Genomic DNA, 113,685 nt, shown 5'->3' with positions numbered 1-113,685 from the left:
AGGTGGCTTTTCCCTCGTGAACAGTCACGTAGAGGAAACCACCATTAACCGGATCACTCCACGAAAGCTGACGAACGCCACCTTTATCCGAGCCCAATTGATACTCGGGATACGTCTCTGACAAGAGTTCACGGCCGATCTTTTCGACCTCAGGAACGGGAACATAAGGACCGGCAACATCTTGCCCAACAAGCTCCCACGCTGGCTGCTCATCGCCTGAGGATTGGTCAGTCTCTTCATCGATCTCGGACCCAAAGGCGCGCGCTTCCCACGCGCCTCCACCACCGGCCTCTGCAAGGCGACGACGGAACTCAAGAATCTTCGGCTCCTCATCACGCTGAAATGCCTGAATGGACTGACGCTGCTCCAGGGGGAGGCTTCCATCCCAATAGACCATGCTTGTTGCCTTTCCGCTCTTAGATGGTGATGCCGATTGTGTAGCCGCACTCTGGGGATCCCTCAGGACGGGCGAGCAAGCGGCCAGGGCCAGCAGACAAGCCGCCCCCAACACAGACCGCCACACGGCGCGCATCAGCGCTTCACCCCCGCAACAACACGACCGATATCCTGAAGCGTTTCGGTGCCGTCTTCCAAATAGATACTGTGGTTATCAAAGTTGAAATTAGACAGCTTACTTGCGGGGGCATCCTTATTGTATTTCGGCGAGCCTGTCGCATCGTCCGAGAGGTGACTAAACCCTGAATCAGAGTCCATGGGGTTCTTACCCAAGCTACCGACGATTCCACCTCTGAATGCCCCCGCACCTTGGACACTATCACCCTTCGGGACCCCCGAGACCCACAGATGGTTTTGATCAACGTGGTAGTTTTTCACATCGTAAGTCCCCATACCAGGAGAACCAAACAACACTAGGTCATCGATCACGCCATACTTGACCTTTGTTGCCGCCATGCCTGAGGTACTCGAACCATAGGAATGCCCGACGAGGGTCATATGCGCATCACCTGCGCCGTATTCACGCGAGGCCTGCATACCGTTCATGAAACCAACCAAACGATCTGACCCCGCCTGAGCGAGGAAGGGGGAAATAATCCCCGGAACATCCTCAGGGTGCTTCTTCAAATCAAACTCACCCGGAGCATCATAGCCCAGCCAGGCAACAGTCGCCACATCGCTTAAAGCCAGGTTCCCCTGAGCCATCGCAGCCCTACGGAGATTTTTGGTTTGTCGCATATACTCAACCATGCTGCCTTCGACTGTCGTGCCGATACCGGGAACAAAAGTCGCCACGTTCTTCGCATGATCAACGTCGCCTTTCCCCATCGCGGCCTTGACTCGCCCGCCATCATTTTGAAGAGTCAGGAGCGACACGGGATCCCCCTCCTTCCCATGCTGGTAGTCTTCAAGGCTTATGCCCTTTTTGACCTGTTTTTGCACGATATCATAGGCTTTCACTGCCTTCTCTGCCTTATCCAGCTCACTCAGATAGTACGCACGAGTACTGTCATCAATCCACGGGTTCTTCAGGAGCTCCGTGTACGTGGAGACATTCTCCTCTGCTTCCTGCTTCAGTTTCGGGAGACGATTTCTGTTCGCGCGATCCCTTGCCCAGCCCTCAACGCCATCAGCGTTACCGATCAGATCCGGGTACGTATCGCACAGATGCTGTTTCTGCGCCTCGGATTGCTGCGACCAATACCTCGCGCGCTCCTCCGGCGTCATGTTTTTGAACTTCTTCTGTTCTGCGTCCGAAAGATCATGAGTTTGCGTCGAGGTCGATTTCGCGGTACTCCCCGGCGTCCCGACGGTTTTTAAGCGAGCATTCAACGTCGTGTCGGCAGTATTGGCCAAGTCGACTGCCTGCCCCACTAATCGATTAACTGAAAATTCAATGCTTTGCCGAGTGTATTCACTCATCGAGTTCCCAGCCGAACTGCATGTCGCTATTCCCGCTGCGGAAATGGTGCAGTGCGTCGAGGACGCTTGTTGAAGCGCCAGCTTGACTGCACTTTCAACCTGGGAAACGTCGCCCGATGCAACTTTGACGGCTTCTTGGATTTCTAGAAGATCATCGGCGAGCGTCGTCAATTCCTTGTGAGCAACGCCCATCTTCGCACGCAATGCATCCGCAGTTGCTCCCTCGCCCTTGAAGGAACTCATGCGCGCCTGAAGAGCTTCAGCCTGCTTAACGACAGTATCCCGTCTGGCGCCAACCGTCCCCGCATAGGTGGACAAACCGGCTGAACTCCATGTCTGAATCTGGCCCCATGTTAACGACATTGTCTTTCCTTCGACTTCCTTGAACAGACACTAGAAGTTGAATTTCACAAATTACTTTTCAGGGATGTCGATATCGACACGACTGGAGATGAAATCACGAGGGTTAGCAGTCGTCCCATCCGATGGACGCAATCCCGTCTGGTAGCGCATTAAAGTGGCTTTTCCCTCATGAACAGTCACATAGAGAAACCCGCCATTATGCGGATCACTCCACGACAACTGACGAACCCCACCCTTATCAGAACCCAACTCATAATCGGGATAAGTCTCAGACAGAAGCTCGCGACCAATCTTCTCGATCTCAGGGATGGCAACAAAGGGACCAGCAGTCACCTGACCTTGCAGCTCCCATGAGTCTTGAGAAAATCCAGCAGAATCGTCATCCCATTTCGCAATGCTCGACCCGAAGCTACGTGCTTCCCACGCTCCCCCACCGGCCTCGGCAAGCCGACGACGAAACTCAAGAATCTTCGGTTCCTCATCACGCTGAAAAGCCTGTACAGACTGACGCGCTTCCAGAGGAAGATCCCCATCCCAATAGTTCATTTTCTTTGTCTTTCCACTTGATGAAGATGATGATGCTGTCGAAGTACCGCTGGTTGGATCAAGCACACCAGGCGAACACGCGGCAAGCATGAGCGCACTTGCTCCAAGGAGGCATAAGGCATGCAGAAACTTCAGAGACTTCATTTCTTTGTCCCTGCAACGACACGGCCAATATCTTGAAGCGTCTCGGTTCCCTGTTCGAGGTAAAAATTATGGTTATCGAAGCTCGGAAGCGAAGGGTGATTAAGCGTATAAAGACGCACGATGGTGTCGAGAGCGTAAAGACCCGGGTTGCTGGGCGGTGCATCGTGGTTATAACGTTCATAACCTGTTGCATCATCAGACAGATGGGTGAAAGTGGAATTTGCATCCATGGGATTTTTACCTAATCCGGCGATTCCGATCTTCTTTCTGAGAATCCCCCCTAGGCCCTGAACGTTATCCCCCACAGGAAGACCAGAGACCCAGCGATGGCTCTCATTTACATTTAGCTCGGATGGATCAAAAGTACCCATACCAGGCGAACCGAACAGCACCAAATCATCAATGACACCTGGTTTTACCTTCGTCGCTGCCATGCCAGAAGTCGTCGAACCATAGGAATGCCCGACCAACGTCATATGCGCATCCCCAGCGCCGTACTCGCGAGAAGCCTGCATCCCGGTCAGGAAGCCCGCCAAACGATCCGAACCAGCCTGTGCGAGCTTCGGAGAGGCAATGTCACCGGCATTGGATAGATTTGCCTCACCGGGAGCGTCGTAGCCCAGCCACGCAATGGTTGCAACATCTTTGGTCGAAATATTTCCCTGAGCAGCCGCAGCCTCACGAAGATTTTTTGTCTGACGGACATAGCCCTCGAGTGATCCCTCGACAGTAGTCGCAATTCCGGGGACAAAGGTCGCGATATTACTCGCATGGTCGACATCGCCCTGAGCAACAGCAGCCTTTACCCTGCGGCCATCATTTTGCAAGGTTAGAAGAGAAATCGGATCCCTTTTCGTCCCATGTTGATAGTCCTCAAGGGAAATACCGTTCGCCAGAGTCGATTCAACTTTGTTTAGGGCTTCTAGGTCCCTTCTGGCTCGGTCAAGTCTGTCGTCGAGATCCTTATTTCTCTGATAGATATCGTTTCCATAGGCGCCACCTGGATAGGTGTATTGAGCAGAATTACGTACTGAGATTTCAAGGTTTCGAATTAGTTTCTCAGTCTTAGCTTTTTCTTCCCTCAAGTTAATTCGGTTTGCACGGTCTCGCGCCCACGCCTCAACACCATCCGCATTTCCGATCAACTGCGGATAGCGATCACATACATATTGCTTTTGTTCATAGGTCTGCTCAGACCAGAATTTCGCACGCTCCTCCGGCGACATATTGCGAAACTTTTCTTGTTCCTCTTTCGACCACGGGCGGGCTCCCTTCTCCGGCATTGAGGAGGTGCTTTTCTCGGTGCCCGCCGAAGCTAGCTGCGCTTGGAAGGTTGAATCCGCGTAATCCGCCAGCGATAATGCTTCAAGAACAAGTACCTCAATTTTTTTGATTGCAGCTTGAATTGCACCTGTTCCATCGGTTCCGTAGGGAATATGGCAGGAGACACTACCATCATCAGAAATGTCGCATCCATTCAGCGAGGCGGCCGAGAGAGCATTCTTAACAGCACTTTCAACTTCGGAAACATTTCGTTCCGCGGCAACAACCGCATCTTGAACCTCTGCCAAGTCATCGGCAAGTATTTCGAGTTCTTTCTGGGCAGCGGTCATCTTTTTGCGTAATGCATCTGCAGTTTGCCCCTCCCCTTCGAAGGAGCTCATCCGAGCTTGAAGGGCATTGACCTGCTTAAGAACAGTGTCCCGCCTACTGCCAACCGTCCCTACATAACCTGACAAACTGTCTGAACTCCAGGTTTTAACCTGACTCCACGTTAACGCCATTTTTACGCCTTTAGGCCTTTAGCTTCACTGTGCCACAGGAGCTGGAGCGGGCGATGGGTGAGGAACAGGACCTTGCACAGCGGGACTCGGCGCGTAGGGAGGCATCCCCTGCCCAGGTCGATACACAGGCATTTCAGGTTGAGCACCACCCGCAGTCGTCGGCAAGGTCGGCTTTGGATACCCACCACGCAGCGGGCCTCTGGAAGAACCATTAAGCGCCGATGCTTGTTCAGCATATATTGCCAGACTTGGGGTCGCCCCCGCTGTCCCTGCAAGAGCGGCTTGGCCCTCAGCGTTGGCCTGCTGGGTGTTGTCTGCTTCGGTCTGAGCAAGGTTGACACCGGCTGCATGCGCAGCTCGAGCGAGTTCCTCAAGAGCTATCGAATGTGAGACAAGAAGGGATGTGTAGCGGCCCTCTACCTCGGTTGCCTTCGCGATCGAATCGGCACCCTTCATTGAAGACTCTACTGCCTCGGATAAGTCATCAATTTTTGCGCCCTGCAATTCTCCGGAAACTTGTTGCAAGGTATTCGCGGTCGCGCCGTACTCTCCGTCAACGACATTGATCATTACCACGGCTGATTTCCCCTCTAAGGAAGCCCAAATTCAACGATCTACCCACTTCGGCCGATCAAGTTGCTGTAAGTACGGCAGTGGGTGAGCAGATCTCTCTACTCACCCACACGCCGTTTACGCGCAACACTCACGAGCGCTACGCATGAGTTGCATCAGCGGCCAGTACCCAGGCCATTGAAGGTACGCGCACCCGTGTTATCGGTGACGACGTAGTTGCCGGCAAGCTGATCAACCAGACCTGCGAAGGCATCAAGAGCCTGCTGCATCTGGTGCATACCAGCGGTCCACTCACCATGCTTCTGGGTGTAGGATTCCTTCGCAGCACCTTCCCATGTGGCGCTACGTGCTTCAACGTCCTTATTGAACTGCTCAAGCTGGCTGAGCAGATCGGTCGCCTGCGTGCGCAGATCAGCCGAGACCTGCTGGAGCAGCTGCGGGCTTACGCGAAAATCTCCACCGTTCATTTCTTTTCCGATCTACTCACATGTTCAGCATGACTGCGCCGGTCTTGGCAACAGACTGCTGAGCATCTTGTTCGTTCTGAATTGTCTGAGCGCCGACCGAGGCCAGTGCGCTTTCGAAATCGGTCAGTGCCTGAGTGGTCTTGGACGAGCCAGCATCCCACTGCTCCATGACGGAGTTGAACGCCTGCGAGGCGCCACCCTGCCAACCACCGATAGCGGTAGCGACCTCACCCTTAACCTTTGCGTTCAGGCCCTGCAGGTAAGCCTGCAGGTTAGTGACAGCTGTGCGAATGGCATCATAGCTAGCTTGTTCTGCAGAAATATTTGCACCGCTCATGGTCCACCCTCCTAGTTTTTCGTTCGGGTCCCCCCGAAGTCTTGCATTGATCGACCCTCTGTAACGGAGGGCACAATCGCGATGTCGGGTATTACATTATCGAAGCGATCTGGGAATGCAAATACAGGTTTCATGAAACCAGCTAGGCTTAAGGCAGCACTATTGAGCAAAGGAACCTCATGGCAAGCACTACCGCATCCAGGCCTCCAGCCCTTATGCCCGTTAGCATTCGCATGGGTGAGAGCACCGTCGACATGTCGGTCCCAACGAACGTTGCACTGGCCGAATTTGCCCCAAATATTGTGTCGCAAATCACACAATTATCGGCCAGTTCTGCCTCTCAGGGATACCGAATTACGAATTCTCAGGGCCGAGTTCTCGATCAGAGCCAGACCCTGATCAATCAGGGAATCCAAGCCGGATCCGTTCTGATTCTGTCCAAAATCGGCGACAGCACACAAGATTTGCGCTATGACGACTTAGTCGAGGCCGTGGGAACCGCAGTCGAAAATGATCAGGCTCCATGGAATTCTGACAATTCGGTCGATCTTAGCACACATGCTTCTGCACTGTTGGTCCTTACAGCAGCCGTTCTAATCTTCACCGGAGGCCGAGGAAGCTACCTCGGTTTAATTACCGGATTGGCCGGAACTTTACTGGCTTCTCTAGCCTGCGCACTGATTTCACGCTCAACCCAGCGTCTTGCTCCCCTCTCTCTTGCGCACTCAATTCCAATCCTTGCCGGTAGCGCGGTCATGAGCGCAATCCCTGGCTCTTGGTCAGCCCTTCCATTAGCTGGCTTTGGAATTGCAGCAATCGTCAGCGCAGCAATTCTGCTGATCATTCTTCCCAAAACCTTGCACGGCTCCATTGCTGCGCCCCTCACCTATGGCTTATCAGCAGCAATAATCGGCTTACTTACGGGATTTGGACACCTTTCAACCCAGCGCTCGGCAAGTGCAATCTATACCTTATTAATAGTGCTTATTTTGATCGCCCCCTGGTTTGCGATGGCTCGAATTCCTATTCGCGTGACAGGAAACCCCGAAACTATCGACGCCTACCAGGTTGTTCGCAAGGTAAACGACGGTCATATCCTGACCATTTCTCTTAAAACTGGCGCTTCGCTGGGAATCTTGATTTGCGTTCCGCTTCTTCTTGATACCCGCTACTCTCTACTCCTTCTTATCTGCGGAGGCGTTGCTCTTCTGCTTTCAACGCGGTCCTTGCGTTCACGGGTCGAGGTCCTGATCGGTGCGATTCTGGGCATCATCCTGATCCTTGTCAGCGCAATCGGTAGCGCAATCCTTATGCCTCAGGCACTTATTCCGATTGTCCTATTGCTCTTCATTGCAACCGGCCTTGTCTTGGCACTGACCGTTATCGATCCGAAGATGCGCCCATGGGTCACTCGGATCGCTGACACTCTCTCGCTTATCACTTTGCTGGCACTGGTGCCCATCACGACTTTGGTATGGGGGGTCCTGTAATGCCATCAAACAAGGACATCCTTGAAGCGCAACGTTTCAATCGTCGCCGCCTGGTCACGGCATTCACCTCTGGTACTCCCGGAGGAAAAGAGCTCGAATCAAAATCAACCACTCGCCCTCTAATTCTCGGGGCCTCGCTTGCCGCACTTGCAGTTCTCATTGCAGTTGCTGTCGGTAGGTTCGTGCCGACGCTTCCCAGCGGCTGGCAAGACTCGCACCTGATCATCACGAAGGCTGAAGGTGCACGCTACTACTCGATCGAAGGAACACTTCGCCCCGTTTCTAACGTCACCTCCGCCAAGCTTCTCAGCGAAAGCGGAAAGCTTGTGACCTCCTCGGTTTCAACTTCCTCGCTCGAGGGGATTCCCCGCGGAAGCGCGATCGGCCTGAGCGATGTTCCCGACGACATCCCAACTGCAGACCAACTGCACTCCTACGACTGGACCTCATGCGCGGTCTCGTCTGGAATCAAAACTTGGGTCGCTGGTAGACCCGAGGGCCTCAGCAACGCAACCAGTGCCCTCGTTTCCAACGAAGGAAGGCTCTACCTGGTCACAGGTGGGGTCCGCTACCCCATCGAAATTGCGCACGCACAAGCCATTGTCAACGTGCTCGACCTGTCCGGACGCACCATCACCCCGGTGAGTGCAGCTTGGCTGAACTTGTTCACCGAAGGGTCAACTTTGGCACCCGTCGATATCCCGAACCTCGGTCGCCCGGTTTCTGGAATGTCGCCGCGAATCACCGCAGCACAGGTCGGAACAATTATCGAGGTCGACGAATCCGGAACACCGCGTCGCTACGTCATCACTGACGACGGAACTATTACTCCGCTGACGGACTTCTCGTACAAGCTCTACCAGGCCTCGTGGGCTGACCGCGGAAGTCCGCAAAACCTCATGATTGACCTTTCAGAGCTGGCATCACTGACGGTGAATAACCAGGGCGTCATCCCCTCGGATTGGCCCAGCCAGGTCGGTGAAGTTCTGGGGGCCGATGCAGCGCCATGCGCTCAACTCGTCGTGAACCACTCCAAGGCAGAGACCGTTCTTAAGTCCATTCCCACCTCCGAGCTCGCTCAACTTCACCCGCGCGAGGTCAATGTTCGAGGCGGTTCAGGTGCACTGGTCCGTTCCTCCTCCGGTGGGTCAAGCGGCCCTATCGTGTTTGTCTCTGACATTGGTAAAGCCCACGGTTTAGGAAATAACCCCAGCGATACACTGCAACGCTTGGGACTGCCCGAAACTGCGGTCTCCCCCCTTCCGGCAGCATGGCTAGCGCTCATTCCTGAGGGTCAAGAACTCACTTCCGCTGCGGCTTGGGAAACGGTTGGTGCTCAGTGAATCGACTGACAAATTGCACGCTGAGCTCTCTTGCTGCTCTGGCGCTGTGTGGCGCAGTTGCGCTTCCTTCCGCATATGCGGATACGCCCACACCGGGTGAGACTCAGGGAAGCGACCAGACGAACTCGCAGCAAAAGCGGGGATCCGCCACAAAACAGCCCGAGGAAGGCTGCCAAATCGGTATCGATAAGTGGATCACTCAGCCGCCTTCGGCCTACTCATTCCTCGGAATGAAAGAGGCCCTGAAACTATCGCAGGGCCAAGTGCGCGTTGCGATCGTTGACTCGGGTGTTGCTGCAGGAAACGCCCACTTCAAGGACACAGTTGAGCCGGGTACCGACCTGGTTGAGTCTGGTGACGGGCGAAAAGACGCCTTTGGACATGGCACCGCAATCGCCGGACAGATCGCCGCGCGCGAGGTCTCAGGTTCAGGCGTTGTCGGCTTCGCTCCGCGAGCAACTATTGTCCCCGTGCGCGTCTACGTTGACTCCAGTGACGATGCCAAGCGCGCGGGCAAGGGGCCGACAGCTGCGCGCACAGCCGATGGTATTCGTTGGGCTGCCGATCAGGGAATTCGCGTGATCGTTGTTCCGCAATCCTTGACCTCTGACGATGTTGCCCTGCGCACAGCCACCCAGTACGCGCACTCAAAGGGTGCGCTGGTCGTCGCTTCGGCTGGAAACGTCGAACAGAATGCAAACTCGGGATCGCAAGACACTGCGGTACGCTTCCCCGCGGGATACCCCGAGGCCTTGGCGGTCACCGCGGTCGATGCGCAAGGTAACCCCAGCCAGTCCGTCGTCCATGGAACCCACGTAGAAATCGCTGCACCCGGTTCGCAAATCGCGTCGACCTTCTTTGCAAACGGTGATTGCATGTTCGCAACGCAGGGAGCCTCGACCTCATATGCGACGGGATACGTGGGCGCAATTGTTGCGTTGATTGCTGCAAGGTATCCGAACGAGACCCCCGATCAGTGGAAGTACCGCCTTCTGGCCACCGCACTTCGCCCAACGCCTTCCCAGCGCACTGCCGAAGAGGGATGGGGAATCGTCGCCCCCTTTAACGCATTGAATTTCGTCAATGACGGGAAAATGCCTGGACCCACAAACCCCTTGTATCCACCGATCCAAAAGACAGCAAATCCGGTTATGGTGAAACCTGATCTTCCGGTTGATACGACGACTCCACGTCGAATGTGGGCACTGGGAATCTCGAGTGCGGGCCTCACGATTGTTGTCGCAGTGCTCTTGATTCGCAGGTTGCGCAGTAAAGAGGCTTGAACCGACCTATGTCGAATCTCAGAGCGCTTAGTGCTGCTCTTTATTCGTATTCGCGTCGCCCTGCGAGTTCTGCCCATTCCCTTGCTGGCCGTTACCCTGCTGCTTCTTGTCGCCCTCTTGATTCTGGCCGTTCCCATTTTCGGGAATTGTCACGCAGTTCTTCGTGGGCTGCGAGGAGCGCCCATTCTCTGCCACTGACACGACCTCGATGCATACCTCACCGGGAACTGCCTTCACCGACACCGCATTTTGGCGCGTCTCAGCAACCGCATCATCCGTACCCGGTTTTGAAACGGTGTAGACATAACGCCTATGCCCAGCCGATGTCGTCCCAACCGCGGGGTCAGTCCAACTCCACTGAATATCCTCACCATTCACGCGTGCAACCAATTGGTCAACCGCGGGCGGAGGAACAGCAATCGGGTCTTCACCCTGCGATCCCTGCGTGGAAGAGCTACTTGCCGAGGCCGTAGGGGAAGCAGTCTGATTCCCCACCCCGATGATGCTGCCTCCACCCGTCAGCATTGCAACAATGACGGCGCCTAAAACCACCATCGCCATGACGACAAGCGCGATGATCGCGATGATCTTCTTCGGGCCCGAACGTCGACCATCTGGAAGATAGCCCAAGGGGTGGCCGGTATCGAAGGTATTTTGAGTGGTATGCCCCGGAGCATGCCACGAGTCTGGGGCAGGTGCATATCCGGCACCAAATTGCTCACTAGCTGCGCCAACCGCAGATGCATCCTGCTGGTGGAGACCAGGGAAATCCTGCTGGTTCTCCGGGGTCTGGGTTGGTGTCGGAGCGTGCATACCCGGGCCTTGCACACCCGAAAGCGAGGCATCGACGGGCTGAGACTGCATTCCACTGGACGCACTCCCTTCCGCGGCATTCCCGCTGACCGGATTGGTTACGGATGCGGGTGAAGGAGATGCGGCCTCGGCAGCGGAAGAAGAGGCAGCCTGCCCCAGGTCAAGGGAAGGCGCACGCAAACGCGTTCGCTCGGCATCGATCGAAGGCATCGCACGCAGACGGGTCGCCTCATCTTGAGCCGCATTCGGGGAATTTTCGCCCTGGACAGCCCCCCACGAAGCCGCAGTGTCATCAGCGGCGCCGGCCGAAGAGCCATGAGCCCCAAAACTGCCTACGGTATTACCGTCACGCAGCTCCATCTTGGTGACCGGGCGTCCCATGAGGGTCTGAATATCTTGAAGCTGACGACCCAGTTCAGCCGCTGAGGCAGTCCTCTTCCGAGGATCCAGCTGCATCGCGTGGCGCAAAACGCGCTCAAGTTCCTTGGGAGCATCCGGGCGAGAAAGCCCACGAATGCGCCCCTCATAGACTCGAGCAGCCACCGAGGCAGCACTATTGTCACCAACCGGATCCTCGAATGGGCTACGCCCGCTGAGGAATGTCCACAAGGTTGTCGCCAATGCCCACACATCCTGAGTCGGATGTGCGTGGGTAGAACGATTGTGTTGTTCAGGTGGAGCCCAGAGCACTGAGAAGCCATCCAGGCTTCCTTTTTCCAAAGCCCCAATACGAGAGGCAACGCCGAAGTCTCCCAAGACCGGGTAGTTGTAGGAGTCGAACATGACGTTCGCTGGCTTGATATCGCGATGGACATAGCCATTTCGGTGGAGCATCTCAACGCCTCCGCACAGGCGAATCACGACATCAAGTGCTCGATCGACCGCCATCGGCATTCGGCGTACCTGTTCGGCAACGTTTGCGACCGGACAGAACTCCATTTCCAAATAGGGACGGCCATCGGGTGAAGTCCCAATCGAATACAACTCCACCACGGCGGGGTGGCCGGCAATGGAGGTCATGACGTCGGCCTCGTGACGGATTTGCGCGTACTCAACCTGGTCGCCCACTGAGCGCGCGACCTTCACCGCAACTTCACGCGCAGGAAGCTCCTGGCGGTAGAGGTGAACGTCAGCGAAACCTCCAGACCCCAGAGCTCGCAGCCAGGTGTGCCCGGGAAGCTCGGGAGGAGGAAGACGCCTAGAGGGAACCGAAGGTGTCATGATTGCTTACCTCTGAAGGGATGACGAAGACGGCGACGAAGAACGCCCATCGGTGAAGCACCGTGCATTTGGCGGTAGCGCGCACTGAGCGAGGACAGGGACAGCGCACGGCGAATCCGGGTCCAGCGAGTTGCATTTTCGCGCAGCTCCTGAGTCAACTCATCAACAATCTGCCAGGAATCAGTCGCTTGCTCGGGCTGGACCTCGTCACCGGAGAAATCAGCTGTATCTGCCCAACGGGCAACCCGGACAGGCCTGGGAAGCTCCTCGCCAAATTCATACCACTGAGGGGTTGAAGCACTGCTCTTGGCAGCACTTGCTGGCCACAGCGGTGAGGTCGTCAGCATCCACGCGGCCTCTTGACGAGTAAGGTCGGTCGGCACGACAACGCCGGCATCGCGCGCGAGATCGACGACCTCGTCCCAGGAACCGGTGAGCGCCTGCGGGGGCGCGGACCAGCGACGTTTCTTGGTACGGCGACTCTTCGCCAAAAGAATTGCCAGAAGCGGGATTGCGATGATCGCAAGAATTCCACTACCGGTTGCAATGATTCGCCAGGGAATCTTCAGACGCGAGTCATCATTCGAATCTGAACCACGATCGGTAGTTGTCGGTGGAAGTTCTGCGGGCTGTTCGGGCGGCTCTGGCGGCTGAAGAACCTGCGGACGCGGCACAGAACGCGGCTTGGGAACATCGGTTTGAGGCACTTGGTCGCGCGGCGGAGTCGGGTCGAAAACCGCCCAACCGACGCCTTGGAACTCAACCTCAACCCACGCGTGAACATCCGAACCGCGAAGATCGACATCTCCGCCCTTCGACTCATTTGGATACGCGCCCATGACGACCCTGGCGTTCATGCCGAGGTTGTGCAGCATCAGTGCCATGAGCACGGAGTACTGCTCATCGTCACCGATCATCTGCTCGCTTTCAAGCATGCGACTCAGTCGGTCTGCTCTGTTACCCGGGCGCGACTGAGCGTTGTCTTCATTCGAGTAGAAGCCTTTTTCCTTCAGGTAGCGCTCGATCGCGCGGGCCTTTGCAAGATCACCCTGCTCGGCTGCTGAGGTCTGAGTTGCCAGATCACGAACCGAATCGGGAACGCCCTTATCTCCACCGCGATAGGGAACAGCACGGGTTCCTGAGAGCTGGCCATCCGACCAGATTGGAACAACCGTTGAATCCATGGAATACACCATGGTTCCGCCCTGAACGTTCTTCGATGTCGCAAGCGCAGCGTTCGCCCACATGTCGTAGTAGAGACCATCAGAGAGGGTGCTCACCACAGCGGCATTCGGATTACCCTCTTGCTGGTTCGCCTGGGTACCAGAAGCTGATGCAGATTGATCAAAATTCATGGTCGAAGGCGTACCGACGATTGGAACCCACGGGCCAAGGAGCTGCGAGGTCGTGAAGGTCATGTGGGCTGACGAGCTACCTTCGGGAGCCTGCTGCTGCGGCAAGGTCGATCCCACGTGAATAAAGCCATCGGAGGGACCGGTTCCCGGAGCGCTCATTGTCATGGTCGTTCCGTCGTAACTATCCATGACACCGATACGCACGCGCGCGCCTTCTGGAAGACCATCCACGTGGATCAAATTCTGCTCTTGCAAGTCAACGTTGTAGTGACGGAAAGCAGACAGCGGCGAAGGATACTGGCGGGCATCCAGCGGAGGCTGGACAACATCGCGAAGCACAACGCGGGTGTACCACGGCCCATAGGCATTAGTCAGCGGGATAGCGGCGGCGGCAACAACCGCAATGACCAGTGCGCCACCTGCGATTTGGCGGCCCAGGTGGATACTGCCCTGAGAGCCGCCCTGAGTGGTCTCACCCAGCGTCGCCGAGGTATCCGATGCGGCTGCCCCACCAACTCGAACATCCAAGCCAGCCTCGAGTCGACGATACTGGTCTGCCCATGCACACCAACCCAAGGCAAGTGCCCACCATGCGGCGATCAGCCAAACATTCGGGAAGGTACCGCCCTTACCCCAAGCAATGCCGATAACTCCCATAACGGCCACGGGAATAACCGCAGCAATTGCACGCCCAGCGCGAAGGACCAATAGCGCCGAGATGAAGGAGCACAGCAGAGCGCTCAGCCACGGGACCATTGATGGACCGACGTAGGCCGAGGCCGGCGGGGTGATTGTCAGCAGATCCTTCCACGCATAGACCACCTGCAAAACCAAGAGTTGCAGGGTGCGTGGGGTAGGAAGCCCGTAGAAAGTCGTCGAGGGGTACGCCGCAACACCGCCAATAAGGAAGTGAGCAGCGATTAGCCCGGCAATAGTCGATAGCCAATCCCAGCGCCAGAAGCTCGAGGCCCAGGCGACGAAAAGACCCGCAGCGACGCCAGCCGCAGCGGCACGCAAGCCGACCCACGACCCAAAAACGGCCTCGTGAACCCAAATGGTGGGAAGGAAAAGCAGAAGTAAACCAATGAGGAACCAGGACGGCAGGCCTCGACGAGAGACCTGGAAGCCAGCGCGAGCGCCCAGGTGAAAACCGGTGGTGGTTTGAGACATCAGGCCAGACCTCCCGCAGCAACCAATCGAGGAAGATCCTCAAGAGTCGGGCAATCTGCCAAAGTTCCGTGGCTCAAGCGACGCAGCTTCGGATGGCCGGGGCGAACTCGAACCACCGCACTGCGCACATCAACCGGAATGGCGTTCAACAGGTGCGAGGCTTGATCGTCATCAACCGTTGGCGCAGCAATGATCGTGACAACCGAAAGACCGGGACGCTTTGCAATCGCCTCACGCAGACGTGCCATCAGATCGGCTTCACCCGAGTCATGAATTGCGCACATCGCATCGAGCATGCGCGTCGCAGCACTGGTCGTCACCCAATCAGTGGCGGTCGTCAAGGACACGGTCCGAGAAGCAGCCATGTCGGCAACGACCAAAGAAGCCGCAATCGAAACAGCATTTTCGAAAGAATCGCGGTCATTCCACTGTCCCAGTCGCGTATCCAAAACAACCAAATGGTGCGAACGGCGCGTTTCCTCAAACTGACGAACAACAAGGCGCCCGATATGAGCGGTCATTGGCCAGTGGACATTTCGGCGATCATCACCGGGAACATAGTCACGAAGCGCGTGGAATGAAACATCAGAGGATGACAATTTCGCCGTCGTGACACCCTCAACATCGGCGTGGATACCCGTCGCATCGAAAGGAACGCGAATGGTCTTCGGGTGGACGTATAGGGTCACCGGTTGAGACCACGTGCCAATTCGACGAATCAGACCCAGAGGATCAGCGCGAAGTGCGCGTGCGGGGCCAACGGTCACCAGGCCTCGGCGATGGGTAACGACAGAGAATACTTCACTCCAGACTCCCTTTCCCGGAAGAGGAGGAACCAAGAACTGAAGTGCAGATGAGGCAATTGGAAGTTCGATGAGACCGGAGCGCGCGCGGCGATCCGACATATTTTCAGCGGTGATTTCACCAACGGCGGTTTGACCAGCAACAATACGCTGACGCGGAAGTCGCACTGACACCTTGTGAGGGGAAGGAACAATCACCCACACAACGGCGATGAGGAAGGCAAGGAGGCATGCGCAGGCGACGAAGAAGGCTTCAACCCAACCAAAAGCGCGCGACACGATGGCTGCAATGGGGGCCGAGAAAAGCACAACCCAGCCAACCGAGGTCACCGAGCGAGCTGCATGACGCAGGTACTTCACACCCGGAGCAGACCCCAAAGATTGCGCGAAACGAGAGATTCCCTGGCGCAGTCCGCCAACGCTTGTCTTCACCGTCGCGCGTGCCGAGGCGAAGACTGAGCTCTTTGCCGAGCGTGCGCTTGCATCCTTCGAGCTTGCGCCTTGTTTGGCAGAAGAGCGTTTTCCTTGACGACGTTTTCCGCTGTCAAGGTGCTCTCCCCCGGGGCGTTTTGCGCCGCGGCGCGAACCTGAGGTACGCGAAGCGGCAGGAGCTTTCGAAGCCGAATGCTTAGCCACGATCACCCACCTTCACGCCTTGGACTTCCTTGATGCGCATGTTCAGGCGCTCACCGCCGGGGCGGGAACGGAGGAAAGAGCACGCGCAATAACGCCTTGAGCGGTTGCACCGGAGAAGGCCGCGTCGGGATCGACAACAATTCGGTGTGCCCACACGGGAGCTGCCAATGCCTTGATGTCATCGGGAAGGACGAAGTGACGGCCCTGAGCTGCGGCCCATACTCGTGCACAGCGAACCATACCGATAGCACCACGGGTCGAGACACCCAAAGTAGCGGAATCATCGTCGCGCGTGGCCTCGGCAAGGGCTGCAACGTAATCCAACACTGCGCGCTCGGTGTGCGTCTGCGCGGCAAGTTCGGAAAGGCGAACCACCTGTCCGCTCTCAAGAAGCGGCTTGAGGCGCTTAGAACGGTCGGGGGCTGCGGAGCCATCAAGGATTTCAGCCATTGCCGCACGCGAGGGGTAGCCGACCGAGGCCTTCATCAAGAAGCGGTCGAGCTGCGCTTCGGGCAGCGGGTAGGTTCCAGCTTGTTCCACCGGGTTCTGCGTTGCAATAACCATGAAGGGACGAGGCGCGGCATGGGTGACGCCATCAACCGTCACCTGCGCTTCTTCCATGACCTCAAGAAGAGCCGACTGAGTCTTCGGCGAGGCACGGTTGATCTCATCGGCAAGGACGATAGAAGCGAAGATCGGACCGGAACGGAAGTGCCACTCATTGTTCTTCTGGTCGTAGACATTCACGCCCGTAATATCCGCGGGGAGCATATCGGGGGTGAACTGAATACGAGAGTGCGTGCCAGCAATTGTTGCTGCGATCGCGCGAGCAAGAGCGGTCTTTCCCGTACCGGGAGCATCTTCAAGAAGAAGGTGTCCCCCGGCGAACATAGTCGTCAGAGCCAGACGAATAACCGGTTCTTTGTCCAGCAGCGCCTGGGAGATACCGCCGACCAGACCGGCGAAGGTTTCGGCGAAACGCTGGGCATCTTGCGAGCTAAGCGCCATGGGAGGGACTCCATTCATCTGTCGGTAGTGAGTGTTCAGTTCTGAGGTGAATATTTGGGATGAGCTGAGGTCTTTGGGCGGTGAGCCCGCAGTTCTCATCGTATGTCGGGGAGCCGGTTGCGTGACGTGGGTGAATCATCATTTACCGCCCCACCGAACAGTTAATACGATGCAGCAAAATGGGGAGGTTACCCGAGTTGGCATTACTCAGTCGCACGCCGGTTTCTACAGAGGCCCCTGCCGAACCACGAGGTGTGAAGGTCCAATTGGACTGCGAGAAATCATCCCACATCGTGCACTTCATGGGGAGGGCATCGCTGGCCCAGGTCGAGGGAAGCGTCAGATAAACCATCTGGCACTCGTTGACATCCGCGCCACGTGCGTTTGCACTTGTGCACTGGCTTGTCGTGCCGCCGAAACCACCGATCACGTTGATCTTTGCGGTGTCGGTTCCAGTTCCAGCCAAGTTACCCCACGTCGTTCCAAGCGAGTTACGGGCACCCACACCGACCTCAATTGCCGAACCAGCGGATGCGGTAATTGTTGCGCTGCCATTGAGAACTGCTCCCTGAGGAACTTCTGTCTCAGCGCCACCGACCCTTTGCCAGACCACAACTTGATCGGGCGCAAGATATCCAGCCGGCGGATTCGCATTCCAGCTCACTGTCACGCTTCCCTCGTTGACCGCAACTGTATAGGTCGGCTTCGTGGGGGCAGAAAGCGCCTTCGCGGTCACGGGAACCGCGCCACCAGCAACCTCTTGGCCATTGACGTTGCCAACTTGGCGAATGAAGATCTGGACATCTCCATCGGAACCAATATTGATGGTTTCACCGCTGGTCACAGAGTTCCAGGGACCTCCGGCACTGTGCGACCACTCGAGGTGAAGGTTGCGACTATTGAAGCCCTGTCCCGGATTGACGGAGAGGCCACTGACCTTCGTCATTCCGTGGTTACCAGTCGGTGCCGAGGAGAAGGAACCCACATTCGGGTTGAGAGGCGAGGTGAACACCTGGAAGGCAACTTCATCGGATTCTGAGCTGTCGTTCTTCCAGTTGTACGCGCGAATCTTCACACGGTAGTTCTCACCCACGGGAAGATCGGTAGCGTAGTCATTGCGGTCCCCACCAACTTCACCAACAGTTCGACCGTTGACTTCAATGGTGTAGCGAGTAATTGCCGCGCCATTTGTACGCGGTGTTGTCCACGTGAAACGAACGCGTCCGGTATTGCCCTGTCCGCCAGTGTTTTCAACACGGACTCCATCGGTACGATCCGGAGGACCGAAGGGCGTCACCTTCGCAGAGTTCTGCGAGGTCGGTGAAGGTTCTTCTGCACCGTTCTTCGCAGAGATTGCGACAGAGTAGGTCTGGCCATTACGCAATCCATCAACGCGCCATTCAGTGACGTTGCCTGGGACCTCAATCTGACGTGCACCACCGTTTTCGTACACGTAAAGCGTGTAGTTCTTGATCGCGGAACCCTGGTTGGTCGGAGGCGCCCATTTCACGACAATTGCACCGTTTTCGGGCTCAACTGTAGGCGCCAGGGGCGCTTCGGGACGCATATCGATGAGGACCTCAGGAGAGGCTGCCGAAGGATCTGAAGCACCGACAGCGTTATGCGCAACAACGGTGAAGGAGTGGCGCAGACCGTTCTCAAGACCACTCAGTTCACACGAGCCTGACTCGCAGGGGTAGCTACGGCCCGTTGCGCGGTCCGTAGCAGTGAAACCGGTAATGGTTGCACCGTTATCGGCACCCGCCTGGAAGGTCACCAGCGCGCTGCCCGGGCCGGTCGCAGTCAGTGAGACATTTGTCGGAGCATCGGGGCGGTCACGGACCACCAAACGCACCGTGCCTTCAACGATACGGTCAGGGTCGCCCGTTGCATCCATCAGGCGATAGCGAACGGTCATCTGTCCACGGAAACCAGCCGCAGGAGTGATCTTAAGGTTCGTTCCCTGGGGATCAACGGTTCCTTCACCGATCTGAATAGAAGCCCCAACAATGCGGATTGGCGTCTCGGGGAAGGGATTGATCGTGTAGCGCGTCAAATCAACGACCTCGAGACCACCCGAACGTGCCGCTTCCAAAAGCGCATCCGAGACCTGAATCAGTGGTCGAGTAGATGCGACAACAGTGATCGGAACCTGAGCGCTCACTGCACCCGCACCGTCATCAACGCTGACGGTTACCGAACCGACAGAACCCTTCGGACGGTCAACATCAGCTCGGACGCGCAGGATATGCCCGTCGAGGCTAATTGCAACGCCTTCGGGGAGGTTCGAAATGTCGTACTTAAAGCCCGCTGGGTCTGCACCTTCTGGGTCACGTACCATCTGCGCGAGGTCAACGGCAGTTGCTTCCTCTCCGGCAGCCACCCTAATCGCGGTAGGAATAAAGGAAACCGGCTGATTTTGCGTGGCTTCTACCTTCAGGGGCAAAGTCAAGGTCGCAGTAAGGGCTGAGTCATCGCCCGCAGCTCCATCAGAGACTTCGAAGGAGAAGGACGACTTCCCCGACCACTCTGAATTCACGTGGAAGCTCACATGCCGCTCATCGCTCAAGGTCATTCCCTGGTCGATACCGGCAGAAGGACGAAGCGTTGCGGCATTGGTGATACGCGGACTGCGTCCTTCACGAACAATGACGTAGTCGGAAATATCGAGGGTGACGTCTTCACCGGCGCGCACCTTGACGGGAACCTTCGTGGTATCGATGGTCGGCTGGTTGTGCTTAAGTCCAGGGACGGAAACAACTGCCGAGGAACTCAAACCGTCGGCATCAGTAACCGTGTAGACGATCATCATGCGCTCTTCTTGAGGAGTGATGATCAAGTCGGAGCCGTTCACTTCGACGCCTGTGGCCTTCGTGGACACACGCAGGTTGTTGACATCGCCATCCGGGTCTTCGTCATTTGCCAAAACCGGGACCTTTACAGTGCCGCCCTTTGCTGGCAACTGCGAGGCCGCAACAACGTCATCGCGCGCGATGGGAGCTTGGAGCAGCGCGTCATTTGCGACGTTGATTGTCAATGTTCCACGTGAAGTACCACCGCGGTTATCGGTGACTTCATAGGACACCAGATAGGAACCATCCTGCGCGGGGGTCGTCAAAACAATGGAATTCCCACGAATTTCAGGCTTCAGTTCAGCGGTCGCAGTCTGAAGAGAACCGGGGACAATCGAGATTGGATCGCCATCGGGATCGATATCGTTTTGGAGCACTGCGACACCCAGTTGCCTGTTCGGACGGGTCAGAACGGTATCTGGCACCGCCGTCGGAGGTTGATTGACTGTTGCAGGCTGGGCAATACCCACGCGTACACGCGCAGATGCTTGCTTCCCCTGACGATCTTCAACGATGTAGGTAAAGACATCGGTACCCGTCGTATTGGGCGCCGGGGTGTATTCCAGCCAGTCCACACCAAGCTCGACAGTGCCCTTGGTTGGGGATTGTTCGATACCAACCAAAGTGACTGAGTCACCGTCGGGGTCAATGCCATTCAAAGGCACAGGAATACGGGTCGTTTCACCGCTCACAGCCCAGGCAGTCAGTGCCTTTGGCTGCGGCTGTGCATTGGTTCCGCTCTTGGGAAGAACCTCAAAGGTCACGGTCGACGTCGCCATATTTCCAGCGCTGTCGCGCACCGTGTAGGCAACGTGCATAACTCCCGGGGTGTTCCCCGCTTCAAGGCGGACCAAGTTGCCCGTCACAAAGGGGGTGCCCACGGCCTCGTTCGGAGTGAATTGGAGTTTCGGGTCGACCTTCAAGGTCAAACCAGAAGGAGAACGATCATTGGCAAGCACTGGAACCGAGGCGATATCGCCAACACGTACGCGCGTGCGGTCTGGCTGCAACTCGGGAGGCTGCTTCGTGTCCTGTGCGCTAGTTGGAACGACGGTTATTCGTGCCTTAGCGGTATTCGTACCATTGGAGACGACGTAGTCGAAGGACACTGAGCTCTCGAGGCCGCCGGGGGCAGTAATGCGCAACAGATGGCGGTCGACCAGAGTCACTTCCAAGCCGAGATTTGCAGGGACTTCGATTCTTTGGACGACCAGCACGCCACCAGCGGGATCTGAGTCGTTATTCAGGGGCGCAACCAGTGCAGAGCCGCCTGCGGGCAGGACGGCAAGGTCATCCTCAGCGACGGGAATTGCCTGCTGATCGGCCTCGACAACATCAACGCGAATAACGCCCAAAGCGGTCGAAGGACCATCGGAAACGGTATAGGTGAATTGGTAGGAACCCGGAGCTTGAGCAACGAAATTTACCGTTCCCAGTTCAAGATCGGGAGTAATTTGGCTACCCGCGGGTGCAACCGAAAGGGCAACTAGAGACAGGTTGTCACCGTTGGGGTCAGTGTCATTCGCTAGCGGGGAAATTGTCGCCACTTCACCGGCACGTGCGACATAGAAGTCTGCGTTCGCTACGGGAGGCAAGTTCCCGGGGTTCTGAACATTAACGGTGAGGGTACCCGTAGTGCTCTGACGACCATCTGAGACCTCAAGGGTGATCGTGTGTGCACCCACGCTGGCACCGAGATCTCGAATTTGAAGTGTTCCTTCTTCGCGGAACTGAAGCTCAATGCCCTCTGGCGCATGAGCATTCGCCAAGAAGATTGGGTCGCCATCCGGGTCTTGCCAGTCAGTCAAGACGTTGTACTCAATTTGAGCACGGTTGCCCAGGGTGACACCGGGATCACGAAGCTGTTTTGGCCCCGAATTCATCTCCCACGGGTGAACGGTCACATTCACGCGGGCGGTGGCAACCGCCTTGCCGTCGGAAGCCTCGTAAGTAAAGGACGTGCTACCGGTCTGATTATCGGGAACATCTGTAATTTGAAGAGCTCGCCCACCGCGGGTACGCGTGACCTTCCCAAACTGCGGGTCGGTGACTGGACGAGCGGTCAGGACATCTCCATCCGCATCAGAGTCATTGTTGAGGACCGGAAGCGTAGTGGTCCGACCGGGGCGAATACCGAAGTCATCATCAACCGCATCGGGAGGAGTGTTCTGCTCTTTTCGCTCTGGGTCTGCGATCTGGTCCGTGACCTGAGGAGAGTCCTCTTGCTTTTCCTTCTTCTCAAGCTGAGATTCGATCTGGTCCCAATCGTTCATCAAGACCATGTCGTGTTCGGGCAGCCACACCGATCCCGAAGTGGTGTCATTGAGAACAATACGAGTGCGGTTTGTTCTAAAAACAATTGATTGAGCTGACTTCAATGAGTCAACTGTCATCTGTTTGTTGAGGCTGGGATCCGTACAGTCTCGCAGGTATGCACCGGATTTTGACCATGCGGCGTAGGCACACCCCTTATGGAAGACGGGGCGCGAAGGTGTACCCGATGCACCGTCATTTGACGCCGGAATCTTCGTGGCTGCTCCACCCTTGAGAGGGATGGAGATCAACTCGCGATCTGTTGCGAGAAGCACGGAAGACGATTCGGGACCGGATTCTTGCAGAGTGATGTTTCCGCTGATGCCATCATCGGCAAGGTTGCGAAGCTTTCCATCGGGAAGAACAAGAACACGATTTCGCTTATCTAAAGCAACGGGCTGCTCACCCACTGCAGTCATTACCAGTTCAGCGTTACCTGAAAGCCCCTGAACATCCTGTGATTTCAGGCGGTCCAATTGGCCTTCGCGGGTGACGGTAATACGACGGCCGCCCTGGGCTGAAATCGCAAAAAGAGTGCCCTTCTGAGAAACAGCAACAGCTCCCTGTTCCATATCGCTTGCCAGCGCGCCCTCGTCGGTATAGGCAGTACCGGAAGGACTGGACACTTGAGCAAGCCAAACCTGACCTTGGGACGCATCCATGACAGCAAGTCGTGATCCGCCCTGGACTACCTTCGCATTTTCGGGTAGCGAAGTCGCTGCGCCTACAGAAACCTGAGCAACGTCAATGGGGGCAACCGAGTGACTTGTTTTATCCGTGAAGCTGACATCATTACCCGATTGACCGATATCAAATTCGGTTGTTTTTGTGCGCAGGGCACCGTCAAGGATCCGGGAATCATAGTTCAGGTGGCCAACAAGCCGTTTCGAAGAGTTTGTCACCCAAATACCGCCATCATCGACGTCGACTTCAGCGGTCGTGACACCCTGGTGAAGGATGGCAAGAGTCGAGACGGTAACGGTAAAAGCAGCAACCAACGCAGCCGGTAGACGGCGTCGATGAACGCGCGATGCGGATGCACCATGCTGCTGCTTCATATATTCTTCACCACTCTTGCTGATGGGTAGGGGAATTTATTCTTCTATTTAGCCTCTTTTAGTGTCCCACGAGGTGCCCTCATTTGAAGAACTCAAGTCAAACATCACATTGACCGTTTTCAGATTTTCCGCAATATTTCGCGGAAAAAATCCTACAAATTACATTCATGTATGTACTGAGTACCTCAGTTTGAATCGAACACAAACCGGGCGGGGGCCTGCGCAACAATTCTCGCAGACCCCCGCCCGGCCTCGTACAACAAGTCACGGCGAACTCAAGGAGATTACCCAAGGAGCCCCACCGCTATCGGTCTTACTGACCGTTGAAGGTGAACTCGCGTTCTGCGCCTTCTCCCTTCACACCGACAGTGACAACCTGTCCCGGAAGGATATCGCCGAAGAGAATACGCTCGGAAAGCGCATCTTCGATATCGCGCTGAATCGCGCGACGCAGCGGACGAGCACCCAGCACCGGATCGAAACCGCGATCTGCAAGCAGCTCGCGCGCCTCGTCGGTGATCTGAAGCTTCATATCCTGAGCCTCCATGCGCTTGGCAAGGTTGGCGATCATCAGATCCACGATCTGCTTGATCTGCTCCTTATCGAGCGGCGGGAAGACAACGACCTCGTCCACACGGTTGAGGAACTCGGGGCGGAAATGCTGCTTGAGCTCTTCGTTCACCTTGGCCTTCATGCGCGAGTAATCGTGAGTGATGTTCTCGCTGGACTGGAAGCCCGTGAGCACGCCCTTATTGATATCGCGCGTTCCAAGGTTGGTGGTCATGATGATGACCGTGTTCTTGAAGTCAACCTTGCGGCCCTGCGAATCGGTCAGGCGACCCTCTTCCAGAATCTGCAACAGGGAGTTGAAGATATCCGGGTGAGCCTTCTCGACCTCATCGAAGAGGACGACAGAGAAGGGGCGACGACGGACCTTTTCGGTGAGCTCGCCACCTTCGTCGTAACCGACATAGCCGGGAGGGGCACCGAAGAGACGCGAGGAGGTGTGCTTCTCAGAGAACTCGGACATATCGAGCTGGATGAGCGCATCCTCATCGCCGAAGAGGAATTCGGCCAGAGCCTTCGCAAGCTCCGTCTTACCGACACCGGTCGGGCCGGCGAAGATGAAGGAGCCACCGGGACGCTTCGGGTCCTTCAAGCCGCTTCGAGTACGACGGATCGACTGAGCCAGAGCCTTGACCGCGGCATCTTGACCGATGACGCGCTTGTGCAGCTCATCTTCCATCTTGAGTAGCTTCGCAGACTCGGTCTGGGTCAGCTTGAAGACCGGAATACCCGTCGACATCGCCAAAACCTCGGCGATATCATCCTCGCCGACCTCGGCAATCGCCTCGCGCGAACCATCGCGCCAGCTGGATTCCTTCTGCTTGCGCTCTTCGGTCAGCTTTTGTTCCTCATCACGAAGAGCAGCGGCCTTCTCGAAGTCCTGATCGTCGATCGCGGACTCCTTATTGCGCTTCACTTCGGCGATCTTCTCGTCCAGCTCGCGCAACTCCGGCGGCGCGGTCATGCGGGAAATACGCAGGCGAGCACCGGCCTCGTCCATCAGGTCAATAGCCTTATCCGGAAGGAAGCGGTCAGAGACATAGCGGTCGGCCAGCTCAGCGGCAGCCTGGATCGCGGCGTCGGTAATGATGACGCGGTGGTGGGCCTCGTAGCGATCGCGCAGGCCCTTGAGGATGCCCACGGTCTCTTCGACGCTGGGCTCATCAACCTTCACCGGCTGGAAACGACGTTCAAGAGCCGCATCCTTTTCGATGTACTTGCGGTACTCGTCGCTGGTGGTTGCACCAATCGTCTGCAGCTCACCGCGAGCAAGCATAGGCTTGAGCATTTGCGAGGCGTCGATGGAGCCTTCCGCGGCACCTGCACCGACCAGGGTGTGGATCTCATCGATGAAGAGGATGATGTCGCCGCGAGTACGAATTTCCTTGAGGATCTTCTTGAGGCGCTCTTCGAAGTCACCGCGGTAGCGCGAGCCAGCGACCAGCGCGCCCATATCGAGGCTGTAGATCTGCTTGTCCTTGATCGTTTCGGGCACGTCACCGGCAACGATTGCCTGGGCAAGGCCCTCAACAACGGCGGTTTTACCGACGCCCGGTTCACCAACCAGAACCGGGTTGTTCTTCGTGCGGCGCGAGAGGATCTGCATGACGCGCTGCATTTCCGTGCGGCGACCAATCACCGGGTCGAGCTTGTTTTCACGGGCAGCCTGGGTGAGGTTACGACCAAACTGTTCCAGAATTGCCGAGTTTGTCTGACCTGAACCGGTGGAAGAAGCACCAACACCAACGCTTTCGCGGCCGTCATCGCTATTGCGCTGGTAGCCGGAGAGAAGCTCAATGACGGTCTGGCGAACCTTGCCCAGATCGGCACCCAGCTTGATAAGAACCTGCGAAGCAACGCCTTCGCCTTCCTTGAGCAGACCGAGGAGAAGGTGTTCGGTGCCGATGTAGTTGTGGCCGAGCTGCAACGCCTCACGCAGGCTGAGCTCAAAAACGCGCTTGGCACGAGGGGTGAAGGGAATGTGCCCTTCGACCGGCTTCTCGCCTTCACCGATGATGTCGATGACTGCTGCGCGGACCGCATCCTTATTGATGTCAAGGCTTTCCAAGGCCTTCGCGGCCACGCCTTCACCCTCGGTAATCAGACCAAGCAGGAGATGCTCGGTACCGATGTAGTTGTGATTGAGGCTGCGCGCTTCATCTTGCGCGAGGACGACGACCCGTCGGGCTCGGTCCGTAAAGCGTTCAAACATCGTTTCTCCCTTTGGTTCAGGTCACAGTCTCACGTACGCGACCTGCTTTTCACTGAGTCCCACACTACGGGGTAGCGAGGCCGTGCGCGCGTTTGTTCACCAAGGGCAGATGCCATTGGTTGACGCGAGTTCCACGAGCGTCCCCTTCACGGCATAGTGCGTCTTTCCAGACGCGCATCTGGCCTATTCTCTAAACCTCAATAACCAGGGTGTAGGGGCCGTCATTTACTAGTTCTACGGACATCATTGCGCCAAAACGCCCGGTTTCGACGTGGATTCCGCGGGTACGCAGCTCCTCAACAACGGCATCGACCAGAGGCTCAGCGACGGGTCCCGGCGCCGCCTTCGACCACGAGGGACGCCGCCCTTTACGCACATCTCCGTAGAGCGTAAATTGCGAAACCACGAGGACGCTGGCTTCCTCTGCGCGATCCTGAATAGACGTCTCGTCCTCAAAGATCCGCAATTCTGCAATCTTTCGTGCAAGAGTTTTTGCCTGCTCGAGGGTGTCCTCGTGAGTGACACCGACAAGGACAAGAGCTCCCGGCCCCGGGCATTCGCCGATGACCTCACCATCAACCGATACCGAGGCGCGAGTGACGCGCTGCAAAATTCCACGCATGGGCGTGCTCCTTGGCTCCTAAGTGTTGTCCGCTGGTTCGTCCGCAGAGTATTCCACTGATAAGTCTGTTACCGTCCGCCGATTGATTTTCCGCCAAGTGCGGGAACATCTGGCCGGCGCAGATCTGGATTGTGCAGTTCTGCCCCCGGACGTTCCTTCGGTGACACCGAGGACTTCCCATCGATCGGGACAATAAGTTCTTGCGCTGCTGCAATTCCATCCAAGTCCAGGACGACATCAGGTGAGAGCGCGCGTGAAACCACAGCAAGAGCAATCGGCCCCATATCAGCGTGACGAGCAACCGATGTCACCACACCCACGCGACGTCCACCCACTTCGATGAATTGTCCCGGATTTGGAAGATCTCCCCTGGAACCATCCAATTGCAGGAAGACCAAGCGCCTTGCGGGACGCCCGAGGTTCAAGATCCGGGCAACAGCTTCTTGTCCTCGGTAGCACCCCTTATTCGTGTGAACCGCAGTACGCAACCAGTCCAGTTCTGCCGGCATCGAGCGCGCGTCAGTCTCATGTCCCAGACGTGGGCGCCACGCAGCGATCCGCGTTGCTTCCCATGCTGCTATTCCCGCTGCTCGACGCTTTGGCGCACCTTCGCTCCACGCGTGCCAAAATTCGGGGGCTTGCTCCCTTGGGACAAGGTGTATATGGAAGGCAAGTGATTCGCCCGGGTGCTTCCCTTGGTAATACGCCGCTCCCCCATCGACAACTCCCGGCCAAGGATCATTCCATGTCAGCGCAACCTGATCGCACTGGGAAACTCCACTGTCCCCCACGCTTCCAACCAACCACCAGCGCTGTGAAATCGTCATTTCGACACGAAGCGCAAAACGCATGGAATTGAGCCAATCAGCCAACGCTTGGGCGTCAGAAGCCTCGGTTATGAGGTAGAGAATTTCACCATCATCGATGGCTCCGCATGCGTGCTCGATATGCCCCTGGGGGTTCATAATCAGCAGTTCGCGTGATTCTCCGGGAGCGATACCAGTCAAAACCTGGCTTGAAATTGAGGTTAGCCACGTCAGTCGATCAGGACCAGACACTTCGACAACGGCAAGGTCAGGGCGGTCTGTAATTGCTCGACCTGCCTCTAGGGCCCACTGTTCCCCAGAAGGATCACCGTAGTGAGCAGTTACACCACAAGCGACATCGCCTTCCACGTCTTCAAGGGCGACCGCGCCCGGAAGTGTCGCCAGAGGAGACTTCCACTGCGTTTCGCTCTGTGTCACTTACTCGCCATCCTTTTGCTCAGTTTCATCGAGGACGTCAACGCGCATGAGTCGTCCAGAAAGCTCAACATGACTTTCATGGTCATTTCCCTGGCGTTCATTCGCCCAGAGCATTTCGCCCGCAACTAGGCCATACATTCGCGAAAAACGCTCAAACTCTGCGGCCTTAGGGTCACGAATCAGCAGATCAGTCTCCATCTGAATCCGCGGTCCCATTGAACGGCCAACCCAACGTGCGCTGTAACCATCACTTTGAGCGCCCTGCGCGACCATTTCACGGGTTTCATAGTGACCGGGTTCTGGCAGCATGCCGGAACCGGGAAGCAATGAGACGTACAAAGTTTCTTCACGCATCAGTTCTCCGACTTCCAGCGCCGCAATACCGCGAGCCGCATCCCAAATCGGATCAATACTTTCGCGGGCAGTTGCAGAGTAGATTCGCGTGACGAGCTTCATCTGCTTTCCGCAGATCGCCCCTTCTGCCTCTTCATAAATCGGCTGGTCATCACCTTCGTCGATGCTGAGCATTCCCCAGCCCTTCCACGGGCCAAGCATCCAAGCCAAAGGAGCAATTTCTAGGGGCAGGTTTTCTGGAATGGAGAACATGACTCCAGCCTAAGCGGCCACACCCCCATCTGCGAACTGAGTTTGGATTAAATTCCACCGATTCGGAACATGATGTACACCGGTAGCGAGGCCATGAGGAACTTCGCGCTCCCCCGCGCAATCGCGCCAATTGTCGGCCGCGCCCACTCGGTATCGCCCATCAAACCATCCAGAACAATCACGACCAAGGCGACAGCAACCCCCGTGAAAATACCGAGAATTGCAACAGCGGTTGTCAGTCCCGAATAGGCCGCAAGCCCGGGCAGAACGATCGGGCTGAGATCCGCGCTTTGACCCAGTTTCCACACCGCAACCGAGGCGATCACTCCAGAAAGCAGCGCCGCACCCAGAGCGCCTAGAGATTGCGAACGGAAACCCGCTCCAATCTGGTCGCCCCACACGGTACACGAAACAATAACGCAGGCGATGGGAACCGCAATCCTCCAGCCCTGCGAAGATGCAAGTGTCACCCACGAGGATCCCGAAACCACGACAAGCAGCGCAGTAAGCGAGCTCATTAACGAGGCCGTTGTTGAGCGTGTCGCCCAAGAACCGTGACCGCTGGAAGAGTAATCACGCGGCGTCGAGGCAGTGAAGACTTCCACCGCGACAACCGCAACCGTCCCCAAGCCCATGACCGCAGTGGCCGCCATCAAATCAGCACTGATTGTCACAACCAATGCTGCAATGCAGCCGGCGAGGCCGACGGTAACTTGGGCCGGAACCGTAACCTTCGTATTTGTGAGAGAGGGCCAGCCTGCGGCAAGCAAGCACGAGGCCATCGCGACGACTAATGAACAGGCCCATGATTCCCATGGAGTGAACCACAGGATGAAAGTTGCCAGCGAAAGAGCTGCAACAGTGAATGCGGAGGTATGAAGCCCTCGGCGTAGAGCGGGGTTAATTGATTCGCTCTCACTCATCGCATAGGGCACGCGCGTGGTGTCTGGAGCGTGTCGAACTCTATGCCGGATGCGAATAATCCCCGTGTGAGTGCTCACGTGCTCACGCGTGGGGGCATATTCCTTAGCTTCGCGTGTTGTCATCCGATGAGACGCATCTTGCTTATGTGAGTGGCGACCTGAAGATAGCTGCTTTTCACCCGAACTTTGAGCGCTTTCCTGCGCGTGTGCTGCAGCGCGTTGCCGTTGGCGCTCGCGGCGCGAGGGCAGTTTCGCAGGGGAAGACTCAAGATGCTCCATTCCTCTATGGTCCCACATGGCTGCTATTGAGGCCTCAGCGGCACGGAATGCGTCGACCAGTGCTGTGCTCTATGCTCGGTGATGCGTACCGAGTTGTTAAGCCCCGGGCTCCAACCTCTGCCGCTACGAGCGGCCTTCGCGCCGACAGGCGCTTTCGGCTCGGTGCGCGCTTTTTATTGCCCAAAATGCACCGACGCCGCACCCCACACTGTGGGAGCGCGACGTCGGCCTCGAAAAATCAACCGCTCAGCAGAGGGTTACTCCCCCAGCAGCGGGAAACGGATAATGGTCGCCTCGCGGCCAGGGCCAACCCCAATCGAGGAAATTCGGCAGCCCACGAGCTCCTCAAGACGCAGGATGTACGCCTGCGCGGCCTCGGGAAGCTCATCGAAACTCCGGCATCCGGTGATGTCTTCACTCCAGCCTGGAACCATTTCGTAAACGGGGACTGCGCGGGCGAAATCAACCTGATCCGGCGGCATTTCATCGACGGAAATGCCGTCAAGTTCATATCCCACACACACGGGAATTTCCTTGTACCCGGTGAGAACATCCAGTTTGGTCAGGCACAGGTCGGTCAAACCATTCACGCGTGCTGCATAGCGCACGACAACGGCATCAAACCAGCCGGTACGGCGCGGACGGCCGGTGGTCACACCAAACTCGCCACCGCGGGTACGCAAATCCTCGCCGACTTCATCATCAAGCTCGGTCGGGAAGGGCCCCTCACCCACGCGTGTCGTGTAGGCCTTCGCCACGCCAACAACGCAATCGATGCGAGTCGGGCCAACACCTGCACCCGCGAGCGCACCGCCAGCGGTCGGGTTGGAGGAGGTAACGAAAGGGTAGGTTCCGTGGTCGATATCGAGCATGGTCGCCTGACCACCTTCAAAAAGAACGGTTTCACCGCGGTCGAGTGCCTCATTCACAACCAAGGACACATCGCACATCATCGGCTCGATACGGTCTGCGAAAGACAGAAGGTGATCGGTCACTTCGGCAGGGTCCAGGGTAGGCAGGCCCACGGCCTCGAAAATCGTGTTCTTCGGACCCAGAGCGGCTTCAACCTTGGCACGAAGGGTATCGGGGTGGAAGAGATCCTGAATACGGATACCAATGCGGTTCATCTTATCGGCATAGGTCGGGCCAATACCGCGACCTGTCGTGCCGATCTGATTGTTGCCGCGAGCACGCTCATTCGCCTGATCCATCAGGCGGTTATACGCGGGAATGATGTGTGCATTCGCTGAAATAAGCAGTCGTGAACAGTCCACTCCGCGGCCTGAGATCTCGGCAAGTTCCTCGAAAAGAACATCGAGGTCGACGACAACGCCATTGCCAATGATCGGTGTGACGCCCTCGGAGAGAATCCCCGCGGGAAGTAAGTGAAGCGCATACTTTTCACCGTCGATAACAACCGTGTGACCTGCATTGTTACCACCGTTGAACTTAACGACGTAATCGGTGTGTTGTCCCAGCTGGTCGGTAGCTTTTCCCTTGCCTTCGTCGCCCCATTGGGCGCCGAGAACGATGACGGCGGGCATGTTTTCTCCGTATTTCAATGCATTGCGGGTATGAAGTTGTTGCGTGCGCAAGGCGCAACGGGTTCAAGTTTAGCCGAGGATCGCGCGAGGCGAGAGGGACCTTGCGGGCAAGGCCGCTGAGTAGCAATCTCGGGGCGTCCTCACTATTCCCAGTCGCTACTTAGGCCGCAGCGGGATTCTGGAGTAGCAGGCCAACAACCCACAATGTCGCGGCGCTCAGAGCGGCAATCAATTCAATCGCAATGGTCCAACCAAAAGCCTTGAGTGCAACAACCGTGGCCTTCCACGCCTTTTGAGTGTCCTGGTTGCGCAAATATTCCACAATGAAGATGGCGGCAATCATGCCCAAAATTAGCCCGAGAGGCAGACCAATAAACCAACCGACAAAACCGCCGATTCCTCCCCACACTAGGGTGGATTAGGGAATTCCTGCCTTAGTCATTCCTCGGGCGGGAATGATGTATTTCAGGATTGTTCCGACAATCAAGATGGCAGCAGAAATAGCAAAAATAATCCATGCGCTGCGTGTCCCGGTCATCCATGCCCACACGAAAATCGCGCCGCCAACGAAGGGTGAAGACGGCCACACTTGGACAACCGCACCGATCACGCCAAAGAGAATGACGGCTGCGATGATCAAGACTGCTGTAAGACTCATGAATGAATCATAGCGTTTTTGAATTGAGAACCTTTCACGGCATGATTGACCCAGCGCCCCCAGCGAAGGAGTGAACAATGGGTTTCATTAAACGCCGAGATCCCAATAAACATCCCGGTATTCTGACAACGTCGGTTGCTCGCTATTCAGCGATGTACCCGGTCAATGAATCACCCGAGCACGCGGCGGGACGCTGCCTTGACTTTTGGAATCGCTTCGGCGCTCGCGGAGAAACTCCCGGCTATAGGGAGGAGCTTGCCCTTCACGGATGGACGGGCACCGAGATCATTATCGGCTCAGACTTCAAAGAGCTCATGTGGACTGGAGTTTCTGATTGGGTGGAGGTTGTGCCGCATTTGTTCCCCCAAAAACTCAAGCGTTCGATGCTGGGGATGAATCGATTGGTGATTGCCGCGCGCCGCGTGTCCGCAGAGGGCGAGTTCTTTACAGAGCTTTACTGCACCCCAAGCGACATCATCGCGAATAATGACTCGATTCTGAACGATGTTTTATACGTGACACTGCACCAGTTCGAAGAGGAATACCGAAACACTGGTTTCTTACGCGTGGGCGCAACGTATTTCTACGCCGACGACCTGCCGAAAGACCACTTCTTAGAGACGCAAAACATCTACTGCATCCGCAGGGATGTCAAGCGCCGCCGCAAAGGCAAGATTTAAGGAAACACCCCCAGCCAAGTCTTAGGTAGGGGGGAGTTGTTCCCATTGAGCGCTATTTTCGCTGCTCTCAATACTTTTCTGCGCGGGCGCGACGAAGCGAATCGACCTCGTACAGGGCAATCCCCGTTGCAACTGCTGCGTTCAGCGATTCAACCGAGGAAGCAATCGGAATTGAGACGATTTGATCGCAAGTCTGGCGAACGAGGCGAGAAAGGCCATTGCCTTCAGCACCCGTGACGACAACCAGCGGGCCATCGGCCAGCTTCAGATCGCGCAGTTCAGTGTCGCCACCACCATCGAGGCCGACGACGAAGAACCCGGCCTTCTTGCAGTCCTCGAGTGCTCGCACAAGGTTTGTAGCACGCGCAACGGGCACGCGAGCAGCGGCACCGGCCGAGACCTTCCACGCAGTGGTATTGACACCCGCACTGCGACGCTCTGGGATGATCACACCATCAGCGCCGAATGCACCCGAACTACGCAAGACGGCGCCCAGGTTATGCGGATCGGTGACCTGATCCAGTGCTACCAAAAGTGGAACACCTAGCTGCTGCAAAGAATCTGCAATGAGATCCTCAACATCGCGGTATTCGTAACCACGCACTTCGATGGCAACGCCCTGGTGGACCGCACCGTCAGTTGCGACGTCTAGGTCGCGGCGCGTCACTTCGTAGACGGGTGCGCCCAGTCCCGAGGCCAGGCGGACAACTTCCTCAACGCGGTCATCCTTCACGTTGTCAAGGACAAAGACACGTTCGATCGGCACTCCCGCACGCGCGGCCTCGGCAACTGGATTGCGGCCGGCGATCAGTTCATGTCCCTCGGCAATCTTGATGGAGGATTTCGCGCGAGCGCGTGCGATTGCGGCTTCCTGGGCCTCGCGAGCTTCACGTGCTTTCTTACGCTTGAACGCGGGATGGTAGGTGCGGTCTTCAGCCTTGGGCGTCGGTCCTTTACCTTCGAGGCGACGGCGCGAGTGACCACCGGTGCCAACCTTCGGGCCCTTCTTCGAGCCAGGCTTCCTTACGGCGCCGCGACGTCCATCATTTCCAGCCATCGTGTCTCCTTGTTTTGTCGTGAACTGACACAAGCATACGGTGTCAGCTCAGCATCGGGGCGGCTAGGGCGCGCTTTAATCGATTTCGCACCCGCATGCTTGTCACCTCCGCGAGCCGGCCGAATTATCCAAGGCTCCAGGTTGCTCCGTCTTTTCCATCCGCAACCTGAACACCAGCCTGGGCCAGTCGATCACGGATTTGATCGGCAGTAGACCAATCCTTATCAGCACGCGCCTGAGCACGCTGTTCAAGCAATGCCCCGACAAGCACGTCAAGCGCATGCTTTTGCGGGTCCTCAGCCGTTTCTCCCGAGGCCGATGCCCCCGCCCCAGCATGTGCCCACTGGGGTGACGCCGGATCCAACCCGAGCACATCGAGCATGGAGCGGACCAAGATTTGCTGGCGTTTAATCGCCTGCTTATCCCCTTCAGCCAAGGCAATATTGCCCAGTTTGAGCTGCTCATGAACCGCTGCCAATGCACCGGCAACATTGAGATCATCATCCATAGCAATGGTGAAGGCATCGGGGAGCTCTCCGGGGCTCAAGAACAATTCCTCCGGGCTTGCTGCGCCAACGGCCTCGATTGATCGGGTAACGAAAGCTGAGAACTTCTCCCAGGCAGCGTTTGCATCGGGAAGAGTGTCGGGTCCCCACTCGATGGCACTGCGGTAATGCACCGTTGAAAGTGCCCAACGCACTGCAGCCGCGGGGAAATCCTGTGTCAGAGTCTCAATTGAAAGGACATTTCCCAAAGACTTCGACATCTTTTCGCCCTTGGTTGTCACCCAGGCGTTATGGACCCACACCTGCGCAAAATCCCATCCCGCAGCGTGCGATTGTGCCTGTTCATTTTCGTGGTGAGGGAAGCGCAAATCGATGCCACCACCGTGAATATCAAAGGTTTCACCCAAGTAGCGGTAGGACATCGCAGAGCATTCGAGGTGCCAACCCGGGCGGCCCCTCCCCCAAGGAGAATCCCACGAGGCCGTGGCTGGTTCTTCGGGCTTTGCGGCCTTCCAAAGCGCGAAATCACGCGGGTCCTTCTTCCCGGCCTCGGTCGCGGAATCAATCTGCGATTCGTCTTCGGTCGTGCGCATATCTTCAAGACGCTGGTGGGTGAGCGAGCCATAGTCTTTTTGCGAGGCGACCGAGAAGTAGACGTTTCCCGCGCCGTCGCTGTACGCATGACCGCGATCCACCAAACGTTGGATCAGAGCAATTTGCTCTGGGATATGTCCGGTCGCACGCGGCTCATAGGTGGGGTCAAGCACACCGAGCTTGTGATAAGCCTCAGTAAATTCACGCTCATAGCGCTGCGCCCATGCCCACCAGGGCACGCCAGCTTCTGCAGACTTGCGAAGGATTTTGTCATCAATATCCGTGACATTACGGATATAGGTCACCTCAAGACCGCTGCGCTTAAGCCAACGAATCAAGGAATCGAAAGCGACCGCAGAACGCAGATGCCCAACGTGAGGAGAACCCTGAACGGTTGCACCACACAGGTAAATTCCAACATGTCCGGGCACCACTGGATTCAGTGGCTGCAAGCGTGCGGTTTTCGAATCGTACAGGTGAAGGCTCATACCTTCATGGTAAAGGGTGCCACCTTCATTTGGAGACCGGTTCGGCTTCCGGGACCGTGTAACGAAGAAATTAGCGCTCTGGCTTGACCTTGCTCTGAATAAGCTCTTTCAAGGCATCAACGTCGCGAGGCAATTCAACAACCCTCTGCTCGTGCCCTTCAATATCTGCAAAACGGGGCGGTACCGGTGGGACGAAACCAACGGCCTCGGCAATGGTTTCTTCGAACTTCACGGGAAGCGCAGTCTCCATCACTGCGACGGGACCCTCAAGTTTTTCGCGCAATTGGCGAGCAACCTGCACCCCATCGGCGGTGTGTGGATCCAAGAGGTAGTGCGATTCCTCCCAGGTGCGCCGAATTTGGGCCAGCCGATCTGCGTGAGTGGATGAGGCCGCGAGGAAGCCGAAGTTCTGCTGAAGTTGTGCGAATTCTTCGGTTCGAGAAAGGTCGAAATATCCCTGAGTGGCGACGCGGTTGAAAAGATCGCGTGTACGGGCCGCGTCCCGTCCAAGGAGATCGAAAATAAAACGTTCGAAGTTCGAGGCCTTCGAGATATCCATCGAAGGTGAGGAGGTCGCAAGAGTATCTTCACTGCTTCGAACCCGGTATACGCCCGTTCGGAAGAACTCCTCAAGAACATTATTTTCGTTTGTAGCAACGACCAGAGACTCAAGGGGAAGCCCCATCTGGCGGGCAATATGCGCTGCGCAGATGTTGCCGAAATTCCCACTGGGGACGACGACATTGAGGCGCAGGTCAGGCATTCCTGTCTGAAGACGAATGCGCAGCCAAGACGCAATGTAATACACAACCTGCGCCAGCAAACGGGCCCAATTGATGGAGTTAACCGCACCGATATGCCACTGCTGTTTGAAGTCGGAATCGATGTTGACGGCTTTAACAAGGTCTTGACAGTCATCAAAGACGCCATCAACTGCGACATTGACGATGTTGTCGTCAAGGAGGGAGAACATCTGTGCGCGCTGGAAGGGAGTCATGCGTCCGGCGGGAGTGAGCATGACGACGCTGAGGCCTAAGCGGCCTCGCAGCGCGTATTCTGCTGCGCTTCCGGTATCACCCGAGGTTGCACCAACGATGGTCAACCAATCCCCACGTCGTCCCAACTCGTATTCGAATAGCTCACCAAGAAGCTGCATTGCCATGTCTTTAAATGCAGCCGTAGGGCCATTAGACAGGTGGGCGAGCCAGAGGTTTTCTTCTGCGTTCACACACGTGACCGGCACAATTTCTGGGTCCGAAAATACGGGGGTGCGGTATGCGCGAGCGCAAATACCATCGAGATCCTCACGCGGAATGTCATCGATGAAGAGCGCCAGTACCTCAGCAGCAAGCGCGGCGTAGCCGTGCTGAGTGAGCACATCCTGCCAACGATTCAGCTGCTCAGCGCTGAGCTGAGGGTATGTTTCGGGCAGGTAGAGCCCACCGTCCGGCGCTAGCCCTGCGAGCAAAATATCGCAGAAGGAGGCGGAAGCGGCCTGAGGATCTCTGGTCGAAATGTAACGCACGCTCTCACCCTACCGTGAGCGGGTGGCTCGAGAAGGATGAATTGTTTCATCTGAGACGCTTTGTGGAGAGAACCAGAAAGTAGACGCAAATGCCCGCCAGGCGATTTAGGCTACTGGCATGAGTGAAATGTCTTCGCTTCCTTTCCCCTACCGGGTTGGGCAAGCAATTGATGTCCATGCATATGCTGATCCGCAGTCAGATTTCGGGAACAAAACGCTGTGGCTTGCATGCCTTGAATGGCCAGGAGAAATCCCTCTTGAAGGGCATTCGGATGGCGATGCTGCCGCGCATGCCACCTGCGACGCGCTCTTGGCCGCCGCAGGACTGGGAGATCTTGGAACAAATTTTGGAACCGATCGCCCCGAATGGGCAGGAGCGTCAGGGAAGGCATTTCTTGAAGAGGTCCGCCGAATGCTGGCAGATGCCGGTTGGTTCATTGGAAACGTCACGGTTCAAGTCATTGCAAAGCGTCCGCGCATGATGAAACGCCTCGAAGAAGCCTCGCAGGCGATGAGCCAGATTCTTGGGGCCCCCGTCTCTGTTTCGGCAACAACAACTGACGGCCTCGGGTTCACTGGCAGGGGTGAAGGTATCGCTGCAAGTGCGACGGCTCTGATCTATCGCAAGTAACAGCGCACTTCACGTGAGTTTCACGCAAAAACAAGGCGGAGCCTAAACTCTCCTCACGCGTGCTCCAGAGCTACTTCAGCGAATCCAGCCTTGCCTTTGCCGGGTGAACAAAGAGTGTCATGACCAATCCCAACGCAAGGATCAAGATGATGCCAAGGATCCCCCAGTAGGTGTAGTCCGCACCGGCAGGTGTCCAATTGCGACCAAACGCCAGAAAGATGCCGTACATCGCTGGTGCAAGGAAGGACACTGCACGACCGGTCGTCGCATACAGCCCAAAGACCTCGCCTTCACGCCCCTCGGGGATCATGCGTCCAAGGAAAGATCGTGATGCAGACTGAGTCGGACCCACGAAAACGCAAAGGGCCAGACCGAAGGTCCAGAAAATAATCTTTCCGCCATTGTGCAAGAAGAAGACGCTCATACCCGCAATCACCATGCAGCTTAGCGAGATCACAATAAGGCGCTTCGGTCCGATGATGTCGTCCAAGGCACCCATGGCGATAGTGGCGATTCCTGCGACGACGTTTGCCGCAATCGCAAAGATAATCACCTCGCCAGATGAGAAACCGAAGGCCGTTCCCGCAAGGATCGCGCCGAAGGTGAATACACCCGCAAGACCATCCCTGAACACGGCAGAGGCCGCAAGGAAGAACAGCGTGTGCGGCGATTCCTTCGCCAGAGACTTCACCGTGCTCCACAGCTTTCGGTAAGAATCCCATAGAGTTTCGTGCTCACCGTGGTGCTCATCAATATGCCGGGGCTTGACGGGGTGAAGCATCAAAGGCAGTGCAGACAGCAGCATCCACGCTGCAGCAATCACCATTGAGACGCGAATGTGCAATCCATTCGCATGGGTAATGCCAAACCATCCGACCTCGGGACTGATCAGTCCAACGTACAGAATCAACAGCAAAACAATGCCACCGACATAGCCCGATCCCCATCCCAGACCGGAAATACGGCCCATGTTTTCTTTGGTCGAGAGGTGGTTGAGCATCGCGTTGTAATTGACCGATGCAAATTCGAAGAAAATATTGCCAATACCCAAAAGCGCAATGCCAAGGAAGAGGCCTCCGCGCGGCCCCAAAGGCCCTTCCGGAGCGACAAAGAACATCAGTGCCAGACAAATAACGACCAAGATCGTAAACACTGTTAAGGCAAGACCGCCTTTTCCGCGGCGATCAGCGCGTTGACCGGTAATCGGTGCGAGAAGCGCAATGATGATGCCTGCAGCAAAAAGACCCCACGAAAGGTAATCACTAGCGGTTCCCTTATCGGTGAAAGTCCCATCACTGGTCAGATAGACCGAGAAGACGAAAGTCGTTGCAACAGCATTAAATGCTGCCGAACCCCAGTCCCACAAAGCCCATTCAATGACCGGCTTCGTCAGAATCGATGCTTTCTTCTTCGCCGAAGGTGCCATCGATTGAGGGGGCGTCGATTCACTCATGTTCACTCCTTATACGCCTACCACCGTAGGCCTACCAGTGAAACTATCACGGAGAAGCAACGAAAAAGAAAAAATACAAGTAAGGGTCGTCACGCACGAGCATCTTCGGCAAGGATTGCGCGCGCAAAAACCAGATCAATTGGCGTCGTAATCTTCAATGCGCGGCCTTCACCGGCAACAATGCGAACGGGAATTCCCGCCTGCTGAGCAAGCCCGGCATCATCAGTAAGCGCTGTGGCTTCGCTATTCGCCGAGGCCGCGGCACGCCGATGCAGCTCACGGATCACTTTCCAGGGGAAACCCTGCGGAGTCTGAACGGCAACCAAACCAGCGCGGTCAACCGTCGCCTCAACATAGCGCGCGCCCTGCACTTGCTCTGCCGAGGCCTCGGGAACTTCATGGAAGCTCTTCAGCGTATCCGCCACCGCAAGGCCTGGGATCACCGCCTGCTCTCCCGCGCGAAGAGCATCAATCACGCGAGAAACCAGCTGAGGGGAAACCAAAGGGCGAGCTGCATCATGAATCAAGACGGGGCTGTCATCACTCAAATCAGCAGCTGTTTGGGCAAGTGCCTCGAGTCCAGCAGCGACGGAAGCCTGCCTAGACAGGGGGGAACCCGGAACAACGCGGACAATATCACGAAACTCGGCAGTCTCCAGAAGTGCACGGAACTCTTCGAAGCGTTCTGGAGGTGCTGTCACAACAGCGCAATCAACGCCACCAGAATGGAGGTTCCTGAGCGCGTGCTCAACCAAAGACATTCCGTCGAGTTCAACCAAAGCTTTCGGGCGATCTGAGCCCAAGCGCGTACCCGATCCGGCCGCAGTGATGACCGCGTAAACCTGAGCCGGGGATGTTGAGGTCACTCTTGTTCCGCGTCTTCTTCCGGGAGGTCATCCGCGATTGCGAGGGACTCGTCGTAGCCCTCAGCCAAGACCTCGTCGAGGCGCGCAGCCGCAGCGGTCTTATCGATATCACGGGCAAGTGCAAGTTCAGAGCTGAGGATCTGACGAGCCTTCGTCAGCATGCGCTTCTCACCGGTCGACAGCTTCTTCTGATCATCACGGCGAGTAAGATCTCGAACAACCTCGGCAACCTTGACGATATCGCCAGTCGCAATCTTCTCTTGGTTGGCTTTGAAACGACGCGACCAGTTTGTGGGCTCTTCAATATAGGGAGCGCGCAGGACCGAAAGCACCGTCTCCAAACCGTCTTCGTCAACAACGTCACGCACACCGACAAGATCAACGTTTTCGGCGGGTACCTGAATGGTGAGATCACCCTGACTGACGCGCAGAGTCAAGTACGTCTTCTCTTCGCCGCGAATAACACGGGTGGAAATTTCCTCAATCTTCGCGGCGCCGTGGTGAGGATAAACAACGGTCTGACCGATCTCAAATGACATAGAAGAAACTCCTGCGCTTCAGCTGAACTGCGGTCTATATTCTATCAGTTCACATACTTTCTGCGCCTTTGAATGGTGAGCAGCTGTGCACAGACGCGCCTGGGACTAGAAAGCCCTGCCCATCACACTCACGGTGAATTTTCCAGAAGGACAGCTTTCAAGAGGGCCAGCGCGATCGCAACAAAACGCAAACGCGGCGGTCCCGGAATTCGGAACCGCCGCGCCTATTGCAGAAATTACTTACCTTGGTTGGCGACCGCAGCGATCTTCGCCTCGGCCTCGGGATCCAGGTAGGTGCCACCCTTCTTGATGGGCTTGAGGGTTTCCTCGTCAAGCTCGTACACCAGCGGGATGCCGGTGGGGATGTTAACGCCGGCGATGTCCTCGTCGGAGATCTCATCCAGGTGCTTGACGATCGCGCGCAGAGAGTTGCCGTGCGCGGCGATCATAACGGTCTTGCCGGTCTTGATCGCGGGAACGATGGTCTCATCCCAGTAGGGCAGCAGACGTGCGATGACGTCCTTGAGGCACTCGCTCATGGGAACGGGTTCACCGGCGTAGCGGGGATCCTGATCCTGCGAGAACTCAGAACCTGCTTCGATTGCGGGCGGAGCCACGTCGAAGGAACGGCGCCACAGCATGAACTGCTCCTCGCCGTACTCGTCGCGGATTTCCTTCTTATTCTTGCCCTGGAGCGCACCGTAGTGACGCTCGTTGAGGCGCCAGTTGCGCTCAACGGGGATCCAGTGACGGTCAGCAGCGTCAAGTGCCAGGTTCGCGGTCATGATCGCGCGACGCAGCATCGACGTGAACAGGAGATCCGGAAGAACACCGGACTCCTTGAGGAGTTCACCACCGTGGGTTGCTTCCGCGCGGCCCTTGTCCGACAGCGGAACATCCACCCAACCGGTGAAGAGGTTCTTTGCATTCCATTCGCTCTCGCCGTGGCGGAGCAGCACCAGTTTGTAGGTCATGCACATATTCTTTCATTCTTTTCGCATATGTGTCACGGGACCTGCGTCACGCGTCCCGCCTTTTCCCCTGTTTCTCGGAGATGAGAAGAAAAACGGCGACATCCTGCACGCGTCCTGTCCACAACACCCCAGCGCATGAGCTCTCAAAATCATCAAATAACCGCAACCTAATCAACTTCGATCAGTGTCTCAGTAGGGGCTATCCAGCAACTGCTCAGTATGTTCCTTTTAAACTTTGGGCATGAGTGACACAACATCAAAGCGCCACTTTTTCCGTACGGCGACCGCATTGTCCACCTTGGCAGCACTCGTTTCACTGAGTGCATGCTCTCAGAGCGCGCCTTCCGCATCGACCTCCGCAACGAGCGAGGCAACCCCCGAGGCAACCGCTTCAGCCACCTCCGCGGTCCCCGCTGTCGCAGGCTACAAACCCGGTGAGATTCCGCCAGTTCCTCTTTTCAAAGTTCCCCCAATCGGCGTATTCGCCTCAAATGCTGACAAGGCTGTCATTGACGCGACCGCTAAGATTTCCTCCGTTCCCGGCGTAACCGTTGCCCCCGCCGTGTGTGAGGGTTCCGGATTGGTGACCAACGGCGGAAATACCGTACTTGGTGGCGACGGATCAGGTGTCTCCAATAACGGCGATAAGCAGGTCGTCAACAGTGGTGACGGCTCCGGCGTTATTAACGAGGGTCCAGTAAGCATCGTTGTCGATGGCACGGGCGGTGGCGTCTACAACGATTCATCCAACGGACTGAACATCACGATCAGTTCCGATGGCTCCGGTACCTACACCTCAAACACTCTGAACATCACGGTTAGCCCTGACGGTTCCGGCGTCTACAACAACTCCGAAACCGGCGAAAAGATCGTGATTAGCTCCGATGGTTCCGGCAACTACAGCAACAGCAAGACTTCGGTGACCTACAGCCTTGATGGCAAGGGCGGCGGCGTCTACAACGGCCCGAACTTGAGCATCATCAACAACGGCGATGGCACCGCGACGGTAAATGGCCAGCAGGTGAAGGCTGACAAGGCACCGACCGTTGGCAAGGTTGGTAAGTTCCCCAAGGTCGATAGCCTCAAGCCCGTCGAGAGCTGCGGCACAACCATCACCCTGGAAGATGGCGTCCTCTTCGACTTCGGCAAGTCCGATATTCGTCCCGAGGCAGCAGCAACCCTGAAGAAGCTTTCTGAGGTACTCACGAGCGCGAAGGTTCCGGCTGCACACGTTTACGGCCACACCGATTCAATTGGTGACGATGCTTCCAACCAGGCCCTGTCTGAGGAACGCGCTACTGCAGTCGTCAACGAACTGAAGAAGGATGGCGTCACTGCAACCTTGGATTCTCAGGGATTTGGCGAAAGCAAGCCGGTCGCACCCAACACGAACTCCGATGGTTCGGACAACCCCGCCGGTCGCCAAGCGAACCGCCGCGTGGAGATCTTCATTCCCGCATTCTGACAGTAAGTGGCTGAGGCACATCACTACCCCAGCTTTTTGCGCTTAGTTCCAACTATTCAATTTCAACTGCCCCCCGAACCAGTCGATCACTCTCAAATGAACTTCTCCCCCACATCCAGTGTCCAACCAGATGGAAGGTACGCATGTCTACTCACCAGCCCACTACCGAGGCCTCGATGAACCCCGAAATAACAAGCGGAACTCACCCCGCAGATCAGGGTGATGCAGGCTACGATAAGGCCCTCAAAAACCGCCACCTGCAGATGATTGCAATCGGTGGATCGATTGGAACTGGCCTCTTCCTTGGTGCAGGCGGACGCCTTGCGCAGGGAGGTCCGCTTCTTGCTCTCGCCTACGCGGTTTGTGGAGTTTTCGCCTTCCTCATGGTCCGCGCACTCGGTGAGCTCGCAATCCGTCGCCCCTCCTCTGGAGCCTTCGTCTCTTACGCACGTGAATTCCTTGGTAGACGTGGTGCTTTCATCACCGGCTGGTTCTTTTTCCTCGACTGGGCAGTGACGGTGATGGCAGATATTACGGCGGTCGGCGTCTATATGCACTACTGGAATCTCTTCGAGTGGATCCCGCGTTGGGTGATCGCTCTGATCGCTCTTGTCCTGGTTTTCTGCCTCAACATGCTGTCGGTGAAAGCCTTCGGTGAGGCCGAATTCTGGTTTGCTCTCATCAAAGTTGCAACGATTTTAATCTTTATGGCGCTTGCCATTTGGGCGATCATCACCCAGGCCCAGATGGGCGACCACACCGCCGGCGTCCACAACATCGCCGAAAATGGCGGCCTACTCCCACAGGGCATCGCACCGATCTTCGCACTGACTCTGGGCGTTGTCTTCGCTTTTGGCGGCACTGAAATGGTGGGCGTCGCTGCCGGCGAAGCGAAAGATGCACAGAAGATACTTCCCAAGGCAATCAACTCGATGGCCCTGCGAATTTTCTTCTTCTACGTCGGTACCGTGACTCTCATGGCTTTAGCCCTGCCCTACACCGTTTATTCCTCCGACGAGTCCCCCTTCACCACCTTCTTCGCTTCGCTCGGAATTCCTCACGCCGGTGATATCGTCCAGGTTGTCGTTCTAACCGCAGCGCTTTCCTCGCTTAATGCGGGGCTCTACGCGACGGGCCGAACCCTGCGCTCAATGGCCGTTTCTGGCGAAGCCCCCAGCTTCGCCTCGAGACTTAACAAGCACCACGTCCCCTACGGCGGAATTATCATCACCGCCTCACTCGGACTGCTGGGGGTACTGCTCAACGCATTCCTGCCCGACGATGCTTTTGAAATCGTCATGAGCTTGGCCGGAATCGGCATTGCGGGTACCTGGGCGATGATCCTCATTACCCACCTGGCATTCCTCAAGCGTGTGCGTGCCGGGAAGGAGGAGCGCCCCTCATACCGCATGCCGGGCGCACCTTTCACGAACTACATCTCGCTCGCTTTCTTTGCGATTGTCATCGCTTCAAATGTGACTAGCGCCAATGGCCGTTGGACTCTTGCGCTCTTCGGAGTGGTGGTCGTGGCAATGGTTTGTGGTTGGTATGCAATTCGGGGTAAGTTTTCTTCAAATGACGAGGCCCCCCGCCGCTTAGGCGAATAACCACCCCTCTGCTCTCGTTTCTTTTTCGCTATCCGATGATGGAAGAGGACGCACTATGAGGATTCATGTGACGTATGCAGGCGGAACAATCGGGATGGTTGATTCTCCTGACGGTTTGCGACCGGGCGCCGATATGGCATCGTGGCTCAACACTCAGTTCGACGGAATCGAGCTTACGGGACAGGTGTCAATGTCTCAGCTCTCGCCGCTCGTCGATTCTTCGGAAACGACACCGATCCACTGGCAGATGATCATCGACGATATTCGCGCTCATGCCGATGAAGCCGATGCTTTCTTGGTTCTCCATGGGACCGACACCATGGCCTATAGCGCTGCGGCACTGTCGTACGCACTGGCGGATTTCACGAAACCTATTGTTTTGACGGGTTCTCAGTATCCGCTGGGCGTTGTCGGAACCGACGCCTCCGCAAATGTGACGGGTGCTTTGCGCGCTGCCGGAAGTTCCCAGGTGAGCGGCGTGACTTTGTTCTTTGGCCATATGCTTCTGGCAGGAAATCGTTCAACGAAGACCTCATCATGGGCCTTCGCTGGCTTTGACTCACCTTCGACATTGCCGATTGCACGTACAGGTGCCCCTTGGCGCTGGTATCACAGTGTCGAGGCCGGTGAGGGTTGGGCTAATCCGGCACCTTACGCTCGCCACGATGTTGCCGTTGTGGACATTGTTCCCGGCCTGAGCGCCACGCGTTTACGTTCCATGTTTACTCCCCTGCCCGAGGCGGTGATCATCCGCGCATACGGCGTGGGGAATATTCCGGCTTCAGACCCGGGTTTTGTGGATGTTTTGCAGAAGCTGCACGAGGCCGAGGTTCCCTTAATCGTTGCCTCGCAGTGCCACCAGGCCGAGGTTGTCTTGGGCCATTACGAGGCAGGGAGCACTCTTGCGCGCTTGGACGCAATTAGCGCGCATGACATGACGCTCGAGGCCTTATATGCGAAGACCATCTTCTTACTCTCTCAGGGATTGCAGGGTGAAGAGTTCGCGCAGTGGATGAATCGATCTATTGCTGGCGAAGTGAGCCTTCCGGGTATTGCATAGCTGACCTGCGGTTTTAGCTATTCCAGCGGATATAGGATGAACCTAAACCGGTACAGATCACGAAAACTGACCACTCGACACAAAACGTATTGAATACAAATATAAATGCGGGGTATTTCGATAAGAAATGCCCCGCATTTATATCAGAGGAATTCAGAACAAAGGTCAGCGGTTTTCCTTTTCAAACTGCTCGACAATGGCCGAAGGAATCCGACCGCGATCACTCAGCTCGATCCCCTTTTCACGAGCCCAACGACGCACGCGAACACTCTTTGCTTCCGTATCTCTACACGGTGTTGTGCGACGACTATTGAGACGCCCGCCTACCCTGCGAGCTGCAGAAATCCACGGTGACATGTCCCGCTCAAATTGCTCTGCATTCTGGTCGGAAAGATCAATTTCATACGATACGCCTTTGAATGCGAATGAAATTGTCTGCTTGGCGACCGAGCCATCACGGTCATCAACCAATACAACGACTTTCTTCTGCACAGTTTTCACCCTTCGAAAACTCGTCAACCGCAGAGAAGAATTCTTTTTTCTGCGATCGAGTAATGCGCTTTTCGAAGCCACACTATCACATTTTCGATATTAACTATTAATTTTTTGAGCCCTTATAATTGCCTGTCTCATTTTCGATTCAAGCGTTGTATGGCCTGATCAAAACCTATAAACTGTCCTTTCGTTAGAGAACCTCGAGGATGAAGGCTAAAACGGAGAAGGGACATGAACCAAGCAAAGCGGGCTCGCGAAATCGAACAGTTTTTCATTACTATCACTAGGGCTTCTGCGGCTCTAGAGGCAACGCTCAAGCGCGAGTTCGGACTTTCACTCGGCGAATATCGCGTCCTCGATGAGGTCGCTTCAGCCGGCAAAATTGGAATCCGTATGGGAGAACTTGCCCAATCGGTCATTTTTAGCCCCTCGCGTCTGACACACACCTATCGTCGTCTGGCCGATCGCGATCTCATCGTTCGCACCCCCTACGAATTCGATCGTCGAGGTGGCACAATCACCATCACCGATGCAGGCAAGAAACTCGTCACCTCCGCCCAACAGGCTGAGCGAGCACTTCTGCGCGACATTATTAGCGACGATATCTCGGACGAAGACCTCAACGTGTTGATCCGCGTTGGTTCAGACGTTAACACTCGCTTGGATGAAGTCGAAAAGCGCTAGTACTCTCAACTAGTGTGAACGCACCCGGTTTACCACTCTCCCGGCTCTCGCCCCGAATCCGCATGGGGCTAGCGGTATTCGTTACCGCAATAATGGCAGGGTTAGTTGGTGCCGGGTGTTCTCATCTTCTCCACCTGATCGAAGGCCTCGTCTTCGGCGACGCAAACGGCACGCTTCTTCAGGCAATTTCCTCAGTGCCTTGGTGGCACAGGATTTGCGCATTGGGGGGAGCAGGCCTCGTCGGAGGAATTTCCTGGTATCTCTATGCGCGCGCCGGTGGCAAACCCATCTCACTACCCAAAGCGGTTAATGGCCAGAAGATGCCACTTCTCCTGACTTTCTGGCACTCGATTAACCAGATCATCATTGTCGGAATGGGCGCTTCTATCGGTCGTGAAGTTGCACCTCGCGAGATCAGCGCCTCCCTAGGCGGAAAGATCGCGGATTTTCTTGACCTTCCACCCGAGCAGCGACGCGTTATTGTCGGCTGCGCGGCCGGTGCAGGTCTTGCTGCTGTCTATTCGCTCCCGCTATCCGGAGCAGTATTCGCACTTGAAATTCTTCTGATCGAGGTCACAGCCAGCGCGGTATGGCCTGCGCTGATCATCAGCGGCGGAGCGGTCCTCGTCGCACACGGCTGGGTTCGAAGCGATCCTTTCTACACACTCCCCGAGGCCGCCCAGCTCCTTCCGACCGCATCACTCACACTTTGGGCCATCATCATCGGTCCTCTCCTTGGAATCATTGGAGTCCTCTTCAAGAGTGTCGTTTCGGCATGCTCTGCTGCGCGCCCTACCGGCTGGCGACTACTTGCCTGGATGATCCCGATCTTCACCCTCATTGGAGTGATCACTGTTTGGGTTCCTTCAATTGCCGGGAATGGACAATCGACCGCTCAGCTTGCTTTTGATGGAGCTGTTTTAGGACAGGGAGGGCGCGAGGCCGCGGGAATCGGATTCGCTTTACTCGCTTCTCTTGCGATCGACGGATTCACCAAACTTATTGGCACGCTTGCCACCATTCGCTCGGGCGCATGGGGTGGAACTCTTACCCCCGGTCTTGCACTAGGCGCATCGAGCGGTGCGGTACTGGGAATCCTCTGGTCCCACATCTACCCCGGCGACACAACCGCAATCGTTTGCTTCGCCTTCATCGGCGCTGTGGTTGTTCTTGGAACATCCATGAGCGCACCGCTGACAGCGCTGTGCCTGGTTATTGAATTTACACACCGAGGCGCAACCTTGCTTGTGCCCACTGTCATCGCACTGGGACTTGGGGTTGGCGCGTCGCGCATGTGGAACAAATGGCGCGAGCAGAGAAGCGCCTAGGCCTCGTCAGGGAAATGAACCCAGCCCGCTAACCCACGGCGGGCAAGCGCACCCAAAGTATCAACGGCACCGGCAGACGCATTACCCCAGGGAATATAGGTAAAGTCCGTGCCGCCGGCTTCGAGGAAAGCATCGCGGTTAAGCTTTGCAATCTCATCAACGGTTTCCAAGCAATCCGTCATAAAGCCAGGACAAATGACATCAAGGCGCCGGGTCCCACGACGAGCAAGCTCTGCGACGGTATCGATGGTCGCCGGACCCAACCATTTCGCGGGTCCAAAGACCGATTGGAAAGTCACCAATAGCTGATCTTCATCAAGATTTAAACGGGTTCGCAGCGCATTCGCCGTCGCCAGACACTCATGCTTGTAGGGGTCACCCGCATCGTGCATTTTCTGAGGGATGGAGTGAAAAGACGCAAGAAGCTGGTCGCCGGATGCGAAATCGGGGCGACCCCGACGTGCCCAATCCTCCTCGATTGCGTGGGCCAAGGCTTCAATATAGGCGGGTTCCGTGGGGAATGAACGGATTGTACGCACTTCCATATGATTGCGACGCTTCAGGATGTAGCGCGCTAAGGCGTCAGTCACCGTTCCCGCGGATGACGCGGCATATTGCGGATAGGCCGGCAGAAGAAGGACTCGGCGATGCCCCTTCGCAAACACGTCATCGAGGACGCTCTCAATAGAGGGCTTTCCGTAGCGCATAGCGAGCGCAACTTTCGCTTGACCGCCAAGCAGCTCTGATAGGGATTCGGCTTGGGCAATGGAATACGCCATGAGTGGCGAACCGTGCTCAGTCCAAATCGAGCGGTAGTTTGGGGCAACTCGAGAAGGGCGGAAAGGAAGAATTACGCCTTCCAGAACTGGCTTCCAAATCAGAGGATGAAGTTCGATCACACGACGATCGCTCAGGAATTCACGCAGGAAACGGCGAATATCGCCGGGGCTGGTGGATTCTGGAGTACCGAGGTTAACCAGGAGCACTACGGGGATCTCAGCCGGGTTTTCTGACTTTTCGTCATCTTCTGTCAACACAATTCAGCCTAACATTCGCCAGGCAATCTGCCTCTTGAATCGCACATTGCTGTGCGGGCAATCCCACATCACCTCTGTCACGAAACGTTTGCTTCTCACAAGTGGTAACCGCTAAAGTACTTCAGGTAGCTTTTCTCCACCTCAGCAGTGAAGTGCAGATGAGCCCGGCCGCCTTAGCTCAGTCGGCAGAGCGATTCACTCGTAATGAATAGGTCGTGGGTTCGATTCCCACAGGCGGCTCAGACAAGCCCGAAATGCCAACGAAAACCTCGTTGGCGTTTCGGGCTTTTGTGTTGAAACAGGAATGCCCGCGAGCGCGGGGCTCGCGGGCATTGAAGGTCCGAAGATCAGGACAGACGCGTCACGCGGTAGCGCCAGTCGACCGGACCGGTCTCGATGGTCTCGACGCGGTAGTGCGATTCGCTTTCCTGCAGGTAGTTGAACAGCGGGACGGGCTGATGCGGAGCAACAACGATCAGCGATGCGCCAAGCGGCAGGTTGTCCATCGCGGCAAACAACAGTGCATGGCGAACAACCTTAGGCAGGGAATGAATAACAAGCTCGTCCTCACGAACGGCGGGATCCTGCGATACGACGTGCGCGGTTCCCTGACCGTGATCACCGCAACCACAACCGCCGTGAGCAGATGCCTCAGCCTTTGGAGCTTCCTGAGCACCGTGTCCATGTCCGCCACAACCACAACCACCGTGCGACTCAGGTGCAGGCGCTGCCTCAGCCTGATGCCCGTGCCCACCGCAGCCACAGCCTCCGTGCGACTCGGGTGCAGATGCTGCAGGAGCAGCCTGTTCCTTCTTTCCGTGGCCGCCACAACCGCAACCGCAGCCGCCCTCAGAGGGGGTGGTCGACACATCGACCAGCTTGAATTGCTGTCCAGTTCCCGGCGCTGCCGCCTCGGGCAAAGTCTCTGCCATTTCGTCCTCTTCCTTGGAATAAAGCTGTAAACCAGCGGGCACCCACAGGAACGCCCGCACACAGACCTTTATTTCAGTTTAAATCCTTGCTAAATAGAGCGCTGAACGATCCCATTCACTCGCAGCGGAGTGCGAACTCCACCTCGACCTCAACCGAGGCATTGAGCGGCAAAGCTGCAACACCCACAGCCGAACGCGCGTGCTGAGAGCCAAAAACCTCGCCCAGCAGTTCAGATGCTCCATTAACCACAGCAGCTTGTCCGTAGAAGTTCGGCAGGGAAGCAACAAAGGCAGTCACCTTAACTACCGAAGCCAAACGATCCACACCGCCCGCAACTGCAGCCGCAGCCGCCATTGCATTCAACGCGCAAATGCGTGCGGCCTCGTAGGCATCTTCGGGATCCGCACCCTCTTCACCGACCGCACCAATGCAGGCTAGCTCACCATTTTCCAAGGGAAGCTGGCCGGAAGTGCGCACAACACCGCGATCCTCAATAGCGGGGACATAGGCGGCAACAGGCTTGGCAACCTCAGGAAGTTCAAGGCCGAGCTCAGCAAGTTTCTCCGAAGGCAGTGTCATTTTTTCCTCACGATCTCATCAGAACTGGGGGGCATGGAATATCCACACCCCCCAGCCTAGTCCCGCGCAGCACCTCTGGGTCATCACGCACACTTCGCGGGACAGCTTGTTACGGGATCAACCCCGCGATCTGCTCATGCGGCAAGCGCCTGCTGAACCGTCGGCCTCATCGTGAAGAAACGATCAATCACCCGAGTCCACCGGTTTGTCTGCAAGTCCGGAGTCAGCAGAGCCATCGCAGTCGCATACTTCGAGATACGCGAGGGACGGATCCTATTTGCCCACAGCAGTCGGTCTAGCTCAGAGGGAGCCGCGCCTGATTTAGTCTCAATAATCGCAATGTGGGGAGCCTGAAGCTCATGCCCCCACGAGTCCCATTCCAGATCGGTGTCAATCGTTGCTCGTCCCTGGCCGTCGGCCATGAGAAGCGTTGAACGCGTGTAGGTTCCAGTCAGTACGGGGACCAGGGAATCAACCCGACCAACACCCTCAAAGCACTGAGCGGCCTCGAGCTTTTCGGCCACCCAAAGCCTGCCCTCATGACTCAGTTCCATCCGCGCTGCCTGAGCGAAGTCGTAGGCCAAGCGCTTCTTGACGGTGTGCCCGCGCGGGCCTCGGGTCTTAACTTCAAGGAAGGCCAGCTCCGAATCAAGGTACGAGCGCGTACGGACCTTGTAGCGGCGGCGGCGCTTGTGCGCGGTGTCCACGAAGGAGTGCAGCTCAGGCGTGTCGAAGTAGCAGGAGCCATAGCGCTGCTCGATCTTGCCGCCAATTTCGAGGATCTGCGTTGCGGGGTTCATGAACGCGATCAACTCATCCAAGCGATCCGTGGGCACGACGTACTTGCGATCGACTCGCGTGAGCATCGCGGCGCGCGCGTTCATCTCGTCGAGGCTGATTCGTTCTAGGTTCGTCAGGTTGTGTAGTTCGTGCGTCATGGTGTCCTCCAGTTCTTTTACGAGGCCGAGGCTGGTGTGGCGATTTGCGTCAGTTCAGCGCTTAGCCGGGACCCGGTAGCGAACATCAACCAAGGTGAGATCGTTGACCATGTCGAGTTTGATGACCTTGACTCCGGTCACCTTGACACCCATGCGGGCCTCAAGCGCTTGGCGAAGTTCCTTCTCGTCTGCGATTGCGCGGTCGAATTGGACTTGCTGCGAACCAGAGCGTCCAAGGATCAGAGTTGAATCACCAACGGCCAAAGTGGCAAGCACCAATGCGACCATTGCATAGGAGTAGATCGCTGTGCTCATGCCGAGGAGCAGGCCAATGGCAAGTGAAGCAAAGTAGTAGGCGATTTCGCGCTGGCTGATTTCGTCGGAACGAAGTCGGATGATTGACAAGACACCGAAGAGGCCAAGACCCAGGCCGGCAGAGATCGTCGAGTTTGCCATAACGCTTGCGACCGCAAGGACGCCGATATTCACAACAAAGAATGCGACGACAAGATCAGCGCGTCGATGGCGGGGGTAGTAGAGGGCTCCAACCAAGATCAACATCGCGAAGAGGTCAATGATGATCGGCAGAACCATCGCTGTGGTGAGTGCAGTCATTTGATGCTCCTCAAGATTGTTTCGTGCGTGACGTAACTATTGAGCCAGCGGAGTCTATGAATGAGCTATGTGGGAGACTTGTTCTAGCAATGCGTATTGGAAAGAGATCGAATGCTCCCTTTTTTCTTCTTGGCGACAACCGTTTGTCTCTTGATTGGTCTTGGTTTTGCGATCTATGGACGCAACTCCCGCTGCTTGATCTTCGTTCGCGCGATCGGCTACCTGACGGGGAGCGCAATTGTTAATGCGATTCTCATGCTGATGCTGGTTTCTCTATTTGGGAGCCTCATCTTGCTTCTCCCCTCATCACTGCGGGGAAGTGAGAATTTCCTTGACGACACGGCCTCGACTTTCTCTACAGGTCTTGGGAAGTTCCGCGCAGGGACTTTTTTGCTCATGACGTTGACACTGATGATGGCTGCTGCGCTCATTCAGGTATACATTCACCGTTTTCTTTCAAAGCGCTTCACTTTTTTGACCGTCAGTAGCAAGACCTATCAGATTGCTGAGTACATCATTCAGTGGACGACCATCTTCCTTGCCGCGTACCAGTTCTTCTTCAACGGACTTCGTGATCTCGTGACCTCAATATGGAGTCAGAACGAGGCCACCTACATGTTCAGAATCGTGCTTTCTCCCGATAACGTTAATTTGATCCTCCAGCCTGTCCTTTTCTCCACATGGATCATGGTCGTTGTTGAGAGCTTGTATGCGCGCCGACAAGCAACGACTCCCTGAAAAACACGCAGTGGGGGGATGCGACCGAAGTCGCATCCCCCCACTCTCTCACTCAGCGGCCGCCCTAACGGTTTCCGCCTTGTCCGCCAGGAACACCTCCCTGACCGCCGGGGCCTCCCCCACCGGGACCTCCCTGGCCACCGGTCGATTGACCCGCAGTAACAGAGGTCGAATTCGAATCCACACTCACCGTGTAGCTCTGTCCATTCGACACATCCGCAGAGGAGAAGACCACGTTTTGGAAGGTCTTTGCCGCCTTGATATTGGCGAGAACCTTTCCGCTGGAGTCCTTGATGGTCACAGATGAGTTGGCGTTACCGGAAGCCGAGGCCTGCAACCATCCCTGCGAGTAACTGGTTGAAGGCGATTCGGCCATTCCAGAAGAACCAATGGCAAGAAGCGTTCCACCACTGACCAAGAATTCACCGTTCGAATCCAGTGCGCCGTTCCCACCATCCGTGGGGCCGTAGACGATCGTGTTACCACCGGAGATCTCCACCGAGCCATTGGAGTCGATGCCATCGCCACCCGCGTTGACTGTGATGGTACCGCCCGAGATCAGGATCTTTTCACCGGTGTCCTGCATGGAGCCACCGCCACCGGGTCCGTTGTTGGTCGTGGTCGTCTTGGTCGCGGTCTTCGCCGCTTCAACTGCCGCAACGGTGGTCGAACCAGAACCGTTGATACCGTCATCACTCGAGGTCAGATTGACTTCGCCGTTGGAGATGGTGATCAAGCCGGCTTCAAGGGCTTCATTGGACTGTTCAACGGTGACCTTTGCACCGTCAAGAACGGCCGCGCCCTCAGCGTGGATACCGTCATCAGCTGTCGAGGTAACGATCGTTCCGGAGGTCAGTCGGATTGCACCATCGGAGTGCAAACCATCATCGCCGGAGTCAATCGTGACCTCACCACCGTCTTCAATCAGGAAGACACCAGCCTTAACTCCCTTGGTGGAGTTGTTGGAGTCCTTTCCAGACGAGGCCCCGCCACCAGCAATGATTGTCGTATCACCACCGGTGATGATGACGTCAGTTTCACCCTGGATTCCGTCACCGGTCGATGTGATTTCGATGGTGCCACCGGTGATATTGACGTAGCCCTTGGTGGTATCGCTATCTTGGTCAGACTTCAGGCCGTCCCCTCCTGAAGTAACCTTGATAGTTCCGCCGGCAACGGTCAGCGAATCCTTGCCACGTAGCGCATCGTCCTTCGACGTGACCGTGATGTTACCCGACAGAATGTAGAGGTCGTCCTTGCTGGTAATGCCGTCGTTGTAGTTGGCATTGACCGTTAGTGAACCGCTACCCGTAATAGTGAGATCTGCATCGGAGTAAATCGCCGCCTTATCTTCAGCGTTTGTATCCGAAGGAGTGCCGTCAGTGACGGTGGTTGAACCATTCAATGACAGAACAACATCATCCGCAGAGACCACATTGATTGCGCTCCCCGACGAGTTCGTGATTGTCGCACCGTCAAGGATCAAGACGACCTGAGCATCTGTCCCGGCCTCGACCTTCACCTGTCCATTCAGTGTTCCAGAGAGCTTGTAGACGCCAGCCTGGGTGATCGTCACCGTGGAGCCGTCGACCTTCACGCCGGATGCTGAGGTACTCGCGCTGCTTCCGTTCAAAGTAATGGTCTGAGCCGAAGAAGCATCCCACGCGGTGTCCTCAACGTAGGAGGCTTTCGCATTGGCAGCCAGGGCCTCGGCAGCGGTCGGGGGAGCAATAACAGTCCCGGACTCGGCGGAAACCGATGAGCTTGAGGCGGCCTTCGCACTGACGGCCGACGAGGCCGAGGTCGCAGTCCCGGAAGTCGAGGAGCAGGCGCTCAGTGCGAGCGCGCCGACCGCGGCGACTGCCGACAAGCGGGCAAGGGTCGAAGCTGGCGTCTTCATGTGAGGTCCTTTCGTGGATCGTGATGATCCAATTGAGCCAGCCAACTCTATGAATGAGCTGTGCCTAGCTCAGGCCTCACATAAGAAAGAAATTTACGTCCTTCACTACCCTTACAGCGCTGCCGAATCGATGAAAGAAGGTTGATTTTCCAGAAAATCCTCGAGGACGCGATTGAGCTGGTCGTACTCGATGAGGAAACCGTCATGGCCATGCGGAGAAGACAGGCACGCGTATTGCGCGCCGGGGATTCCCTCGGCGATCTTGAGTCCTTCCTTTGCGAAGAACAGCCGGTCCGAGTCCACCGAAATCACCAGCGTTCGTGCGGTGATCTGCCGCAGCGCCTCGGTAATTCCCCCGCGATCGCGACCGATATCGTAACTGAGCATCGTGCGGCACAAAGAAACATAGGAACCCGCGTCGAAACGACGCACGAGCTTCGCCCCGTGGTAGTCCAAATAAGACTGGACAGCTAGACGGCCGCCGCTCAACACGTCCTCGCGGTCCTGGGGCGCGCGCCCGAAGCGCGCGTCCAGCTCATCGGGACAGCGGTAGGTGGCGTGAGCGATTTGTCGCGCGAGGTTAAGTCCCGCGTGGGGGCCTTCTTCCTGGTCGTAGTAGTCTCCGCCTTGCCAGTTGGGGTCCAGTTCAATGGCGCGGATTTGCGTGTGCGCCCAAGCTGCGCGTTCCGCGTTCGTGCATGCCGCCGAGGCCACGACAACCAAGCGCTCGCAACGCAGCGGGAAGCTCACTCCCCACTCGAGAGCGCGGTGTCCGCCCAAGGAGGCACCGATCACCGTGTTCCACGTGGGAATCCCGAGGTAATCCGCCAGCCGCACCTCGGCCTGAACCTGGTCGCGCGTCGAGATGACGGGGAAACGCGAACCCCACGGCTGCCCATCAGGTGCGGCCGAGGAGGGACCGGTACTCCCCTGGCAGCCGCCAAGGACATTGGGGACAACAATGAAATAGCGTTCGGGATCCAATGGCTTCCCCGGTCCAACGGCTTCTTCCCACCAGCCGGCGGTTGACTGGCCGGGAGCTGTGGGGCCGGAAATATGCGCATCGCCAGTCAGTGCGTGCAGCACAAGGATCGCATTGGAGCGGTCCTCGTTGAGAGTCCCGAGGGTTTCGTAGGCAAGGGTCACTTCGGGCAGAAAGGAGCCATTTTCGAGGCGTAGTGGACCCAAATGTGCAAACTTACGGAATGCGATGGGGTCTTGGGGCATCCATGCGCCGCTTACGGGGATGGGCCCCAGTGTGCGTCGATTCATGGTGATCTCCTTACTGTCCGAGCGACCGTTGCGCGAGCAGCCTTATGCCAAGTGTGCCACGGCTTCGAAGCCCTGCGTCAAATCGGCAATGATGTCGTCGACGTTCTCAATGCCAATGGACAGGCGGACGGTTCCGGGTTCAATTCCCGCAGCGCGCAGCTGTTCCTCGTTGAGCTGAGAGTGAGTGGTGGATGCGGGGTGAATGACCAGGGACTTCGCATCTCCGATATTTGCAACCGTCGGGAGTAGCTTAAGCGAGGTTGCGAATGAGGTTCCAGCTTCGAGGCCACCCTTGATGACGAAGGAGAGCAGGCCACCGGCACCGCGGGGGTTGTACTTCTGGTGGAGCTCGTAGTAGGGCGAGGACTCAAGGCCCGCGTAGTTGACGGATTCGACCTGCGGGTGGGCTTCGAGGAACTTCGCAACTTTCAGCGCATTGTCAACGTGGCGCTCAACGCGCAGCGACAGAGTCTGGATTCCCTGCTCGATGAGGAAGGAGTTGAAGGGCGAGGGAGCACAGCCGACATCTCGCAAGCCAATTGCACGTGCACGAATGATGTAGGAGAGGTTTGCTCCGAGCTTCTCAGCGCCCAAGTCGTGTCCGAAAACAAGGCCCGCGTAGGAGGATTCGGGTTCATTGAAACCGGGGAAACGCTTGGGGTCCTTCGTGTAGTCGAAGTTACCGGCATCGACGATCGCGCCCGAGATCGCGGTGCCATGGCCGCCCAGGTACTTCGTGGCCGAGTGAACAACAATATCGGCGCCCCATTCGATGGGCCTGGTCAGGTAGGGGGTGGCGACGGTGTTGTCGACGATCAGGGGAACACCGACGGAGTGCGCGGCCTGCGCGATCTTCTCAATGTCAAAGATATCGCCCTTGGGGTTGGGGATGGTTTCACCGTAGAAGGCAACGGTGTTTTCATCGGTCAGAGACAGCCATTCGTCCACATCGTAGGGATCGCTCACGAAGCGAGCATCGATTCCGAGGCGACGCAGGGTGTTGTTGAGCAGCGAGGTTGAACCGCCGTAAAGCGAAGGCGAAGCAACAATGTTGTTCCCCGCAGATGCCAGGTTCAGGATTGCAAGCGTAATTGCAGATTGGCCTGAGGAAGTCAGAAGTGCACCGACACCACCTTCGAGGGCAGCGATTCGGGCCTCGACGTAATCATTTGTCGGGTTGCCCAAGCGAGTGTAGATGGGACCAAGTTCTTGAAGGGCAAAGCGAGCTGCAGCGCGCTCCGCAGAGTCAAAGGCAAATGAAGTGGTTTGAAGAATCGGGATGGAAGTTGCACCGGTTTGGGGATCGCGGTCCCAGCCTGCGTGAATTTGCTTGGTCTCAAATGCCCAAGAGTTCTGGTAGTCGGTGTCCGTTGCCTCAATTGCGCCCATTATTACTTCTCCTAGTGTTCACGTTGTTGATTCTTGTCACGTGAGGAGAGGCGATGGCTGAGGGGTCGAGCCGCTACGCTCACGATTTGGCGATTGCGGCAGTTTCCAACGCAAAGACGTACGACCCGGGCGAGTATTCTCTAGCCATCAGTAGGTCTGGTCAAAAGCTGACGCGTGGGTCAGCTACGCATTCGCTGGAACATAGCCTCATGCTATGGCCCAGACGTGGGCCACGCGCGACTTGTTCACATCGTGGGCGAATGTAACATCCCCGCCTCGCGGAAAACCACAATGCCAGGCCTCATCAGTGGATACTGCCAATTCGTATGGAAGAGATTTGCGACCCAGAGGATTTGCAACACTTCGTCCCAACGGCAAAGTGGGGACACCCGTTCGGGTGCCCCCACTTATTTCTTGTATTCTCAGCCCTCTGCCTCGAGTCTCTTTTGTTCTTCCGGTGTCAGCTTGGCAATACCAATGCCTGTTGCCGCCCAGAGAAGCGCGAAGAAGATTGCGATCCAGTTCGAAATTGCCCACGGCATGTAGGACAGAGTAGCGACACCCAGTGTTCCAGCCATATAAGCGCCCGCAGACGTCCACGGCAGGATTGGCTCCCACACGGTGGCAGCATCCTCAATGGTTCGCGACAGGTTCTTCGGGTCCAGGCCACGCTTGATTTACTCGCCACGCAGCATTTCGCCTGGGATTAGCAACGACACTTGGCCGTTTGACGTGATGCCGATAACCGCCAGGCCCGTCACGATCGTCGATGCGATCAATGCAAACGTTGACTTCACAGGCGCCAGCAGGCTCGAAATCAACACATCCAGCGATCCAGATACCGACACGGTGCCCGCGAAAGCAATCGCGCAGAAACAAATCAGTAGGACGCTCATCATCGAGTTCATACCGCCACGCTCCAGCAGTCGCGTCACATCTGCAATGACGGAATCAGCTTGAAAGCCGGCTTTACCAACCATATCGACGGTGAAGCCATCCACGGATGCCACAACCGAGTTCGAGAAGGAAACGCCCTGGAACACGACAGCGTTGAATATGGCGGTCGCACAGGACACCAGCATGACGGGCACGGTCGGCATTTTCATGATCGAACCGACCAGAACGACAAGTACGGGCACCAGCAGGAGCAGGTTCCAGTTGAACGCTGAATCCAGGGTCGCCAAGATCGTGCCGACCTTCTCGGGCACAACACCGTCGGAAGACTGAAGGCCGAAAATCAGGTACACAACCGCGGAGGTCAGGAACGCCGGCACGGTCGTCCACATGAGGTGACGAATGTGGGTGAACAGGTTGACGCCCGTGGCAAGCGAGGCGATGTTGGTGGTATCCGACAGCGGCGAGAGCTTGTCGCCAAAGTACGCGCCCGCCACGATCGCACCAGCCACCATCGGCAGGTTCGCATCCATGCCAACCGCGACGCCCATGAAGGCGACGCCAATCGTTCCTGCAGAACCCCACGACGTGCCCGTGCACAGCGACACGATCGCCGTCACGACCAGCGCGATGAGCGCCAGGAACTGCGGGTTAATGATCTTCAGGCCGTAGTAGATGAGCATCGGGATCGTGCCGCCCGCCATCCACGTGCCGATCAGCGCACCGACAACAATCAGGATGAGGACAGCCGGCATAGTTTTCGCGATCTTCTCGGCGATCGCGCCGATGATCTCATCCCATGTGTAACCCAAGGTCATGGCAACAATGCCAGCGACCACGGCCGACGCGATAAGCAGCGGCTCGACGGGGAGGCTCGCCGCAATGTAGCCGCCGCCCAAAAGGACGATCAGCGTGACCGCGGGAATCGCCGCGACCAAGAGAGATGGAGTGCGGTGAGCCCGCTTCTCCGAGGAGGTGACTGACATCGTCAATCCTTTCTATTTCATTGCGTCCGCGCGCCAGTGCACGTCCGCTTAGTTCGTTGCGAGCGCCGCGCACAAGCGCTCCAGAGCCCGGACCAGATCGCGCTCCGGCAGCGCCACGTTGATGCGGAAAAAGCCTTCATAGTCGGCCCCGAAGTCTTCGCCCGGGGACACTGCGACCCGGGAGGCGACCACGGCCTCGTCGAGAGACGCGGACGAGGCCAGGTACTCGCGTGCGTCGACCCACACCAGGTATGTGCCGTCGGGGTCGACGACGCGGGCCCGAGGCAGCGCGTAGCGCAGGTACTCGACGGCCACGCGCAGGTTCGCGTCGATGCGCTGCTGCAGCTGGTCCACCCACGCCTCGCCGAGGTTCCACGCGGCGATCGTCGCGGGAATCGCGAAAAAATTCGGGTTGTGCAGGCCCATGAGGCGCTTGGCATCTTCGAGGCGCACCCCAAGCTCGCCGCGCACCGCGATCGCCGAGGCCTCCAAGCCTGCTGTATTAAACGTTTTTCCGGGAGACATGCACTGAATGAGGCGCCCAGACTCCCACAATCGCGGTGAGACAGCTGCGAGCGGCTGGTACCGCTTCCTACCCGGCCGCTGGAAATCCGCGTGAATGTCGTCGGAAAGCACCAGCACGTCCCCATGAAGTGCAAGGGAAGCAACCATATCCATCTCGCGCTCACTCCACACGCGCCCCGTCGGGTTGTGCGGGCTGCACCACAGCAGCAGGTCCGCTCCCTCCATCGCACGGGCGAACAAATCCTCGGGAATTCGAGGCGATTCGCCCGACAGGTCAAGGGGTACCCGGCACACCTCGCACCCGGCGCGCTCCACGACCTCGATGATCGGCCCGTACGCCGGATCCAGCGTCACGACCCGAGGGGGACGCACCAGCGACCCCGGCAGGACGATCGAGCACAGGGCCGACACGCACTGGACGATACGCGGGAAAAAGTGCACGTCACCCGGCTCGAGCTCCCACCCGTGGCGGCGCTCCTGCCAGCGGGCTGCAGCCTCGCGAAAGTCATCGAAGACCTCCGTGTAGCCGAAGATCCCCTCCGCGCAGGCGTCCACGATCGCGCGCGACACCTCCGGGCACGTCGCGAACTCCATGTCCGCGACCGACAGGGACAGTGCATCCTCGCCGAGGTGTGCGGCCAGCAAGTCCCACTTCGCGCTGTGCGTCCCCCAGCGAGTGATCGTCTCGTCAAACATCGGAGCCACCCGCCCGGTTTGCGCAGCGGTGGGTCTGCCCGCACGCCCCCAGGTCCGCGACGTTCAGGGCGGCCGCCTGCTTCGCCGCTCCCAGGGCGACATACTCTGCCGCCTCGGGAAATTCAACGGGCACCCCCAAGAATTCGGGTGCCAGGCTCTGCACTGCCCGCGAGCGCGCTCCACCGCCGACAACGAGCACTTTCTCAATCGGAACGCCCAGCTCACGCACGCATTCGAGTGCGAAGCGCATGTGGGCAAGCAGCCCCTCGACACCGGCCCGAGCAAGGTGTGCGCGCGTCGAATTCTTAAGCGTCATTCCTTCCAATCGGGCGGTGGCATCGGGGAGATTCGGGGTGCGTTCGCCTTCGAAATAGGGAACCAAACGCAGCCCTCCCGCGTCGGGAACCGACAGTGCCGCGTCGTCCAGTTCCTCATAGTCGAGGCCACTCATCGCGCCTACCGCGTCAAGGATTCGCGAGGCGTTAAGCGTGCACGCAAGGGGAAGCCAGTGCCCGCTTGCGTCAGCAAAACCGGCGACTTGACCACTGGGGTCTTCAATAGGGGTCTCACTGACAACCGACACGACTCCTGAGGTCCCCAGTGAGAGCAGAGCTTGGCCAACACCGAGGCCAACTCCCAGAGCCGCACCGGCATTGTCCCCGCATCCCGGGCCAATGGCGATTTCTCCCCATCCTTGCGTTGGATCCCCACATCCCATGGCCTCCACGGGATTGCAAATCTTCGGCAGGATGATTCGCTCGGCCTCTTCCATCGAGATTCGTAGCGCCTGAGCCAAGATTTCGCGCCTGTAGACTGCGTCAGCCCGGTCCATGTAGCCCGTTCCCGAGGCGTCGGAACGGTCGGTGCACAATCCTTCCAGTCCGACAGTTTCAAAACCGCCGCGGATCTTCCAGCTCAGCCAGTCGTGTGGCAGGCAGATTGCCGCAATCTTTCGCGCATTCTCCGGCTCATTGTCTGCAAGCCAGCGCAGTTTTGTGACTGTAAACGAGGCAACGGGAACAAGTCCCGTGGCATGTGCCCACCAACAGGCGCCACGCTCACGGTCGCCATCGCCTCGTTCGCAGGTGAGTTCCTCGGCCGCGCCGGCGCTTCGGGTATCGTTCCACAAAAGCGCCGGGCGGATAACCTCGCCTCGCTCATCCAAGCAGACCATTCCGTGCTGTTGGCCGCCCACGCTCAGCGCACGCACATCATCGAGTCCGCCTGCTGCGCGCACGGCCTCGAGGAAGGCATCCCACCATCCCTGAGGGTCGACCTCACTTCCCTCGGGATGTGAGGCACGACCTTCGCGGACAATCCTTCCGCTGACCGGATCACAGATCACGACTTTGCACGATTGCGTGGAGGAGTCGACTCCAGCGACGAATGGCCTGCTTTCACTCATGGTTTCAGCCGATCAGGTGACGCATGGCCTGCTGGTAGAGCTCGACGTAGTGGTACTCGCGAGCACCCTTTGCTTCGGCGTCGAAATCTTCGAATGCACTGCGGTCAGCGAGGAAGTCGTCGATGCTCTCACCGGGTGCGAGTGTGGGAGTTGCCAGCTCGGCGACAGATGCCGCTTCCATGAGTTCTTGGGTGAGCGGATCCGCGCGGAATTCGCGAGCCTTTTCGGCCAGAGTTAGGTACATTTCCATGTTTGCACGCGCGGATTCCCACACGCCTTCCATACCCTCGGTTCGGCTGGGCTTGTAATCGAAGTGACGAGGCCCCTCATAGCGAGGCCCACCCCCGGGGAAGCCGTTCTCAAGGAGGTCGACCGTGAAGAAAGCGCTGGCGAGATCTCCGTGACCAAAAGCCTTGTCCTGGTCGTACTTGATTCCCGACTGCCCATTAAGGTCAATGTGGAAGAGCTTGCCGGCGTTCAGCGCCTGCGCCAAGGCGTGCGTGTAGTTCAGACCGGCCATTTGTTCGTGTCCGGTTTCAGGATTGAGGCCAACAACGTCGCCATTATCGAGCTGCGCGATGAGTGCCAGCGCATGACCGACGGTCGGCAGGAAGATATCACCGCGAGGTTCGTTGGGCTTGGGTTCAAGACCGATGCGGAGGTTGTATCCGCGGGACTTGATGTACCCCGCAACGGTATCGAGGCCCTCGCGATAGCGATCAAATGCGGCGTTGAGATCCTTGGATGAGTCGTATTCGGCACCCTCACGCCCGCCCCACATGACGAAGGTTGTTGCGCCAAGTTCTGCGGCAAGATCAACATTTCGCAAAATTTTACGCAGGCCAAATCGGCGGATCTCGCGGTCATTATTGGTCAGGCCACCGTCTTTGAAGACCGGGTGTGTGAAGGTGTTCGTCGTCACCATCTCAATGACAAGTCCGGAGGCTTCGACAGCTTCTTTCAGCTGCATGACCCGCTGATGACGCTCCGAGTCTGACGCATCGAAATCAAAGACGTCATTGTCGTGAAAGGTAATTCCCCATGCACCTATTTCTGCGAGCTTCGCAGCATATTCCCACGGGTCAAGCACCGGACGCGTTCCGGTTCCAAAGGGATCAACTGCATTCCATCCCACGGTCCATAGGCCGAAAGAGAAGCGATCTTCGAGTCGAGGTGTATGCGCCATAGCATGACCTTCCATAGATTAAATGACTACTGTGTCACGTTTTGTTATGTCTCATAACATAATCCTCTCGATGCGATAGAGTCAAGGCATGTCCAACACCGCACGCACATCGAACCCTAATTCCGGGGCAACCAATCAATCCCTGCGTGCCCACAACCTTTCCTTAGCATTGCGCCACATCTTGGCCAATCCAGGCGCAATCAACCGTGCTGGTATCGCTGCCCAAACCGGAATTTCACGCGCAACGATGTCGCGGCTTGTCGACGAACTCATCGCCACCGGCCTCGTGGAAGAAAGCGATGACAAACTCTCAACCGGGCAAAGGGGACGCCCCACCAGTGTGCTCTCCCCGACCTCGGGAAAGGTTATTGCGCTGGGTCTACAGGTCAACGTCTCAGCGCTCGGCGCCTACCTTGTTGACCTGAGCGGCACGCTTCTGGCACACGAATGCGTGAGCGGCGACTTCTCGGGAGCAGACCCAACCTCAACCCTGCGCAAACTCGCACGAATCGCCAGACGCGTCCTGCGTAAAGGAAGCAGTACAGGCGCACTTTTCCTGGGAAGTTCACTTGCCCTCCCCGGCCTCTTTTCCGCCGACACCCTGACCGTCGCACCCAACCTTGGCTGGCGAAATATCCCCCGCAAGGAAATCCTTCACCCCCTCCACGACCTTGCCGTCACCCTAGTTGCGAACGAGGCCGACTTGGCAGCCTACGCTGTTGCCTTCCCTCGCCCCGGGGTCCCCGAAGGGCCGGATTCTTTTATCTACGTCTCGGGAGAAGTCGGCATCGGCGGCGGGCTGATCATCAACCATGAACCGCTGAGCGGCGCACATGGCTGGTCGGGCGAAATTGGGCACATTTGTGTGGAACCCGAAGGCGATATCTGTTCGTGTGGTGCGCGCGGTTGCTTGGAAACTGTCGCGGGATTGAAAGCTCTTGGTCATGCGGCTGGACTGGGCGACAATGCAAGCGCACGCGAGATTCTGCAGCACGCGGGCCACAGCTCACGCGCTCAAGACGCCATGACTCATGCCGGCCACGCATTGGGGCAAGCACTGTCCGCAGTCGTCAACACTGTGGATATCTCTCAGGTTTACTTAGGCGGTTTGGTTGCCGAGATTGCACCCTACCTGCTGCCCAGTCTTCGCGAAGAACTTGCGACGCGCGTCCTTCAAGCCCCCTGGCATACACCGCAGATCGATATCCTCCCCCACTCGGAAGATCTGTCGCTGCGAGGTGGCGCGCATCGAGTCCTCGACCTGATTGTCGACGATCCAATCCACTGGAAGGATCAAGCGATCACCCTTCTCTAAGCAATTTTCACAGGCCTCACATAGCTATCCGGCAAGCGATAGCAAGGCTCCTGTGTTGCAATGAGAACATGTGCGGAATTGTTGGACACGTTGCATGCCAAGCCTCTCAGCGGAGCCGTCAGGTCGTTCTTGACGGGCTTTCACGCCTGGAATACCGCGGATACGACTCCGCGGGAATTGCCTTGGCAAGCCCGGGGAAACTAAACGTCATCAAGGCTGTCGGAAAGCTGGCTAACCTGCGCGAGGCCGTAGATCAGGATGCGCCCGCCGATGCTTACGCTGGGATTGGGCATACCCGCTGGGCGACTCACGGTCGTCCAACCGTTGCAAATGCACACCCGCATGTGAGTCCCGATGGACGTTTTGCATTGGTCCACAACGGGATTATCGAAAATGCCGATAACCTGCGCGCCCAGTTACGCGCACAAGGCGCGGTTTTCGCCTCGGAAACCGATACGGAAGTGGTCGTGCACCTGCTCGCACGTGCCTACGATCAGGCGGATGCGGCCTCGTACACGGGTGAAGTTGCGGAGCTCAGCGGCACTGACGAAACCGTCGCGCGCCGGCTGGTCGTCGCCATGCGGGAAGTGACGGCGAAACTTGAAGGAACCTTCACGCTGCTCGCACTATCTACTGAATCTCCCAAGGTCATCGTTGCCGCGCGCAGATCGTCGCCGTTGGTTATTGGTTTGGGCGAAGGAGAGAACTTCCTTGGCTCGGATGTACTGGCATTTATCGAGCACACAAATCGCGCGGTAGAAATTGGGCAAGACCAGCTGGTTGTCGTGAGCGCTTGCGCTGTAACGGTCATCGGTGCGGATGGACACCCGGTTCCCCTGAAGGAATACGAAGTCGATTTTTCGGCGGATCGGGCGACCAAAGCCGGATGGCCGACCTTCATGGAAAAGGAAATTCACGAACAGCCTCGAGGCGTTGCGGATACTTTGGCTGATCGTCTGGATTCCCACGAGCACTTGGCTCTGGATGAAGTCCGAATCCCAGAACACGTGCTTCGCGGAATCGACAAGATCATCATGATTGGCTGCGGGACTGCTTCTTATGCGGGACAGGTCGCCCGTTACGCGATCGAACACTGGTGCCGTATCCCCGTCGAGGTCGAGCTTTCCAGCGAGTTTCGCTACCGCGATCCGGTCGTTGGCGAGAAGACCTTAGTTGTCGCGATCTCACAGTCCGGCGAAACAATGGACACCATCCAGGCGATTCGCCACGCGCGCGAACAGGGCGCGAAGGTCGTCGCGATTGTCAATACTCCCGGTTCGACCATCTCGCGCGAATCCGATGCTGTCATCCTCACCCATGCGGGGCCTGAAATCGCGGTTGCCTCAACGAAAGCCTTCACATCACAGGTCACTGCGTGCTTCATCCTTGGTCTGTATTTGGCGCAGGTTCGCGGAATCAAGTACGCCGATGAAATCGCCGACTACATGGAGAAGCTCGCCCGCGTACCCGAGGCGATCCAGAAGGTTTTGGATAGCGGGGAGACCGTTCGTCAGTTCGCCCGCACCATGAAGGACGCGACCTCGGTGATCTACTTGGGGCGGCACGTGGGCTACCCCGTCGCTCTTGAGGGCGCGCTCAAACTTAAGGAAATCTGCTACATCCACGCGGAGGGTTTCGCGGCCGGCGAGCTCAAGCACGGACCGATCGCACTGGTGGATGAAGGCCAGCCGGTTGTGGTCATTGTGCCAACTCCGCGCCGCCCCGAACTGCACGCGAAGGTCTTGGCGAATATCCAAGAAGTCCGTGCGCGCGGGGCCCGAACCATTGTCATCGCAGAGGAAGGAGACACATCGGTTGACGAATTCGCTGAAGTTGTCTTCCGAGTGCCTCCGGTTCCGACACTGTATGCTCCGCTGCTAACAATTGTTCCGCTGCAGATTTTTGCGTGTGAGCTTGCGGCGGTGAAGGGGCTGGATGTTGATCAGCCGCGAAACCTGGCCAAGTCCGTCACCGTGGAGTGATCCACCGGCGCAAGGCTGATGCCTCGTGAACGATAACGGGCCTCGTTCCTTATGTGGGACGAGGCTCGTGTCGCGTTCGCGCGGGCATCAGTTTCCTAACGCTCTACGGTCGACGGCGGGTTCCACTTGCGCGTTGCACACGGTGGGCCATTGACGGCATGTGCGCTCAAAATTCAATACCGCCGGGCTACCATGGAGTTCATGAGCGTCGCAGATAATTCCTCCAGGTCGTATGCGTGTCTTGACCTGCCTGCGGACTTCTATTGGCATGATGGCGGCAATGGTACGGCTCAAGAGCACATCAGCTTAGCTGTAAATGCTCTTATGGCGGCTATCAAGGAGCCAAGGAACCGTCGCTGGAATCCGTACCAAGAGGCGATGATCCGAGCGAGTTTTAGAAAGCGTCTCGAAAACGCAGCCGAAGGAAAGCTCAGACCACCGGGAGAACTGAAATCTTTGCGCGGGGGTGCCACTCTCTTTGAGATTCGGTGGCGGGACATCAATGTTCGCGAGGTTAATCCCTTAGGGCATGAATCCTATGCTCAGGTTGAGGTCCGCCTCATCCATGCTCAGCCATTCGAGAAGCTTGGTCGTTGCATACTGGGCCTTCACGCTCATGAGAAGGTGATCATCGAGGGTGACCCGCTTGCAACCAAGGCTGCGCAAGACGCTGAGATCAACATCGCCGAGCATCTCCTCATCTCTGGATATCGCACATGTTGGGGTGTCGAGCCGCGCACACAACACGACTGAAGTTTGCATAACGTCATCTCATACTTATATAATTTAATCTATGACTTCAGTGAGTGATGAGATCCTTGAGCGCCGAGCAGATCTGCTGGTCGATGCGAGGGATCGCCTTCTCGAGGGTTTGGTAAGGCTCCGCAAGGAGCACAAGCTTAGCCAGCAGACTGTCGCCGAGCGCATGGGCGTCAGCCAGCCTACGGTCGCTGCGTTTGAACGCTATGACGCTAACCCGACCGTGTCATCCATCATCCGTTACGCGATGGCCGTCAATGCGCTCCTCGACATTAAGGTTGTCGATGACTGTGGTGAGGGCGTGCCCGCTACGTGGCAGATGACGGGAGCCGCCAAGGCAACTGTCCATGTTCCGGCGACACCGCGTAAGGCGCAGGTAATCGCCGACGGCTGGACCATTGCCCAGGAGCCAGCTCATGTCTGACGTGCCGCTCTTGACAACCGTCGACGACATGCTCAGGATTGCGGAACTCCAGCTGGCAGCTATCCGCTTTGACCACCTGTCGATTGACCTCATTGACAATGCTCCGCAGGCAGGTGTTGATCGTGAAGACAGCGAGTCGACGCCGATCGAGATTACCTGCAAGCTCGGGATTCGGCAGGAAGGAAAAGAGTTCGGGGCTCGGTTTGAATTCCATTTCAAAGCCGCGCAGTGGCAGGCCGTTATCGCGGTCATCACCGATTATGCGGGGTCTCAGGAGTTTGTTGTCGCCCCTGAAGCATCTGCTGACTTCGCATCGAAAGTCGCGCTCATGGCAGCGATTCCCTTTGTTCGTGAAGCCCTCAGTGGCTTGACCGCGCGGGTTACCGGCGCGGCCGTTCTCCTGCCTCTCATTCGCCACGGTGAAATAGTGTTCACTCCCAACAAGTAGTCTAAGAGGTTCTCTTACAGGAGCTGCGCAAATCTCTCCCGTATCTCATTTTGCCCTACAGCCTGGCGACCGACTACTTTCCCACATTATTTTGGATACTATGAATCCTTTTCCAGCCAGCTGACGGAGTGAAGAGTTAGCGAGTACGCATTCTGAAGCGTGCATAGATCGCCGCTTGTCAGCTGCTTGCCGTCAAGTCACTCGGTGCGCTCCTATGCAGAGTTTTCCATTGAGGAGTTCTGTCACAGCGCCTCGTTGAGTCCTCGAGCGAGATGCTCTCTCGCCGCCGATGGCCATTTTCGCTTCTACGCCTTCGATCTATTCAAACTGCACAACCTCAAGGAAAGGTTGCACCTTACTCTTGGCTACGTAGGCTTGTCCAATTTGACGTTCGCACATCCGGCGACTAGAGCCACTTCGAAATCCCACGGCACAAAACACTTGGCGGCAGGTCTTGCCTTAGTTTACCTTCGTGTTCAAGTCCTCCCAATAGTGAAAAACTAATACATGCCGAAGGAAAGGTAGTGCGACAGAGAAGAAATCAATCAGATTCGCCTTAAACCACCGCCATTTTTCATGCATGTGATCTTTATACATGTTTACACAAAGAGTAGGGGCGGAGCCACTCCCCGACTCCACCCCTACGACACATCTTCAACGAGCACTGAGGCGCGCACGCTTACTGAAAATTGCAGGCCTTGTAGACATGGGTGAGCATCGCAAGTCGCTCCTCCAATGTCGCGTCCTTGGGCACGCACATCTTCGCACCCAGATAGTTGCATCCGCCTTCGATTGCAGCCTGTGCACAACGCTTAATTTCTGCGTTACTCATCAGTGATGCCGGCTCATCAACCTGGGCGGGCAGGTGCCCATCAACCCACGAATAGCCGTATTGAGTTTCCTCGGGACCTGCACCAGAGAAGACGACGCCATCCAGAACTCCGCGTTTTCCAGCCGCGATGATGTGATCGTAGGCAGCATCGGCACTGCGTTCTTCTAGAACGGAGCGTCCCCAGTTAATCAGGACACCGACCTCAAATTCCGCAGCGATCTGGATTTCTTCTTCGATCGAGAGGAATCCCTTTTCTGGCTTTTGCTCTGGGATGAAGCGATCGCAGTGCTCAATCACGAGCTTCGCACCGTACCAGTCCCATTCGCGTAGAACTTCCAGTGAACGCCTGAAGGCATCCCCTTCGGCGGTTCGCGTCGGAGCCGAGTGCACCTCGACGCGCGTCACCACGTTGCGGTCAGCATGCTCGCACAACTTACCCAAGTCCTCGCGCAGCTGGCGGGTGAAAGCCAGCGCGGCCTCGCGACCGTCCCGATCTGGCGAGGCCAAACCGAAGTTCGCGTCTTTGCCGACGTTTTGCATGGTGCCGGGGATGGCGGTGATAGTGTTGAAATCCCAGTCCGCGGAGAGTAGACCGGCCAAAAGTTCGTTGTCGGTGGCGATCTGTCCGGGATAGGGCATTTCGAGGCCGTTAATCCACGGCTGCTGTGCGAGAAGTTTGTAGTAATCCTCTTGCAGCTCGGGCGCCGGATGCGAGGCGTAAGCACCAATAATGAATGGGATTGTCATTGTGATCATCCTTCTGTGATGATGTCTCCGTCGTTGGGACACGCACGAATAAGTCTGACAGGTCAAGCCCAAAAACGCAGCATATTCGTCAGACAAATTTACCCTCAGAAAAGACCTGCATCAAAGTCTTCATCCGGCCTCAATCCAACTCTTTCAAATATGAAAAACGATAAACTTAGTCCATGGACCGTAATGAACTGATTCAACGCACTTTCCCCTACCTTTTGAAGCGCCTGGAAGACGCTGGCATCAATGCGACTCCCCAAATCGACCCTCAAACAAACGGCTATATTCTGACCGTCGACACCATGCGCTTCAACGTTGAAAACCTTCTGTCAGATCTCTCGCGTTCCGACCCAGCCCAGCATCAGGAACGGATTGAACGTTGGGTCGCATTCATGATTGAGACCCTGCGGATGCCCGAAAAGTCACTCAATGATCCCGATGAGCTTCGCCGACGAATTCGCACACGCATCATCCGGGACGGGCAGAGCTCAGATCTCCCCATCACCTACATTCGCCCATTCACCGCCGGATTAGCCAAAGCGCTCTATCTGGATTTTCCAAACAGCGTGTCATTGGTGACGGATCAAAGCCTTGCGCGTTACCCGCTTTCAGTCGACGAGCTCTTCTACTACGGTCAGATCAATACTGATAACGAGCCAATCGATACCAAGCAACAGGTGGGTCCATTCACCGAACTTCTGGGAGAATCTCCATTTATTGCCGGCAAGGCCGCAAACATCGGCGCATTGGTAAACAATCTCCACATTAACGCTCCCCACGGACTGTTCTTCGCCATTCCACAACGCTCCGTCCTGCTCTATGCGCCCATCGATGCGGAAGACATCTCACGGCAGATACTCCAGATGGCCGACTACATGCGTTTTGCGGTCATGGAAGAATTCGGTAATAACAACGGTTTCGCGATCAGTCGCGATATCTTCTACTGCCTACCCACTGGAGAATTCGGCCCGATTACCCGGGGTGATAATCCCGAACTTCACGAGCTTTTCAGCAATCCCAAGATCGACTTCGAAACCTTTATGGGGCTTACAGAAAAGTACCTGTATCTACCCGAAAGTTTCGTCCAGCGCTTCCTTGCGAAGTAAAAGAAGAGCGGAATCCGGCCGCGCACGGGTGGCGATCAGCTACGGGAAGAGCATCTCCGCACTTCTCAAGGTGATGCTTGCCGCCTTTCACACTTCGGTTTGACTTCTGCGTCCTCATTCCCTAAAGTTTCCACGTACGCGCGAGTGGCGGAATAGGCAGACGCGCACGGTTCAGGTCCGTGTCCTAGTGATAGGGTGGGGGTTCAACTCCCCCCTCGCGCACGTAGTAAGGACCCAGCGAAAGCTGGGTCCTTTTGTTTTACCTACTCAGTCCTGCTCGACGCCCGCAAGGAGCTCGCGCACCCAGGTTCGTGCGCGTCGATAGTCCTCGTCATCTTGAGGGACATCCGCGCTATTGACCGTCGAGCTGGGGTACGAGCCCATGAATCGCACATCCGGAGACACGCGATACAACCCGCGCAGCGCCGCCTGAATATGTTCCTGAGCAATGTGTCCAACCATGTCAATCGAGAAGGTATAGGCACCCAAACCATCGCCACTGGGACGCGATTCGATTCGTGACAGGTCAACGTCATGCACCGAGAACTGTTCAAGCAAACGCATGAGCGATCCCGCCTGGTTGACAGGCAGCGCAACTTGAATGGTCGTCTTGTCATGTCCGGTCGGAGCTGTCAAAGCTCCTTCAATCGGCCTTCTCACGCACACAAAACGCGTGATAGCACCCGGATTATCCGCAACGTCCGTGAACAGCGATTCCAAACCGTAACGATCCACCGAGGTTGCGTTACACAGAACCGCATCGAATGCGCTTTCGCCCGAACCCAAGGTCTCGGCCGCTGCAGCAGTCGAGGTCGTGGGGACGTGAACAACGCCAGGGAAGGTTTCCTCAGCCCAGTTTCGACACTGCGCCCACGCATGCGGGTGGGTTCCAATCTTGCGAATATCCGATACTTGGGTACCGGGTCGAACAGCCAGGTGGAAGGTAATGGGCACCAGCATTTCCGCACGGATCACCAGCTGAGGGTAGTCTGCTAGGGCATCGAGCGTCGCATTGATGCCTCCTTCGATGGAGTTTTCAATGGGGACAACTGCCCAGTCTGCCCTTCCCTCACGCACAGCCTTCATCGCCAGAGGAGGGGAGGTTAGCGGAATGAGTTCTGCCCCTTCGGGAGCAACCTGACGCAGGGCCTGCTCAGTAAAGGTTCCAAATGGGCCAAGAAATGCGATTCGCAAGGTGCTCACTCGGAACGATCCTCCTGCGCGGATACGACATTCTCAGTCGCATCCTTGGCTTGAACGCCACCATTACGCTTCTGCCCAATGATTTCTAGGATCACTGGTAGGACCGAAACCAGAATAATGACGCCCAAGATCAGCGTGAGGTTGTCGTGAACGAAGGGGACATTACCCAGCAGCGAACCGACAATAATGAAGCCAGCGCCCCATAGCAGTGCACCCAGGGTATTGAACAGCAGGAATTTACTGTAGGGATAGCGTGCAATTCCCGCAGCGAGTGGAATGAAGGTCCGCACGAAGGGAATGAAACGACCAATCACCAGCGAACGACCACCGTAATCACGGAAGTAGTGCTCAGCCTTCTCCAAGTGCTCGGTCTTTAGTACCCGCGCATCCGGCTTGAAGAGCTTGCGCCCCCACTTCGCACCCAGGAAGTAACCAATTTGCGCGCCAATGAAGGCTGCAACAACAACCATGATGATCAGGGTTGGCAGGTGCAGGCCCAGTCGATCGTGCAGCAAACCTGCTGTGAAGAGCAGAGATTCTCCGGGAAGAACAGGGAAAAGAACACCCGACTCAATGAGGACAATGAGCATCGTCCCCCACAGAACCCACGGTCCCATTGCGACCAGCAGACTTTCGGGGTCTTTAAACCAGTGAATGAAGGTGTCAAGCCCTGAGGCGTTCACCAGGATGGCGTTCAGCATGCAGAATTCCTTCAATTGGGTACAACGAATGACAAAGTGCGCGGCATGTTACTTGAATCAACCCTACCGGTCTTTACACAACAGATAGGATGTCATCCATGGAGAATTCCGAGGAACTGGTCACGTCTGACATAACCGAGGCCCCCACATCCTCTGTGGAACCACTGGTAGATCCCCCTGAATCGACTGCATCCACTTCCTTGCACTCTCGGCTTCCCGAACCTGTTTTCTTTGCCGATCACCTGCTTTCCCGTCGCCGGCGCCGGGCTGATCTCTACGAGGCCATCATGTGCCTTGTGGGAATTGTCCTTGTGTGGGGCCTGGGATTCGTCGCATCCTCAACGACAGAAGGCGTCGCTCAAGACGTTCTACGAGTCACAGTGATCCGCGATCTCCTCCTGATGCCCCTGTCGCTCTTGGAGGGCCTGACCATCTTGGTCACCCCGATCGCCGTCATTGGAATATTGCTTTTCCGCCGACAGATCTCCACTGCCATCGAAGCTCTCACCACCGCCATGATCGCTGGCGTGGCCTCGTATGTCATCTTGCTGGGACTTCGCCAACTTCCTGAAACCATCACTGGTCCACTCAGGGTCACGAACGTGGAGAACGGACAGACGGCCTCGCACATCGCGATCAACCTGGTCGCAATCGCTCTCATTGCCCTCTTCACAGCTGCGGGTGAAGCGGAAGCACTTCGTTCAGTCCGCTGGTCCTACTGGGCTCTGGGCATCATCATCGTCATTTGGGTACTTCGCGGGCAACTCACTCTTCCATCCGCGTTAATCTCCGTTCTTCTTGGTCGCACTTTTGGTGTCTCATCGCGTTTCTTCTTGGGCTTCCAAGACCGCAGTGCCTCGGGCGGCCAGATTGTGAAGGCGCTGCTCTCGATCCGGATTATTCCCTCACGCATCATCCGCACAGACCTTCTTCCCGCAGGACTCACGCTAGACACATGGGCTGTTACGGAAACACCACGCGGCCACTTCCGTATGGGGACTGCTGAAGCTGATTCAGCGGAATACACGATTGCTCGCCGACCACCGGCCGACGGAAACCGCCACTACCAGGTCTGGGATACCTACGGCGTCCCATACGAAATCACTATTTTGGATCCGGGCCGCGGTATGGCCGGCACACTCCTGGAAGTATGGAACAACGTTCGCCTGCGCGGGATTTCTCGCTGGGTATCCCCCTCGGTAAAAGCAGCTGCAGAGCGCTCCATGCTGACCGCTATTTCAGCTAAACGTTCCGGTGTTCGCTTGCCTGAGCCCATGGGTATTGCTCAAGCTGGGGACTCGATCATGACGGCGATGCGAGCCCTTCCCCCAACAGCTTCCCTCAAGGATCTAGCCGACACCGACGCACTGAGCGATGACATTCTTGATCAGGCATGGAAGCAGCTCCTCTTGGCGCACTCTCACGCGATCAGCCACCGCCGCATCGCCCCTTCATCCGTCGTACTCGACCAGTCCTCAGAGGTTTGGCTGATCCACTGGGATGAAGGCGAGGTTGCAACTACTGAGCTCAACCAACGCATTGATATCGCTCAGCTCCTCACCCTACTTGCTATCTATGCTGGGCCTGAGCGAGCTCTGGCCTCGGCACGGCGAAACCTCAGCGAGGCGGAATTGGTCGCCTGCGCACCGGTTCTTCAAAAGCCGGTTCTTCCTTCCGAGGTTTCCTCCGCTCTTCGACGTAGCGACCTTCTGGATCGCCTGCGCGAGGCAATCGTCGCCGACACCCCGCAAGAATCCGTTCAGCCCGCAAACCTTCAGCGCTTCGCCCCCAGGACAATGATTACCTTCGGTGTTCTGGCAGTTGCGGTTGTCGTGTTGATGGGTTCGCTCAACTTCTCCGATATCGTCGCTGCGGTGAAGCAGGCAAGCCCGATTTGGATCGTTGTCGCTTTCGCCTTCGCAGCAACAACCTGGGTCGGAGGAGCCGTTCCCCTGGTTGCCTTCAGCCAAGAGAAGGTCAAATTTGGCGATGCCATCTTGGCTCAGATCGCAGCCTCGATTATCACTCTTGTTGCCCCCGCTGGAATCGGTCCGGCGGCACTCAACCTGCGTTTCCTGACAAAGCAGAAGATGTCGACAGCCGCTGCCGTCACCACCGTCACTTTGCAGCAGATCTCCCAGTTCCTGGTGACCGTTTCATTGTTGGTCATCGTCCTGTTCTTCTCGGGTTCGTCGCTGTCGGTTTCACTCCCCTACGGCGCGATTATTGCCGGAACCGCTGTCGTAGCTGTGATTGTCATCGTGTGCATTTCGATTCCGAAGATCCGAAAGTTCATCTGGTCGAAGATCGAGCCAACATGGAAGCAGGTGTATCCGCGTCTTCTGTGGGTTGCCGGTCAGCCTCAGCGCCTCCTCGCGGTACTCGGTGGAAACCTGCTCATGAATATTGGTTTCGTTGGAGCCTTCTGGGCGTCCCTAACCGCAATGGGCGGATCATTGAACTTGGTAACGCTCTCCATCACCTATTTGGCCTCGAACTCACTGGGTTCTGTCGTCCCCTCCCCCGGTGGCATCGGTCCGGTCGAGGCCGCACTCACCGGTGGCCTTCAAGTTGCCGGAATCGCCGTGTCCGTGGCTCTTCCGACCGCGATCATCTACCGTCTGGTGACCTTCTACGGCCGCGCTCCCTTCGGTTGGGTGGCCCTGAAGATCATGCAGAAGCGAAACCTGATCTGATCCTCTGCTGACTTTGCCGCATATTGACAGGCCGACATGGGGCTGCCAGTAAAAATTTTTCAGCCCTTCACAGCCCCAGACACCATACCGGTTGACATCCGGTTCTGAACGAAAATGAACAGGATCAGCACGGGGATTGTGATGAGTGTCGAGCCTGCCATCACACCGCCCCAGTCCGAACCTTGCAGGCCCTGCTGGAAGGATTGCAGCCACAGTGGCAAAGTCACTGCCGAATCGCGAGAGAGCACAATCAGGGCCAGCGTGTATTCATTCCAGGAGTGAAGGAAGGCAAATACCGAGGTCGATACCAATCCCGGTGCGAGAAGCGGTAAGGTCACACGCATGAATGCCTGGATTCGGGTGCATCCGTCGATCATTGCGGCCTGCTCGAGCTCCTCGGGAACGGCCTCAACATAACCGCGCATCATCCACGTGACGAAGGGGAGCACGCCACCCACGTACAGCAATGACAGGCCAGCAACCGAGTTCAACAGCGCCCACGAGTCCAACATCCTGTACTGGGAAATAAAGAGCGCTTCGGCGGGGATCATCTGAATCACAAGGATTGCAACGATCAGAGTCCGACGGCCTCGGAAATTAAAACGTGCTAAGGCCAAAGCTGCAAGAAGTGAGCACAGGGTTGTTGCCACAACAGTGATAACTGCCGCGCCTAAGGACATGAGCAAGGCGGAGTGAAATGCGGGAGACGAGAGCACCTTGGCGAAGTGTTCGGTGGTCAGCGGCGCGGGTATCAGCTTCGGCGGGCTCGACAGAAGGTTTTTCTCAGTTTGGAATGCTGAGTTCACCATCCAATACACGGGAAGGAGCCAGACGAGCGAAGTGATGACCAAAATCGCATTGACTGCAATCTTGCCGGGATGGATTTTCTTGCGATTGAGGGGACGAGGCACAGCCTGGTGTGCGCGTTCCCGAACCTGTGCGGTGCTCATCGTGCGACCCCCTTCGTGAAGAGCATGTGAATGTATTTCGCTGTAATCACCACGGTGATCAGCAAGATGACCGTTGCAAGGGCCGAGGCCATCCCGTAGTTACCCTGAGAGATACCAAGGCGGTACACGTAGGTACCCAGAAGGTTTGTTTCAGTCGAAATCGAACCCGACTGCTGAAGAACGTAGATGTGGGTGAAGACTCGCAGGTCCCAAATCACCTGAAGAACACCAATGAGTGCGATCACCGGAGAAATCGACGGGAAGATCACGTAACGAAGGCGTGACATGTAGCCGGCTCCATCAATCTGCGCGGCTTCAAGCAAAGAGTCATCGATCTGCGTGACAGCTGCGTAAATGGAGATCGTTGCTAGGGGCATGGATGCCCAGATGATGATTGCCGAGGCGACTAAGAAGAAGGTCCAATACGAAGCTGAGAGCCACGCGAACCCCTTGAAGGGAAGGCCAATCGATGCCAAAAGGAAGTTGATCAGACCAAAGTTCGGGTCGACCAACCATTGCCACACAGTCAAAGAGGCAAGAAGTGGCATTGCCCAGACAACAATCAGAGTGGAGTTCATGAAGGTTCTGGCAGCAGGAGATGCTGCGCGCATCATGAGCGCCAGGGCGATTGCACCGACCATGGTCAGTCCCGCAGTCCACGCACAGAAGGCAAGGGATTTTGCCAGGACAGACCAGAAATAGGGGTCGGAGAGAATTGCAAGGTAGTTATCCAGCCCCACCCATGTTGGCGGCTTCCCGAATTGCTGTTCCAATCCGAATTTTTGGAACGACATGAGGAACTGGCGAACCATGGGGTATCCCAGAACAACCAGGACCAAAACAACGGCTGGGCTGAGAAGGAGGAAGGGAGCCAGTGTGCGCGTGAGTTTCTTGCGTGGGCTGCCCGCACGCACTGGGCTTTGCGAGGAGGTCATCGTTGCTCTCTCCGAGTATTGGGAAGGTTTGGGGAGTCGCCCGTGAAAGGTCGGGCGACTCCCCGATTTGGATGTGCCTTTCTGTCTATCCTTCAGATTGGCGCGAGATATGAAGGAGTATCACTCCTACTGCTTGTTCAGCGTGGTATCGAGCTTCGCGCCCGCATCCTTTGCAACTGTCTTCACGTCCTTGCCCTGGGCGATTTCGGTGAAGAAGTCTCGGATGACGTTATCGCCTGCAACGACGCCCCACTGAGGTGTGTTCGGGGTGAGCTTGGAGTTCTCGATAACGGTGGTGGAGATGTCCGCAAATGCACCTTCCGAGGCCGAACCGTACTGGGTATTACCGGGAGTCCATCCAGCCTTGGCAATCATAGTCTGGAACTTCTCAGAGAAGATCACTTCAAGGGCCTTCTTGGCTAGCTCGGGGTTCTGCGCATTTGATGCCAGCGAAATGGAGGAGCCACCCGCGAAGGTCTGTCCGACACTTCCTTCCTTGACTCCGGGGATCGGCATGACGCCAACCTTTCCTGCGTCCCACAGTTCCTTATCGATCTTCTTGGCAACCGAGCCGGTGCCGACCAGAATACCGACCTTGTTCTCATTGAAGTACTTCTGGAAGCTCTTCTGCGAAGCGGAGGAGTCCATCGCGTATGCGGTGCCGTCCTTAAAGATCTTCTGCACACGCTCGAGCGAGGCGACGGTGGCCGGATCGGTGAGCTTTTCTTGCCACTTCCCATTGCTCAAGGTTGCGTAGTCGCCGCCACCGGCGAACATCAGGGATTCGACACCGTGGATATCAACTGCCGACAGGTACATGCCGGAGAATCCTTCGACGTTATCGGGGTTGGCCTTACCCAGTTTGATTGCCGCGTCCGCCAGCTCATCGATGGTCTTCGGGACAGCGATGTTGGCCTTTTCAAAAAGATCCTTACGGTAGATAATTCCGCGAGCGCCCGCATACAGCGGAAGTGCGTAAAGCTTGTTATCCCAACGTCCTGCATCGATAAAGGACTGAATAAGCTTGTCGCCACCGACCTTGTTGTAGAGGTCATCGACGGGTGCGAATGCGCCGACCGATGCGAAGACCGCGGTCTGGGTGTTACCGGTTTCGACCAGATCGGGGCTTTCGGACTTGGAGGCCAGCGAGGTTTGCAGCTTGGATACGATTCCATCCCAAGGCTGGATTTCGACCTTGAGGGCGTTTCCGGGGTTCTGCTCTGCGAAGGTCTTTTCCAGGTATGCGATAGCATCGTCCGAAATCGAGCCTTCCATGAACCACACGCGAACGGTCTTTCCGGTCAGCGCGGAGGTGTCAGAAGATGCGCTTGCATCGGGGGTCGAAGACTTTCCGCATGCGGCGAGGCCGAGGCTAAGGACACATGCTGTGGCCAGGGCGATCACACGCCTTCTGGTTGTGTGCTGAGACATCTGTATTTCCTCTCAAACGCTACGCGCCTATGCGTAGATGAGTTTTAGTATCACTGCCGACAAAAAGTTTGTCAAGAAGCGTAACACTTTTGTTATGCAACAGAGCGGACTATCGATTCGACGATTTCCTCATCGTGAACGATCACCCGGAAGGCTGCAGCAGCCATTTCCTGTGCCGAGGCCGGCTCCCCCGCACAGGAAAAACGAACGTTGTGCGCAGACAGAGGAAGGCCTCGGCGACGAACAACGCGACGAAGCGGCTCGAGAAGGTGAGCGCCCACCTTTGCGAGCTCTCCCCCAAGGATAATTTCCTCGGGATCAAGAAGATTCGTCACGGCGACCATCGCAACGCCCAGCTGTTCACCAATTTCTTCAACCAAGCTCACGCAAGCATGATCGCCGTCATTCACAGCATCAACAAAATCGGATACCCCCGCTTTTTCGCCCAGAATTGGTCGAAGACGAGCAAGGATTGCGGGGGTCGACACATACTGCTGCAGACAGCCTCTATTCGAGCATTCGCAAGGAATTCCCATGGGATCAATACTGATATGCCCCAGCTCACCCGCTCCCCCATGCCCCCCTCGAATCAGTGCCCCATCCAGCACATATCCCATGGTGATACCGTGAGAAAGATGGACGTAGGCCATGGAGGATGCCGGCTCATCCATTCGCTCATACTCAACAAATGCGGCCAGTCGCGCCGTATTCTCGACACAAATCGGAGCATTCAGTAGTGCGCCCATCGCCTTAAGCGGATTAGTGCCCTTCCACATCGACGAGGCCGCACTCCCGACCACTTCACCCGTGCGAACGTTGATCTGAGTATTAACTGCAACATGACCCGCACGCACCACAGGATCGCCAAGTTGGGCACGCATGACAGACAGCGGCGCTGCGACGTGTGAGAGGCGAACTTTTCCGCTTTCGTGAGGGTTTTCTGCGATTTCGCGAGAATTGAGAAGGCGGCCATCAACACTGGCAATCGAAATTAACGTCCGATCAATCCAGAAGACAACCGACACCAGAACACCCACTTTTTCCGTGAGTTTGACGGTGGATTTCAATGGAGATTCTCCATCATCGGCCATGTATCCCTCGGCAATGAGGTCCTGGACCAGATTCGTGACGGTTGTGCGAGAAACCGAAAGACTGCGAGCCAAGGCAGCGCGATGCTGCGGCCCCTGCATCACAAGAGCTGCAATTGCGCGCTCTTTATTTGTACTCAGCACTTTTACTCCATTCAGACCTTGGCACACACAGAATCTGATGTTACGATTCGTAACACTATAGTCGGTTGACCTAATTAAAGAGGATTAACGTGTCACCCTCAATGATCCCACATGATCGCGAATGCACACCAGCCTTCGCGTGGCGTGGATTTATGCTCGATTGCGCACGGACATTCTGGCAGCCCGAGCTTATCCACGAGATCATCACTCTGCTGGGACGCTATGGCTTCAACCGCCTTCATCTTCATCTCACCGATGATGCTGGCTGGCGTATCCAGATCCCCGAATTCCCTGAACTCACTCAAACGGGCGCGCATTTACCGCGCGAAGCTTTCGACTGGTACGACAATGTGGACGCGGATAAACGCTCCGTCATGATCGCGAGCGCTCCCCAAGACTCCACGTGGGGCTTTTACACGGATGATGAGATCCGGGAAATTATCACCCACGCTGTCTCAGAAGGAATTGAGGTCATCCCAGAAATTGACCTTCCCGGCCACATGCATGCAGCAATTCGCTCCTACCCCGAGCTGGGAGATCCAGCATTGGCGAAGCTCCCTCCCGAGCAATGGAGCCATCGTAATGACCTTCTTTGGCCCACAGATCAATCCTGGGCTTTGATTGATGCCGCACTCACCCACGTCGCTCTTCTCTTCCCATCGCAGATCATTCATATCGGCGGGGATGAATGTCGTTTTGAGGCCTGGGAAAACGATCACACCTTGATGGATTCTCTAGCATCCCAAGGAATTCGCAGCGGACGTGAGCTCCAAGAATCCATGACTCGACGCGCACTCGAAATCCTTCATTCTCTGGGTAAGCGCGCTGCCGGTTGGGATGAACTCACCGAAATCGCCCCGGCAGATGTTCTTGATGACACTCTCATCATCGCGTGGCGAGGATTCGGTGAAGGACCCCGACGCGCAGCGCTCTCTGGACAACCTTGGGTCTATGGATGCTGCGACCAGCTCTATCTGAATCGCCTGGCTGGAGAAGCCTCGGATGAACCTGCGGCAATGTTCGGAGTGATTACTCCCAAACGAATCCTCACCGAGGTCATGGAGGAGATCACACAAGCGGCCACCGCGCCAATTGGCATTCAAAGTGCACTGTGGTGCGAATTCGTTCCCACACGTGAGCAGTTGTACTACCAGCTTTTCCCGCGTTTGCTTGCCGTCGCCGAAGTCGCCTGGCATGGTTTGTGCGCCCTTGACGAGGCCGAGATTCACGAGCGCATTCGCGCGGAAATGCAGTGGCTGGCCGAACGCGGAATCTACGGTCGGAAAGCTTAACTTTTTCTACTGACGTTCAGAACGCGAGAGATTTTCGCGAATGGCCCGACCAATCTTTTCGTGGGTATCTTCCTGAATCCACCGTGAATCCAAGCCAAAGTGCGATCCCGCGTTTCTCTCATCCTCGCGAAGCCCTAAGATCGCTTCCCACAGCGGAGTGAGTTCTTCGTGATAGGTGTGCCCATGACCACCCGGAGCCGTACCCGCAACCGGCATATCAACGAGGACCTGAATGTAGGTCGCACCTCGTGTGTATTGCATACGGAGACTGACATCCCCATCAACCTTTTCTGAAATCCAGTCGGGCTTGTGCCACACTAACTCCGAATTCCACCAAACCACCGGATCCGAGGGGTGCTGAGCATAGACAACCCTGGGATAGTTCCAATCGCCGAGTTCGCGACCGTAAACATCTGACCAAAGATTCTCTGGAACATTAACGAAACGTACGTGGCGACCATTTGCAACAACGGGAGCAACCTCGGGACTGCCTCGGTGACGGATGGCAGTCAGTTCCGCGTGCATCGGCGTAAACGCCGGAGTTCCCACCCAGAGCGCACCGTCAGTCCGACTTAAAACATCGACAATTCCCGAGAAGACATGTTGCGAGGCATAGGCACCTAAAGATTCTCCGCAGACGAAAAGTGCTGGCCTACGGTCTTCCGGAATCTCATCCACCGCGCGACGAATCGTTTCAAAGAGAATGACCGCTGCTTCTTCAGAAACATCCAGATCCGTCAGGAAGTTAATCGAGGAAGGAACGAAGGAATACTGCATCGAGGCAGTCGCGCAATTCCCGCGAGTCAAGTACTCCACGGGTTGAACCTGCCATTCGTCAACCCATCCAGATCCCGTCGAAGTTGCAATCAAAATGACAGAGCGATCAAAAGCACCCGTCCGATGCAATTCTTCGACAACAAGATCAGCGGCGCTTTGCAGGCTCTGTCCTTCTTCAGGCATCCCCGCATACACGCGAATGGGCTCCATAGCCGAGCAACCCGTAACGGCCTCGATATCGGCGCGGCTAGGACCTCGACCAAGAAAAACGCGGCCCTGCCCGCCCACGGCACGCCAGGAGGAATACGACTGTGGCGAACCTGAACGCTCAGGCACCTGGGGCTGGACAATCCCCTTTGCCGTGCGGTTATTCATCTTTCGCGCATGACGGGTGAAGAAATTAATACCCAGCTTCAAAAGGACCTGCGAGGTCAAGGCATACACAATGACGACAAGAATGAGCAGGGAAAGAGCCAGCGCGAAGACCATGGGCATCCACCGGCTCAGAACAATAACGATTGCCCGGCCAATCCACTGTAGGCCCCAAGCAATCCCGAGCAATGCCAGCATCAGAATGAAGGCGCAGAAAGTTCCCAAGAGGTATTCCCCCAAGGTCTCACCACGCATTCCAACCAGATGATTGGCACGCTTGCGCTCGCGATAGGACTGGAGCAGCCAGCGGAGGAACCACAAAAAGAACCCCAGCAGTAGTACAGCCCTAAAAGCAATCGATACCGATTGTGGAGCGGTAATCTCAACGCCAAGCCTGGGCACAACCAGTGCATAGAAACGCTGGATTGTCAGTCCAACGATGTAGCCAACAGCCGAGAGAACACCGGAGGCAACCGCGTGCCACTGCCACGATCGGGCAAGAAGAGAAGGCGAAACGGATACTCCGTACATCACCAGCGCGCCGACGACGCCAATGAGTGAAATATCCATAACACCTCCTGAATATGTCTCATTCTGCCCGATCTGCAACCCAGACGAGCGTGAAATAGGGCAGTTTCACAGTGGAGTGGGGCGCAAAGCCCAGATGCTCATACAGGTACCAGTGCAGATTCTCTTGCATTTTTTCGCGCCCCACAGCGGTGGAGCGCAAGTAGGACGAGCGCGTCGTCCCCAGCTCCATAATGGCTTCGGGGTTCATGGAATCATTCCAATCAAAACGATTCAATACCGGTTGGGACCAGTGCTCACCCACAGTCGGAGGACGGTCGGGACGGTGAACATCACCCGAACGCATAATTCTCGTGAGCCTGTGGACCCATGGGATTGTCACATCCAGTTGATTCCACACAATCATCAACTGCCCACCGGGACGCACAATTCTGTGCATTTCCTGCCCCGCTGCCTGCGGATCTACCCAATGCCACGATTGTGCGAATACGGCGCGGTCAACACTCGCATCCGGCAGCCCAGTTGCTTCAGCGCAGGCATCAACAACCTGCACATTCTGATCGTGTCCTAGGAGCGTCACCAGTTGTTCGCGCATCGCCTGAGCTGGCTCAACTGCGATCACCTTCGCCCCGCGCTCAAGAAGCTCCGCGGTCAGTTTTCCCGTTCCCGCACCGATATCCGCAATGGTGATTTCCGAGGCCTTCTCCCCCGCAAGAATCGTATCGATCGCCTGACGCGGGTAGCTTGGACGAACAGAACCATAGGAATCTGTCGCGTGTTGAAAGGGATTGGTCACGAGTGAAGCCTAGTGGATTGTCCCCCGAGATGCCCGGACCTGAACCCGCTGGCCAACAGAAGGGATCGGATTGCCGAAAGGAACTCGCATCAACTTTGGTTCTGCGCTAGAAGAAGATTCCAGCTGAACGGGAATCACAGAGAATCCCCGACCGCGGCTCAGCACAGTACCGCACACAACCGCCCAGAGCTCACCTTCTGTGCCGGCAAGCTCCAGTTCTTCCTTCTCGACTCCCAAAAAGCGCGCAACTTCTATGTCTCCCGGGTCCTCCCACACGGCCTCGGGAGTATCAAGGCGACGAAGATGCCCGGCGATCATCACGCCAATCTGATCAGCAACGGTAAAAGCCTCATCCTGGTCATGGGTGACGTAGATGCTTGTGATTCCTTCGCCTGTGATGATTTCACGCAACTCGACTGACAAACTTTCACGCATCGAACGATCTAGCGCGGAAAGCGGTTCATCCAAGAGAAGGAGACGAGGCCGTGGGGCCAAAGCGCGGGCCAAGGCCACTCGCTGCGCCTGGCCTCCCGACAGGGAATCGATACTCCGCGGGCCAAAACCTTCCAAACCGACAATCTCTAAAACCTCTGCAACACGCGCAGAGCGTTCGAAGGCGGGAAGATGACGCAGCCCATAGGCGACATTCCCTTCGACACTGCGATGCGGAAAGAGCTGTCCGTCCTGGAACATCAAGCCAAAACCACGCCTATACGTAGGAGTGCGAAGAATTGACTGTCCGTCCCATTGAATATCGCCCTGCTGAGGACGTTCGAGGCCCGCGATTGCGCGCAACAAAGTCGACTTTCCGCATCCACTTGGGCCGAGAAGCGCAGTGATTTGACCAGACTGAAGAGAGAAAGAGACACCATCTACCGCACGGAAAGAACCGTAATCAACGCTCACATCGATGCACTCTAAAGCTGTCGAACCGGTCATAGTCTGTCTCCGATCTCCGCTGGACGCAGCCATTCCATACAGGTAATCAGCAGTGCACACACCGCTGCAAGAAGGACACAAGAAGCCATCGCCACACCCTGATCTAAGGCGTCAGGGCGCGAAATCAAACGATAGATGACCACGGGAAGCGTGACTGCATCCCCCTTTGCAAGGAAAGACGTCGCACCAAATTCACCCAATGACGTCGCAATCGCAAAACCCGCAGCGATACCCACGGAGCGCACAAGGACCGGTCCATCGATTGTTACTAAAACTCGAGAATCGCTGGCCCCCAAACTTGCAGCAGCTTCGCGGAGTCGGGGGTTAATTGCTCGCAAAGAGGGCGCGATCAGGCGAACGACCAGAGGAAGAGCAACGACGGCCTGCGCACAGGGCACCAGGATCCAGGAACTGCGCAGATCTAGAGGCTGGCGATTCATGGTGATAAGGAATCCGAAACCCACCGTCACGGCAGAAACACCCAAAGGAAGCATGAAGACGCTTTCCACCACAGCTAATGCACTTCGTCCCACTCGTGAACGGGGATGACGCGTCACAAGAAGAACCACGCAAACGCCCACGCTTAAAGCAATAACCATTGCGGCAAGGGCGACAAGAAGCGAATGTCCCAAAGCCTGCAGGGGTGAGACACGTAGAGCGGGAGTGAAGGAAGAATCTGCCAACTTCGCATAGTGCTCAAAGGTGAAACGGCCTCGTCGGTGAAGGGAACGCCACACCAGTGCGGCCAGGGGCAGAAGGACAAGCACACAAATAACAAAACCGCTGAAAAGCAGCGCCCACAGATCTCCCGCGCTCACGGGCCTCTGCGCCCGAGGCGCACCCAAAGTTGCCGCGTTCTTCCCACGTCTGCGCGCGGCCTCGGCGATGATCAAGGACAGTGCAATGACGACTAACTGAACAATGGACAGCACCGAGGCGCTGCGAAGATCTAAGAACTGGGTGGTGAGCATGTAGATCTCGGACTCCACGGTCGTGAGCTTCGAACCACCCAAAATCAACACAATCCCGAAGGAAGTGGCGCAATACAGGAAGACTAACGAGGCCGCAGAGGCAATCGCGGGAAGGAGTGCCGGAAGGGTGACACTCAGGAAAACTCGGCGTGGTGGAGCACCCAGACATGAGGCGACCTGAGCGGGACGCTCATCTAATTGGGACCAAAAACTGCCAACATTGCGTACAACCAGCGAGTAATTGAAAAACACCATCGCTGCGACAACCGCGGTCATCGTGCCATCCAGCCCCAAGAAGCCTAGCCACCCCTGAGGCGCAAGAAGAGAGCGAAAAGCAACACCCACAACGACTGTGGGCAGAACAAAGGGCACCGAAATGACTGCGCGAAGGAATCGACGTCCGGGGAAACGACAGCAGTACAGGGCGTAGGCACCCGGAATCCCCAAAATCAATGAAAAGATCGTACCCAGAAGGGCCATCCACAGGGTGCGGCCAATGACCTTCCAAGTTCGAGAAGCCCCCAAAAGCTCACCTAAGCCCGAAAGGTCAATTCCACCGCCCTCAGCACTAAATCCCTGAGCAATGAGCGTCGCCGCTGGCCACGCAAAAAACAGCGTAAGAAACGCCAGGGGGACGCCGAGGGCCACTGCCCCGGCGCCCACCCTAAGCGCACGCTGCCGAAAATCTGTCACCCAAGGACCGTTTCTTGCCAGGACTTGAGCCAAGCAGTCGAGTTCTTCTCAATGTCCTGAGGATCAACACGCAGGGGCTTATCGGTCAGAGGGCCAAACTTTTGCAGAGCCTCAGGTGCCTGTCCCTTGTAGGGGTACATGTAGGTTGCCTTCGAAATTGCGCTTTGGACTTCGTCAGAGAGCAAGAATTCGATGAACTTCTTTGCTCCTTCGGGGTTCTTCGCACCCTTGAGGACACCGGCATACTCAACCTGGCGGAAGCAGGTATCGGTAATAACACCGGTCGAGCTTTCGGTTCCTGCATCATTGACCGCATAGGCGGGAGAGGAACCATAGGACACCATCATGGGGTAGCTGCCCTTGCCTTCACCAGCGCTGTAGTCAACGTTGAATGCCTGCGACCAGCCCTCGGTGATCTTCACGCCGTTGTCCTTGAGCGACTTCCAGTACTGAGCGTACCCATCGGGACCAAACTTTGCGATCGTTGCCAGCATGAATGCCATTCCCGGAGTTGACGATGCCGGGTTCATGGCAACAAGCATGTCCTTGTATTGAGGCTTCGCTAGATCTTCGAAGCTTGTCGGCACAGCAAGCTGGTGGTCGGCGAACCACTTCTTGTCGTAGTTCACGCAGACATCGCCGCGATCGATGGGAACCAGACCGGGTTCACCCTGGAAATTGTCATCTGCGTTGGGCGAGGTGATATGTGCATCCTCGATGATTCCCTGACCGCCAATACGGGTTGAAACCGTATTATCTAGGCCGAAAACTGCATCTCCCAGGGGTGAATCCTTGGTAAGTACCAGCTGATTGGCCAGCTCCCCGCCGTTACCGATCGCTTGGATTTTCGCAGTAATTCCGGTCTTCTCATGGAACTTGTCCAGAAGGTCTTGGGGAAATTCGAATGAATCGTAGGCAAGAATAGTGACGTTTTGATCACCCTGTGCCGAGGCCGTGCCAGCCTGCGTTGCGGCACCATCCTTAGCGCTTCCCGCGCAAGCTGCAAGAGAGCTTGCTGCAACCAAAAATGTCGCAGTTGATGCGATCAAACGGACGCGACGATGCGCCGAAAAAGTAGACATTTTCTTCCTCCGCTAATGGTGGAGGGCTAGGCCGCCTCGGGGGAGGCAGTCTGGAGATTGCGACTTCCTACGCCGGCATAATCCGGATCAGGTGTAAGGGTCTGCATTCGCACTCTCAGCCCACGGTGGGCTCCCCTGTCTTACTCGCCAAGCATAGCGCATCAAGCAGAGAGGGATGTACGGCCTCGGCGAACCAGAGAACGGTGGCGACGAATCACGCCGACGACAGTGATGCCAACCATCCAAGCAGCCGACATCAGTAGCCCCTGCAGACTTTCCATATCTAAGGACAGCACGACGACCACCGCAGCAATGAAGGCGATGAACAGCCAGGCCGAGAAGACACCGCCAGGAAGCTGGAAGGTCGAGCTGCGATGCTTGTTCGGGTACCTACGCACGTAGAACAAGTAGGCGATAACAATCAAAACCCACACGACCATGAAGAGTGTGGCCGACATTGAGGTCACCACGGTGAAAACGCTCAGGATTGAATCACCAAAAGCCAGAAGAACAGCGGCGGAAAGCAAGAACACACACGAAAGGAAAAGTGCATTCTGGGGGACGTGATGCTTTGACAGACGACCAAAGAAGGGGGCCGCATCACCCTGAAGTGAGAGGGAGAAGAGCATCCTCGAGGTGGAGTAGATCCCCGAGTTGGCCGACGAGGCCGCAGAAGTGAGCACCACCAAGTTCACCAGTGAGGCCGCTGCACCCAGTCCCGTCATTGAGAACATCGTGACGAAAGGCGACTGGGTCTTATCAATCTGATCCCAGGGCGTCACCATCATGATGACCGCAAGAGAGCAGATATAGAACAGAACAACACGAACGGGAATCGAATTGATTGCCTTGGGAAGAGTTTGAGTGGGGTTCGAGGTTTCGGCAACGGTCGTTCCAACAAGCTCAATACCAACGAAAGCAAAAACTGCGATCTGGAAGCCCCCCAGAAATCCGCTCAGTCCCGTTGGGAATAGGCCTCCGTGACTCCACAGGTTCGAAACCGCCGCGGCTGTACCGTTGCTGTCACGCATACCGATGGCAATCATCACGACACCGACAACAATCAGAGCAATGATTGCAACGATCTTAATCATCGCAAACCAGAATTCGGTCTCTCCGAAAGCCTTAACGGTCATCGCATTAAGAGTGAAAAGAAGGAGCGCTGTAGCAAGAACGGGAATCCACGCGGACAGGTTCGGAAACCAAAAACGCACGTAACCGGTGATGGCAACGACGTCAGCAATACCTGTAACCACCCAACACAGCCAGTAGGTCCATCCCATGACAAACCCCATAGTTGGGCCAAGGAAGTGTCGAATGATATCGGCAAAAGTGCCGTATCTCTTATCCGAAAGGAGGATCTCACCCATCGCACGCATGAACAGAAAGAGCGCGCTGCCAATAATCAGATAGACCAAAAGGATCGAGGGACCAGCCGTTGCAATGGTCTTTCCGGAGCCCATGAAGAGGCCGGTACCGATTGCGCCGCCAATAGCGATGAGCTGGATATGGCGGTTCGTTAGATTGCGCTGAAGCTCGCGGCCCGAGGCGTCGCCGAAGCTCTGCTCATCGTCTTCGCTGGTGCTCATTGTGATCCGTTTCTCTCAGTTGAGCTTTCCACACTAGCACGCCCCATCGGGATAGATGGGAGAAAATAGCTTGTATGAGTGAAGTGATGATTTCCGTCGCCAATGTTCCCACCGAGCGTGCACGTCGATATGGGCATCAGCTTGCCTCTCACATGGGGCGAAAAATCGATGCACAGTGGGATGAGGATTCAGCGCGCGGAATGCTGATCTTCACTCGTGAGGGAATGCCCGGCGGCGAGTGCGCAATCACGTGCACAGACCAGCACTTGCGTCTTGAGCTGAAGACTTCTCCCGAGGCCGTGGAGCACCTTGAGTTTGTCGTCGGGATTCACCTGGCTCGCTTTGGGTATCGCGACGGGCTTGAGGTTGCGTGGATGAGGAAGAATCCGAGCGATGGTGAGGAAGCTCCCGGAACCACGCAGGGCCCCTTAACAGCAGAGGATATCGAGCGTCACCGACGCTCTAAGTAATCCTTCGCGCTGTCAACGGCCTGGTCCCACAAGCCAGCTTCGTCTTCCCAAAGCTGGTAGGCCTCGTCCTCATCATCACTGAGGGCGGCAATTCCCGATTCCTCAACGTGAAGTGCGACCTTGCCTTTTTCTTCTGAGAGTGAGACCTCGATAGTCGTCAGCATTTCTTCGGGGAACTCATCACTGGCCACGGGATACCAGCGGAATCGCACGACATCCATGGGATCTTCGTCGAGTTTCTCGACAAGCCATGTTCCCGCTTCCGGGTCGGTAACGTGGTAGAGCCCGTCATCGCCATGCTCAATATCATGGTCGCCCAGCGGTCCATCATTGATCCACCAGCCGGGCTCAGAGACCAAGGCCCAGGCATTCTCGATGGTGGTGTCAATGAGCACGTCGGCTTCAACACTATCCGTGTTCTGACCGGGGGTTTCTGTTTCGTCATCACCGAAGAAGTCCATAGCTCAACGTTAGCGAGCCTAGGCCCAGCTGCCAAGGCCAGCGAGGAAATTGGCGACAGGGCAAGCCTATTCAGACCTAGCCGGTCCCAGTCTTTTCGACGTATGTCTTTGAAGAATCAGTGCTTAGGAATCAGCCCCGCACTGAAGATCGGCACTGGGAACGACGTTACGCAGGAAGTAACCCTCGACAGCTGTCGCCACACACTTGCTTCCGTTCTTCGAGTACGCGGTGTGGTTCCAACCATCCCAAGTCACCAACACGCCCGATGACAGCTGCTTCGCCAGATTTTGGGACATCACGTAGGGGGTTGCAGGATCATGCGTCGTACCAACGACCATGATGGGAGCTGCACCCTCAGCCTTGATTGCGTGGCGCTTCGCGTGCTTGGTCGGCCAGCCTTCAAGACTGGCGGAGGTGTAGCCGGCCAGATCACCAAAGATCATCAGCTCTTGCTTAAGTGCTGTCGCATCCTTCTCCCATTGGGCTGCATCACCAACAGGCTCGAAGTCTAGGGAGTTAATAGCAACGATCGCATCCATCGAATTCGAAGAGTAGCTTCCGTCTTTGTTGCGTTCGCTCAGCAAGTCTGCAACGTAGAGCAGCGTCGAGCCGTCCTCTGAGTTCAGCGCTTGCTGCATTCCCTGCGTGAGGATTGAATACGTCTGCGTCGAGTACAGCAGACCGACAACAGCGCTCATGGCAAGGTCGTGAGTGAGCGGGCGGTTCGGATCTGAGGTTTGAAGCGGGGTGTTGTACAGGCGATCGAAGAAGTTCTTCATCTGCTTCATGCCGGCATCTGCATCGCCCTTGAGCGGGCAGTTACGTGCTGCCTGGCAATCTTCCACCCAGTGACGCAGGGAGGCCTCGAAGCCTCGCATCTGCATGGCGGAGAGCTCATCGCCGCTGACCGAGGGGTCAAGTGCACCGTCGAGGACCATGTGACCGACATTTCCGGGGAATTGCTCGGCGTAGGTGGCGCCCAGGAAGGTTCCGTAGGAGTAGCCCAGGTAGTTGAACTTCTCTTGCCCAAGCAGCGCGCGAACCATATCGAAGTCCTTCGATGCATTCACGGTGTCGATGTGCTTGAAGATGTCACCACTGAGGTCTTGGCAGCCCTTGGCGAGATCTCGAGAAGTATCCTCTGCGAGCTTGATCATTTCTGCGGGACTTGCATTCGGATCGATCGGGTTTCGCGTTCCAGCGGCGTCGCCGTCACGCTCTTGATCAGTTCGGCAACGGACAGGGGTTGATGCGCCGACGCCTCGCGGATCCAGAGCAACGATGTCAAAAGCCGAGACAAGCCCCGTACCCAAAGAGGTGGTGACCTGCGAGGTAATCGAGGACACCGATGCTCCACCGGGACCACCAAGGTTGTAGAACAGAGCCTTGCCTTCACTCTGATCCCCGCGGTGGACCGCCAAGGCAAGGGTGATTTGGTTCCCGTCGAGGTTCTCCCAGTCCAGCGGTGCGGTCAGCGACGCACACTGGTACTTGTCGATATCGCGCGGTGCAGATACCCCGGTGCTTGTGATTTCCGAGGCCTCACACTGTCGCCAATTGAGCGGCTGAGAGTAGAACTGCTCTTTCGTCGGCTTGCCGGGAAGCGGGTCTGCCGCATGCGCGACCGTCACCTTGTTTTGGCTGTTCGAGGTACCTGCGGCGGCACTGGTGGCAGCCTGATCGATAGCATTCTTCGCGTAGTATGCGATGCCAAAGTTTGTGGCAAGCGCAAGGACGATCAACACGGAGACGATCAGGCGGGAGCGTGAATTCATGCCTCTACCCTATTCGATGTCTAGACCTGCGGTCGAAGTGAGAGTGCCATCGACTCCAAAATCAGAGGGACTGACATGTTTGTTGTCAGGCGCTTTCGAGCTTCCTCAATCGCTTGGACTCTCTTCATGGTCTGCTGCGGGGTGGATTGAGCGCAGAGCTGGTCGATGAGATCTAGGCAGTCATCATTGATTGGCTCTTGATCCGTTCCCAATTGACGCAGGAGAACGTCCCTATAGATTCCCAAGAGGTCGACGAGGGCTCGATCGAGAGAATCTTGGATGGCTCGCTTTGAGCGCCGCTTCTGGTCTTCTTCGAGTTCACGGATACGTGCGCGCTGATGCGAGGCCGGACTCTGGCCTTCTTCCATTCCCAATTGGCGCATCAGTTCGGCCTTTTCGCGGGCATTGCGTTCTTCAGATTGGGATTCTGCTTGAGTTTTTGCAATGGAGAGGAGGTCCTCTGCGGCAAAGACCGCTTCACCAACAGAACGCACCTGTGCCGGGGCAGTGATGATCTGCCGGCGACGCTGACGCATCTTGGGGTCTTTGGCAAGGGCCCGAGCCAAGCCGATATGCGATTGGGCTGCGCGGGCTGCAGAAAGCGCATCCGCAGGATCAACACCATCACGACGAACAAGAAGGTCCGCGACGGCATGCGGATCTGGAATTCGCAGTCCCAGATGCCGGCACCGCGAACGAATGGTGGTGATCATGTCTTCTGCACTGGGAGCACAGAGCAGCCAGACCGTGCGCTCTGGCGGTTCTTCAATTGCCTTAAGAAGAACATTCGCTGTGCGTTCCATCATGCGGTCAGCATCTTCGATGACGATGACCCGCCAACGCCCCTGCGAGGGTGCAGTCTGTGCGCGCAAGACGATCTGGCGAACCTCATCGATACGAATTTGCGTGGATTCCGTGGTGAGGATTGAGACATCACCGTTTGTCCGAGCCATTGTGGTCCGACATCCTGGACACTGTCCGCATCCGGGGAACTCTCCGGTGCACTGGAGGGCCGCTGCAAAAGCGATTGCCGCAACCGAACGCCCCGAACCGGGAGGCCCGGTGATGAGCCACGCATGGGTCATTGAGCGAGATGGGTCATCTGTGGGCTGAGTGAGCGACGAAGCATCTGCGCGCACGGAGCCGGAAGTGTCCGCACCTGGATGTGCCTCTTGGGCATGGTCAACGATTGCTCGGGCGCCTTGAGCCGCCTGTTGCAATACCGCCAGGGCGTGTTCCTGGCCGACCAATTCATCCCAAACGCTCACAGAAGAATGCCATCCTCTTCCAGAAGAGCCCAGAGCGTTGCCTGAGATTCAACGGGCTTGGCATTTTCTGCAGCTTCTTCAGGCAATCCCTGGAATGCCGCATCAACACGTTCTTCCAGAACTCCGCGAATTTCACTGAAGACCTGATCTTCAGTTCCCACACCATCGATGACGACGATACGATCCGCTTCTGAGTCCGCAAGCGCCAAGTACTGGTGACGAACGCGCTCATGGAACTCCATAGATTCGCGTTCCATTCGGTCCGGTTCTCCCCCGCGACGCCTGGCGGCAACTTCCGGTGGAACGTCAATCAGCAAAGTGAGGTCGGGGAGCAAACTTCCCGTTGCCCACATGGACAGGCTGCGGATTTCATCCACACCCAAGCTGCGCGCAGCTCCCTGATAGGCCAAAGACGAGTCAATGTAGCGATCGACCAGAACAATTTCCCCGCGTTCAAGGGCCGGCCTGATCAGGGTCGCGACATGGTAGGCACGATCAGCGGCATACAGCAGCGCTTCGGTGCGTGGGTCAACATCTTCCGGTCCGTTCTGAACCAATTGACGCAGAGTCGTCCCCAGCTCTGTTCCACCGGGTTCTCGCGTGACAACCACCTGTTGTCCGCGTTCTTCAAACCACTGGCGAACCCGCTGAATTTGGGTACTTTTACCGGTCCCATCACCACCTTCAAAGGTGATGAAGAGTCCGCGCCCCGCCTGTGCACCACTACCCATTGATCTCATGTCTCTATCTTGACAGTGCCCACCCGCATTTGCGTCCATTTTGGCAGCGGGTGGGCGAAAGAAAATTCCTTCTCGTTATTTCTTAGCCGAAGTCTTCTTCGTTGTGCGTCGAGTTGTTGTCTTCTTTGCAGTCGACTTGCGGGTGCGCTTGGGAGCCGGACCCTTCGCGCGCTTATCTGCAAGCAGCTCATACGCGCGTTCAGCGGTCAGATCCTCGACGGTTTCAGCGCGAGGAACGGTCACATTGGTTTCACCATCGGTGATGTAGGGACCGAAGCGACCGTCCTTGACGGTGACCTTCTTCCCCGACACCGGATCAGCGCCGAACTCACGCAGCGGGGGCTTTGCTGCCCCGCGGCCTCGTTGTTTGGGCTGAGAGTAGATCTCCAGCGCCTCATCCAAGGTGATAGTCAGAAGCTGGTCCTCGCTGGGAAGGGTGCGCGAATCGCTTCCCTTCTTCAGGTACGGGCCGTAGCGACCGTTTTGCGCGGTGATGACCTCACCGTCAGAGGGATCAACGCCAACTTCACGCGGAAGCGAGAGCAGCGCAAGCGCGTCTTCCAGCGTGATTGTCGCGAGATCCATCGACTTAAACAAGGAGGCCGTGCGCGGTTTTGCCGCAGCCTTCTTCCGCGTCTTCTTCGCGGGCTTCCCGTCTTCAGAAGCTTCCGCTCCTTCGGTTTCTTCGGGCAGAATTTCCGTCACGTAGGGACCGTAGCGGCCGTTCTTTGCAACCAGCATGTGTCCGCTTGCGGGATCGATTCCCAGTTCGCGTCCATCATCTGCAGCAAGCGCGAAGAGTTCCGTGATCTTCTCTTCGGTCAACTCGTCGGGAGCGACCTCGGGCGGCACATTTGCGCGCGTCCCATCGGCCTTCTCCATGTAGGGTCCGTAGCGGCCGACTCGCAAGGTGACGCCATTTCCCATGTCAATGGAGTTCACCGCGCGGGCATCAATATCGTCTCCCAGGGATTCAACCTGGAACTTCAGGCCGTCAGCGTCGCCCTTACCGTCTGCACCGAAGTAGAAGGTGCTCAAGAACTCGTGTCGATCTTCGCTTCCCGCAGCGATCTGGTCCAGATCGTTTTCCATCGATGCCGTGAAGTCGTAGTCAACCAGGTTCGACAGGTTTTCTTCCATCAGTCGCGTGACCGAGAAGGCAAGCCAGGTGGGAACCAAGTACTGGCCTCGGTGGGTGACGTAGCCGCGATCACCGATGGTTTGAATCGTTGCCGCATAGGTCGAGGGGCGACCGATTCCAAGCTCTTCCATGGTCTTCACCAAGGTCGCTTCGGTGTAGCGGCCTGGGGGCTGAGTCTGGTGTCCCTGTGCCTGCGCCTCTTCAAGCAGCGCGACTTCCCCTTCGCTCACCTGAGGGAGGGTCTTCTCAGCATCGGTCGTTTCCGCGTCGTAGCGTCCCTTGTCCTGACCTTCCTGGTAGGCCAAGCGGAAGCCGGGGGAAGTAATGACCGTTCCCGAGGCGCTGGAGAGCACTGCGTGATGCTGACCTTCGACCTCGACATCGGTACGTACGCGGATGGTTGCGGTAAAGCCAAGGGCATCGGCCATCTGTGAAGCGACGGTTCGCTTCCAGATCAAGTCATAAAGTGCAAGCTGCTGACGATTCAAAACCGAGGCAACTTGCGCGGGGGTGCGGAAGTGATCACCAGCGGGGCGAATGGCCTCGTGAGCTTCTTGCGCACCCTTAGAGGTGGTGCCGTAGATGCGCGGCTTCTCAGCCACGGCCTCGGCCCCATAAAGTTCCTTAGCCTGCTGGCGGGCAGCCCTGATGGCCTGCGAGGACAGGGCCGTAGAGTCGGTACGCATGTAGGTGATGAAGCCCGACTCGTACAGGGACTGAGCGGTACGCATCGTCGAAGAAGCATTCCAATGAAGCTTGCGGGAAGCTTCCTGCTGCAGCGTCGAAGTAGTGAAGGGAGCTGCAGGACGGCGGCGGTAGGGCTTCTGCTGGACGGAATCGATAGCGGAATCACGCGCGGCCTCGAGCGCTGCGGCGAAGAGCGGCGCGGAATGGGCACCTAGGTGGAAGGCCTCGTTCTTCTTGGCCTTCGCGGAAAGGCGACCGTTTTCATCAAAGTCAGAACCGGTTGCAACGGGAGAACCGTCAATATGCGAAACCTTTGCGCCAAAAGACTGACCCGAAGCGGCAAATTGGGTATCGATCGACCAGTATTCAGCACTCACATGCGCCATGCGGTCGCGCTCGCGATCAACAACCAAGCGCGTCGCAACCGACTGCACGCGGCCCGCGGACAGGGAAGGACGAATCTTACGCCACAGCAGCGGCGAAACTTCGTAGCCGTAGAGGCGGTCAAGGATTCGGCGAGTTTCTTGGGCGTCAACAAGGTCCGTATCGAGCTCACGAGTATTTTCCAGAGCGCGTTGGATTGCTTCCTTCGTGATTTCGTGGAAGACCATGCGGCGCACGGGAACCTTGGGCTTGAGAACTTGGAGAAGGTGCCAAGCGATAGCCTCACCCTCGCGGTCCTCATCAGTTGCCAGGAAGAGTTCGTCGGACTCTTTCAGGAGCTTCTTGAGCTCGGTGACTTTTTTCTTCTTGTCGGGATTGACAACGTAGTAAGGGGTGAATCCGTCCTCGACGTCGACGGCGAAGCGCCCGTAGGGGCCCTTCTTCATGTCGGCGGGCAGCTCCGAGGGCTGCGGAAGGTCGCGAATGTGACCGATCGAGGCGGTCACATGGTAGTCGGGTCCCAAGTATCCTTCGATCGTCGCCGCCTTGGCGGGAGACTCCACGATCACCAGCTTGGTCGCTGCCATTGTTTGTCCCTTCCGTTGCTACCTCGTATTTGTAGCACGCTTTGCTGGTCCTCCGTTGGCGAGCGCCGCCGGAGTACCACTGGGTAGGACCTTACCGCGTTACGGGGCTTTCCGGGAACCGATGTGCTTTCCCGCGCGTCTTCTGTGGATAATTCCCGAGGCCTAACCGGCGTCTTGCGGGCGGGCGCGCACCATATCCATCGACAGAAAGCCAAGTAGAGACATGCCATAAGAATCCGTACAATATTCTGTACATAGGAGAGCAGAGGAGCACCCATGAAGACCATGACCTACAGCGAGTCGCGCGCACGCTACGCCGAGGTCCTCGATCAGGTCGTCAACGACCGCGAAGAAATCATCATCACCCGCCAAGGCCACGAGAGCGCCGTCATCATGGCCCTTGACGAGTACGAGTCCCTCATGGAGACCGTCTACCTCATGCAGTCCCCCGCAAACGCCCGCCACCTGCGCGAATCGATCGCACGTCACCGCGCTGGTGAGGGTGTCGTCCACGACCTCGTTGAGCCCGACGAGGACTGACCATGCACATCACGTGGGACGAGGAAGCCTGGAACGACTATGTCTGGTGGCAGTTTGAGGACCGCAAGACCCTCAAACGCATCAACGCACTCATCAAGGACATCCAGCGCAACGGGAACGAGGGCATTGGCAAACCTGAACCCCTCCGCTACGAGTTCTCGGGGTACTGGTCACGTCGAATCGACTCACGTCACCGCCTGATCTACCAGATTAGTGACGACGGTAAAACCCTCTGGATCATCTCCTGCCGCTACCATTACGGCCAGTAGCTCCCGCGGTTTTAGAGCAGCGCACTACCCAGACGGCAGATGTTATCGACGTAGTGCTTGTACCAGGGAAGCGCCTTCCATTCCTCAAGGCTGAGCAGTCGCGAAGATGCTTCGATTCGCCTGTTATTCCCCTCCAGAAGTTGGACAAGATAAGGATCCTGAGCCAAAAGCATGGCTTCGTAGTTCAAGCCAAAGGATCGGTAATCCATATTCGATGAGCCGATTGCGGCAAGCTCCCCATCAACCACGACGTACTTCGAGTGGAGCATATGAGGCGGTACATAAAGATGGACATTCACTCCGGAGATCAAAAGAGACTCGTAGTACGCACGCTGAGCATGTCCTACCAAGAATTGGTCGAATTGCTCTGAAACGTAGAGGTCTACGCGAACTCCTGACATTGCCGCGCCGGTGAGTGCGGCAAGCAGGGGTTCATCCGGAATGAAGTACGGGCTGGCAATAGATACATGCTGCCGAGCCTGTGACACCATCGAGATGAACATCCGCAGATTCGGTTCTGAGGGATACGAGGGGCCTGATGGAATGATCTGCATCGGTTGCCCCATGGCGTTTTCATGTGCTTCGTCATCTACGGAAAGATTAAGTTCTTCAAGCGAAAGCTCCTGTTTGGTGGCGTAGAACCAATCTGAAGCGAAAACAGCTTGAACCTGGCGGACCACTGCACCGCTTACTTCAACGGAAGTATCGTGATATTCAATTCCCGCCTTTTGGTAGGCAGGAGTGTCATAGTCTGATGCCACCAAATTATGCGAACCGATGAAGGCTTTCTGGCCATCAATGATGAGCAGCTTGCGGTGGTTACGCAGGTCAGGACGTCGAATGTGACCTTTAAAGATGCTCATGGGCAGCATCAGGTGCCATTCGATCCCAGACTCGTCGAGCATTCGACTGAAACCACGCCATCCGGGAATAGTGCGAAGCCCGTGATGATCTATCAGCAGTCGAACTTTGACCCCGCGAGCGCAGGCACGAACCAAGGCTTTGTAGAGCGGATCAGTGGAATGATCCCACGAGGTCTGGAAGTACAGGACATTCACGTGATGAGTCGCTTGATCGACCTCGCGGGCCATCGCTTCAAAAGCTTGGTCAGTATCGCCAAGAAGCTGCAGAACACGCCCATGGCTGGGCGGGAAAGAGGTTTGTTTTTGGTTAAGCCGCATCAGCGAGGCTGTGCGCTCATCCATTCCGTCATTAACGAGGCCTCTTTCGCCTCCACTATCACCGCGCAAGATTCCCTTGACCAGTTGGTGCGCCGCCGGATCCGATCGTAGAGCTTTGCCCATGGCCCACCATGAACCGAAAAATAGGTATAGCGGGACGCCAACAATTGGCCATAAGAAAATGAGCAAAAGCCACGCGGTTGACGTGGATGCGCGCCTCCGCTTCGGGACTACGCCCAAGGCAATCAATCGAATCGCTAGGTCAATAGCCCCGACAAGGAGCCACAGCCACAGGGGTGGCTGATGCGTCAAAGGCGCGGGGAGAGGCATCGCAGTTACTCCTGGTCTGATTCGACTCGAAGGAATCCCCAACGAATTAAGGTGCGCACCTGCGGGAAGAGTTCGTCCTGAAGCTGCCGGGAATCGCATTCCAATAGGGCTGCAAGAGCCCCGCAGATTTGACCGACGCTGAGCTCGCCATCTGAAGCACCAACCAAGGCACTCAAAGCAGTGGTCGAGGCAACCGATTGTCCAAGTCCTCCCCCTTGGTGAAGAACCAAGGCGGAGGGGTCTTGTGCCCCGGGTAGGAAATGCCGTTCTTCCGTCACATCGGAAGCAAAGCACAGGTGAAGGCCAGCGAGATCCTCGGGAAGCCGCAAGGATGCAAGCGCGCGCTGAACGTCTTCGCCGGATGGGGATTCTCCCCCTTCAAGCTCATCGCATTCGCAGCCCCCTAGGCGCGGCGTCTCGAGCTTTCGCAGGGCGACCATGCCCATGCCAATTTCGACGACTCCTGCCTGAACGAAATCATCAAGCCACTGGGCGTATTCGCGTTCGTAGTCTTCGCGCTGATGCAATTGCTGACCAGAATCGCGAAGCCACATTTCAACATAGTGCGTGGGATCAAGCCTGTCGCGCTGCACAATCCATGCGTCGACGGGAAGATCTTTGACCCATGAGCGCACGACATTTTCCCAGTCGTCAGGGTGTCCCAATCGTCCGGGAATCTCCCAATTCGCAAGGAGTTGCGTCACGCCGCCGGGCTTGAGGTAGTTCGGGCTTTCCCGAATCACCGTGCGCACCAGATGATCGCGGCTCATTCCACCATCCCGGTATTCCAGAATCCCCAAGGTGCGCAGTGAATCTGGAGTGATAACAAAGGGCGGATTCGAGGCGATCAGATCAAATTCTTCGCCTTCGACCGGTTCAAAGAGGGATCCTTGGCGAACATCTAATTCGACGCCATTGAGCGCGGCATTGAAGCGCGTGATCTCACAGGCTCGCGCCGACAGGTCTGTTGCGACAACGCGAGTAGCGTGTGTGGCCAAATACAAGGCTTGGATTCCGCATCCACACCCCAGGTCCAAGGCGGATTCGACAGGAGTTCGAAGCGTCGCCTTCAAAAGAGAGGTCGTTGCCCCGCCGATTCCCAGAACGTGGTCCGGGCGAATGGGTTCACCCGTCACGTCTTCACCCAGGTCCGACAGGATCCACCAGTTTTTGAGGCCACCTTGAAGCTGCGCCGCGTGAGGACGCAGGTCGTAATTTGCTTTGAAAAGTTGCTGTCCTTCTGGTGATTTCGCATCGAGTGCGGGAAAAATCAATCCCAGGTCGACCGCGCCACGCACCCCGAGAGTGGGCAGTGCCTGCGCAAGAACATCCCCACTTTCCGCGCAGCCCAAGACAAAGAAGCGCGTCAATACCGCAGCGGGGGTATCTTTCCGCTGAAGTTCGCGAAGTGCCGGAACCCTTTGATTACGCATGAGCGCAGCACGCGCCACCGGGCTGATCATGGTCTCCATCGCGTCGACACTCCACCCGGCGCTACCCAGGTCTGCGGCCAAGCGGGCGATCAGTCCGGGTTCCAATCCCGGTGTCGGACTGGGAAGAGTGTCAATCAGTGATTCCGTCATAGCATTACTTTCTCACGCCTGACCTGCATCTGCGTCGACTTATTCACGCAAGTTCTCAGGCACATATTCCCACGAGCTCCCCCACTGCGCAGATCCTTCACCTCCCCCATTAGAATGCCTGTGTCCCCAAGGAAAAGGATGAGTGGATGTCTGGCGGACTGGTAGCACTTCTGGACGATATTGCGACCCTCGCAAAAGCCACGGCCTCGTCTATTGACGATGTCGCATCGAGCGCGGTGAAGGTATCGGCCAAAGCGGTTGGCGTCGTCATCGACGACACCGCTGTTACTCCGCAGTACGTCTCCGGGCTGTCCCCCAAGCGCGAGCTGCCGATTATCGGGAAAATCGCCAAGGCCTCGTTGATCAACAAGCTGGTCGTTATTCTGCCTATCGCGCTTGTGCTCACGTGGTTTGCGCCGCAGGTTTTGCCTTTCCTCTTGATAGCGGGTGGCGCTTACCTGTGTTTTGAGGGCGGCGAGAAGGTTCTCGAGGCCCTGCACTGGCTTCCCGAACACGCAGGCTCAGCCGAAGACACGGCTCCTCAAAGCGCGGAAGACCTCGAAAAAAGCATCATTTCTTCGGCCTCGCGCACGGACCTCATTCTTTCCTCGGAGATCATGCTGGTCTCTATGGACGGACTGAGCACCGAGTCCATGTCGATGCGCGTTGCAGTCCTCATCGCGGTCGCTTTCTTCATGACTTTCTTTGTCTACGGGATCGTTGCGGTCCTGGTACGAATGGATGATTTCGGGCTTCGCTTGGCCAAGGGCGCGACTCATCCGGACGATAATCTCCCCGGTCCCGCGGATAATATCGGCCGCGCAATTGTGCGCGTGATGCCCAAGGTTTTCAACGCAATCGGCGTTGTTGGAACGGTTGCAATGCTGTGGGTCGGTGGCCACTTGGTCATCGAAAACCTCGCGAAGGTGGGCGTCGAGATCTTCCACAACGTGGTGTCGACGATCGAGCATACGCTCGCTTCGGGCGGCGGTTTCCTTGGCTGGCTCGTTGAGACCACATGTGCAGCAGTGTTTGGCATTGTGCTCGGCTCGCTGATCACTGGAGTTGTCGTTGGGGTTTCCCACCTTTTCCGCCGAGGCCGAGGCCACTGAGCCTTTGCCCGCTCCCCTTTTGCGTGGCGCAATGAGCGCTGAGTGAACTCGCCCACCTCTGTACTCACACATAGGGACTTAAGTACTAGGCTTGGGGTATCAACCCCTAAGTGTAAGGAGAGACCGATGAGCGTTTACACCCTTCCTGAACTTCCCTACGATTACGCGGCACTGGAGCCCCACATCTCTGCAAAGATCATGGAGCTGCACCACGACAAGCACCACGCCAACTACGTGGCCGGCGCAAACACTGCACTGGAGAAGCTGGAAGCAGCCCGCGAAGCCGGTGATTTTGCCGCAATCAACCTGTGGGAAAAGAACCTGGCTTTCAACCTGGGTGGTCACACCAACCACTCGATCTTCTGGACGAATATGACCGGTGACGGCGCCTCTCGCCCCGAAGGCAATCTGGCCGACGCCATCAACGAATTCTTCGGCTCCTTCGAGAAGTTCCAGGCACAGTTCGCTGCCGCAGCTCTTGGTCTGCAGGGCTCCGGCTGGGCCGTGCTCGCATGGGACGCCCTGGGCAAGCGCCTGGTGACCTACCAGCTGACCGATCAGCAGGGCAACATCCCCGTTGCAACTGTTCCGCTGCTCATGCTGGATATGTGGGAGCACGCGTTCTACTTGGATTACCTCAACGTCAAGGCCGACTACGTCAAGGCCTGGTGGAACGTTGTGAACTGGGAGAACGTCGCACAGCGTTTCGCAGCAGCCCTGTGATCACTGCTTTTTAAAGGTTGTGGCCCCCGCCTGAAGGCGTGGGCCACAACCTTATCTACGGGAGTTATCCAAGACGTGTCTGGAGCTCTCGGTATTGCGTGAGCTTTTGCTGAACATCAGCGATATAGCTAATCAGCATGACTTCATCAACGCGGTGATTCCGCGCAAAGTTCGCAATCGTCTGAGCAACCTGATCGTAGGTACCGATGATGATCGAACGATCGCGTTGTGCCCATCGCAGTGCGTCCTCTCGATCTTCGGCGTTCATCTGCTCGGGGCGCTGGAATCGCACGGGGCGTCCCAGTCGTAAACACATACGGAAACTCAAGGCGGGAAGTGCTTGTTCTAGGGCTTCTGCTTCAGTTTCTGCAGCGCTCACCGCGAGCGCGGAAAGAGTCTGCCCTTGGCCCTCACCCAGGTTTTCGGGCAGGTGTGCAAGGTAATGGTCCATGACCTCGGGCTGTTGTTGACCGCTAAAGAACTGCGCGTAGGCGTAGTTCATGTTTCGAGTCCCCGCCCAGGCCGCGCTCTGACCTGAAGAACCCAGCAACCACAGTTCGGGAAGCTCATCGGGGCGCGGGTAGACACCAACAGAGGTGTAGGGGTGTCCCTCGGGCAGGGTTCCTCGCATGAAAGCCAAAGTTTCATCGATCAGAGCATTGATCGCCCCCGGATCAATCGTTGCCCCCTGGTTGAGTGCGCGGGCGGAGATCATGTCACCGCCGGGGGCACGTCCCAATCCCATGTCAACACGGCCGGGGAACATAGTTGCCAGGGTGAAGAACTTTTCTGCCATCTGCAAGCTTCCCTGGTGCATGGCCATCACGCCACCCGAACCAATACGGATTCGCGAGGTCCGGTCCAGAAGGTGAGTCATCACCAGCTCAGGGGCAGAGGACATAAAGACCGGTGTGTTGTGGTGCTCTGCGATCCAGAAGCGATGGAAATCCAATTCTTCCAGTCCGCGAGCCAAGGACACCATGTCTTCAAGTGCCTGATGCGGAGTCGAGCCGTTAAAAAGCGGAACCTGTTCCAGTGCTGAGAGGCGCATTGTTACCCTTCCGTTTCAGAAAATATCCGCTACTTAAACACGGTTATTCGTGAGAATATTCCGCTAGGAAAGCTCACACTTACCTCAGCGGAAAGCAGCACCCCGCCTCGGCGGAATCGCGGGCATGCCCAAGCCGACCACGCGGTGTCCCTCGCCATCAGAGGAACCACCACCGGATCCGCACCCGCAACCACCACAGGAGGCACCAGCGACGGCCTCGCCGCCCAGGTCTTCGGTATCGAAATCGATCCCGACCAACTGCAGCACGCCATCGTCTTCACCATCGCGCTCGGCGGCATTGTGCTGTTGCACAGCGGTTGCCAGCATCAGCTTGATTCGGTTGAGCTGATTGACTTCCGAGGCGCCCGGATCGTAGTCGACAGCGACGATATTCGCCTGCGGGTAGCGGTTACGCAGCGCGCGGAACATGCCTTTTCCAACAATGTGGTTCGGTAGACATGCGAAAGGCTGTGCGCAGATGATGTTCGGGCATCCGTGTTCAATCATGTCGACCATCTCCGCCGTCAGGTACCAGCCTTCACCGGCCTGGTTCCCAAGGCGTGCAATGTCCTCCGAGCGCGAGATCATCTCTTCGATGTCACGGTGGGCTTCGAACTTCCCATTTGTCTCTTCGAAAGCCTTGTGAACTGGGATTTCATACTTCTTGAGCAGCCACAGAGCCATGGGTAAGATTTTGCGCTGTTTGCCGTCGATCCCCAGGTTCTCGTAGTCCCACTCCGCGGTCGCAACCGAATTGTGGAAGAACTGCATGAGTCCGGGAAGCTCAGCCTCACAGCCCTCAGCCTCGATGACGTCAACTGCGTGGTTATTCGCATCGGGGTGGAACTTCACAAGGATCTCTCCCACCAGCCCAACGCGAGGTTTACGCGGAATATCACGCAATTCCAGGGCGTCGAACTCAGCAACGCAACGCTTGATCAGCGTCGAATAGCGCAGCCGCCCCGTCAGGAGACCCGTCGGGCCGACACGTCCCAAAGTCTCAGAGCGATCACTCACGACCCACTCGCGCACGATCTGATCCCAGCGGCGGTACAGTTCCATCGCACTTCCGGGCACGGCCTCGTAAGGACGCACGCGAAGAAGCATGGACTGGATCGCATCACCGATGACAAAGGCTTGAATCGCCTTGTGGATATGGCGAATTCCGATCTTAAAGCCGGGGTTATCTTCCAGTCCTTGAACGGAAAGCGCAATGACCGGGACCTGCGGATATCCCGCATCACGCAGACCCTTACGCAACAGTGCGGCATAGTTCGTTGCACGGCACATACCACCCGTCTGAGTGATACCGACCGCGGTCTTATCGGGATCTGCTCGACCCGACACAAATTCGTCAATGAGCTGACCGATGACGACAATCGCCGGGTAGCAAGAGTCGTTGTTGACGTACTTCAAACCCGTTTCCATGGTTTGACGACTGGTGTGCTCAAGGACTCGGACATTGAGCCCCGCACGCCTGAACAGCGGCTCAAGGAAACGGAAGTGGATAGGCGACATCTGCGGGGCAAGAATTTCGTATCCCGCATCGCGCATTTCCTCGGTAAAGACAGCTCGCGCTTCGATGTGTCCAGATTTGACCTGCTCGGATTCTTCGCGCGCGGCAACCGAAGCCGGGTCCTCGTGCACCGCGGTGTCGATCGTTCCCGAGGCCATGGTTCCTCGCTCCGAAACCGCAGCTTCCAGGGAACGCAGGCGGATTTTTGCAGCGCCCAGGTTCGATACCTCGTCAATCTTGAGGACCGTGTGCACGTCGCCCCGCCCCTCGAGGATTTCTTGAACCTGGTCGGCGGTGATTGCGTCAACGCCGCAACCGAAGGAGTTGAGCTGAACCATCTCAAGGTCAGGTTCATCGCCCACGCGGGCAGCGGCCTCGTAGAGGCGTGAATGGTAGGACCACTGGTCGCGCACGCGAAGAGGACGCTCCAGGCGCTGGTCAATGATGGAGTCCTCGGTCAGAACAGCCATTCCCAGTCCGACAATGACCTCGGGAATACCGTGGTTGATTTCGGGATCGAGGTGGTAGGGGCGGCCCGCCAAGACGATTCCTCGCACTCCGTGTTCGCGCATCCACTCGAGTGCTTCGCGGCCCTTTTCCTTGATTTCAGCCTTGACCGCGGCGTCTTCTTCCCACGCCTTATCCAGTGCACGGGTCATTTCTTCAACGCTAATGTCGTAGCCAAACTGCGCGAAGGTGCGCACGAGGTGGGCGGGTAGGTAATCACGGTTGCCGAAGTTGATGAAGGGGCTGATGAACTTCACGCCCGGCTCATTCAGGCGTTCCATATTGTTGCGGATGACTTCGGGGTAGGTTGCAACGACCGGGCAGTTGAAGTTGTTATCCGCGTCGGTGAGCTTTTGCTCGAAATCAACGCAGGGGTACCAAATCGTTGTAATCCCCTTGTCCAGCAGGGATTCGATGTGTCCATGGACGAGCTTGGCCGGATAGCACACGTTTTCGGAAGGGATCGATTCCATTCCCTGCTCGAATAGCTCGTGGTTGCTTCGACCCGAAATCATCACGCGGAAACCGAGCTCGGTGAGCATCGTGAACCAGAAGGGGTAGTTCTCGTACATGCCCAGAACACGGGGAATGCCGATGTCTCCACGGAATGCCTTGGCTTCGGTGAGGCGTCGGTATCCGAAGATCCTCTTGTACTTCCAGTCATAGAGGTTGGGAAGGTCCGACTTGCGTGGAACCTTTTCGAGGCTTGCCCCGCGCTCGCAACGGTTACCCGACACATGCCTTTCTCCATTGGAGAAGGTCGAGATCGTCATCTGGCAGTGGTTTTGACATAGGCGGCAGGTTTTGCGCGTGGTCTCGACCTGGAAGTCTTCGAGGTCTTCCACACGCGCGAGTGTTGACTCACCTTCGCCGCTGTCGTGCATGCGGGCCGTGAGCGCCGCTCCGTAAGCACCCATGAGTCCGGCAATATCGGGGCGAACAACTTCGCGACCGGTGAGCAGCTCGAATGCGCGAAGCACCGAGTCGTTGAGGAAGGTTCCGCCCTGGACGACGACGCGTTCGCCCAGGTCCGAGGGATCCTTGAGCTTGATGACCTTGTACAGGGCATTTCGCACGACGGAGTAGGACAGACCGGCGCTGATATCGCGCACGTCCGCACCTTCTTTTTGCGCCTGCTTGACCGAGGAATTCATGAAGACCGTGCAGCGCGTTCCCAAATCCACGGGATTCGTTGATTCCATGGCCATTTTCGCGAAGTTTCGCACATCGGTTCCCATGGTCTGCGCGAAGGTTTGCAGGAAGGAACCGCATCCCGAGGAACAGGCCTCGTTGACGGAAATGGAATCGACTGCGTGATCCTTGATCCGCAGGTATTTCATGTCCTGGCCGCCGATGTCGATGACCGAGGTGACGCCGGGCTGGATGAATTCCGCGGCGCGATAGTGCGCCATTGTTTCGATTTCGCCCTCGTCCATGGTGAGCGCTGCGGTGACCAGACCTTCGCCGTATCCGGTTGCACAGGATCGGCCAATCACGGTGCCTTCGGGCAGTTCACTGCGGACCCTTCGGACAATTTCTACCGCTGCAGCGACGGGGTCACCTTCGTTGGAGGCATAGTGGGTGAAGACAATACGGTCATCTTCGTCAATGAGAACAGCCTTGATAGTGGTTGAACCCGCATCAATTCCGAGCCAGCAGCGCCCGCGTGCCTGAGAGAGATCAGCCTTCGGAATGACTTCTTGTGCGTGACGCTGGACGAATTCTTCCTTCTCTTCTGGGGTCGCGAAGAGGGGCCGCATGCGCGGAGATTCAGCCTCGACGTGGGCGGTGGCGAGGCGGTCGATCAGTTGCTCGAGCGCGTTTCCTTCTTCTTCGCCTCGTTTCTTTGCTTCTTTCGAGGCCAAGAGCGCGGCCCCGATTGCGACGTACAGTTGCGCGTTTTCCGGGGTGATAAAGGAGTCTGCCTTGGGGAGCAGAGTCTTGTAGGCCTCGCGAAGTTGAGGGAGGAAGTGCAGCGGGCCGCCAAGGAACATGACGTTTCCGCGGATGGGGCGGCCACAGGCAAGGCCGGCAATCGTTTGGGTTGCGACCGCGCTGAAGATCGAGGCCGCGAGGTCCTCGTGCGCGGCGCCCTGGTTGATCAGTGGCTGGATATCCGATTTCGCAAAGACACCGCAGCGAGAGGCGATGGGGTAAAGCTGGGTGTGTGCTTCGGCCAGCGTATTGAGCCCCGAAGCATCGGTGTGGAGAAGCGTGGCCATCTGGTCGATAAAGGCTCCGGTTCCACCCGCGCAGGTTCCGTTCATTCGCTGTTCAGGGGTGGGGTGAAGGTAGGTGAGCTTGGCATCTTCACCACCCAATTCGATAACGACGTCAACTTCTGGGTGGAGTCGCTGAGTGGATTCCGTTCCTGCGATGACTTCCTGGACGAAGGGGATTTTCATTGCTCGAGCGGTCGTCAAACCACCCGAGCCGGTGATCGCGGCTTGGACGACCAATCCCGGGTAAATGTCCTCGATGTCTTCAAGGAGGTGGCCGAGTTCGGCGCGAACGTCTGCGTTGTGGCGACGATAGTCGGAGAAGAGGATGCGATTGCCATCCAAGACAACGGCTTTGACCGTCGTTGACCCCACGTCAATACCAAGCTGGCACGGGTGCTCGGGCGTGCTTTCGACGTGTAGACGCGAGCCTTCAATGATCTGCGTATCCATGTTGGGCACGCTATGTCCCTGATTTCTAATTTCCAAACTGTTGAAATTAGACTGAGCTCATGGCGACGATGCATCAACCAAGGGCGGAAAAACAGCGAAAAGTGCCTTCAGATTCCCTGACAACTAACCCTGAAGTTTCATCAGGTGTTGAAATTTCTGATTCAAATAACGCAACATCATCTGTATCTAAAATCCACCGTGGCCCCAGCGCCTGCCGCGGCGAAGTCAAACAGCACATCATCGCTGCCGCCAGAAGTGAATTCGTCTCTCAGGGCTACGACCACACAACCCTGCGTTCAATCGCCCGAGCAGCCGGATGCGACCCCGCGCTCATCACCTACTATTTCGGGACTAAGCAGAAACTATTCCGCGCCTGCATGGATCTTCCCCTCGATCCGGCCTCGGAAATCATCGCGCTTCTTACCCCAGGCCCACAGGGAGCGGCCACACGCCTAGTCGACTACATCCTGGACCTCTATGAGCACACGCTCACTTCAGACACCCTCTTAGCGCTTATGCGCGCACTGATCACCGATACCTCAACCTCTCAGCGCTTTCGCACGTATATCCGCAGCGATGTCTTAGAGCAGATCAGTCAATTCCTTGCCGCAGACCCTGAACGTGCTCGACGCCTTGGCGAGGAACTCGAGATCGTCCTTTCCATGCTGTACGGCGTAGTCACCATGCGCTACATCATTGCTCTGGAGCCTCTGGCAACCATGCCTCGTCAGCGCATCCACGAAAGCCTGACCCCTCTATTACAACAGCGCATCGATCACATATTCGCCTCACTTCTTCCGCAATAAAACGCCACTTCCGGCGCGCGCGCGGCATCAATTCGCAAGGCTGTTGGCACAATTGGAGCATGACAACTCACGCTCCCACTGCTGAAGAACGCGCAGCATTTGTCGCCCCCCGACCCAAGCGTCACTGGTGGCAAACGCGTAAGGGCACCGCAGCCGGTACCGCTGGGGGCAAAGTCGTCTACTTCGCTCGAAGTGCAACCATTATTGATCCCTCAACCCAGGCCCATTACCTCGACCGCTCAGATCTTGCCTTCCGCGCCGATTCAACGGTTGCTGTTTTCGACCCCCAGGCTGCACGCCGCCATCATGTCGCATGCGTCCTTTCTGGCATCAGCCCGCTTGATGAAGGTTCGGTGTGGATGCCCACGGGCAGCAGGACTACCCTGATCAGCCCGGACGAAGTCCTCAACCCCTCCCTCACACTCCTCCAAAACTTGGTGATTCCGTGCGCAACGATGGGGCAAACCCTTGATCCCGAGGTCATCGAGTCAACAGCCTCTCGCCTTGGCATTGATCTCACGCGTTCCGCCAGTGATCTTTCCGCCTCTAAACTGCTGGATTTTCAGGTGCTGCGCGCGATCGTGTACCGCGCAAATCTGGTGATTATCAGTGACCTTCCCGCCGATGTCGACCAGGGTGATTTCCTTGACGAGTTCTTCGATGCGCTCGCACCCCTGCGTTCCAGCGGCGCATGTGTTGTTTTCTTTACCGATCTTGCTCAAGCTGCCGAGCGCGCCGATCGCCTTCTCATCATTGCGAATAGTACGGTCGCCGCAGACACCGAAAAGGTTGATGCGCAATTCATCTCCATGGCCTACGAGGCGATCAACGAAGACCCTTCCTCCTACCTTGGACCGATCCCACGCGCGGGCGATCCGATTCTTCCCCCTTCTTCCCCCAGCGACGAGGCCAACTCCCCCGCCGGCGTCGGCACCGCGGTAGGCACCCCCGGCCTTCCCCACGAAAACGACGAGGCGTCAGAAGAGGAAGCCCGCCCTGCGAAGGAGAGCAGTCACGAGGAATCCAGCTCGGCCTCGGAGATCGAGGAAGAGGAGCCCGCGATTACGCCCAATTGGCACCCGCTGACTACTCGGGTTGTGCGCACAGCAGACTCTCCGCTCCCCGAGCCAGTGACTTCACAGTGGGATGACAATCCTGAGACCGCAGAGATTGCTCTCGCCGCAATTGCTGAGGCACAGCGTTTCCATCGCATTGATCAGGCGCGCGCTTCATTGGGTGATGAACTCAAAGAACAACTGAACGAAGATTTACCTGCCGCTTCTGAGGCAAGCCCCGAGGAACTCGCACTGATCGAACACGCACAAAAAATCTTGGGCGAGCTCCCCGGTTCGGTAATACCGGATGAGGATTCTGCACCCGAGTCGGATGCTAAGTGACACGTATTCGTGTCAAAATTAAAGAGTGACTGCACTTCGGTGCCCATCTTCGTAGGAAGCGATGAAGGTATGAGTAATTACCGTCCCTCTTTGGGGCAGGTTCCGTCTGAGCCCAAACCCCCCAGCATTGGCGAGCTTTTCGGCCGTATGACGGCGCAAATCTCCACGCTCATCCGCGGAGAAATTGAACTGACGAAGACCAAGGCGATGACCTTCCTCAACTTCACAAAAGCGGGGATCATCGCACTTGCTGTTGCGGGCGTTTTCGCCCTCTACGGCTTGGGATGGCTTCTGCACAGCGCAGAGCTTGCGCTGGCTTTGGTCCTTCCCGCTTGGGCAGCGTCACTCATTGTGTGCGGGGTGATCTTCTTGATCGTGATCATCTTCGCTCTGGTTGGCATCTCGAAGCTGAAGAAGTCCAGCCAGCACATTCCCGCACCCCAGCAGGGCCTGAAGGAAGATGTGGATGCCGTGAAGAAAGGGGCCCAAAAGTGAGCAACGAGCAGACTCCAGCGGACCTGAGCGCAGATGAGATTGAAGCCCAGCTACGTATGACGCGTATTGAGCTCACCAACACGGTTGATCAGCTTGTGACACAACTTCACCCTTCGTACCAGATTGAGCAGGCAAAGCAGAATGCTCAGGCAAAGGTTGAAGAGCTGAAGGAACGCGCTCGCTCAACTTGGGAACTGGCACGAGAAGGTGACACTGACGCGATTCGTACTCTGGGAATTGCCGCGTGCTCTGTCGTGGCGGTTGTCGGTCTTGTTGCGTGGCGTATTACTTCGCGCGTGAGGCGTTCGGCTTCTCGAAACTCCCGCTGAAGGCGTAATTTGGCCCCATCCAACACTTCGGGTGGGGATCGGGCATCGTTTTTAGGTATGATGTTCCCACGAAACATTTTGAACACCTAGGGCACCGCTTGTGCGGACCCGACCGAAGTAGAGGGGGTCGACGCCATGGGGCGCGGCCGTCAAAAGGCCAAGCAGACGAAAGTCGCACGCAAGCTGAAGTATTTCAGCCCTGACACCGACCTGGATGCACTCCAAAGGGAGCTTGCAGCCGGGCATGAGACGCATAGCGAAGAGCAGTCAGACGAAGACGATCTGTACGCACGCTACGCTGATTACGCCGAAGATGACCAGGATTCCCAGGATGACCACTGGGATGACGAGGACTACTGGACGTCCCCTTCCTCGCAATCGCGAAAGTAGCTGAGCTCTTCCGCTTTAAGACATACGGAAACACCGTCAGACGGGTTTTACACCCTGCTGACGGTGTTTTTTGTATCCACCTCAGGGTAAGGCCATGTAGGGCATCGAGAAGCTCCCTGAAGACTCAAGGGGTATCACTACTCCGCCCCCGGGATAAAACACAGTCCCGGTGCGCAGTTCAGTTCGGTGGCTGCGCGGGGCCTGTCGTCTGACGGGATCAGCTCCTCGACGAAGAGTTCATCACTGCTGAGACGATAGCGGCGACGATGCCTGCAACGATGAGGATGAGGCCAAACGGCGAAACGTAGAAAATCATCCCGACCGCGAGCCAGTACAGGCCGTCTCCACCGTCTCCGTGGTCGCCCGGGATGAGCTCAATGACGAACCCGGCGAGGAAGGGAGAGACGGCGAGCAGTGCCCCGATTCCAGACAAAATGCCCGCCAGCTTGTACGACACGCGACGCTTCACAGGCTGCGCGGGCTGCCCCGCAGGCTGCTGAGGATAAGGGGTGCTCATTAGGTTCCTCCTTTATTGCACCGACATACGGCAAGGAGACTGTGAAGAACCCACACATCCCCCGTACCGAAAAGTCTTTCAAGAATTGAGACTAACGACAAGGCAACTCCCACGCAAAACACGCTCACCCCACAAGCGCGCGCAGCGACGGCCTCCTCAGGCGAGCGCAGGCCCGATATTACAACGAAAAGGCGACACCTCGGCCATCGCCAGCAAAGCGCCGGGCAGGTTCAGATGAGAACCAGCAGGGGGAGGAAAAGCACGCACCAGCACAGGGGCACATTCAGGACTATTCCCCACGTGGCGAGTGCCCGCTCAGCCTCGCTGTCAGCGCGCCGACGCGCACGTATTCCCATGATCAAGCCCGCAAGTTGGACGAGGCCCGCCGGGACGGACATGTAGAAGCAGACGGCCACGACAATCAGGCCGGGCAAGAACGGGTCTTCCAACGCCGTAGCGACGTAGTGGACCGCCGCAACCAGGCCGACAAGCATCGCTCCACCCATCATCAGCAAGCCCGCGACACCCACCCCAACCGATTTCGCACCCGCGCTGCTAAAGAAGCGTTCGAACAGGGAGAAACACGCAGACAGGACCGCACCGCCACACACAGCGAGGAGAACAGCGAGACTGCCTGGGCTGTCAGTAAGGCCCACGGCAGGGATGATACCGGCGCAGCCAAGGAAGAAAGCATTCACACCCACTCCCAGCGCGCAGCGCCCAAGCTCCGCGCGCTCCTCGGCGTACCTTCGCCCCACGAACCCGGCGATGACACCCGCCAGATGAATGGCCCCCGCGACGCCGGCTATGGGCAGGACAGAACGGATGAACTCATCGTCTCTCATCGCCGCAGACTCACCGGGAATGACGAGGTGAGCACGGGCACTCATCTCGTCAAAAACCGAGGTCGACAGGACGATGAAACCCCCGATCAGCACCGCAAGTCCGGTGAGTGCGCAGAACAAGGACAGCCTGTGCATCGTTCGCAACACTCGTTTGTCAGGCGCAGATGCGGGACCGCTGTGGCCAGTCATGGCGTTCTCCGTCCGGCGATCGTGTCAGGCCTCCACCCTATCAAGGGGGCACCGAGGCCGGGGCAACTTCACGCTGGCGGGCGCGGCCGGGCGACGACCCTTAGTTGTCGCCGCTTGGCATACTGGATATCTTCTCCGCGATTCCCATGAAAAGGGCAATAACGAGAACAATGATGCCACCGAACAGGTCTTCGGACGCCTCAAGGACGAATTCTTCCGCGGCCAAGACTGGCAGACCTTCGAGAGCTTCAAAGCCGACCTCGACGCCTACATCACGCACTGGAACACGGTAAGACGCCAAGTAAAGCTCAAGGGCCTGACCCCGGCAGAATACCGGGATCAGGCCCTACAGGAAGCCGCATAACAGCTACCATTAAACGCGTCCAAGTTTCGGGGCGCAGTTCATTTCTCGCCACCGGGACCGGCGTTATAGCGTCAGTGCGCTAGATGGTTCAGCCCATCTTGCGACGCGTTGCAACTGCAGCGCCACCGGCGATCAGTGCTGCCATTCCGAGGCCCAGCAGAATTCCGCTGTCTGCACCGGTCTTTGCCAGGGAAGACTTGGGGTTCTTCGGCTTATCCGGAGTGGTCGGCGGAACCGCGGGAGGATTCGACTCTGAGGGTGCGGGAGGCACCGAGGTGGTGGTCGAGGGGGACGGCTCGGGCGTGGTGATGCTCGGGGTGGGCTTCGGAGCCGGAGTCGTCGTGGACGGGGTGGGCTTCGGAGCCGGAGTCGTCGTGGACGGGGTGGGCTTCGGAGCCGGAGTCGTGGTCGA

The 113,685-nt window shown here is 56.9% G+C and carries 91 protein-coding genes, 2 tRNA genes, 3 pseudogenes and 1 riboswitch; of the genes and pseudogenes, 32 read left to right on the top strand and 64 right to left on the bottom strand.

The features are described from left to right. From KHW85_RS03905 to KHW85_RS03875, 7 genes and pseudogenes are all read right to left on the bottom strand, one after another. A pseudogene (locus KHW85_RS03905) lies at nt 1–397 on the bottom strand (DUF4853 domain-containing protein); the annotation flags it as partial. A 134-nt stretch (nt 398–531) separates the two neighbouring features. Further along, nucleotides 532–2,241, bottom strand: a complete 1,710-nt coding sequence (locus tag KHW85_RS03900; protein ID WP_291458878.1) for an alpha/beta hydrolase — start codon at nt 2,239–2,241, stop codon at nt 532–534. A 51-nt stretch (nt 2,242–2,292) separates the two neighbouring features. Then, nucleotides 2,293–2,931, bottom strand: a complete 639-nt coding sequence (locus tag KHW85_RS03895; RefSeq protein ID WP_291458877.1) for a DUF4853 domain-containing protein — start codon at nt 2,929–2,931, stop codon at nt 2,293–2,295. Continuing rightward, nucleotides 2,928–4,715, bottom strand: a complete 1,788-nt coding sequence (locus tag KHW85_RS03890; protein ID WP_291458876.1) for an alpha/beta hydrolase — start codon at nt 4,713–4,715, stop codon at nt 2,928–2,930. The genes KHW85_RS03895 and KHW85_RS03890 overlap by 4 nt, the downstream gene beginning before the upstream one ends. Before the next feature lie 24 nt (nt 4,716–4,739). Beyond that, nucleotides 4,740–5,285: a hypothetical protein gene (locus KHW85_RS03885; protein WP_291458881.1), complete on the bottom strand. Its 546-nt coding sequence runs from the start codon at nt 5,283–5,285 to the stop codon at nt 4,740–4,742. Nucleotides 5,286–5,443: 158 nt separating this feature from the next. Further along, nucleotides 5,444–5,755: a WXG100 family type VII secretion target gene (locus tag KHW85_RS03880; RefSeq protein WP_291458875.1), complete on the bottom strand. Its 312-nt coding sequence runs from the start codon at nt 5,753–5,755 to the stop codon at nt 5,444–5,446. A 16-nt stretch (nt 5,756–5,771) separates the two neighbouring features. Next, the gene (locus KHW85_RS03875; RefSeq protein ID WP_291458874.1) at nt 5,772–6,092 is read right to left on the bottom strand and encodes a WXG100 family type VII secretion target; all 321 of its coding nucleotides are present in this window, start codon (nt 6,090–6,092) and stop codon (nt 5,772–5,774) included. 179 nt (nt 6,093–6,271) lie between these two features. Between KHW85_RS03875 and KHW85_RS03870 the strand changes: the two genes are divergently transcribed. From KHW85_RS03870 to KHW85_RS03860, 3 genes are read left to right on the top strand one after another with little or no spacing between them, the layout of a single operon-like run. After that, nucleotides 6,272–7,582, top strand: a complete 1,311-nt coding sequence (locus tag KHW85_RS03870) for an EsaB/YukD family protein (RefSeq protein ID WP_291458873.1) — start codon at nt 6,272–6,274, stop codon at nt 7,580–7,582. Then, the gene (eccB, locus tag KHW85_RS03865) at nt 7,582–8,925 is read left to right on the top strand and encodes a type VII secretion protein EccB (protein ID WP_291458872.1); all 1,344 of its coding nucleotides are present in this window, start codon (nt 7,582–7,584) and stop codon (nt 8,923–8,925) included. The genes KHW85_RS03870 and eccB overlap by 1 nt, the downstream gene beginning before the upstream one ends. Next, complete coding sequence (locus KHW85_RS03860) at nt 8,922–10,208, top strand: S8 family serine peptidase (RefSeq protein ID WP_291458871.1); 1,287 nt, start codon at nt 8,922–8,924, stop codon at nt 10,206–10,208. Before eccB ends, KHW85_RS03860 begins: the two co-directional genes overlap by 4 nt. Before the next feature lie 27 nt (nt 10,209–10,235). Here the strand turns inward: KHW85_RS03860 and KHW85_RS03855 are convergent, their stop codons facing one another. The 12 genes and pseudogenes from KHW85_RS03855 to KHW85_RS03800 form a co-directional block, all read right to left on the bottom strand. Further along, on the bottom strand, nt 10,236–12,242 hold the full coding sequence (locus KHW85_RS03855; RefSeq protein ID WP_291458870.1) for a serine/threonine-protein kinase: 2,007 nt from the start codon (nt 12,240–12,242) through the stop codon (nt 10,236–10,238). After that, nucleotides 12,239–14,767 carry a transglutaminaseTgpA domain-containing protein gene (locus KHW85_RS03850; RefSeq protein ID WP_291458869.1) on the bottom strand — a complete coding sequence of 843 codons (2,529 nt, stop codon included), beginning with the start codon at nt 14,765–14,767 and terminating at the stop codon, nt 12,239–12,241. Before KHW85_RS03850 ends, KHW85_RS03855 begins: the two co-directional genes overlap by 4 nt. Next, a complete protein-coding gene (locus KHW85_RS03845; protein WP_291458868.1) occupies nt 14,767–16,206 on the bottom strand; it encodes a DUF58 domain-containing protein in 1,440 nt (479 codons plus the stop codon). The genes KHW85_RS03850 and KHW85_RS03845 overlap by 1 nt, the downstream gene beginning before the upstream one ends. 42 nt (nt 16,207–16,248) lie before the next feature. Continuing rightward, the gene (locus tag KHW85_RS03840; protein WP_019126856.1) at nt 16,249–17,214 is read right to left on the bottom strand and encodes a MoxR family ATPase; all 966 of its coding nucleotides are present in this window, start codon (nt 17,212–17,214) and stop codon (nt 16,249–16,251) included. Between the two features lie 142 nt (nt 17,215–17,356). After that, nucleotides 17,357–23,437 (bottom strand): Ig-like domain-containing protein, encoded by a 6,081-nt coding sequence (locus tag KHW85_RS03835; RefSeq protein ID WP_291458867.1) that lies wholly within the window; start codon nt 23,435–23,437, stop codon nt 17,357–17,359. A gap of 313 nt (nt 23,438–23,750) precedes the next feature. Beyond that, complete coding sequence (locus tag KHW85_RS03830) at nt 23,751–26,216, bottom strand: ATP-dependent Clp protease ATP-binding subunit (protein WP_291456741.1); 2,466 nt, start codon at nt 26,214–26,216, stop codon at nt 23,751–23,753. 190 nt (nt 26,217–26,406) lie between these two features. After that, complete coding sequence (dtd, locus tag KHW85_RS03825) at nt 26,407–26,838, bottom strand: D-aminoacyl-tRNA deacylase (RefSeq protein ID WP_291458866.1); 432 nt, start codon at nt 26,836–26,838, stop codon at nt 26,407–26,409. 68 nt (nt 26,839–26,906) lie between these two features. Beyond that, nucleotides 26,907–28,082, bottom strand: coding sequence for a folate-binding protein (locus tag KHW85_RS03820; RefSeq protein ID WP_291458865.1), 1,176 nt, complete (start codon nt 28,080–28,082; stop codon nt 26,907–26,909). Continuing rightward, nucleotides 28,083–28,688 carry a heme-binding beta-barrel domain-containing protein gene (locus KHW85_RS03815; protein WP_291458864.1) on the bottom strand — a complete coding sequence of 202 codons (606 nt, stop codon included), beginning with the start codon at nt 28,686–28,688 and terminating at the stop codon, nt 28,083–28,085. It lies immediately after the preceding gene. A 47-nt stretch (nt 28,689–28,735) separates the two neighbouring features. Beyond that, the gene (locus KHW85_RS03810) at nt 28,736–29,890 is read right to left on the bottom strand and encodes a hypothetical protein (protein WP_291458863.1); all 1,155 of its coding nucleotides are present in this window, start codon (nt 29,888–29,890) and stop codon (nt 28,736–28,738) included. Nucleotides 29,891–30,147: 257 nt separating this feature from the next. Next, entirely contained in the window at nt 30,148–31,434 is a 1,287-nt protein-coding gene (locus KHW85_RS03805; protein WP_291458862.1) for an adenylosuccinate synthase, read from the bottom strand. A gap of 160 nt (nt 31,435–31,594) precedes the next feature. After that, nucleotides 31,595–32,092: pseudogene (locus KHW85_RS03800) on the bottom strand (DUF456 domain-containing protein). Nucleotides 32,093–32,169: 77 nt separating this feature from the next. Here KHW85_RS03800 and KHW85_RS03795 point away from each other — a divergent pair. Continuing rightward, nucleotides 32,170–32,772: a hypothetical protein gene (locus KHW85_RS03795; RefSeq protein WP_291458861.1), complete on the top strand. Its 603-nt coding sequence runs from the start codon at nt 32,170–32,172 to the stop codon at nt 32,770–32,772. Nucleotides 32,773–32,839: 67 nt separating this feature from the next. Here the strand turns inward: KHW85_RS03795 and rlmB are convergent, their stop codons facing one another. The 3 genes from rlmB to thrC form a co-directional block, all read right to left on the bottom strand. Further along, a complete protein-coding gene (gene rlmB / locus KHW85_RS03790) occupies nt 32,840–33,829 on the bottom strand; it encodes a 23S rRNA (guanosine(2251)-2'-O)-methyltransferase RlmB (protein WP_291458860.1) in 990 nt (329 codons plus the stop codon). Between the two features lie 124 nt (nt 33,830–33,953). Next, the gene (gene cysS, locus KHW85_RS03785; RefSeq protein WP_291458859.1) at nt 33,954–35,417 is read right to left on the bottom strand and encodes a cysteine--tRNA ligase; all 1,464 of its coding nucleotides are present in this window, start codon (nt 35,415–35,417) and stop codon (nt 33,954–33,956) included. Between the two features lie 70 nt (nt 35,418–35,487). Further along, entirely contained in the window at nt 35,488–36,942 is a 1,455-nt protein-coding gene (gene thrC, locus KHW85_RS03780; RefSeq protein WP_291458858.1) for a threonine synthase, read from the bottom strand. 127 nt (nt 36,943–37,069) lie between these two features. Here thrC and ispF point away from each other — a divergent pair, with 127 nt between their 5' ends. Next, complete coding sequence (gene ispF / locus KHW85_RS03775; RefSeq protein ID WP_291458880.1) at nt 37,070–37,573, top strand: 2-C-methyl-D-erythritol 2,4-cyclodiphosphate synthase; 504 nt, start codon at nt 37,070–37,072, stop codon at nt 37,571–37,573. 70 nt (nt 37,574–37,643) lie between these two features. Here ispF and KHW85_RS03770 read toward each other — a convergent pair whose 3' ends face one another. From KHW85_RS03770 to KHW85_RS03755, 4 genes are all read right to left on the bottom strand, one after another. Further along, nucleotides 37,644–39,026 carry an MFS transporter gene (locus KHW85_RS03770; protein WP_291458857.1) on the bottom strand — a complete coding sequence of 461 codons (1,383 nt, stop codon included), beginning with the start codon at nt 39,024–39,026 and terminating at the stop codon, nt 37,644–37,646. 89 nt (nt 39,027–39,115) lie between these two features. Further along, nucleotides 39,116–39,892 (bottom strand): 2-C-methyl-D-erythritol 4-phosphate cytidylyltransferase, encoded by a 777-nt coding sequence (gene ispD / locus KHW85_RS03765; protein WP_291458856.1) that lies wholly within the window; start codon nt 39,890–39,892, stop codon nt 39,116–39,118. Next, the gene (locus tag KHW85_RS03760) at nt 39,889–40,431 is read right to left on the bottom strand and encodes a CarD family transcriptional regulator (RefSeq protein ID WP_156334706.1); all 543 of its coding nucleotides are present in this window, start codon (nt 40,429–40,431) and stop codon (nt 39,889–39,891) included. The genes ispD and KHW85_RS03760 overlap by 4 nt, the downstream gene beginning before the upstream one ends. 236 nt (nt 40,432–40,667) lie before the next feature. Then, nucleotides 40,668–41,405 carry a phosphoglyceromutase gene (locus tag KHW85_RS03755; protein ID WP_048713089.1) on the bottom strand — a complete coding sequence of 246 codons (738 nt, stop codon included), beginning with the start codon at nt 41,403–41,405 and terminating at the stop codon, nt 40,668–40,670. Between the two features lie 241 nt (nt 41,406–41,646). On the opposite strand from KHW85_RS03755, the gene KHW85_RS03750 reads away from it, so the two are divergent. The 3 genes from KHW85_RS03750 to KHW85_RS03740 all read left to right on the top strand — a co-directional run bounded on the left by KHW85_RS03750 (nt 41,647) and on the right by KHW85_RS03740 (nt 45,537). Next, nucleotides 41,647–42,870, top strand: a complete 1,224-nt coding sequence (locus KHW85_RS03750; protein ID WP_291458855.1) for an OmpA family protein — start codon at nt 41,647–41,649, stop codon at nt 42,868–42,870. Between the two features lie 176 nt (nt 42,871–43,046). Next, the gene (locus tag KHW85_RS03745) at nt 43,047–44,477 is read left to right on the top strand and encodes an amino acid permease (protein ID WP_291458879.1); all 1,431 of its coding nucleotides are present in this window, start codon (nt 43,047–43,049) and stop codon (nt 44,475–44,477) included. 55 nt (nt 44,478–44,532) lie between these two features. Further along, nucleotides 44,533–45,537: an asparaginase gene (locus KHW85_RS03740; protein WP_291458854.1), complete on the top strand. Its 1,005-nt coding sequence runs from the start codon at nt 44,533–44,535 to the stop codon at nt 45,535–45,537. Between the two features lie 165 nt (nt 45,538–45,702). Here the strand turns inward: KHW85_RS03740 and KHW85_RS03735 are convergent, their stop codons facing one another. Further along, the gene (locus KHW85_RS03735) at nt 45,703–46,029 is read right to left on the bottom strand and encodes an Lsr2 family protein (protein ID WP_291458853.1); all 327 of its coding nucleotides are present in this window, start codon (nt 46,027–46,029) and stop codon (nt 45,703–45,705) included. A 234-nt stretch (nt 46,030–46,263) separates the two neighbouring features. On the opposite strand from KHW85_RS03735, the gene KHW85_RS03730 reads away from it, so the two are divergent. Further along, nucleotides 46,264–46,716, top strand: a complete 453-nt coding sequence (locus tag KHW85_RS03730) for a MarR family transcriptional regulator (protein ID WP_009408445.1) — start codon at nt 46,264–46,266, stop codon at nt 46,714–46,716. 92 nt (nt 46,717–46,808) lie between these two features. Next, a complete protein-coding gene (locus KHW85_RS03725; RefSeq protein WP_291458852.1) occupies nt 46,809–48,044 on the top strand; it encodes a chloride channel protein in 1,236 nt (411 codons plus the stop codon). Here KHW85_RS03725 and hemH read toward each other — a convergent pair. After that, nucleotides 48,041–49,081, bottom strand: a complete 1,041-nt coding sequence (gene hemH / locus KHW85_RS03720) for a ferrochelatase (protein ID WP_291458851.1) — start codon at nt 49,079–49,081, stop codon at nt 48,041–48,043. The genes KHW85_RS03725 and hemH overlap by 4 nt on opposite strands. Nucleotides 49,082–49,248: 167 nt before the next feature. On the opposite strand from hemH, the gene KHW85_RS03715 reads away from it, so the two are divergent. Further along, a tRNA-Thr gene (locus KHW85_RS03715) sits at nt 49,249–49,321 on the top strand. Nucleotides 49,322–49,428: 107 nt separating this feature from the next. Here the strand turns inward: KHW85_RS03715 and KHW85_RS03710 are convergent. The 4 genes from KHW85_RS03710 to KHW85_RS03695 form a co-directional block, all read right to left on the bottom strand. Then, complete coding sequence (locus tag KHW85_RS03710; RefSeq protein ID WP_291458850.1) at nt 49,429–50,013, bottom strand: DUF2249 domain-containing protein; 585 nt, start codon at nt 50,011–50,013, stop codon at nt 49,429–49,431. Nucleotides 50,014–50,128: 115 nt separating this feature from the next. Continuing rightward, on the bottom strand, nt 50,129–50,593 hold the full coding sequence (locus KHW85_RS03705) for a RidA family protein (RefSeq protein ID WP_291458849.1): 465 nt from the start codon (nt 50,591–50,593) through the stop codon (nt 50,129–50,131). Nucleotides 50,594–50,727: 134 nt separating this feature from the next. Continuing rightward, nucleotides 50,728–51,531, bottom strand: a complete 804-nt coding sequence (locus tag KHW85_RS03700; protein WP_291458848.1) for a polyphosphate polymerase domain-containing protein — start codon at nt 51,529–51,531, stop codon at nt 50,728–50,730. A gap of 54 nt (nt 51,532–51,585) precedes the next feature. Then, on the bottom strand, nt 51,586–52,146 hold the full coding sequence (locus KHW85_RS03695) for a DUF4956 domain-containing protein (RefSeq protein ID WP_019126828.1): 561 nt from the start codon (nt 52,144–52,146) through the stop codon (nt 51,586–51,588). 111 nt (nt 52,147–52,257) lie between these two features. Between KHW85_RS03695 and KHW85_RS03690 the strand changes: the two genes are divergently transcribed. Beyond that, on the top strand, nt 52,258–52,884 hold the full coding sequence (locus KHW85_RS03690) for a hypothetical protein (protein WP_291458847.1): 627 nt from the start codon (nt 52,258–52,260) through the stop codon (nt 52,882–52,884). A 64-nt stretch (nt 52,885–52,948) separates the two neighbouring features. Here the strand turns inward: KHW85_RS03690 and KHW85_RS03685 are convergent, their stop codons facing one another. The 7 genes and pseudogenes from KHW85_RS03685 to xylA form a co-directional block, all read right to left on the bottom strand. Beyond that, nucleotides 52,949–54,784, bottom strand: a complete 1,836-nt coding sequence (locus KHW85_RS03685) for a carbohydrate-binding domain-containing protein (protein ID WP_291458846.1) — start codon at nt 54,782–54,784, stop codon at nt 52,949–52,951. A 111-nt stretch (nt 54,785–54,895) separates the two neighbouring features. Beyond that, the gene (locus KHW85_RS03680; protein ID WP_291458845.1) at nt 54,896–56,056 is read right to left on the bottom strand and encodes a homoserine O-acetyltransferase; all 1,161 of its coding nucleotides are present in this window, start codon (nt 56,054–56,056) and stop codon (nt 54,896–54,898) included. A gap of 42 nt (nt 56,057–56,098) precedes the next feature. Next, nucleotides 56,099–57,445, bottom strand: a complete 1,347-nt coding sequence (locus KHW85_RS03675; RefSeq protein WP_291458844.1) for an aminotransferase class V-fold PLP-dependent enzyme — start codon at nt 57,443–57,445, stop codon at nt 56,099–56,101. Between the two features lie 422 nt (nt 57,446–57,867). Then, nucleotides 57,868–59,325, bottom strand: a pseudogene (gene nhaC / locus KHW85_RS03670) (Na+/H+ antiporter NhaC). Nucleotides 59,326–59,373: 48 nt separating this feature from the next. Beyond that, entirely contained in the window at nt 59,374–60,546 is a 1,173-nt protein-coding gene (locus tag KHW85_RS03665) for an aminotransferase class I/II-fold pyridoxal phosphate-dependent enzyme (protein ID WP_291458843.1), read from the bottom strand. After that, nucleotides 60,539–61,951 carry an FGGY family carbohydrate kinase gene (locus KHW85_RS03660; protein ID WP_291458842.1) on the bottom strand — a complete coding sequence of 471 codons (1,413 nt, stop codon included), beginning with the start codon at nt 61,949–61,951 and terminating at the stop codon, nt 60,539–60,541. Before KHW85_RS03660 ends, KHW85_RS03665 begins: the two co-directional genes overlap by 8 nt. Before the next feature lie 4 nt (nt 61,952–61,955). Then, nucleotides 61,956–63,137 (bottom strand): xylose isomerase, encoded by a 1,182-nt coding sequence (gene xylA / locus KHW85_RS03655; RefSeq protein WP_291458841.1) that lies wholly within the window; start codon nt 63,135–63,137, stop codon nt 61,956–61,958. 88 nt (nt 63,138–63,225) lie between these two features. Here xylA and KHW85_RS03650 point away from each other — a divergent pair, with 88 nt between their 5' ends. From KHW85_RS03650 to KHW85_RS03630, 5 genes are all read left to right on the top strand, one after another. Further along, nucleotides 63,226–64,452: an ROK family transcriptional regulator gene (locus KHW85_RS03650; protein WP_291458840.1), complete on the top strand. Its 1,227-nt coding sequence runs from the start codon at nt 63,226–63,228 to the stop codon at nt 64,450–64,452. 68 nt (nt 64,453–64,520) lie between these two features. Beyond that, nucleotides 64,521–66,434, top strand: coding sequence for a glutamine--fructose-6-phosphate transaminase (isomerizing) (gene glmS / locus KHW85_RS03645; protein WP_291458839.1), 1,914 nt, complete (start codon nt 64,521–64,523; stop codon nt 66,432–66,434). 201 nt (nt 66,435–66,635) lie between these two features. Continuing rightward, nucleotides 66,636–67,187, top strand: a complete 552-nt coding sequence (locus KHW85_RS03640; protein WP_291458838.1) for a hypothetical protein — start codon at nt 66,636–66,638, stop codon at nt 67,185–67,187. 40 nt (nt 67,188–67,227) lie between these two features. Further along, the gene (locus tag KHW85_RS03635; protein ID WP_291458837.1) at nt 67,228–67,617 is read left to right on the top strand and encodes a helix-turn-helix transcriptional regulator; all 390 of its coding nucleotides are present in this window, start codon (nt 67,228–67,230) and stop codon (nt 67,615–67,617) included. Beyond that, the gene (locus KHW85_RS03630; RefSeq protein WP_291458836.1) at nt 67,610–68,065 is read left to right on the top strand and encodes a hypothetical protein; all 456 of its coding nucleotides are present in this window, start codon (nt 67,610–67,612) and stop codon (nt 68,063–68,065) included. Before KHW85_RS03635 ends, KHW85_RS03630 begins: the two co-directional genes overlap by 8 nt. 679 nt (nt 68,066–68,744) lie before the next feature. Here KHW85_RS03630 and KHW85_RS03625 read toward each other — a convergent pair. Beyond that, on the bottom strand, nt 68,745–69,644 hold the full coding sequence (locus KHW85_RS03625; RefSeq protein WP_291458835.1) for a DUF4862 family protein: 900 nt from the start codon (nt 69,642–69,644) through the stop codon (nt 68,745–68,747). A gap of 182 nt (nt 69,645–69,826) precedes the next feature. Here KHW85_RS03625 and KHW85_RS03620 point away from each other — a divergent pair, with 182 nt between their 5' ends. Further along, the gene (locus KHW85_RS03620) at nt 69,827–70,756 is read left to right on the top strand and encodes a hypothetical protein (RefSeq protein ID WP_291458834.1); all 930 of its coding nucleotides are present in this window, start codon (nt 69,827–69,829) and stop codon (nt 70,754–70,756) included. 138 nt (nt 70,757–70,894) lie between these two features. Further along, nucleotides 70,895–70,978, top strand: a tRNA-Leu gene (locus KHW85_RS03615). A gap of 45 nt (nt 70,979–71,023) precedes the next feature. On the opposite strand, the gene pheA is transcribed toward KHW85_RS03615, so the two are convergent. Together pheA and KHW85_RS03605 are read right to left on the bottom strand one after the other, a co-directional pair. Further along, nucleotides 71,024–71,959, bottom strand: coding sequence for a prephenate dehydratase (gene pheA, locus KHW85_RS03610; RefSeq protein WP_291458833.1), 936 nt, complete (start codon nt 71,957–71,959; stop codon nt 71,024–71,026). Continuing rightward, a complete protein-coding gene (locus KHW85_RS03605) occupies nt 71,956–72,660 on the bottom strand; it encodes a DedA family protein (RefSeq protein ID WP_291458832.1) in 705 nt (234 codons plus the stop codon). Before KHW85_RS03605 ends, pheA begins: the two co-directional genes overlap by 4 nt. A gap of 98 nt (nt 72,661–72,758) precedes the next feature. Here KHW85_RS03605 and KHW85_RS03600 point away from each other — a divergent pair, with 98 nt between their 5' ends. Next, the gene (locus KHW85_RS03600) at nt 72,759–75,356 is read left to right on the top strand and encodes a lysylphosphatidylglycerol synthase transmembrane domain-containing protein (protein ID WP_291458831.1); all 2,598 of its coding nucleotides are present in this window, start codon (nt 72,759–72,761) and stop codon (nt 75,354–75,356) included. A gap of 59 nt (nt 75,357–75,415) precedes the next feature. Here KHW85_RS03600 and KHW85_RS03595 read toward each other — a convergent pair whose 3' ends face one another. The 4 genes from KHW85_RS03595 to KHW85_RS03580 form a co-directional block, all read right to left on the bottom strand. Next, the gene (locus tag KHW85_RS03595) at nt 75,416–76,306 is read right to left on the bottom strand and encodes a carbohydrate ABC transporter permease (protein ID WP_291458830.1); all 891 of its coding nucleotides are present in this window, start codon (nt 76,304–76,306) and stop codon (nt 75,416–75,418) included. After that, entirely contained in the window at nt 76,303–77,241 is a 939-nt protein-coding gene (locus KHW85_RS03590) for a sugar ABC transporter permease (RefSeq protein WP_291458829.1), read from the bottom strand. The genes KHW85_RS03595 and KHW85_RS03590 overlap by 4 nt, the downstream gene beginning before the upstream one ends. 126 nt (nt 77,242–77,367) lie before the next feature. Beyond that, nucleotides 77,368–78,672 (bottom strand): extracellular solute-binding protein, encoded by a 1,305-nt coding sequence (locus KHW85_RS03585; RefSeq protein ID WP_291458828.1) that lies wholly within the window; start codon nt 78,670–78,672, stop codon nt 77,368–77,370. A 92-nt stretch (nt 78,673–78,764) separates the two neighbouring features. Further along, entirely contained in the window at nt 78,765–79,904 is a 1,140-nt protein-coding gene (locus KHW85_RS03580; RefSeq protein WP_291458827.1) for an ROK family transcriptional regulator, read from the bottom strand. Between the two features lie 89 nt (nt 79,905–79,993). Between KHW85_RS03580 and KHW85_RS03575 the strand changes: the two genes are divergently transcribed. Then, a complete protein-coding gene (locus tag KHW85_RS03575) occupies nt 79,994–81,196 on the top strand; it encodes a family 20 glycosylhydrolase (protein ID WP_291458826.1) in 1,203 nt (400 codons plus the stop codon). 6 nt (nt 81,197–81,202) lie between these two features. On the opposite strand, the gene KHW85_RS03570 is transcribed toward KHW85_RS03575, so the two are convergent. The 6 genes from KHW85_RS03570 to KHW85_RS03545 form a co-directional block, all read right to left on the bottom strand. Then, nucleotides 81,203–82,915: an alpha/beta-hydrolase family protein gene (locus KHW85_RS03570; RefSeq protein WP_291458825.1), complete on the bottom strand. Its 1,713-nt coding sequence runs from the start codon at nt 82,913–82,915 to the stop codon at nt 81,203–81,205. A gap of 19 nt (nt 82,916–82,934) precedes the next feature. After that, nucleotides 82,935–83,669: a class I SAM-dependent methyltransferase gene (locus tag KHW85_RS03565; protein ID WP_291458824.1), complete on the bottom strand. Its 735-nt coding sequence runs from the start codon at nt 83,667–83,669 to the stop codon at nt 82,935–82,937. Nucleotides 83,670–83,678: 9 nt separating this feature from the next. Next, complete coding sequence (locus KHW85_RS03560; RefSeq protein ID WP_291458823.1) at nt 83,679–84,608, bottom strand: ABC transporter ATP-binding protein; 930 nt, start codon at nt 84,606–84,608, stop codon at nt 83,679–83,681. Continuing rightward, nucleotides 84,605–86,272: an iron ABC transporter permease gene (locus KHW85_RS03555; RefSeq protein WP_291458822.1), complete on the bottom strand. Its 1,668-nt coding sequence runs from the start codon at nt 86,270–86,272 to the stop codon at nt 84,605–84,607. Before KHW85_RS03555 ends, KHW85_RS03560 begins: the two co-directional genes overlap by 4 nt. Further along, complete coding sequence (locus KHW85_RS03550; RefSeq protein WP_291458821.1) at nt 86,269–87,354, bottom strand: thiamine ABC transporter substrate-binding protein; 1,086 nt, start codon at nt 87,352–87,354, stop codon at nt 86,269–86,271. The genes KHW85_RS03555 and KHW85_RS03550 overlap by 4 nt, the downstream gene beginning before the upstream one ends. Before the next feature lie 47 nt (nt 87,355–87,401). Continuing rightward, nucleotides 87,402–87,501, bottom strand: a riboswitch (TPP riboswitch). A 14-nt stretch (nt 87,502–87,515) separates the two neighbouring features. Next, on the bottom strand, nt 87,516–88,943 hold the full coding sequence (locus tag KHW85_RS03545) for an amino acid permease (RefSeq protein WP_291458820.1): 1,428 nt from the start codon (nt 88,941–88,943) through the stop codon (nt 87,516–87,518). Between the two features lie 74 nt (nt 88,944–89,017). Here KHW85_RS03545 and KHW85_RS03540 point away from each other — a divergent pair, with 74 nt between their 5' ends. Next, entirely contained in the window at nt 89,018–89,413 is a 396-nt protein-coding gene (locus KHW85_RS03540) for a DUF2218 domain-containing protein (RefSeq protein WP_291458819.1), read from the top strand. Here the strand turns inward: KHW85_RS03540 and KHW85_RS03535 are convergent. The 5 genes from KHW85_RS03535 to topA all read right to left on the bottom strand — a co-directional run bounded on the left by KHW85_RS03535 (nt 89,395) and on the right by topA (nt 96,457). Then, nucleotides 89,395–89,874, bottom strand: coding sequence for a toxin (locus tag KHW85_RS03535; protein WP_291458818.1), 480 nt, complete (start codon nt 89,872–89,874; stop codon nt 89,395–89,397). The genes KHW85_RS03540 and KHW85_RS03535 overlap by 19 nt on opposite strands. 123 nt (nt 89,875–89,997) lie before the next feature. Further along, nucleotides 89,998–91,650, bottom strand: coding sequence for an alpha/beta hydrolase (locus KHW85_RS03530; RefSeq protein ID WP_291458817.1), 1,653 nt, complete (start codon nt 91,648–91,650; stop codon nt 89,998–90,000). A gap of 20 nt (nt 91,651–91,670) precedes the next feature. After that, nucleotides 91,671–92,918, bottom strand: coding sequence for a DNA polymerase III subunit delta' (locus KHW85_RS03525; RefSeq protein ID WP_009408402.1), 1,248 nt, complete (start codon nt 92,916–92,918; stop codon nt 91,671–91,673). Then, nucleotides 92,915–93,658 (bottom strand): dTMP kinase, encoded by a 744-nt coding sequence (gene tmk / locus KHW85_RS03520; RefSeq protein WP_233993719.1) that lies wholly within the window; start codon nt 93,656–93,658, stop codon nt 92,915–92,917. Before tmk ends, KHW85_RS03525 begins: the two co-directional genes overlap by 4 nt. 75 nt (nt 93,659–93,733) lie before the next feature. Further along, nucleotides 93,734–96,457 carry a type I DNA topoisomerase gene (gene topA / locus KHW85_RS03515; RefSeq protein ID WP_291458816.1) on the bottom strand — a complete coding sequence of 908 codons (2,724 nt, stop codon included), beginning with the start codon at nt 96,455–96,457 and terminating at the stop codon, nt 93,734–93,736. Nucleotides 96,458–96,733: 276 nt separating this feature from the next. Here topA and KHW85_RS03510 point away from each other — a divergent pair, with 276 nt between their 5' ends. Both KHW85_RS03510 and KHW85_RS03505 read left to right on the top strand, forming a co-directional pair. Further along, entirely contained in the window at nt 96,734–96,997 is a 264-nt protein-coding gene (locus tag KHW85_RS03510; protein ID WP_072456901.1) for a type II toxin-antitoxin system prevent-host-death family antitoxin, read from the top strand. 2 nt (nt 96,998–96,999) lie between these two features. Then, nucleotides 97,000–97,266 (top strand): Txe/YoeB family addiction module toxin, encoded by a 267-nt coding sequence (locus KHW85_RS03505; protein WP_009408398.1) that lies wholly within the window; start codon nt 97,000–97,002, stop codon nt 97,264–97,266. Between the two features lie 11 nt (nt 97,267–97,277). Here KHW85_RS03505 and KHW85_RS03500 read toward each other — a convergent pair whose 3' ends face one another. Both KHW85_RS03500 and KHW85_RS03495 read right to left on the bottom strand, forming a co-directional pair. Then, nucleotides 97,278–98,777, bottom strand: a complete 1,500-nt coding sequence (locus tag KHW85_RS03500) for a phospholipase D-like domain-containing protein (RefSeq protein ID WP_291458815.1) — start codon at nt 98,775–98,777, stop codon at nt 97,278–97,280. Nucleotides 98,778–98,782: 5 nt separating this feature from the next. Then, nucleotides 98,783–100,360, bottom strand: coding sequence for a methyltransferase (locus tag KHW85_RS03495; protein WP_291458814.1), 1,578 nt, complete (start codon nt 100,358–100,360; stop codon nt 98,783–98,785). A 146-nt stretch (nt 100,361–100,506) separates the two neighbouring features. Between KHW85_RS03495 and KHW85_RS03490 the strand changes: the two genes are divergently transcribed. Together KHW85_RS03490 and KHW85_RS03485 are read left to right on the top strand one after the other, a co-directional pair. Then, nucleotides 100,507–101,472, top strand: a complete 966-nt coding sequence (locus KHW85_RS03490) for a DUF808 domain-containing protein (RefSeq protein WP_291458813.1) — start codon at nt 100,507–100,509, stop codon at nt 101,470–101,472. 126 nt (nt 101,473–101,598) lie between these two features. Continuing rightward, nucleotides 101,599–102,195: a superoxide dismutase gene (locus KHW85_RS03485; protein ID WP_291458812.1), complete on the top strand. Its 597-nt coding sequence runs from the start codon at nt 101,599–101,601 to the stop codon at nt 102,193–102,195. A 64-nt stretch (nt 102,196–102,259) separates the two neighbouring features. Here the strand turns inward: KHW85_RS03485 and KHW85_RS03480 are convergent, their stop codons facing one another. Both KHW85_RS03480 and KHW85_RS03475 read right to left on the bottom strand, forming a co-directional pair. Continuing rightward, on the bottom strand, nt 102,260–103,246 hold the full coding sequence (locus KHW85_RS03480) for an MsnO8 family LLM class oxidoreductase (RefSeq protein ID WP_291458811.1): 987 nt from the start codon (nt 103,244–103,246) through the stop codon (nt 102,260–102,262). Nucleotides 103,247–103,330: 84 nt separating this feature from the next. Further along, nucleotides 103,331–107,941, bottom strand: a complete 4,611-nt coding sequence (locus tag KHW85_RS03475; RefSeq protein WP_291458810.1) for an acyl-CoA dehydratase activase-related protein — start codon at nt 107,939–107,941, stop codon at nt 103,331–103,333. A gap of 59 nt (nt 107,942–108,000) precedes the next feature. Between KHW85_RS03475 and KHW85_RS03470 the strand changes: the two genes are divergently transcribed. The 5 genes from KHW85_RS03470 (at nt 108,001) to KHW85_RS03450 (ending at nt 111,358) form a co-directional block, all read left to right on the top strand. Beyond that, entirely contained in the window at nt 108,001–108,747 is a 747-nt protein-coding gene (locus KHW85_RS03470) for a TetR/AcrR family transcriptional regulator (RefSeq protein ID WP_291458809.1), read from the top strand. 59 nt (nt 108,748–108,806) lie between these two features. Further along, nucleotides 108,807–110,144: a hypothetical protein gene (locus tag KHW85_RS03465; protein WP_291458808.1), complete on the top strand. Its 1,338-nt coding sequence runs from the start codon at nt 108,807–108,809 to the stop codon at nt 110,142–110,144. Between the two features lie 69 nt (nt 110,145–110,213). Then, nucleotides 110,214–110,639 (top strand): phage holin family protein, encoded by a 426-nt coding sequence (locus tag KHW85_RS03460; RefSeq protein ID WP_178704358.1) that lies wholly within the window; start codon nt 110,214–110,216, stop codon nt 110,637–110,639. After that, entirely contained in the window at nt 110,636–110,968 is a 333-nt protein-coding gene (locus KHW85_RS03455) for a DUF3618 domain-containing protein (protein ID WP_178704360.1), read from the top strand. Before KHW85_RS03460 ends, KHW85_RS03455 begins: the two co-directional genes overlap by 4 nt. 135 nt (nt 110,969–111,103) lie before the next feature. Beyond that, entirely contained in the window at nt 111,104–111,358 is a 255-nt protein-coding gene (locus KHW85_RS03450) for a DUF3073 domain-containing protein (protein WP_291458807.1), read from the top strand. A gap of 217 nt (nt 111,359–111,575) precedes the next feature. Here the strand turns inward: KHW85_RS03450 and KHW85_RS03445 are convergent, their stop codons facing one another. Beyond that, a complete protein-coding gene (locus tag KHW85_RS03445) occupies nt 111,576–111,875 on the bottom strand; it encodes an iron transporter (RefSeq protein WP_291458806.1) in 300 nt (99 codons plus the stop codon). A gap of 230 nt (nt 111,876–112,105) precedes the next feature. Then, nucleotides 112,106–112,909 carry a hypothetical protein gene (locus KHW85_RS03440; RefSeq protein WP_291458805.1) on the bottom strand — a complete coding sequence of 268 codons (804 nt, stop codon included), beginning with the start codon at nt 112,907–112,909 and terminating at the stop codon, nt 112,106–112,108. On the opposite strand from KHW85_RS03440, the gene KHW85_RS03435 reads away from it, so the two are divergent. Next, nucleotides 112,794–113,273 (top strand): IS3 family transposase, encoded by a 480-nt coding sequence (locus KHW85_RS03435; RefSeq protein ID WP_366494647.1) that lies wholly within the window; start codon nt 112,794–112,796, stop codon nt 113,271–113,273. The two genes, KHW85_RS03440 and KHW85_RS03435, sit on opposite strands and share 116 nt — an antisense overlap. Before the next feature lie 88 nt (nt 113,274–113,361). Here the strand turns inward: KHW85_RS03435 and KHW85_RS03430 are convergent. Then, on the bottom strand, nt 113,362–113,685 hold a 324-nt coding region (locus KHW85_RS03430; RefSeq protein ID WP_291458803.1), incomplete at its 5' end, for an LPXTG cell wall anchor domain-containing protein.

It is taken from the genome of Actinomyces sp. oral taxon 181 (genome assembly GCF_018370895.1).
In the GTDB taxonomy this organism is placed as follows: domain Bacteria; phylum Actinomycetota; class Actinomycetes; order Actinomycetales; family Actinomycetaceae; genus Pauljensenia.
Note: the sequence above shows the minus strand (reverse complement) of the source record. Positions and strands in the feature narration are given on the sequence as shown.

Excerpts from the sequence above, each read along its gene's own strand:
- KHW85_RS03725 (WP_291458852.1), top strand. The coding sequence starts at position 46,809 with ATGGCAGGGTTAGTTGGTGCCGGGTGTTCTCATCTTCTCCACCTGATC.
- KHW85_RS03530 (WP_291458817.1), bottom strand. The coding sequence starts at position 91,650 with ATGAATTCACGCTCCCGCCTGATCGTCTCCGTGTTGATCGTCCTTGCG.
- ispF (WP_291458880.1), top strand. The coding sequence starts at position 37,070 with ATGTCTTCGCTTCCTTTCCCCTACCGGGTTGGGCAAGCAATTGATGTC.
- KHW85_RS03700 (WP_291458848.1), bottom strand. The coding sequence starts at position 51,531 with ATGACGCACGAACTACACAACCTGACGAACCTAGAACGAATCAGCCTC.
- KHW85_RS03660 (WP_291458842.1), bottom strand. The coding sequence starts at position 61,951 with ATGAGTGAAAGCAGGCCATTCGTCGCTGGAGTCGACTCCTCCACGCAA.
- KHW85_RS03675 (WP_291458844.1), bottom strand. The coding sequence starts at position 57,445 with ATGGGCGCAATTGAGGCAACGGACACCGACTACCAGAACTCTTGGGCA.
- KHW85_RS03450 (WP_291458807.1), top strand. The coding sequence starts at position 111,104 with ATGGGGCGCGGCCGTCAAAAGGCCAAGCAGACGAAAGTCGCACGCAAG.
- xylA (WP_291458841.1), bottom strand. The coding sequence starts at position 63,137 with ATGGCGCATACACCTCGACTCGAAGATCGCTTCTCTTTCGGCCTATGG.
- KHW85_RS03500 (WP_291458815.1), bottom strand. The coding sequence starts at position 98,777 with ATGCCTCTCCCCGCGCCTTTGACGCATCAGCCACCCCTGTGGCTGTGG.
- KHW85_RS03635 (WP_291458837.1), top strand. The coding sequence starts at position 67,228 with ATGACTTCAGTGAGTGATGAGATCCTTGAGCGCCGAGCAGATCTGCTG.
- rlmB (WP_291458860.1), bottom strand. The coding sequence starts at position 33,829 with ATGGCTGGAAATGATGGACGTCGCGGCGCCGTAAGGAAGCCTGGCTCG.
- KHW85_RS03595 (WP_291458830.1), bottom strand. The coding sequence starts at position 76,306 with ATGAGCACCGCACAGGTTCGGGAACGCGCACACCAGGCTGTGCCTCGT.
- KHW85_RS03540 (WP_291458819.1), top strand. The coding sequence starts at position 89,018 with ATGAGTGAAGTGATGATTTCCGTCGCCAATGTTCCCACCGAGCGTGCA.
- KHW85_RS03600 (WP_291458831.1), top strand. The coding sequence starts at position 72,759 with ATGGAGAATTCCGAGGAACTGGTCACGTCTGACATAACCGAGGCCCCC.
- KHW85_RS03745 (WP_291458879.1), top strand. The coding sequence starts at position 43,047 with ATGAACCCCGAAATAACAAGCGGAACTCACCCCGCAGATCAGGGTGAT.
- KHW85_RS03695 (WP_019126828.1), bottom strand. The coding sequence starts at position 52,146 with ATGACTGCACTCACCACAGCGATGGTTCTGCCGATCATCATTGACCTC.
- KHW85_RS03585 (WP_291458828.1), bottom strand. The coding sequence starts at position 78,672 with ATGTCTCAGCACACAACCAGAAGGCGTGTGATCGCCCTGGCCACAGCA.
- KHW85_RS03850 (WP_291458869.1), bottom strand. The coding sequence starts at position 14,767 with ATGTCTCAAACCACCACCGGTTTTCACCTGGGCGCTCGCGCTGGCTTC.
- KHW85_RS03855 (WP_291458870.1), bottom strand. The coding sequence starts at position 12,242 with ATGACACCTTCGGTTCCCTCTAGGCGTCTTCCTCCTCCCGAGCTTCCC.
- KHW85_RS03640 (WP_291458838.1), top strand. The coding sequence starts at position 66,636 with ATGAGCGTCGCAGATAATTCCTCCAGGTCGTATGCGTGTCTTGACCTG.
- KHW85_RS03815 (WP_291458864.1), bottom strand. The coding sequence starts at position 28,688 with ATGTTCTCCATTCCAGAAAACCTGCCCCTAGAAATTGCTCCTTTGGCT.
- KHW85_RS03620 (WP_291458834.1), top strand. The coding sequence starts at position 69,827 with ATGGACCGTAATGAACTGATTCAACGCACTTTCCCCTACCTTTTGAAG.
- eccB (WP_291458872.1), top strand. The coding sequence starts at position 7,582 with ATGCCATCAAACAAGGACATCCTTGAAGCGCAACGTTTCAATCGTCGC.
- KHW85_RS03810 (WP_291458863.1), bottom strand. The coding sequence starts at position 29,890 with ATGGAGCATCTTGAGTCTTCCCCTGCGAAACTGCCCTCGCGCCGCGAG.
- KHW85_RS03665 (WP_291458843.1), bottom strand. The coding sequence starts at position 60,546 with ATGTTTGACGAGACGATCACTCGCTGGGGGACGCACAGCGCGAAGTGG.
- KHW85_RS03885 (WP_291458881.1), bottom strand. The coding sequence starts at position 5,285 with ATGATCAATGTCGTTGACGGAGAGTACGGCGCGACCGCGAATACCTTG.
- KHW85_RS03840 (WP_019126856.1), bottom strand. The coding sequence starts at position 17,214 with ATGGCGCTTAGCTCGCAAGATGCCCAGCGTTTCGCCGAAACCTTCGCC.
- KHW85_RS03490 (WP_291458813.1), top strand. The coding sequence starts at position 100,507 with ATGTCTGGCGGACTGGTAGCACTTCTGGACGATATTGCGACCCTCGCA.
- KHW85_RS03605 (WP_291458832.1), bottom strand. The coding sequence starts at position 72,660 with ATGCTGAACGCCATCCTGGTGAACGCCTCAGGGCTTGACACCTTCATT.
- KHW85_RS03795 (WP_291458861.1), top strand. The coding sequence starts at position 32,170 with ATGGGTTTCATTAAACGCCGAGATCCCAATAAACATCCCGGTATTCTG.
- KHW85_RS03880 (WP_291458875.1), bottom strand. The coding sequence starts at position 5,755 with ATGAACGGTGGAGATTTTCGCGTAAGCCCGCAGCTGCTCCAGCAGGTC.
- KHW85_RS03630 (WP_291458836.1), top strand. The coding sequence starts at position 67,610 with ATGTCTGACGTGCCGCTCTTGACAACCGTCGACGACATGCTCAGGATT.
- KHW85_RS03445 (WP_291458806.1), bottom strand. The coding sequence starts at position 111,875 with ATGAGCACCCCTTATCCTCAGCAGCCTGCGGGGCAGCCCGCGCAGCCT.
- KHW85_RS03685 (WP_291458846.1), bottom strand. The coding sequence starts at position 54,784 with ATGAAGACGCCAGCTTCGACCCTTGCCCGCTTGTCGGCAGTCGCCGCG.
- KHW85_RS03705 (WP_291458849.1), bottom strand. The coding sequence starts at position 50,593 with ATGACACTGCCTTCGGAGAAACTTGCTGAGCTCGGCCTTGAACTTCCT.
- KHW85_RS03770 (WP_291458857.1), bottom strand. The coding sequence starts at position 39,026 with ATGAGTGAATCGACGCCCCCTCAATCGATGGCACCTTCGGCGAAGAAG.
- KHW85_RS03830 (WP_291456741.1), bottom strand. The coding sequence starts at position 26,216 with ATGTTTGAACGCTTTACGGACCGAGCCCGACGGGTCGTCGTCCTCGCG.
- KHW85_RS03740 (WP_291458854.1), top strand. The coding sequence starts at position 44,533 with ATGAGGATTCATGTGACGTATGCAGGCGGAACAATCGGGATGGTTGAT.
- KHW85_RS03495 (WP_291458814.1), bottom strand. The coding sequence starts at position 100,360 with ATGACGGAATCACTGATTGACACTCTTCCCAGTCCGACACCGGGATTG.
- KHW85_RS03625 (WP_291458835.1), bottom strand. The coding sequence starts at position 69,644 with ATGACAATCCCATTCATTATTGGTGCTTACGCCTCGCATCCGGCGCCC.
- KHW85_RS03570 (WP_291458825.1), bottom strand. The coding sequence starts at position 82,915 with ATGGATATTTCACTCATTGGCGTCGTCGGCGCGCTGGTGATGTACGGA.
- KHW85_RS03470 (WP_291458809.1), top strand. The coding sequence starts at position 108,001 with ATGGCGACGATGCATCAACCAAGGGCGGAAAAACAGCGAAAAGTGCCT.
- KHW85_RS03835 (WP_291458867.1), bottom strand. The coding sequence starts at position 23,437 with ATGAAGCAGCAGCATGGTGCATCCGCATCGCGCGTTCATCGACGCCGT.
- KHW85_RS03690 (WP_291458847.1), top strand. The coding sequence starts at position 52,258 with ATGCTCCCTTTTTTCTTCTTGGCGACAACCGTTTGTCTCTTGATTGGT.
- KHW85_RS03550 (WP_291458821.1), bottom strand. The coding sequence starts at position 87,354 with ATGTCTACTTTTTCGGCGCATCGTCGCGTCCGTTTGATCGCATCAACT.
- KHW85_RS03870 (WP_291458873.1), top strand. The coding sequence starts at position 6,272 with ATGGCAAGCACTACCGCATCCAGGCCTCCAGCCCTTATGCCCGTTAGC.
- KHW85_RS03475 (WP_291458810.1), bottom strand. The coding sequence starts at position 107,941 with ATGGATACGCAGATCATTGAAGGCTCGCGTCTACACGTCGAAAGCACG.
- glmS (WP_291458839.1), top strand. The coding sequence starts at position 64,521 with ATGTGCGGAATTGTTGGACACGTTGCATGCCAAGCCTCTCAGCGGAGC.
- KHW85_RS03440 (WP_291458805.1), bottom strand. The coding sequence starts at position 112,909 with ATGACTGGCCACAGCGGTCCCGCATCTGCGCCTGACAAACGAGTGTTG.
- KHW85_RS03750 (WP_291458855.1), top strand. The coding sequence starts at position 41,647 with ATGAGTGACACAACATCAAAGCGCCACTTTTTCCGTACGGCGACCGCA.
- KHW85_RS03435 (WP_366494647.1), top strand. The coding sequence starts at position 112,794 with ATGAAACCCCCGATCAGCACCGCAAGTCCGGTGAGTGCGCAGAACAAG.
- KHW85_RS03485 (WP_291458812.1), top strand. The coding sequence starts at position 101,599 with ATGAGCGTTTACACCCTTCCTGAACTTCCCTACGATTACGCGGCACTG.
- KHW85_RS03805 (WP_291458862.1), bottom strand. The coding sequence starts at position 31,434 with ATGCCCGCCGTCATCGTTCTCGGCGCCCAATGGGGCGACGAAGGCAAG.
- KHW85_RS03710 (WP_291458850.1), bottom strand. The coding sequence starts at position 50,013 with ATGGCAGAGACTTTGCCCGAGGCGGCAGCGCCGGGAACTGGACAGCAA.
- KHW85_RS03535 (WP_291458818.1), bottom strand. The coding sequence starts at position 89,874 with ATGGACTTCTTCGGTGATGACGAAACAGAAACCCCCGGTCAGAACACG.
- tmk (WP_233993719.1), bottom strand. The coding sequence starts at position 93,658 with ATGAGATCAATGGGTAGTGGTGCACAGGCGGGGCGCGGACTCTTCATC.
- KHW85_RS03590 (WP_291458829.1), bottom strand. The coding sequence starts at position 77,241 with ATGACCTCCTCGCAAAGCCCAGTGCGTGCGGGCAGCCCACGCAAGAAA.
- KHW85_RS03545 (WP_291458820.1), bottom strand. The coding sequence starts at position 88,943 with ATGAGCACCAGCGAAGACGATGAGCAGAGCTTCGGCGACGCCTCGGGC.
- KHW85_RS03755 (WP_048713089.1), bottom strand. The coding sequence starts at position 41,405 with ATGACCTACAAACTGGTGCTGCTCCGCCACGGCGAGAGCGAATGGAAT.
- KHW85_RS03480 (WP_291458811.1), bottom strand. The coding sequence starts at position 103,246 with ATGCGCCTCTCAGCACTGGAACAGGTTCCGCTTTTTAACGGCTCGACT.
- KHW85_RS03510 (WP_072456901.1), top strand. The coding sequence starts at position 96,734 with ATGAAGACCATGACCTACAGCGAGTCGCGCGCACGCTACGCCGAGGTC.
- KHW85_RS03650 (WP_291458840.1), top strand. The coding sequence starts at position 63,226 with ATGTCCAACACCGCACGCACATCGAACCCTAATTCCGGGGCAACCAAT.
- KHW85_RS03890 (WP_291458876.1), bottom strand. The coding sequence starts at position 4,715 with ATGGCGTTAACGTGGAGTCAGGTTAAAACCTGGAGTTCAGACAGTTTG.
- cysS (WP_291458859.1), bottom strand. The coding sequence starts at position 35,417 with ATGAGCCTTCACCTGTACGATTCGAAAACCGCACGCTTGCAGCCACTG.
- KHW85_RS03465 (WP_291458808.1), top strand. The coding sequence starts at position 108,807 with ATGACAACTCACGCTCCCACTGCTGAAGAACGCGCAGCATTTGTCGCC.
- KHW85_RS03875 (WP_291458874.1), bottom strand. The coding sequence starts at position 6,092 with ATGAGCGGTGCAAATATTTCTGCAGAACAAGCTAGCTATGATGCCATT.
- KHW85_RS03760 (WP_156334706.1), bottom strand. The coding sequence starts at position 40,431 with ATGTCATTTGAGATCGGTCAGACCGTTGTTTATCCTCACCACGGCGCC.
- KHW85_RS03680 (WP_291458845.1), bottom strand. The coding sequence starts at position 56,056 with ATGAATCGACGCACACTGGGGCCCATCCCCGTAAGCGGCGCATGGATG.
- topA (WP_291458816.1), bottom strand. The coding sequence starts at position 96,457 with ATGGCAGCGACCAAGCTGGTGATCGTGGAGTCTCCCGCCAAGGCGGCG.
- KHW85_RS03895 (WP_291458877.1), bottom strand. The coding sequence starts at position 2,931 with ATGAAGTCTCTGAAGTTTCTGCATGCCTTATGCCTCCTTGGAGCAAGT.
- dtd (WP_291458866.1), bottom strand. The coding sequence starts at position 26,838 with ATGCGTGGAATTTTGCAGCGCGTCACTCGCGCCTCGGTATCGGTTGAT.
- KHW85_RS03505 (WP_009408398.1), top strand. The coding sequence starts at position 97,000 with ATGCACATCACGTGGGACGAGGAAGCCTGGAACGACTATGTCTGGTGG.
- KHW85_RS03460 (WP_178704358.1), top strand. The coding sequence starts at position 110,214 with ATGAGTAATTACCGTCCCTCTTTGGGGCAGGTTCCGTCTGAGCCCAAA.
- KHW85_RS03730 (WP_009408445.1), top strand. The coding sequence starts at position 46,264 with ATGAACCAAGCAAAGCGGGCTCGCGAAATCGAACAGTTTTTCATTACT.
- KHW85_RS03560 (WP_291458823.1), bottom strand. The coding sequence starts at position 84,608 with ATGACCGGTTCGACAGCTTTAGAGTGCATCGATGTGAGCGTTGATTAC.
- KHW85_RS03900 (WP_291458878.1), bottom strand. The coding sequence starts at position 2,241 with ATGTCGTTAACATGGGGCCAGATTCAGACATGGAGTTCAGCCGGTTTG.